This is a genomic window from Aureispira sp. CCB-QB1 (assembly GCF_000724545.1).
Taxonomy (GTDB): Bacteria; Bacteroidota; Bacteroidia; order Chitinophagales; family Saprospiraceae; genus Aureispira.
In genome coordinates, this window is the sequence record NZ_JHBV01000016.1 from 1 (window position 1) to 115,343 (window position 115,343).

Sequence of the window (115,343 nt, forward strand, 5' to 3'; positions counted from 1 at the left end):
ACAGACTTAGAAAAGCCATCCATTTTATCTTAACATTTTTATTTTGTCAATGTGCTTTAGAAAATTCGGGATGACTCATGTTTGTTTCTTATTTCTAAATCAATGTTTGACAAGCGTACAAATTATTTTATACCAAGCCTTGATCCAACATAGCATCTGCTACTTTGACAAATCCAGCAATATTTGCTCCTTTGACATAGTTGATTGCCCCATTCTCCTCTTTTCCATACTCGACACATTTCTCATGTATTGATTTCATAATATCATGCAACTTTTCATCGACCTCTTCTCTAGACCATGACATACGCAAAGAATTTTGAGCCATTTCCAAACCAGATGTCGCTACGCCCCCCGCATTAGAGGCTTTACCTGGCGCATAGAGTATTTTTGCTTCTAAAAACACTTCTACTGCTTTTGCGGTAGAAGGCATATTAGCTCCCTCTGCAACAACAATACACCCATTATCCACCAATGTTTTTGCTTCTTCTTCATTCAACTCATTTTGGGTAGCACAAGGAAGTGCGATGTCTACCTTCTCTCCCCAAGGGCGTTCACCTTCGTGATAAACAGCATTTGGATACTCTTCTACATATTCTTTGATGCGTCCACGGCGTACATTTTTGAGCTCCATCACCCAAGCCAACTTCTCTGCATCAATTCCATCTTTATCATAAATATAACCTTTAGAATCACTTAAGGTTACTACTTTTGCTCCTAGTTCTGTCGCTTTTTCGCAAGCATATTGTGCGACATTCCCCGAACCAGAGATAGAAACAACCTTACCATCGAAAGAATCCTCTTTGGTTTTTAGCATTTCTTCTGCAAAATAAACGGTTCCATAACCTGTCGCTTCAGGGCGAATCAACGAGCCTCCCCAGTTGATTCCTTTTCCAGTTAATACACCAGTAAACTCATTGCGCAGACGTTTGTATTGACCAAATAAGTATCCAATTTCACGACCACCTACTCCAATATCTCCAGCAGGAACATCCGTGTCTGCACCAATATGACGCTGTAATTCTGTCATAAATGATTGGCAAAACTTCATGACTTCATTATCTGATTTACCCTTAGGATCAAAATCAGAGCCACCTTTACCTCCTCCCATCGGAAGTGTTGTCAAAGAGTTTTTAAAAACTTGCTCAAAGCCTAAAAACTTGAGAATGGACAAATTAACAGAAGGATGAAAACGTAATCCTCCTTTGTAAGGGCCAATAGCAGAATTAAATTCAACGCGATACCCTCTGTTCACTTGAACATTTCCTTCATCATCTAACCAAGGTACTCTGAACATTACCACACGTTCTGGTTCTACCATTCGTTGCAAAATCTTGGCCTCCGCATACTTAGAATTTTCCATAACAAAAGGAACTACAGCCTCTGCAACCTCTGTCACTGCCTGCAGAAATTCCGTTTCGTGTTCGTTCTTAGCTTTTACTTCCTCAATAAAAGCTTTTACCTCTTTTTGATACTTTTTTTCCATTGTTGGCGTTTCCATAAAGGAATTTTTTGTTGTTAAATAATTGGGTAAATCTCTAATGATTATCACTAATGAATTCATAAAACTCAGAACAATATTTTCATCCGTTGACCCTAGTATCAAAAGGCAAATCGTTACTTAGAAGAAAGCCTCCTTTCTACTTCATTGCTCAATACAAAAACACCACTCTTCGATTTTTAATAAACTCTGCTCAGGGTATGCATAATTTATTTTGAAATATAATTTTGCAAACCTACACTTTTTATACTTTAAAACAGTAGTTTATATTAATAGTTTTCGAAAACGCCATTAATTGTTTTTTTTCCTATACAAACTGAAATATTCTGTAAAGTAGATACAAAACCTTATCAAGGGATAACGGTTAGCTTATTCTTGGTCCAAATATATTGTTTGTCTACTTGGCGAGTATAAACTGGACGCCTGTCAACATCAAAGGTTCCTGCCTCATTTCTAAGAATAATTGTTTGCGTTGGTAACGCCTGCTCATCTGGATAGATATAAAATCGATTGGAAAATGTTTCGTTACTAAAACCGTTGCTTAGCAAACTAATATAAAACAAAGAATTTCCATCCCAAAAGATAGTAACAGTTGCCGCTACACCTCCACAATACCCATCACTAAATGCCACTTCAATTACTTCTTTAATGGTTTTTATTCCTTTATTTCCCAAAGCCTTCCCTTGTGTTTGAGTATATAGTGTGCCCATTGCTTCAAATACAATACTATCTTTTACTTGATAATTATCTAAAGCGTATAAGATCAAATGTATACTTTCTTCTGTATAGTTCCCTCTATTCACAATTCCTATGTGATCAATACCATACAAAAATAGTGTGTTAGAGTTGTCCTTTGCCACAAATGCCCCAACAGCAATACTTCCTCCCCATAGATACCCTTCTTCCAGCCGACCATTGTGGTCAAAAACAATACGGTACCAATTGGTTCTAAATCCATTTATTTTAACCATCTCATCCATTCGTTCTTCTACCTGAATGGCCGCACCTGTAGATAGTGTTCCAAGAACAGCAGCTGTTGCAAAAGGAGCCGCATGAACTCTAGAAGGCTTTAAAACATAAAATGATTGTCCTTCTTCCAAACTTCGGTACAAGCTATTAAAGGTATAATCCTCTTGTGCGTGCAAACTAGTTTGTATAATAATTATAATAAAAAATACAATTTTCATAATTACGTTTTGGTACATTGATAACTCCCAAAATACAAAAAGGATACCAGTAAAATTCCCTACTTGTCATTAACATCAATAAGCAGCTAGGAACTTACTTTGTTGTTATCTAAGCGTGGCTTCAATCGCTTCTAATAATTGCTGAATATCGCTTTCATCATTAAAAACATTAACAGACACTCTAAAATAATTTCCTCGATTTGACAAAACAATATTATGCTTGGCGAGTTGTCTGTTCAATTGCTCCGCATCAATTCTATCGAGTAATGGTAGTGCAAATAGATGATTAGAAAAATAAGGCTCGGCTTCCATAATACCTCCGATATTATTAAAATAGTCACGTAGCGGTTGAATTAGTTTTTGGGCATAAGCTTGTATATTAGACACCTCCCAAGTATTAATCTGTTCTAAGCCCGTTTTGAGAATTGGCATTAGAATAAAGTTGCTAGTTTCACCTACATTGTAACGAGTTGATTGAGGACCATAATTAGAATCATATTGCGTTAATCTACTAAAATCACGCGCATTGGTTCGATTCATCCACGACTCTTCTATGGGTATTCCCGCTTTGAATTTCTCGCCAATATAAGCAATTCCTAACGAGTAGGAACCGAACAACCATTTGTACCCAGCACAAATCAACGCATCTATCTTTAACTGTTCGACATCCATGGGCAAAGCCCCTACTGCTTGGCTTCCATCTACAATAAAATAAGCCCCAACAGCAGCACACCGCTCTCCAATAGCCATTAAGTCGTATTTTAATCCTGTCATCCATTGAATTGCCGAAATCAAAACTACGCTTGTATTCTCATCAATGGCTTCTAGTATTTTTGTGTTCCAATCTTCTCCTAAAGTTGTTAAGTTGGGATTAGGGCGCACTACAATCAATTCATTTTGGTGTGTTGAGCACCAGCGTTGTGCAGCAAAATACCCGCTAGGGAATTCTTCTTCTACAACAATTGCCGTCCCTTTCTTTTTGGGTAATACATTATTCATTACACTACTAAAACCATAAGAACTGGATGGAATTAAGGCAACATTAGTAGCAGAACAATTAACAAGCTTTCCAAAAGCTGATCGCACTGCATCCACTTCATCAAAAAAATCGTTGACAGAAATTTGTATTGGATTTCGCTCTCGAACCAATGCTCGAATTGCGGCTTTTTCTGCCTCTTTCAACAAAGGGGATTTGGCAGCACAGTTTAGGTAATGTATTTCAGTATCTAAACTAAAAAGATGTTTTTGACAATCCATAAAGAGCTTTTTTTAACAATTAAGTATTTTTTTCTGGACGATTGCTTATTTATAAAAGGGCCTAAAGGCTACTTCTTCTTTATTACTTAATATCGTTCATATATGCACGATTATCGCCATGATGCACTCCTTTATAGCTAGGATCTTTTATATATTGCTCCAATGCAAATACATTGGAATGAAAAGCCAAATCGTCCCAAGGGATTTCATCCATTGCAAATAGACGTACGTCCGAAGTTTCTTCTGCGGCACCAAAAATGGGCTCAGTCAACTTTGCCAAAAACAAAAAATAGACCTGATTGACATGCAAAATATTATAGACGGTATGCAAACGCTCTATTTCTACCTTTGCCCGCACTTCTTCCCACACTTCTCTCGCAGCACCTTCTTTGACCGTTTCGTGATTCTCCATAAATCCTGCTGGAAAGTTCCACTTCCCCATTCTTGGTTCAATTCCTCGTTTTCCCAACAAAATTTTGCCTTCATAAAACACCAAACAACCACAAACAATTTTAGGATTTTGATAATGAACTACCTCACAGTTAGAACAAATATACCTCACTCGGTTATCTCCTTCTGGCTGTTTGTACTCCAATGGGCTATGCCCGCAATTATTGCAAAAATTCATCTATTATGCGTTTTATATCATTTGTAATTTTCTTCAACTACTTGGTTTCAAGCCCTCCTTTAGAAGTTGTCCTAATGTACTAAGATAATAATATTATAACAATAACCTTTCGCTAGAAACAAATAGCTATACTTAAAAATATTTTTAGATTAATCTAAAAATATTTTTTATTACAACCTTTATAATATACATTTGTCATGCAAATTATATTTTTAGACTAGTCTACACTGTTATAATTCTATGGAAATAAGACTATTTACTTTCATTTTTTTACTGATTGCACTATCAACCAATGCTCAAAAAAGTCTCCTAAAAGGTAGAATCGTGAATTCAGATAATGAAGCAGTTATTGCTGCCAATGTTATTTTATTGCAAGATAGTGTTGTTACTAACTTGGGGGCAACAACAGACATAGATGGTTTTTTTGAGCTTTCTAATGTTCCTCAAGGCAACTATACCTTGCAAACTTCTTATGTTGGTTTTGCAAGCTATCGTACCTCTATAAAAATAGAGGAGAATGAAGTTGATTTAGGAATTATTCGGCTAACACCAACCTCTGGAGTTATTGACGAAGTAGTTGTTACTCATAAAGGAGCCAACCTATTCAATCCGACTAAAATTGCCCCTACGGTTGCTACCAAATATGTCGTTGATCCAAGTGCCTTAGAAAAAATCACAGCCCCAACCAATCTAATTGAAGCCATTTCGCTTGTTAGTGGGGTACAAGAAGAAGTAGCTTGCGGTGTTTGTTTTACCAATACAATTAGCATTAATGGACTGCCAGGTCAATATACAGCAGTACTGATTGATGGTACTCCTATGTATGGTAATTTAGCCTCTATTTATGCTTTGAACGGTCTGCCAACAACGATGATTGAGCGCATAGAGATTACCAAAGGACCTAGTTCTACTATTTTTGGTTCGGAAGCAGTTGCTGGTGCTATTAATGTGATTACAAAAGATCCTAGTCAAGAACCGTTGATTTCATTAGACATTATGGGAACATCTCATCTAGAGTCGTTTAACAACTTATCTTTAGCTGGAACATTCGGAAAATTTAATGGTATGGTTGGCGTCAATCATGCTTATGTTGGTACCAATCACGATGATAATGGTGATGGCTTTGGTGATTTAATCAATCTAGATAGAGTCTCTGCCTTTGCCAAATTAAATATGAAGCGCCCTAAAAATCGTCGCTTCTCTCTTTTTGCTCGTTATTATTATGAAGATAGAAGAAATGGCGTTGAAGAATATGTAAAGGGTAGAAATTATATTGATTTAAGAGGCGATGATATCATCTATGGTGAGAGTATTTTCACACAACGTTGGGAAATATTAGGAACCTATGATTTGCCGACTCAAGAGTATTTTAAATTAGATTATTCTTTTTCTGGCCACTACCAAGATAGCTATTATGGTTCTGATTATTATAATGCAACGCAATATGTTGGTTATACAAATTTTAATTGGAACAAATACATCAAAGGGCACGGCATTACGGCTGGTCTAAACTTGCGTTATCAGTATTATGATGATAATACCTTAGCAACGGTAGATAGTGTTGCGGGGAACATTCCTAGTCATCAATTTATTCCAGGGATATTTATTCAAGACGCTTGGGATATTTCTAAAAAAGTGGCGGTCTTATACGGTTGTCGACTAGACTATTTCCAAGATCATGGCGCTATCCCCGCCCCTCGATTTAATCTCAAATACAAACCAGACACGTGGACGACTTTTCGCCTAAACTTTGGTACAGGTTTTAGAATTGTCAATTTATTTACAGAAGATCATGCCTTTATCACAGGGAGTCGCCAAGTCGAAATTACAGAGCAAATACAACCCGAACGTTCTTACAATGGTTCTTTGAATTTTAACTATGTCTTTGCAATGGGTTCTAGCCAAGGAACGATTAATGTTGATGGTTTTTACACTTACTTTACCAATGCCATTTTTCCTGATTATAGCAATCCAAAGAAAATTATTTACAAAAATCTAGATGGTTTTGCACAAACAAGAGGGTTTAGCATCAATTATAGCCAACAATTCCGATTTCCCTTGGCTATCAGTTTATCGTATAATATGCAGTGGGCGGATCAGACCGATATTGATGAACAAGGCAACAAAACGACTGGAGCATTAGAATACTCTCCTTTGTACAGTGGTTCTTTGGTTCTTAATTATACCTACAAACCATGGCAATTAAATTTTGCTTACACAGGAAAATTAACGGGGCCTATGCAATTGCCTGAAGTATTTGACTTAGATGCCAATGGTACGCCCGTTGCCGTTGCTCGCCCAACTACTTCTAAACCGTTCTCAATGCACAACATTCAAATTACTAAAGATTTTCCTAAATTGAATTTGAGTATTTATGTTGGTGTGCAAAATTTATTTGATTATCGACAAGAAATTTCACCTTTAGTAGGTTATAATGATCCCAATACCAATCCTGGTTTTAGCGATTACTTTGATACAGCTTATGCTTATTCTCCGATTCACGGTCGAGAATTTTATCTTGGTTTGCGTTGGAAATGGTCTCCTGCCAAACGATAAAGGAAATTAATCTCTCCAATACTGTTAAAGTCAAAAGCTAGTCGCCATTGGTTCACCAATAGGACTAGCTTTTGACTTATTTTTTCAATAATTTTAACACCTAACTATTGATTCTTATTCATTTATTTCAACTCTTGCACCATCCAGAAATCATGCTCTCGATCAATTAAAGCCATCTCTATGCGTTCTTGTTCTTTTTTTAGAGCATCTCCCGATGTATATTCTGCAAGCGCCCGATCATACGCATTTGTCTCTTTCTCAATGATACTCTGAAAACATCTAAAATGCAACCAATCATCTAAATTCTCTACCATTGAATTTGACGTTGAATGAGCCGTCAATTGAGCCAACAAAGGGCGGATATCCTCATACTTCAACCAACACAAAGGCCTTCCTTCTTCCTCTTTTTTAGATTTTATAATTGGACAAATCCCTAATATTCGGCTTTCGGATATGCCTCTAGTCAATTCAAAGAATTGCACTTCTTTAATTTTATATCCAATAATTTGCACCTTATTTTGTTGAAAGATTGCTGTTCGTTCTGTTTCAGAAAACAACTCTTGAAAGTCGTCTGAGTCTGTTTTGTAGATTGGAATGTCTTTAGCAGAAGCAAGTTGATTAAACAGTAAATGATGACTTTGCCCTCCCAATAGAACAGAATTCGCTTTATTGTCTGAAAGTTGTCGCCAAATACGTTTTTCCCAATAAACATTATCCAATTGAGTTGCAGGATACTCAATATAGCCAGCTTTATTTTTGTTTAACGGATAAATTGACCTTTCAGGAGTCGATAACGCCACCCCATTATCATCTTGATAAACCAACGTTTCAAACTGAAAATGATTTTGATATTTTCTATGAACTTTCAAAACACCCGAAGCTCCCCAAACCTTCCAATCGCCTACGCGTTGATTATTTAGGAATTGACCTTCTGCCTTTTTCTGGCCATTGGGATACCAACACGTATACTTACCATTTAGACAGCCATTCGTAGTTTCTACTTGGTATTTTAAACGAGCATTTTGGTGATAATCTCTTTTAATTTGAGCCTTGAGAGTAAATGAAAGCAAGGCAACTAGCACTAGCATTGACAGTAATTTCATGATATAGTAATTATAAGTAATAATACTTTGTGGATTAGCTGACAACCCCACGAAGTAAAGAATCGTTATTATATTAATATAATACTATTTTTTTACAAATGTTATCACTCTATCAATGCAATTCCCTATTAATCATCAACTTTCAACCTATTTCAAAGTCCAATCATACTACAATAGAAAGCATATTACCCTTAATTAAAATCTTCCATATCAGGAAAGTCATCGTTTTGATTGGTTGGTGGTTTTTTATTGTCTTTCTTGGATACGGCTGATTCATCTAAATGATCAATAGCACTATCTTCTTCTTGATCAGCTGTTGTCTTTATAGGTAAATTTTCACCACTATCTAAAACGCTATCCAAAGCTAAAGGAGCTTCGTTTTGACCAAACAAACCTGCTTTTTCCATAAAATAGTTCAAAAAATACAAACTCAACATAGCTAATAGGAGCAACGAAAATCCAGTTCCATATTCTTGTAAGAGTAATTTTCCTGTTAAGAATAAGATACTATAAGTCATCACAATAGCCGATAGCCAACAAGCAGCTAAATATTTTAAATTCTTTGCAAACGCCCCAGAATTCACTTTATAATTACCATCTTTAACACCATGTACTTTTTGCCAGAAAGGAACCAAAATACTTGCTGGTTCGGGCTTGGTCAAAAAAGTGACCAACAACCAAACACAAGTTGTAAATAACGTTGTTGTTATTAATGCAATCGGCAACTCAACGGTAGTAGCATATTGGTATTCGTACCACCAAATCAATCCTGTAAAGAAAAATGGTGCTATGGTTGCTGAAATCTCTGACCAAACATTGATACGCCACCAATACCAACGTAAAATAAGGACAAGTCCTAAACCTGCACCAGCTTGAATAATAAATCCCCATGCTCCAGAAATAGACTGCACTCGTGTACTAATTAGCAAGCCTAAAATCATTAGAATGACGGTACTTATTCTAGAAACGAAGACATAGTGCTGTGCCTCCCCATCTTTCATCCAAAATCGTTTGTACACATCATTCACCAAATAGCCTGCCCCCCAATTAAGCTGTGTTGAAATGGTACTCATATAGGCAGCCAAAAAAGCAACCAACAACAAACCTCTCCAACCCGAAGGTAAGAAATCTCGCATGGCATAAACATAACCTAACTTTTCATCCCCTGCCGCTAAATCTGGATACAAAATTACAGCTGCCAATCCAACAATAATCCAAGCCCAAGGTCGAATACAATAGTGCGCTACTTGAAAAAATAAGGTTGCATAAACCGCATCTTTATCTGAACGGGTACTCATCATCCGTTGAGCGATATATCCGCCACCACCTGGTTCAGCGCCTGGATACCAACAAGCCCACCATTGACACCCTGCATAGGCTAAAAATCCAACTACTGTCAATCCTAGAGTTGTCCCTGTTCCTCCTGCATTACCAATAGACGGCAAAAAATTTAGAATATTGGGGTTTTGAAATTCTAGTTGTTCTTTTAAACCTGTAATGCCACCAATTTCGGGCGCATTCAAAACAAAATATGCCAACGCAACGCAGCCAATCATAGCAACTACAAATTGAATTGCATCGGTTACAGCCACCCCTATTAATCCTGAGAAAGACGCATAAGTTGCTGCCAAAACCATCGCTACTCCTGTGTACAATAATGCAACTGTTTCTGATAGATCAAAGAAAACGACGAGCAGAGATTGTAAAGCGACATTCACCCATGCAATAACAATCACATTCATCAATACGCCTAAGTACACGGCTTTAAAAGCTCTTAGAAACTGTGCAGGCTTGCCCGCATACCGCAATTCTATAAGTTCTACTTCTGTCAAGACACCTGATCGCTGCCATAACCTTGCAAAAAAGAAGGTTGTCAACATCCCTCCTGCCAAAAAGTTCCACCACAACCAATTCCCCGCAATGCCACTTCCACTAACAATTTCGGCTACAGCCAAAGGGGTATCTGCCGCAAATGTAGTTGCCACCATTGATATTCCAGCTAGCAACCAATGCATGTTTCGTCCCCCCAAAAAGAAACTCTCCATGTCCTTCGATGCCTGCCGAGTATAAGAGATTCCGACACTCAGGATTAAGACCAAAAAGCCAATTATTATCCCCCAATCTAATGATGTTAGTTCCATATTGTTAAAAAATGTTAATTTTTCTTAGATTTACTTTACCTTAGTAATCTACTAATCTTTCATTTGTCTACTATCATTACTTCGTATCAACCACGAAGTATTGTGTGATATGACCAAGTTAATATACCTGACAATTACTTCTTTGACAAGGTAGGACTTTTTTACAAAAGACTTTGTGTTATGTTTAGTAGTAGTTCGGTGATTTTTTGCTTTTTTAACAAAAAAAATAAAAAAGCAGGTTCATATTAACCTAGCTTTGTTGCTAGTATACTGCTTTAACGAACTATTGTTTTAGGGATTATTTTATACCAACATATCGAACCGTTTTGAAAACAAACCACAAACAAAGAATCAACTATGCACACTCTACTTTTATTCTTACTATTATTGAGTACTCAAATTCTCTCTGCTCAAATTTTGACTCAGGATGCTAATTCAATGCGCCCCAAAGAGGAGTATACAAACGTTATGACAATCCCTTTGCATAGCGATGACAACACCTCTGTATTCATGATTTTTGTCAAACAAGCCGTACGCAAACATGTACATCAGTATCATACCGAAGTAATTACGGTCTTAGATGGAACGGGGCGAATGTATTTGGGAGGAGATTATTTTGATATTAAAAAAGGCGATCATATTATTGTTCCCCCCAATACAGCCCACGCTGTTATTACCACCAGCGCCAAACCCTTAAAAGTACTTTCTGTTCAGTCGCCCCAATTTTTGGGACAAGATCGTATCTTCATCGAAGAAACACCTACCAATACTCCAACAACAGTTGATGACACCAAAACAAAGAAAAAGAAGAAGCCTAAAAAGAAAAAAGATGATATTCCTGAATTTGAAGGTGAATACGATTAAATTTTGCTAACAATAATTTACTAAGCATGATGAAAGAAGCTCCCAAAAGTACTTCCAATTGGATACCAAGATTTAAATCTCTTCCCATATACAATAAAGTTCTTTTAGGAGCTATTTTTTTGTTTTTTGTCTTTGCCTCTATTCGTTATGACAAGCTATCCATCGATCAATCGAATATAAGGGAGGTACAATTTAAGTCTTTAAAAAAGAATAAAATGTATAAAGACTTGGGCTATTCTTATCGTCTTAAGCTATTAGAATCGGCACAGGAATTTATTATCAAGGCTGATTATGCTCCATGTCTAAAGTTGGATACGTTCCATCAAGTTGTTCAAGAAGGAGATGTTATAAAAATAAGTACAGAACGTTCCAATCCTTCTTTGATTTGCTTTATCAGCAAAGGAGATATTATCTTGTTGGATATTAACTGCGTCGCTACTCAAACCAACTATATCAATAGGATGATTCCTATTTTAATTGCGCTAAGTATTTTCTTAGTTTGGGGGCTTTTATATAAAATCAAACAAGATCAAGGAACTGCTTAGTAATTGCTAACGAGCAATAACAACTCGTTTGTAGTAATGCTGCTGCTCGCACTTGATTCGCAAAAAATAAACTCCATTCAACAATTGGTCTGTTTCAATTGCTATACTTTGTTTTCCAACACTCAATAATTGGGAAGCAAAACGCCGAACAATACCTCCCTTAGCATCTAATAACTGACATGCTACTTTCTGAGGTACTTGCAATTCAAATTCGACATTAAACTGTGTATCTGTTGGGTTAGGATACACAACCACGTGACTTAGTGCAGGTGGCAACTGCTGTTTAGTTCCTGTAACAAGACTAGTTAAGTTTAATTCTCCCAATTGGGCTGCTCCTAATATACTAGATTCATTACTAAAGTATAAACGCTGGTTGTCCACAAAATCTAATGCTTCTTTTTGAGAGGTGCTATTCAAGGAAATTGTTTGTACCGTCCCATCAAAAAATCGATTGCCAGAAAAATCTGTAAACCACCAAATTCTGTTCGCCCCTAACAAAGCGAGTTGCTCTTGGTTGGGAGACATCGCTGCTCCTGTCACTTCAAATATATAGCTAATTTGATTGGTCTGAAAACTGTCTAGCAATACAGCCGCATGGCTTCCTGTGTCCGCAGGAATTTGGTACAACCAAGTATAGCCTTGATGCGGAGAAGTACGATCTTTTGTAAAAAAATAAAGAGAATCTTGAAAATAAACAACAGCCTCTGTATCGTATTTTTTTTCACTATTGGCAGGAGGGAAAGCCGTTTGTTCTGGATAATAATATTCGATTATTTCGGCGACAACAGTATGTCCTATAATGGAGTCAGGATGTGGAATTCGGTATACTTTTAAATCTTGACGACTGTTGTTATTATTACCAAAATCTCCAATATAAACCCGACCTTGGTTGTCGTACGTAATGTCTTCCCAATCAATATTAGAGACATTCTGAACGAGAATTGTTCTTTGTACGGTCCCGAAGGTATCTATTAAATACAATTTAGCCGAGTCGCCACTATCATTATGAAGCCAAATAGCATTTTCATTACTTACAAGCATTCCAGAGTTTTCTGCCAAACTGTTTGGTAAGGTGCTTATCATCCGAACTGTTTGGCTACAAGCTATTAATTGAAATGTAAATAAAATAAAAATAATATAGAGAATTCTCATAAGATCAAGTTTTAAAACCATCTAAGATAGTACTTTTTTTCAATATATTTTAGGGTATTTTTATTCTTTTGATCATATTTTAATTTTATATACACTGCATTCTAAATGAAGTAGATTCGCCAACAAAATTCGCTTGTTTTAATAGTTCAACCAGAATTCACAAATCTACAAACAAAGAAAAAGGCAGAAAAGCTTGATACATTTTTAAATCTTTTTTTCGTTTTCAATGTTCTATTTATTACCTTAGAAACCTATTCTTGACTCTTTGGATGGACTCAATTTTTAAAGTTCCGTATCATTCCATAAAGTTTGTTGGTTTTCATAAGAGCAAATTTTAAAATTTAAGTAAGCCAATAGAAAAAGACATCGAACAAAATTGCGATTGGTTTGATTACTTTCTTCCATGACGGCTTACTATAGATTTATTTGAAACCAAACTATTATCTATTTATTGTTTAATGTGGTAAAACCCATTCTAAAAAAGACACAATGAAATTACTTGTTCAAATTTTCGCTTTAGTTATCTTAACCATTCAAGTAGCCACAGCAACTCCTGTTGAGAAAGGACTTGCTAGTTATTACGATGATAGTTTTCATGGTCGTAAAACAGCTAGTGGAGAAAAGTACGATAAAAATCAACTCACAGCAGCTCACAAAACACTTCCTTTTGGTACCAAAGTAAAAGTTAAAAATCCTGCCAATGGAAAATCTGTCAATGTTGTTATCAATGATCGAGGTCCTTACATCAAAGGCCGTGTCATTGAAATCTCCAAAAAAGCAGCCCAACAAATTGATTTGGTAAAAGTTAACGTAGCTCCTGTAGAAATTACGGTTATTAGTGGTCCTGATAACAAACCTACTGTAGCAGCTAAATCTACTAATGAGAAACCTGTTGCCAAACCTGTTCAGAACACAACAAAAGCAACTGCAAAACCTGCTGAAAAGAAAAAGGCAAGTACAACTCAAAAAGAACCTAAAAAAGACAATTTGATTGTTGAAGCCAAAGAAATGGAAACTGGTGGTTTGTACAAAATGCAGGTGCTAAAATTACAACCTAAAGGTTTTGGGGTACAAGTAGCTGGATACAGTGATTATCAATCTGTTGTACAACAATTGGCTGTATTCCAAAAAAACTGGTTCAAAGGAGCAACCGTTTTTGTAGATAAATTAAATGGCAAACCATATTACAAAATTATCTTAGGCCCTATGAATACAAGAGAAGAGGCCGATAGTTATTGTGAAAACCTCAAGAAGAAATACAACTTAAAAGATGCCTTTGTTGTCAATATCGAAGCATTGGCAGCTAAAAAATAAATAACTCCACCTTACCACAGTCGTCTATTTTGACTTCCTAAAAAAGGATGCACTTATTGTGTATAAAAATAGACCACTGTGGTTTGTTTTATTCTAAAAAGCCGATTCATAATATCTGCTCAACAACAATAGACCCTATTATCTCACATTCACATTTTTTCAAATTTCTACATTATGAAACAGCGTATTTTGTTTGTTGCTTCTATTTTCCTTCTACTTCTGAATACTAGCTGTGAAAAAGCAGCCAAAATTCATCTAATTTCTGCACAAACATGGGTCGTTACCGAAATTTCTTCGGGTTTTTCTAATTTTGCTAATGTTGGAGATGAATTAACATTTCACGATAACCGCTTATTTTTCAGCTACTCTAATGGCGCTGAATCAGATGGTCGATGGGAGTTTGAGGGTAGCCAAACAAGTCCTTTTGCTCCTGCAACAGTAGAAGGCTTATCTATAACAGCAGGTTTTGGGGCTTATAGTTTTTCAATTCTAACATTGGATAATAACGAACTAAAAATCCAAGATATTACGAATTTTGGAAGCCCAATATATTCTATGAAGGCAAAGGAATAACTTACAAAGTTATTGAACACCTAAGGTAAACCGCAGCGTAACGTAAAAGCTTAGACCATCCGCAGGCAAAATCCCTGGTCCTGGATAACTTGCCGCTCTTCTAGTAAAATAAACTTCATTCGTTAGATTATTAATTCCTGCCTGCAACGTAAACCATTTCCATTGATAACTTGCCGAAATATCCATCACGCCATAACTAGGAATAACTCCCACAACTGCATTAGGCACCCATTCGGCATTGGTGGCATCTGAATAATGCTTGGATGTATAAGAATATTGATAAGACAATTTGAACGTTTTGTATCCAAAACTAACTCCTGTTCTTAAAATAATTGGTGCTACAAATTCCAGCTGTTTTCCAGATGCAAAACTATTATCTGTTTGTGTATAACGACCGTCAAGAATCGAGAAGTTAGCAAATACATTCAAACTAAATGGTGTCTTTTTTTGTTTGCTAAACAACTTCCAAAAATCAGCTTCTACAAAAAATTCGGTTCCAATAACTCTAGCATTTCCCACATTTGTACGCAACGTATATGGTTCGATAATCAATGGATTGTCTTTGTTAGGACGTTCACTTTGAATGTTTCCTATTCTACGATTGTACCCCAGATAAAATATAGTAGCATTAAAATTAAACAGCCCTTTATAGCTTCCTCTAAATCCGATATCAGCATTAAACCCGTATTCGTCTTTGAGGTTGGGATCTACTTCTTGATTTGGATTGGAAATACGCATATCGTTGAAATTAATTCCTCGATAGTTTTGTGAAAAATTTCCATACACCTCTATATTCTTACTCAACTTGTAACTCACTCCTACCCCCGCTAAGAAAATAGATCTAGAATTACTTCTATACTCATCTATCGCTTCATTTCGAATTGTATCCCATCCTGTACTACTAGGAACTACGACCAAATCTTGATAATACCCAGCTGCTTCGGTATGAATATACTCAAAACGCACTCCCGGTGTCACACTAAACTTCTCTGTTATTGCAAAATAATTTTCAGCAAAAGCAGCAAAATTAAAACTAGGGAAAGCATAATCTGATTTAAGAATGCCTTTAGGCGCAGCAGAAAAAGTAAAATCGCTTAGTGTTCCTGTCGTATGATTGTTAGACAATCCTTGTTGTTGCGTAGTATATCCTTTATAAATTCGAACACCTGTCACCAATGCTGAAACATTGCTTAGGAGTTTATAGCGATGCACCAATCTCGTTTCATTCCCAAAATTCATGTAATGTCCTTTGATTAAATCCCTTGCTTCGCCATAATCTGGACGATTAATGGCTTGCAAATTACCCAATGATTGGCGACTGGCAAACAAGGCAAAATTTCGTACATTCAACTGTGTCAATGAAGAAAACTTATAATTCAATGTCAATGCGCTCAAGTTCCAATTTACTCGAAACCAGTTGCGTTCTCGCTTCGATTGGCGAGCATTTTGAGCAAACTCCGTATCGGTTAATCCTCCAGGCTGATGTGCCAAATATTGCATAATTGTCTGCTCTGCACGAATACTTAGTTTTTTGTTAGGTTTATACTCCAATTGAGCGTAACCATTGTGTACCTCAAAATTTGCATTAGGTCGCCAGCCATCACCACGCTTGTATTGATAAAAAGCATAATAATTTAATTGTTTTTTGGCAACTGTTCCACCTATGCTATTAAACGTATTAAAAAAGTTAAAGCCTCCATAAGTATTCTCTGTAACAAATTCAAAAGCTTTGTCTTTAGGTCCTTGCTTCATTACAAAGTTTAGCATACCGCCAAACTGAGTTCCAAACTGCAAAGAAGCGGCACCTCTTAAAACTTCTATCCGTTGTAAGGCCTGTGCAGGCGGTGTGTAATAAGTTTCTGGATATCCCAAGGCATCCGCACTAATGTCATATCCATTTTGGCGCGTATTGAAGTTGGTTGTTCGATTGGGATTTAGACCTCTTCCTCCTATATTTAACTGAATTCCAGAATTATCATTTTCCCAAATATTCAAGCCAGGAACGGTCTTAAATAATTCCCTAGCATTATTATTGGCTTGATTGGCCAATACTTTTTTGAGGTCTATGACATTGATTGTTTTAGCACTTAATAAAGTGACGCCTTGAATTGCAGGATTAAGATGATACTCCTCTCCATCTACCACTACTTCTTTATCAAAAGTTACGGTCAAAGAATCCAATACAAGATTTAAAACAACGTTCTGATTTTCAATTTTAATTGGGACTGTCTTTTGTTGAAAACCATCTGCATTAATAGTTAAGGTATAAGAACCACTTTCAAGCTGATAGAAGTGGTAACTTCCTTTGGCATTGGAGGTTGCCATTTTATCCATTGGGCTTAATAGAATGAATGCATCTGAGATGGCTTTGGATTGATTATTTTTTATCTGTCCACTGATGCTATATTGACTGTACAGATGACTGATACAGCAAAAGAAACAGATAATACCCCAGGATAACCGCATTTTTTCTTCTTAGTTTTTATTTTGTCTAAATAAACATACTGCAAATGTAAGAATATTTTCTTTTAGGACTAACAATTTTTTAAAAATAGTTGACGCTCTCCCACTTCTTCCCCGTTTTATCACCTAAATACAACAATAAATATAGATGCGCTAACCGAGTACATTGGACTATTGAACATGCTTAAAATGCCTAAGCAGGCTCTTTTTTTAGTTAAAAAACCTTTATTTCTGTTAGCCTACAATTCTATTTTTGGCTCTTTTAGTACCCAACTAAAACGATATAGAAGCATATTTTCGAAATACATAAGCTACACCAATCTGATTATCAAGCTCTAAAATAATCGTTTTTTAAGAACATATATTATTGACTATCAAGTACGAAGCACTGACATAAAAATTAGGCACCATTTAGTAGCTGTAGAACGCAAAAATAAATCTGCCTACTTTTATTAAAATTATCGTGAAAGAACTGTTAAAAGAGGAACTAAATCAATACATTTGTAATCTAGAAAAAAGTTTATACCTTTAGTCATCAAGAATGAGCATTTACTTTTCTCATCAAAAGAAATGAAGTGATTTTAAGCTTTTTGAAAAAAAAAAGAAAAAATCGAATACTAAGATACTATTTATCTGTTTGATAGCGTTTAGGTAGTATATTTTTTAATCCCCATCCCTCAAACGGGAAGCTATTTACTTAACATTATACCAAGATTACAAGATGCAAAGAACTTTTATTTTATGGTGTTTAGTTATGCTTGGAGCAACGGCTGGTTTTTCTCAAAACGGCTACCAACCAGCATACCCTCTAGAAGTTGGAATACAAGCAGGAACTTCACAGTTTTTGGGAGATTTAGGAGGTCAACCAGGTATTGGAAAAGGTTTTATTATAGATACAGATATTCAATCGGTCAGACCTACTTTCGGGATTTTTGGACGATATAATATAGGTGGTCATTTTGCAGCTCGATTAGATCTCAGCTATTTGCAATTTCACGGCGATGACAAACTAGCTGGTGTTGGTTTTTCTGCAACTAGCTCAAGAGATAATGTAGATGATGCATGGTTCCGTTACTATCGTAACTTGAACTTTAGAACACATGTATTTGAAGCAAGTATTGCTGCAGAAGTCATTCCATACAACTTTGAGTTAAGTGGCGGCTATAAAAACTACAGCGTTATTTCTCCTTATGGTTTTATTGGGGTAGGAATTTTTGCATTTAATCCTGAAGCACTATACAACGGGACTTGGGTAGAATTAAAACCTCTAAGCACAGAAGGACAAGGTATTGTAGATGGACGTGCACCTTATGATTTGGTACAAATAAATATTCCAATGGGTTTTGGTGTAAAATGGTCTTATAACGACACTTGGTCTGCCGCTTTAGAAATCAATCATCGTATGACATTTACGGATTACATTGACGATGTTTCTGGAGATTATGTGACAGATGATCGTATATTTGACCAAAACTTAGATCCTACAACTGCTAGCTTAGCCAAAGCATTGGCTCGTCGTTCTGGTGAAATTGACCCGAATGGTATTAACAGCATTGTAACAGCTCCAGGCGAGCAAAGAGGAGATCCAAAAGATAATGATGCTTACTACACCGTAACTATCCGCTTTAGCTTCTACATAGATACAGATAACTTAGGTGGAGGTAGACGCTATGGTTGCCCTGTTTGGTAACAATATTTATAACTTACAACAAATAAAAAAGGAATTGGCAAGATGTCAATTCCTTTTTTTGTTCTATAAACTTATCACAATAAGAATATCTTAACTTATTTTAGCATAATAGTTGCAAAGTTAACAACGTTAGAGGATTGTATCATCACTCCATACAGACTAAAACAATGCTTATAGACATAAGAAAAGCGATTCGGAGAGGCAATACCGAATCGCTTTCTGTAACAACACAAAATATTGTTTTGCATTGTGTAATAACCCTTTTAACTAACCTAATAAAAACTTGCTTTTTAAACAGCTACAACCGTGCCAATTAGGCATAAAAAAAATATCTATGCAAAAATCAATCATCAATTTGTCTATTTTTTTAGTTTTAGCCTTAGCTTTGGTTAATTCTTGTCAATCTACTCGTTCTGCTTCTACAAGTTCTAATAGCAAAAAAGTTTCTGCTGAAACGGCATTAAGAGAGAGTTTAATTAAAGATGCTGAGAAATATAAAGGGGTTAAATACAAATATGCGGGCAAAGATCCTAGAGGATTTGACTGTTCTGGCTTTACTTCTTTTGTCTGTGCAAAACACAATATCAAACTATCTAGTAGTTCTACTAGTCAATCCAAACAAGGAACTGAAATTGCCATTACTAAAGCTAAACCTGGTGATTTGTTGTTTTTTGGACGCAACGGTCGAAATGGGAAAATACAGCATGTAGGTATTGTCTATAAGAATAATGCCGATGGACTTTATATGATTCACAGTAGTAGCAAACGAGGTATTGTTATTGATAGTGTCACCGATTCTAAATACTGGAAGCCCAAACTGTTGTTTGCTAAAAATGTATTGCCTTTAAAAGGGAAATCATAAACTCAATAGCTATCTAACTTTCTTTACTACTAACAACTGTATCATGGTGCTTTTTGATTTTGTTTTTTATGCCCTTCTTTTTTTTACTGGCATTGGGAGTTATAAAATTATTCGATCAGCGCCAGCACAAAACAAGTTTATAAAGCTACTCAAATTGCTGTGGGTACTCTGGACTGCTTCTCTTTGGATCGGTCTTATCCTACAATGGGTTTTGCCTAAAGGTTCTAAATATCAAGAAGCCGTACACTTGCCCCGTCATTTGTGGATACTAGATCATGGTTCCTTCAAAGATGGGTATTCCAAACAAAAGATAGCCTATGGTCAACATCCTAAGCAATACTACCATTACTATCCTGGTTTAGAGACTAGTCCAAAAAAAAATACAATCATTATCTACTTTCATGGCGGGGGGTGGTGCTTGGGTAGTCCAGATCAACATCGGTATTTAGCACACCTATTGCAACAAGAAGGATATAGTTTAGTTTTTCCTGCTTATCGCTTAACTCCAGCGTTTGGCTACAAAGACCTGCAAGCAGACGTTAACCATGCTGTACGACATGCCTTAAATTTTGTAAAACAACAAGGGGTTGAACAACCTAAAATTATACTAGGCGGCACCTCTGCTGGAGGCAATTTGGCTAGTTTATTCGCTTATGACGAAAATAGATGGTCAGCAATGGACCTAGATCGATCTATTTTAAAGGGCGTTTTCAGTATTGTTGGAGCACTTAATACAGCTGCTATGGAGCAAACCTATACCTTACTAAATTATACTGGTCTCATTGATAGCCCATCTTACCAATTAGCCAATCCTCTTCATTGGATCAGCCCACAAGATACCTTTCCTTTTTTATGTTTACATGGCAAAAAAGACGGTTTGGTTGCTTATAAAGCGGTAGAAGAGTTTTGTAAAAAACTGAACCATACCGTCCCCAATATGTTACAATTCAAGACGTATGAAACAGCTACTCATATTGAATTAGGAGCTGCTTGGTATTATAATTCCGAAGCAAATTTGGGACAAGATACGGTTCTAATTAACTGGTTAAATACCGTTTCTAGATAATTCCTATAAACTAATGATAATTAAATTACTGACCTCTTTAATTTTGCAAATACTAGCTTATTAACAAAATAAGTAAGTGGGCAGAAAAAAATATAGCTAAAAAATAGACTTATTTTTAGTGCTAATTGATGAACGCAGTGACCACGTAGTAGCAGCGTAGCTAACTATTGTTAAAACTCAATGCAACTAAAGACACAATACTGATTATCAACTACACAGCGCTTACCAAGTCATCTAATGCGATTTTAAAGCAGACGAATACCGTTAAACAAAGTTAAAATTTGCTTCTAGGATTTTTTTCTACTATATTTGTTTGTATGACAACGACAAAACATAAAATAACAGCCTTCTCATTGGCTTTTTTAGTTCTAATTTCAACGACTGGAATTGGACTAAATATTATGTTATGTAATTGTACGGGAGTCCAATATCTAGCTATTCTAGCTTCTAAAATGAATTTAGAGTGTTGCAAAGAAAAACTAGCTGCTGCCAAGAAAAATTGTTGCACAAACTCTAAAACTATTCAGCAAGATAATTTTGACTCGCCTACTATAATGGCAGAAAAAGAGTGTTGTTCTTCTTCTTTTAAATATGCAAAAGCAAATATTAATTTAGAGCTTGTAAAAGAAATACCACTACCTACCACAAGTTTTGTTCACACATTTTGGGTACCTAGTAAGGTACTTCCATATACAGAACCACTTTTACTTCCTCAAAATGTTGCTTGTAGCAATACATCTAATAAAGCACCTCCCCGATTTAAAGAATCAATCTTAAATTGGTTTCAAGTCTATCGTTGCTAGAGATATATTAACAATTCTTGCTATAAAAAACTTTTTTTATAGCCATCCCACGTTATTAATATATTATTAACCACATCTACACTCCTCTATTCTTTTATCAGAAAATATTTTTTATCAAGGAGTTAGATCAACTTAGGCGTACTATTTTCAAGAATCCAGTAGTTTAGCCTAAATTCAATTTAGCAACATCATGCACTACTTATTATTATCATGCTGGATAACATTCTTTGCATTTATTTCTCATCACACTGCTTCTGCTCAAGAAGATCCTATGCGCTTCTCAGGAATGGTGGTTAACAAAGCCGATGAGCCTCTTATTGGCGCAACAGTAAACTGGGTTAATACCACTGTTGGTGGTGTTACAGATATAGATGGTTGGTTTGATATTCCTAGGTTAGATAGTACCAATTCGCATATTTTAGAAATTAATTATGTCGGTTACGAAACCGTTCAAGTAGAGATTCTTCCAAGCGAAGAACGCCTAAAACTCGTTGTTGAAGATAATACAACTCTTGAAGATATTGTTGTCGAAGCCAAAGAACGAAGTAGTTTTACCTCTACCTTAGACCCCATCAATCTAGAAACTATTGGAGCAGGCGAATTGCGTCGAGCAGCTTGCTGTAACCTTTCGGAAAGTTTTGAAAACAATGCTACTGTCAATGTCAATTTTAGCGATGCTATTACAGGTGCCAAAGAAATTGAGATGCTAGGGCTTCGGGGCACTTACACACAAATGCTTATCGAAAACCGCCCCTCGTTCAACCGTCTTGGTCGCGCTTATGGTTTAGAGTACATCCCAGGAACATTCATTGAAGCCATTCAAATTTCCAAAGGAGCTAGTTCGGTCCGTAATGGCGTGCAGGGCATCACAGGTCAAATTAATACAGAACTCATTAAACCTTACAAAGCACCGCTTTTGTTTCTAAATCTATTTGCTAATTATACGGGACGGGTAGAATTAAATGCTCAGTTCAATTATAGAATTACCAAAAATTGGAGTACAGGTTTGCTCATGCATGGCAATTATTATGGAACTGAAATTGATTATAACAAAGACTCATTCCTTGATATTCCACAAAAAAAGCAAGTTAACATCATCTCTAGATGGGTTTATAAACCCGAATCTTTGCATTTTGAAATCAACTTTCAAGGTATTCTAGATAGTCGCGTTGGTGGTCAAACTCAAAGTAGTTTTCAAAAAGTATTTGACCAACCTGCTACTCGTTTGTATCAAGTCAATAGTGAAATTCGCCGTCTTGGAGTATTTGGAAAACTCGGCTACTTTGGTTTTGATAATCCCAAACAAAGTATTGCTGTTGTTTACGATGCCAACATACATCAACACAACTCTTATTTTGGAAGTAAAAAATATACTGGTTTGCAAAAACGCTTGTATGCTAATTTTGTTTTCCAGACCAATTTGGGCAACACTGGATTACACAATTTAAGCACTGGTTTGAATTATGATTTGATTGATTTCAAAGAGCAATTTGTTGATATTAATAACGATCGAACAGAGCACCTTGCAGCTCTTTATGCAGAATATGATTTTACCAAAAAATTTAATGAAGAGAAAGGCACTCAATTTGGTTTAATCTTAGGAGTTCGTTCTGATTTAATACACACACAACAGTATACCAAGTTTTATCCTTCTCCTCGCTTGAATATTAAGTATAATTTCTCAGATGATATGGTCATTCGCGCTTCGGCAGGACGAGGAGTTCGCACAACGAACTTATTGATTGAAAACTTAAAGTTCATGCCGAGTTATAAGGAGTTTTCTGTCTTGGAAACCATCCTACCAGAAGTTGCTTGGAATTACGGTGTGAATTTTGCTTGGAACCTCAAGATAAGTCCCAAATTAGAAGGTAGCTTAAATGTTGACCTTTACAGAACAGACTTTGAAAATCAATTGATTGTAGATTTAGATTCTGATCCTACTTATACTCGCATACAATTCTACAATTTGAACGGAAAATCTTTTGCCAACAGTATTCTGATTAGTTATACCCAAGATATAATAAAAGGCTTAGAAGCTAGAGTAGCCTATAAATTTAACGACGTTAGAATGACTTATGGCACTGTACTACATCAAATGCCTTTAATGCCACAACACCGAGGGCTTATTCATTTAAACTATACCACTCCCAAAAAAGATTGGGAATTTAACGTGACCCTAAATATTATTGGTTCACAACGTTTGCCACATTTACACCCTCCTTATGGTGATAACTTACCTGCCTACCGTTTTCAAGAATATAGCCCCGCGTATGTTCGTTTGAATGCTCATATTTCTAAGTTTTTCAAAGGAGGCTGGGAAATTTATATTGGAGGTGAAAACCTAACCAATTATACACAAGAACAACCAATTTTGGGTTATCAAGATCCCTTTGGAACATCTACGACCAACAGCTATGCTAAATTTGATGCTACATCTGTTTTTGCTCCTGTCTTTGGTGCCCAAGTGTATGCTGGTGTCAAGTATACTTTTGAAGGAAAAGAACGCTTTGCTCCTGTCAATTCATGCTCTAGTATACCTACTATTTCAGAAAATACAATACCGACTAAAGAGGATTGGATATTAGACGAAAATCAGCAACGAATAGCGATTAAAACGTCATCTCAGTGTGGCTCATGTGAAGAGATTATGCAAAAAGCATTATCCAACTTAGCTGGCATCGAGCAAGTTAGTTTAGATATAGAAACACAAATCTTAACCGTTATTTATCATCCTAATCAAGTTGAGGTCTCTGATATTCGAAATGCCATTTCAGAAGCGGGTTACGATGCCGATCATGTAAAAGCAAATCCTCAAGCACACGATAATTTGCCTGGTTGTTGCCAACAAGATGGAGGACATAGAGATGGTAAAACTAATTATACCTTAACAACTGCCGTTATTCAAAGTTCTAATCAATGTGGTATGTGTACCATTACAATTAGTGAGGCTTTATTTGCCTTCGATGGCGTAAAGAATGTATCTGCTGATGAAGAGAAACATACTGTAACCGTCCAATTCATTGAGCAGAAGATTAACCTTCAAAAAATAAAAAAGGCAATTACTAAGGTTGGTTATGATGCTGATAATCTAAAAGCAAACAAAGCAGCTTATGATAAGCTACATGGTTGTTGTAAAAAAGCAGAGTAAAACATAATTACTACAATAGTTACCTAAGTTATTCGTGACCATTCTTACCATTGAAATAAAAATCCCCATCCAAAAATATCGGATGGGGATTTAAAAAATATGAACTGTATGGATTATTATTTACATTTTGTAAACTGAGCCTCACTAAAGTCCTGAACTTTGTTGAACTTCACTCTTCTCATAACATACATATTGGCTGCTTTTTTATATTTCAATTCAGAAACAGCAGCTTCTTGGTATAATTTGAATTTTGGTTTTGTTGAGTTTTGAACATAAACAACCAAATCACCTACATTGTCTGTGTCATAAATTACATACTCTTTAGGTCTAGTTTTTCCTTTACGCTCAGCATTCTTAGCTTTATAAACCTCACCTGTTTTCTTATTTCCAATAAATACAACAGACTCTTTCAACAAACGAACTTTTAAGATCCACTTATCTTCTTTTTTAGGTTTGCCTGCGCCAGAATTCCAATCTCCAACTTTGTAAACTCCAGTAGAAGGAACATCGTAAACAACATACTCACAGTTAACAGAACCTAAACAAGGAGTTGGAGCAACAATATTATCTGCATATTTAGCATACCCTTTTGTATGTCTATCTCCAACTAAGATAACAGGCTGGTTCAAATCTTTTAAAGATTCTTTTTTCAAATACAAACGAGTTGTTTTGCTACCTGGTGCTGTTTCAGATTTGATAATAATATTTTTCAAATCTTTCATTTTATGTTTGTTTGGGAACCAATCGCTTGTTGCGATACCATACTCAAATTGCTCACAAACATCCAAATCTTCTTCTTTGTTATTATCATCAATAACAGTAACACCATCTAAGCTAGCGTACGTACCATCTTCAAACTCAGCAACAGTTTGTTCAGCACTATAACGAATGTTAGCAGCTGTCAAGTCAGGTCTGTCTACACCAGAAAAAGCATCACCATTACAATCTTCTTCACACTCTCTTTGAGTAGCACAAGCACAGTAACCACTATTCATCCAGTCAAAGTCATAAGTTTTGCAATCTGCACCATCTGTTACTTGACAAGGTTTGCCAGTGTTTTTCCATACGATTTTACCACCTTGATCTACACCTTCGTAGAAAGTATATCCTTCTTTAGGCTCGTTCACCAATGGTAATTTAATTTTTACTGCTTTTTTAGCAGCCAATTCAGTGCCTTCAAAAGTTGCTTTGAAGTGTACAACAGAATTGAAGTATAATTTGCGCCCTTCTGTATCTTCAATAGAGATATTGTTTGTTTTTAGCACTTTAGTGTTATCGAAGTACTTCAACTCGAAACTAGATTTTTTAGTTTTTGTAGGTTTGTACGTTCCTTTTTCAATAAAAACTTCTGCACAATCGTTTTTGATTAAAGTATCTCTATCATCATCTTCCAAATAAAAAAGAACGAATACACGACGGTTTTGCTCTCTATCATCATATTTTTGTTCTTTTTCACCATAGAAAAACAATTCTGTTTTTTCTTGGTAAGCATCCCCTAGTGTCTTTACATATTCGAATGCTGAATTAGCACGTCTCTCAGAAAGTCCCATATTATAATTATCAGACCCCAAGTCACAAGTATGTCCAGCTACACGAACCTTTAATATTCTTTCTTTATTTTTCTCAAAAGCAGCTGTAATGGCTTCTGTACTTTCTTTTAACAAGTTAGCCTTGTCTAATTTAAAAAATACTTCCATACTATCTTTGATGGCTTCCTCTTGACCAAAAGAAAAGTTAGCACAACAAAGTATTAGGAAACAGCCTAAAAATAACTTCTTCATTTTAACAGTTTTTATTATTAGATAATTTGGTGGCGAATATAATTGTATTAGAACAAGGGTATTTTTTAAATTTACTTAATTGTATTTGGGTTTACAAATGTCATATAATTGCAAAAATATCTGTTGAAATTGAAATATCCATAAAACTTACGATTAATCTAAGTAAAAACTAAGATTTTCTTTATAAATCGGTACTTATTCTTGTTTTTGTTAAAAAAGTTGTTCAAAAAAAAAGCTAGCGACCCAAATCACTAGCTTTTTTTTCATATTTTTTAGCTTTTCAAATCAACTTAATTTTAAAATTTCAAGTTAATATTTAAGGCTGGCATAATAGGAAGTTGGTTGATTCTCTTGTACTCAATGCGATCAAAGTAGAATATATTTTCTCTATTGTAAACATTGGTAACACTTACTCCCAATGTCAATTTCATATGCTTGATTAAATCCAAAGTATATTTGATAGAAATATCCAATCGGTGGTAAAATGGTAATCTACCTTGATTGATTTCTTCTTCATAAACAACTCCTAAAGTGGTGTTAGGGTTAGTATTATCTGTCAAATAATTGGTACCTATCCCATCTATAAAAGACTGATTAGCATAAAAACCCTGTGTTCTAGTAAAAGGAAATCCTGATCCTAAATTCCAACGAATGCCTATTTCAAAAGGATACTCCGTGCGTTTTTGAATTTTATCATCATCTGATGCAGGTTTTTTCTTGCCAATTCTAAACTGATATGCTCCAACAAAGTTCACATTGTGACGGCGATCAAAATGGGCAAAGAAAGATTGTACCCCGTCATTTCTAGTCACATAACCCAATGAGTAAGAAGCATACAAGTACAGTTGATCCTTGTCGTAAGTTCCAGAAAAGTCAATTCCGTAAGCATCTCCTGTTTCAGCCAAAAAGTTCTTGCCAATATCTCCAGCAGCTCTATTTCTATTCAAAGAAACAATTTGAGGAAAGTATTTATAATAAGGTTCTAAATTCAAAGTCAAGTACTTACCTAAATCCAATTCGAAACCAGCTATAGCATGAATAGAGGTCTGCAAACGACTTTTCATTTTTTCATATACCCTGTCACCATTTTCGGTCACACTCAAGCGGTATACATTATCATCTGGTGCCCCCAAAAAACCTACAAAAAGATTGACTACATCGCGCTCATCTACAGAAGAAATTAAGTTTTGAGTATAAAATCCTCCTGCCGCTTTGAAACGCAGATAGTCGGTAATATTCCATTTTAGACCAAGTCTAGGCTCTATTTTAACTTCTCCTAGCGAAGCATAAGCCTGCATACGCACACTTGGTTCGATGACCACAGGACCAAATCGTCCTTGAAAATGACCATAGACAGCCGCTTCGATATTTGTTTGAGGAGCATTTTTGTCGCCTTGTGTTATAGCAGTATTATTTCCCAATGAATACTCAAAAGAAGTCGACAAACTATTAATTTCTACTCCAAAGTTAAACACTCTTGATTTAGGCAAGTAATAACTTACATTTAAGTTTGCGTTAAAGCTACCAACATCACTTCGACGTACTTTACTAGTTGCTCCCAATTCATTAAACTCCGATCCATAAATAGAATATGCAATAGTTCCATTCAAAGCCAATTGAGCTCCACCTGGCACAATTCTAAAATCGACACCTCCACCTGCTGCATCCCAGTCATAAGCTGCCAAACCATCAAAACGCACATTATCAGAATGATAAAAACCAAAAACATTGACTCGGCTACCATTGTTGGTATTAAAAGAAATCTTGGCATGTCCATCCGTAAAATTGTACGGCAGTACACCTCCTTCGTTCGCATAACTATATAAGAAAGGCGATGTTTCTCTTAAGTAAGAATGTTTTACCGTCATTAGAAACGAAATACTAGAACCTGTCTCTTCACTCAACTTGACAATAGGTCCTTCAAAAATCCCCTTGGCAACAAATGGATTGACATTCAACATCCCTGCAAAGCGAGTTTTATTCCCTTCTCGTGTTTTAATATCAACTACTGCAGACGAACGACCTCCATATTTGGCACTAAAACCTCCCGTATAAACATCTGCACTACGAATAATATCTGTTTCAAAAACAGAGAAAAACCCGATAGAGTGAAACGCATTAAACAATGTCATTCCATCTAGCAAAATTCTATTTTGCACAGGAGCACCACCACGTATATACAACTGCCCTCCTTGATCTCCTGTCGAAACAATACCAGGCAAAACTTGTAAATATTGAGCAAAATCGGCTTCTCCCCCAGCAGCAGGAATACGGTTAATTTCTTTAGGAGTGATTCGAACCAAAGAAACAGCCACATCATTTTGTCGTGCTGTTTTGTCGGCATCTACTTGTACTATATCAATTACATCGGTACTCACCTCTTCCATCAAAAGGTTTTGGTTCACCATTTTAGAACCAATAGATACTTCTATGGCTATAGAATCATAGCCTAAAAATGTTCCTTTCAAAATGTAATCCCCAACAGGAACTCCGGTAATATTATAATCCCCATCAATGGTAGTCGATGAAGCGTAAGTAGTACCATCTAAGTAGATTACAGCTCCAATTAGAGGTTCTCCTGTTCCTTTATCCAATACGGTTCCACGGATACCACCTTTTTGTGCTGTTGCCAATTGACTTAGCAGCAAAAATAGGACTACCAACAATACATTAAATTGTAACTTCATTATTAAACTTTTTTAAACCAGCCAACAATTAAAAGGATTGCAGTTGGGGTTGCGCCCCTAAAACGTTGACATTTAGTCTTATATTAAAAATAGTTTTGTACTAATTTCCTACCTGCTAAAAACTACGTTGACTGCTTACTTTTTTAGTACGCACACCAATTTCAGTGAATGGCAGTTTAACTATATTGCTTGTTGCTACAAGAAACCCTGCCCATGTAAACTTATGAAGTAATATTTAGCAGGTTATTAGCCTGCAAAAGAGGTCAAAACCCTCATTTTATTGGCTTTGGCGTGAAGTTATGCTTTTTTGGCTTATGTAGAAAACATAAAGCAGACTAAATTTCTCGATTTTGTACTCTTGAACCCTTCTTTATTCTTTATTGCAGTTCGATTCTAAATTTATCACAGCACAATTTTTTTCTAAAGCACCTACCGCTTTTTTCTCTTTTCTTTCTCTCTTTTTTCATAAGCCTTCACCCACGCTTTTCTTTCTTTGTTGCTAATTGCATTTAATTCTTCAATCAAAACAATTTCTTTATAAAAAGGATATTTTTGAGTCACCACATCGTACAATTCTATATCTTTCCAAACGATCTCTACCACTGTGTTTTTATAAGGTTTGATACCATTCATAAAACGAGTAGAGCCATCAAATTCTCGAAACCAGATAAATTCTAAAGTTTCGTTTTTTTCTGTCAAAATAGTAATGATAGGAAACTGTTGATTGGTATTAAAATCATAGAGAAGTCCAATATTAGAATGCTGTTCTTGTTTTATTTCCTTGATTTGCTCTTTTCCCATTTGCTTGGCAAATTTTCGAAAGCCTGTACAGTTTTTGAGTAGGTATTGATGCATTTTTTGCGCCACCTTTAACATTCCTCCACTATCCTCCAAACTCGTATTATTCTCCTTTAAAACACCTGTCAAGTTGGTATATAAGGCTTCTTCTATACAGCTATCTGCTTTGGTAGAAAGGTATTCTTTGTCTATTTGTAAAAAGTCAATCGCATCAAAACAGGCGCACGCTTTACCAAAAGCTTCCTCAGTTGCTGGTATTTGTCCTAGCAACAACATAGGGCAAAGAATCAATCCTATGACAAAGCACTTACTCATCTCGTTGTTGTGTCACTTTATAAACGTTTTTGAGTTCCTTATTCAGTTTTTGGTAACGGTCGCTGTCTCTTCCTTCCAATCGTTGAACAATACCTTTTGCTTTCAAATATAACTTGGCAGCTTCTGAACTATCCTCTATCAACATATAAAAAGCAGCTAGATCAGCCAATGCGTCCGAAAATGCGAGACTCTCTGTACCGTGTATTTGTTCTGCATTTTGTAAGAGTTTGGTATAAATTAATTTAGCACCTGTGTATTCTCCTATTCGAACATAGATAGAAGCCAAATTATAAGCTAGAGGAAGATACAAATCGGTTCCTCTAGTCAAATCCATTGTTGCCAAGTACAGCTGTTCACCTTTTTTATAGTTTTCAAAATCTTCAAAAACACTAAACAAACTATACATATCCGTAACAATTTTATCAGAGATAACACCACCAGAACTATTCAAAACATATTGCACCGTTTTAGACGTTTCTCTTAAAGCAACCTCGTTTGTCAAATCATAAGCTTGTTGAGCTCCAATGGCTTTATATGTAGAAGCTAGCGTGATTAGGCTACGTACTAAAATAATTTTCACATCCAAATAAATACGATACGCATTTCTTTGTCGATCTCTATCTTTGATTGCATCAATCGACCGATTAAAATCTTGAATAGGATAATAACGCTGATTAAGTGGATTCTTTATTTTAATGTTTTTAACTTCCCAACATAACTTTTCAGTTTGCTCATAGTTTCCAAGTTGCATCTCGGCATCTGCCAAATGCGACAAAGTGGAAGCATAAGTCAACGATTGTTTGCCATAAATTGTCGCTGCGACATCAACTAGTTCTTGTCTAATTTTCTGAGTCAAATTCCAATCTCCTGCTGCTGCGCTTGCTCTTGCGGTTTTGGTCAACACCAACCCATACACCGATTCCTTTCTATGATAACGCTCTTTTGCCAAGTTCATCATTTCCAAAGCATAGGGCAAAGATGCTGCATACATACGCTTTGTATGGTAATTATCCACTGCTTCTGTCAACTCCTCCCAAGACAAGTCACTAATATTCCCCTCTTGCCCACGCAAACAAAAAGGAAGTGCCACACAGGCACATAACAAACTCAAGGATAACAACATGATAATTTTTTTTACACTAAAATACGATGTTTGTAATTTGGGGAGTTTTTCTATATAAATATTTAAAAAACATATACTTTTATCCAAAAAAGGGCTATGCTCTATTTCATAATAATGTCTAATATACTAGTTCTATTGCATTTTTAAGCAAAAGTGTATCTATTAAACGACATTTTAGCCTTATCTTGCATACCATCTCGATTTATATAAAAATAGTCTACTTACAAATACATTTACCAAAAATCATGTGGGAGTCCATTCAAACCATCTTAAATTTCAAAAACCCCGTTGCCTATGCCATTCCATTTTTTGCTCTATTCATAGGAGCAGAAGTTTATTTGAATTACCGAGAACGTTCTGACAATTATCAACTAAAAGATTCGGCAGCTAGTATTTCGATGGGGATCGGCTCTGTTGTTATTGATATTTTAACTAAGTCAGCCGCATTTTTTCTCTTTAATTTTATTTATGTCAATTATGGCTTATTCAATGAAGCACTAAGTTATACCCTTTTAGGTTGGGTCTTGTTATTCTTTTTAGATGACTTTACCTTTTACTGGCATCATCGTTTTTCTCATCAAGTGCGCCTGTTGTGGGCAGCGCATGTCAACCATCATTCGTCGCAACATTACAATTTAAGTACTGCTTTGCGTCAAAGTTGGTCTGAGCTATTTTATAAATACCTTTGGTTCCTTTGGCTACCATTTTTGGGTTTTCCACCATTGATGATTCTAACACAGATTTCAATTAGTCTAATTTATCAATTTTGGATACACACCAAACACATCAATCGTTTTCCTGCTTGGTTTGAATTTATTTTTAACACACCTTCTCACCATCGTGTCCATCATGCAAAGAACATCATTTACTTGGATAGAAACCATGCGGGTATTTTAATTATTTGGGACAGAATGTTTGGCACTTTTATGGAGGAAGATCCCAATGAGCCTGTGATTTATGGCATTACCACCAATATCAACACATACAACCCACTAAAAATTGCTAGCCATGAATTCATCAATCTTGGCAAAGACATTTACAAAGCTCCAACCTTTGTAGATAAGTTAAAATACATCTTTTTACCTCCAGGTTGGAGTCACGATGGAAGTACCATGACAGCTGATGAAATGCGGGCAGACTGGGAACAGCAACAGAAAAAAAATACGCCTTAGAAATAAAACAATAGTTAGTTGCGATGCTACTAAAATAACGTCCACAGAACTATTTATATCGCTTAGAATGTTAAGAGTGTAGCCTATCTACTTGTTAAATGGCTTCACACTACGAATAAAATTATAACTTCAGTGGTAGAAGTTCTTTATTGGTAGCAACAAACGATGGTATTAAAACACAATCTACTATTATGAATGCACTCCTCCTTTCAATGTCTTGGGGAGAATTTTTAATTGACGTAGTTCAGCATCCTCAGAAATATGTTTTCTGGCTTATCGTCTTTCTAATTGTTCTCTTCCTTCTTTCTAGATTGAGAAATATCATGGAAGAACGTGGTGTAAATAGAGCCATCTATATCTCACGTGGATTTGTAGGAACATTTATTGCATTTATTGTCACCCCTGTTGTCTTTTTTATTATTCTCAATCTTGTAGCTATTGTACACGGCGTCAATACGATTGACATTAGTTTTTTGGCCAAATGGATTGGATTGACCTTAACTTCCTATTGGTGGCTTTTGAAATGTTTTTTTGGCAGCGAAAGTTTATCTGGTGCCACAGAAATCTATAGTTTAGATGCCATTATTAGAATTTTTTGGGTGCTTCTACCCTTTTCTATTATATGGTTCAGAGTATCCAGTTCAAGGATTGGTAAATTATTTCTTATTCCGTTAATTATTGGTGTTTTTGTGATTACCCGATACAAAACAGCTCCTCCAACATTTATTACAGAAGACCGAGAACTTGTCAATAAAATACCAGGATTAAATTGGTTTACAGATCAAGCGAATGGTAACAGTGCTGCCAATGCAGAAAAACAGTTTTTGGATGCTTCTAAACGAAAAATCATTGCTGGAGCTTTAGCACTCGTTATTATTATTGGATTTGTGGTTGGTTTGTACTTAGAATATAGAGTTATTGGGCTTCTTGTTACCTTAATTGGATTGCTAGGTTTTCTGCTCATGGCACCACACGAGAAAGAGAAGGTTATCCCTCCCTCACATCATCGAGATTATCATATGAATATTGATAGTTTAATCTATCAAATGGATAGTCTCTATGCGATAGATCAAAAAAGTATCGAAGTTTATAATATTAGTATGAAAATTAGTTCTGCTTATCAAGCAAGGATAGATGTAGGGGATATGATTCGTTTTCCAGATACACTTTGTGTCAAATACGAATCGTATTTTTACGATTGGTGTAAAGAATAAATTTTGAAGCACCTCCATAGACCTTTCTGATAAGATTGGAGGATTCACTGTTTTTTTGTACATTTACTTTATACCTACTCTACACGACAGTTTATTAGAAGCTTCCATCAAATGAGCTTTATGATGCTATTTATAATCATACTTAGCGACACTATTTATTTTGTAAACATGGGTTTTTGATTTTCTACAAATCATCAACTCCACAACATTCACACAGTAGTAGCGTGGCTAAAAAGGAGTACTCTCTTAGGAAACGATAGCACATAATATAGACATTCGTCTTTTAGATATTGTATTCAAACAATCTAAAACATTAAATTTTGGTGTAAAAAAAACATCATATAGAGTATTAAATAAGAAGAAATCAAGCAATCCAACCATGGGTAGAAAACCATTAGATAAAGAGCGCGTAAATGATCCTTACATCAAAGAAACTTGGGTAAAGGAACTGGCTACCCTATACTTGCAGCATGGTTTAGGCAAATTTACAATGGACAAAATTGCTAAAAAGCTCAATATTAGTAAAGCTACTTTGTATAAGTATTTTTCCTCTAAAGATGAGATTATTGATGCCGTTGTCCAATATAAAATTCAAGAAATCATCACGTTTGAAGACTTACTTGTAGATGATAATATTGATTTTTCTGAACGTTTTTTTGAGATTATCAAAACAGCCTCTATTATGTTAGCAGAAATCTCAGGTCAATTCCTACACGACACCAAAGTAAAACACCCAGAGTTGTTTGTCAAGATGGATACCTTTAGCGATCGAGCGCTCTATGCTGCCGAAAAATTTTACCAACAAGGTATCGAAGCAGGTGTACTCAACGATATTGATCCCAAAATTCTTGCTTTAACAGATAAGATGTTTATCCAAGCCGTTTCCAATCCTAAGTTTTTACAAGAACATAACATCTCTGTAAAAGAAGCCTTTGACAACTATTTTCTAATGAAGAGTAAGGGAATTTTTAAATAATCCATGTTCTTCTCTATTTTTAACAGTAGACTTTCCCTTTCGTGCTCAACAATTCTATATACTTGTTGTTCTAAGTAATTGACACAAAGAAATCAATCGACACATATACCATAACTAGTACTTAAACCTATGCAAATAGCCATTATTGACTGCGGCACCAATACGTTTACCTTAAGTTTATTTGAAGTAGATAACTCTAATCAATTTCGACGAAGCCTAAAAGATCGCCATTATGTAGAATTGGCAGAAGAAGGCATACACCAAATAGGTCCCAAGGCATTTCAAAGAGGAGTTGCTGCATTTCAAGCATTCCACGACTTCCTACAACAATACCCTAAGGCTAAGGCTCTCGCCATAGGAACAGCTGCCTTGCGTAGAGCTGCTAATCGCAATGATTTTTTAGACGCAGTAGAAGCTGTTTCTGGCATTCGTATACAAATTATAGATGGCTCCAAAGAAGCTGAATTAATTTATAGAGGGGTTCGAACAGCAGCACCGCTTAGTGCAACCCCATCGCTAATTATGGACATTGGAGGAGGAAGTGTAGAATTCATTATTGCTGATCAAGAGCGGGTTTATTGGGCTAAAAGCTACCCTATTGGCGTAGCCGTTTTATTCAAAAATTTTCAGCACTCTGACCCCATCCATATTGACCACATTCAACAATTAAACAAACACCTAGAAAAAGAACTCTCTGATTTACTGGAGCAACTAGAAGCCCATGCTATAGAGCATTTAATTGGTGCCTCTGGATCCTTTGATGTATTGGATAGTTTGAATGGTGCTAAAGATGCGACTGCTTCATTTGGATACATCCAACCCAATGCATTTGAGGCAATTTATCAGCAACTTGTAGAATCTAGCTATGAACAACGCTTGGTTACCAAAAACCTTAGTTCAACTAGAGCTAAATTAATTGTTATGTCTGTTTTATTGATTCGATTTATCCATCAAAAAATCAACACTCCCAATTTAGTAGTTTCGGATCATGCCATGCGAGAGGGCTTGGTCTATGAATTATTAGAACAATAGTCATTAGGATTTTTATAAAAAAAATAGTATTTTAGTTATGTTTATTAGTAGTCCACAGTGGATATTTTTATAATATGAATTAACGGTCTTTCAACTCTTTGATTCACATACTAGATAGCATAATGGCAAAAAAAAGAGCAAAAAAAATTTATGAGGAAGAGGAAGAAACCTTGAAAAAACGCTCTATCAATGGTCTTTTCAAAGACAAAAAAGAGGATGAATTGATGGGGATTAATACTGCTTTGGAGCAAGAAAAGGAGCAGCAAGAAAATACCACTGATGAAGAACAACTCTTACAACTGCAACAAGAACAGCTGCTAAAAGAACAACAAGAGGATGCTGAAAAAAAAGCAGCTAGCAAAGGAATTGCTATCCCTAAAGCTATCGCTGTCCGAGATCCTCGCAAAAACAAAGATCCTCTAGAAGGCGAAGACTTAGGAATCGACGAAGATGATTTTTTGTTGGCTCGAAAAGTACGAAAAGAAGATTTAGAAGCTCATAATGAGGTTAATGAGGAGGGATTGTTAGGATCAAATATTCGCAGACCTCGCGATTTCATTAGCATTTTTAGCCGTGGTCCTAGCACCGATGAATCTCCTAAGATTGACTCTAGCTTCGCTATTCTCAATAATAAATTCTTGCGCAAGGAAGTAGCAGCCATCCAACTTCTTCATAATTACCATTCAAAAGATAATAAGGAGAAAAGTAATACCCTTCAAATTTTTAGAGAATTATACTTAGAGGAGGACATAATTGACGAAATCAAAGAGGACAAAAAAGCATACGAAGACGAAGACTTGATTCAAATCATTATGAATCGATTGTAACATTCAAATTTATAGTTACACACTCGAAGCAGAATTCAATAACTCCTATTTTAGGGACGCAACCTGTATTCATTTATTTCTAAATTAGAAAATATTACACTAAGAATAAAGCATAAATAAGTAGCTATTCATAAGACTTTTGTACTTTTGTAGAATCAATGGATATCACCGCCATTTTCAATAAATAGTTTGAGAACAAACCAATGTTCTCTATTAGTACGAGTACAAAATATGCCTGATATAGCTAATAAGCCCGTTGTGACGGACTCCGAAGAGAAAGAGATGTCATTTGTAGAACATCTTGAAGAATTGCGCATTCACTTAATTCGCATTGCAATAAGTGTGTGTGCATCGGCTGTTTTTATTTTTTTTGCAACCAAATCCATTTTCACCAAAGTCATTTTTGGACCACTCAATCAAGATTTCTTGACCTACCAAATCATGTGCAAGTTATCTCATAAGTTAGACTTGGGGGACAAAATGTGCTACAGCCCAGCCGCTATTAATTTGGTAACCTTAGAAATGGGAGAAGCTTTCTTGTTGCACATCAAAGTTTGTATTTTTGGTGGCTTAATCATCTCTTTTCCATTTGTATTATGGGAATTGTGGAAATTCATAAAACCAGGTCTATATCCCAAAGAACGCAAAGCTGCCAATGGGGTTGTGGTAGTAAGTAGTTTCTTATTTCTTGCTGGAATTTCTTTTGGGTATTTTGTTTTGGCTCCTTTTGCCATTAATTTTTTAGTTGGATATGAATTGCCGATGATTAATGCTGCTAGCAATAGTAATTTGATCAAAGCGACCTCATTAATCAACTATATGATTATGTTCACGGTGCCTGTAGGAATTATTTTTGAATTGCCAATTATTGTTTTTTATTTGGCAAAAATGGGCTTGGTCACCGATACCTTCATGCGAGAATATCGTCGTCATGCTATTGTGTTAATTTTGGTTATTGCTGCTTTTGTGACTCCTCCAGATGTTATGACTCAAATTATCATTGGTATTCCTATCTATATTCTTTATGAATTGAGTATCCAAATTGCTGCTAGACAAACCAAAAAACGAGCTGCTGAGTTAAACGATTAACCCACATCATTAATCCCAAACATATCCACTAGAAAATTCAAACAACAATGCCAATCTCTCCTACAGAAGAAAATTATCTAAAAGCTATTTTCAAATTATCAGGAAAAGATAATGAAACTGTAGCCACCAATGCTATTGCAACGTCTATGAATACGGCAGCAGCTTCTGTAACGGATATGCTCAAACGCTTGACGGAAAAAGGTTATGTTTTGTATGAGAAATACAAAGGGGCTTGTTTGAGTCAAAAAGGCAAAGATGCAGCCATTCAATTGTTGCGTAAACACCGCCTTTGGGAGACCTTTATGGTTGATAAATTAAATTTTTCATGGGATGAGGTTCATGTTGTTGCCGAACAACTGGAACACATCCAATCCCAAAAACTAATTGATCATTTAGATGCTTTTTTAGGATTTCCCAAATTTGACCCACACGGCGATCCTATTCCAGACAAGCATGGCAATTTTGAGCATCATTTATCTGTATTTCTGTCTGAATTAAAGGTTCACGAACGTGCGATTATAGTAGGCGTAAAAGAGCACTCTAGCCCTTTCTTGCAATACTTGGAACAATGCAATTTAGTCTTAGGAACAACTGTAGAGGTCTTATCTTTCTTTGAGTATGACCAATCCTTATTGGTCAAAATTGGAGCAGAAACTCAAATTACAGTCACCCACAAAGTCGCTCAAAATTTGTATATTAAACAAATATAAACCTCCTACAAACTTTAGGCATATAGCAACATCCCATTGTTCAATACATTTCTAGCTGTTTATTTTGGTAATTTTTTTGGAGGTATTTTGTAACCTTTTCGCCTTTGGTGTTACTTACTAATAGAACACTTTGACTAAACAATGAAAAGCGTATGCAAGAAATAAAAACAACGCCTTCTTCTCAAGCATTTTTAGAATGGTACGAACCCATTCATGCTTCTTTTATTCGTTATTGTAGCAGCAAATCCCTCGATTTAATGCCAACCGAAGACTTGGCACAAGAAGCTATCTTGGTTACATTATCCGCCTTTGATAGAATCAGAGACAAAAACAAGCTTCTGAGTTATATGATAGGTATTGTTAACAACATTATCAAAAATCATTTGCGGCAGAAAAAATTTAGAGCAACTTGGAACGAGCAAACAATGGCAACTATTGCTGCTAAAGTCAACGACCCTGAAATAGCTTTGGACATCCAGTACCTTTATCAATGTATTCATAAGCTAAAGGATAAAGAAAAAGAAGCCATCTTATTATTTGAAATTAGTGGTTTTAGTATCAAAGAAATTAGTGTCATTCAACAGTCTTCTTCTGCTGCTGTCAAAACTCGGCTGCATCGTGCCCGAAAAACTTTAAAAGAGCTCGTAGCCAAAGATAAAAGCCCTCGTAGTTTATCGGAACGATTGGCTGTTTATGCTAGTATTTTATTCTAATCAATAGTTCGTTGAAACCACGCAGTAGCAGCGTAGCTAACTACTATCTAATAATAGACTATGTTTTTTTTATTATGAAAAGACCTATTAATGTCCCAGAAACCTTCTCCAAACTCCAAAAACTGCCCATAGAAATTAGTTTTGAGCAAGTAGAACAATGGGTAAAAGATGCTCCTAAGCATTCCACTACTGTCAATCGCTGGCTTCCATATTGGCTCGTTCAATTAGCCTCTTGGCGACCATTTAATTAATAATCTATAACGGGCATACCAAAGCAATGACCATTCTAAGCATTGCTTGCCCACACTTTCCATCAATAATATAACATTCTCAAACTACTTGTCAAAACAAGTACGGGCAGCTTATGTCCTATTCTGAGCTTTGACAATAAACTTATGCTTATGTATTCTAAAAATGAATTTATCAAATATGCCTCAGGGCATCTAGGGATGAGTAAGTTTCATTTAGAAACCCATCTTCAAAAACAACCTCCTTTTCCTCCTCAATTAAAGGGATTTACCCCTTCTGTAATGGAAGAACGCCAGATGAATGTCATTCAAATGGATGTTTTTTCTAGGTTGATGATGGATCGCATTATTTTTTTAGGTGTTGGTATTGATGCTTATGTAGCGAACGTCATCCAAGCACAACTACTGTTTTTGGATTCCTTAGATTCCAAAAAAGATATTCAAATGTATATCAATAGTCCAGGTGGGTCTGTCATTGATGGCTTGGGGATTTTTGACACGATGCAATATGTTACGCCTGATGTGGGCACAATTTGTACGAGCATGGCAGCGTCTATGAGTGCTGTTTTACTCGCCGCTGGGAGCAAAGGCAAACGTGTCTGCTTGCCGCATAGTCGCATTATGATTCACCAACCTTCTGGTGGCATGCAAGGGCAAGTGTCAGATATGGAAATCACCTACGATTTATTCAAGACATTACAGAAAGAACTATATACCATTTTGAGCAATACAACAGGGCAAAGTCTTGAGCAAATCAAAATAGATTGTGATAGAGACAATTGGATGCGTTCAGAAGAAGCCAAAGCTTATGGCTTGGTTGATCAAGTGGTTGGACAATAACTCCGATGGTAAAAAGAAAAACACTTGACTGAAAGATCAGCCAAGTGTTTTTATATACGTAGAGTCGTTAGATTCTAGTGCTCGTGTCCATCATGAGCCTCATCGTGAGCCTCATCAACAGCATCTTTTACTTTGTCAGCAGCCTCGTCGATAGTAGCATCAACTGCTTCTTTAGCTTCTTCAGCAGCACTTTTAGTGTCTTCTACTGCTTTTTCACCAGCTTCTTTTACATCCTCAGCAGCTTGATCCATTTTCTCACCTGCTTTTTCCATAGTTCCGTCGTTAGCATCTCCACAGCTGATTACCAAAGCAGAGAACATAAACATAAAAGATAAGATTTTTAGCGTTTTCATAATTATGTATGATTAAAAGAGTTAAAAAGATATGAGCCATAGTATTTATTGGCTCTTATAAAAATATACAAGTATTGTATTTAAATTATTTGGGGCATTTTGCCTCCATTTTTTCCGCCAAAGCACTTTCTGCATCAGCACGTTCTTTTTCAGTTGCATCAGGTCCCAACAAATCGGCAACAAATTGGATTTTATTTTTCCCTCCCATACATTCACCTACTTTGGCAAAATCAATTGTTCTATCTTCTCTTCTAGCATTTTCTTGGCAATCACAAGCTTGCTGAACAACAGCATCTGTAATTTTGCTAGCACCACTAGATACACTAGTTGATGATGTTGTTGAAGTAGTATTGGTGGTGGTGGTTGGATTTTCACCTGTTGTTGTTTCAGTTGTAGGTTCTGTCGTTTCGGTTGCTTCGTTATTAGCATCAGATGCACCTCCACAACTGATAAAAAAAGTAGTTACAAAAACTAACAGTAAAATGCTTCTTAATGTTTTCATTTTGTTTTTTAATATTATTTTGCTCTTTTCATACAATTTAAACCATATTGAAAGAACTTTTTTACCTAAAAATTGCTTTGATAAGAGTGCTTAATGTAGTAATTTAGGCGCTGTTAAAATCAAAACATTGTCAAAAATAAGAAGTATATATTGAGAATTCCTAGTTTTTGAATGTTTTTTTGAATGTTTCTCTAATATTTAATGCTTGGCTCAAAGCTGCTTAAGTATTTTAAATAATTAATTTTTTTAACAACTCAATCTCATAATTATACAGAAGTCTATCTATTCAACAATATAGACCGAAGCTATAAGTTAGATTCATAGTCAATATATAAATTTTTCGTTTCTTATTTATCTCCCAATTTTGTATAAAAACATATGGGTACGATGCAGAAACTACGATGACTAAAAACTATGTTTAACTTCCTATAATTATAGATTTCAATCGACCTATCTTTCAACAATAGGCATCAAGAAAAAACACAATGGATCTAAAAAAAAATATAGAAATTATCAATAAAAAAGCCAAGCATGAGTATACGTTTTTGTTTACCATAGAGGCTGGCATTATGCTACAAGGCACTGAAATAAAATCTATTCGAGCAGGAAAAGTAAATATGAGTGATGCTTACTGCATCATTAAATCAGGAGAATTGTATGTTTATAGCATGCATATTTCGGAATACAAATATGGTACCTACAACAATCACATCCCCAAGCGACCTCGAAAATTGCTAGTTACTAAAATCGAACTAAAAAAATTGCACAACAAGGTAAAAGAACAAGGCTATTCTATTGTGCCTTATCGTTTATTTATCTCCGAACGAGGCTTGGCAAAACTAGAGATTGCTCTAGCAAAAGGTAAAAAAAGCTACGACAAACGGGATGCCCTTAAAGAACGTGATTCAAAACGCACCTTGGATCGCCTACGCAAAAAATACCAATAGATTCTATGAACAACGCTCCCACTTTTTCTTTCTACTTGCTTCTTATTGCTTCTAGCTTATTTTGCTGTGCTTGTCAGTCAGATGCTCCTTCTTCGACCCAAGCCACTGTTGCCACTAGTCTTGACCTAGGCATAGATAGTATCACGATTGATACTATTCATACCCCAACACGCCCAAAAAAAGTTTCTCTTGGTTTTTCTTCAACGCAATTAGATTCAATTTTTCAATTGCATGATACAACATGGGTCAATTTAAAAGAGTTGCATCCATCCATTGAGTTGGATTTAAGATACGCAACGACAAATAATTTTATGGAGTTGCAAATTTATGATTGCGCTCAATGCTATCTTCGTTTAGCAACAGCTAAAGCGCTCTTAAATGCTCAAAAAGAGTTAGAAAGTCAAAATTTAGGTTTCAAAATGTTTGACTGTTATCGTCCTAAAAGTGCTCAATACAAACTTTGGAAGAAAGTTCCTGACCGTCGTTATGTCGCCCCACCTAGCAAAGGATCAATGCACAGTCGAGGAGGGGCACTTGATTTAACCATCATTCAACTCGACAACAAGAAAGAATTGGAAATGGGAACCGAATATGATTATTTTGGTCGAGCTGCTTATTGGGTCAACAAAGATCTTCCTGAAGAGGTTCTGGACAATCGACAGTTACTACGTTCTACCTTAGAAAAACATGGCTTTAAAACTGTAACCACCGAGTGGTGGCACTTCTCTTATCGCCGTGCTTGGTTCAAACTATCTGATATGCAATGGGATTGCAACTGATTTGTTAAAGATTTCTAAAGACACTTTTTAGGAATCTTTTTTGCATTTAGGCTAAACACAAGGATTGAATTTACTATTTTAGATAAAATTTTTTGACCAAGTGAATAGCTGGTCATAGAAAGTATGGGTAAAAATTACAAAAGGTAAAATGAGCCTGTACACAACTATACAACTTTTGTTGTTGTTAAATTTAAGAGATATATGGTGCTACTGCGTAGTATCTATTTCACGAACCTTTTTGTAAACGTCCTATACCATAAAATCTAAATGCATTGTTATGAAATTTTATTTACTATGTTTCTTTCTCTTGAGTAGTTGTTTGATCAACTCTAACATACTTTTAGCTCAAGAAGCCAAAGAAGATACTCCCCCAGAAAAATTAACCAAACAAGAACGAGAATATCTAGCTGCTCAAGAATATTACGCTACCGTAAAGCGAGTAAGCAAGATGTCAAGAGAGGAAAAGAACACGGTTACAGAATGCCCTTTGCACAATGAAAATAAGGAAATGCCCTTGAGTGATAATTATAGAGCTAACGCATCGGACTATACTACTTGTTATGAATATCCTTTTGCTTATCAGCTCAACTATCGCCGCTACTGCCGTGTCTGTACTAAAATTATGTCTAAAGACTCAGGGCAAAAAATGCCCGTTATTCCTAAAGGAACCTTTCAGCGTTGTCCAGCACACAATACTCCTTTAAAGGGGAATCCTGATTACGACAATATTATATATGAAAGAAATCCAGACGTCAATACACCACACGCCAAGCAATATTCGTTTAAGTATTACTGCAAGACTTGTACTAAAATTCTGAAATCTGAAACCAAATAGACTTTTTACTTCCCCCAAATTAGCCGAGTATGAATTCCCAAAATACACTTGATCCAAAAAGCCTTGTAATATCTTAAGGGATTGTTCACAGCTTTTTTTATTTTTGTTTTTAGAAACCAATTGTCTATGTATACTTTTTTGTTGGTGCAGTTTTAGTTTCAAATAAAACTGAAAATCAACACATTGCAATTCTGACAAAAGTAAATAGGAAATCGTTTCAAGCACCTAATATAATTGGTGCAAAATATTTTAAATTTAAATAACATTTTACCTTATTCAAATAAAATGAACATAATGAACTTTATACCATCAGATAGATTGGGGCGTCTATACCAAGTATGCTTATTTTTATTTCTATTTTTTGCAGCCAGCTCTACGACATTGGTAGCACAAGGTAATGGCAAAAAGGAAGGAAAACCCCAAAAAGTGAAGGTAGCTAAAAATGGTAATTCTGCTGCTGCTATTACAGTGCAACTAAGCGGTATGACTAGAGAGGAGAAAAATACCATGTCTCGCTGTCCTTTGCACAACAAACACATGAGTCTTAGTGACAATTATCGAGCAGATGCGTCGGACTATACTCCTGGAGATGACTATCCATTTGCTTATCAGCTCAACTACCGTCGCTACTGTCCTGTCTGTACCAAAGTAATGGATAAAGAAGCTAAGAACTTTGAAGCTGAGGACAAGGCTGTCAACGAAGGGCTTCAAACCTTTGAGCGTTGCCCTGTGCACAATAGTCCGCTAAAAGGAAATCCTGATCAAGACAAAGTAGATTACGAAAAAAATCCTTCTGAGGATATGCCACATGCTAAACAATACTTATTTAAGTATTATTGCAAAACGTGTACGAAAGTTTATAGAATTCAAAACTAGATCATCGTTAACGAGCACCATCTAGATATCCTTATTTTCCAAAACACCCTTTTATGCTTTTTTATATACTTATAATACTTCTTGTACTCAGTTTCGGGGTTTATTTTTTATTAAAGTTCTTACGCAATGTACAGCCCTCTGAAGCTGAAGTTGACCAAGATTTAAAAGAATTAAAAGAAAAAGTCAAGGCGTTTAAAGGAGGTTTTATGCCTTGGACAGATGAAATATCTTCCAATCAAATTGATCAAATCTTGACCAAAGATAATGCTCGTTCTGGAAATGGAGTCTTTTTGTCTAGCCTTGGGGATCCTATTTTTGCCTATGCCTATAAAAATTACATCGGTCCAGGGCAAAATGCCGTGATGTATATCTTAACACAAGAACATGAATATGTCTTTAGAATCACGAATAAAGGAACAGAAGTGTTTATGGACAACGAAAGAAAGGGTCTAATTCGTGAAAATGGTATATTCTATGATTTGAAAAATGATGAAGTAGCTCAGCTAAAACGCCATGGCGCTAGTGGTATTAATAAGATTTATATAGGAGAAGAAGAAGTAGCCAAAATTGCACTTCCTGATTCAATTGCTGCTAAAGCCATTGATGTTACCAAAATAGATCTTAGTCCTCTGGAAAAGAATACGGTTCAAATGATGGCGGTTTATGATCTGGTCAGTAATATAGAAGAGACAGAAGGTTAGCAGTCAATTAAATTATTTAAAAAACGAGCATAGGGAGTTCCTTATGCTCGTTTTATTTTTTTTTAAGACTTTATAGTATTTTTTGTCCTTTTCTGTTCTTTTTTTTCGTTTAGAATGCGTTCATGAACAGCATCATAAGTTGTATTATAATCCTCAAACTCGGTGCCGAACCAACGATCCCACCACGTAAAATAGAGTCCATAATTTCCCTCAAATTTCGCATGATGCATATTGTGGTGTGTGGAAGCTGTTTTCCATTTAAAAAGCCAATGTTTTGTAAAACCTCTTGGATAGATTTCATAGCCCATATGCCCAATAACATTGAATCCTTGTTGAATAATTTGCCACAGAATAATTGCCCCCAAATGTATTGGAACAATAAAAACAAAAATAACATAAAACCCTGCTTCTACCAGCGCCTCTAATGGATGAAATGAAAAAGCAGCAAATGGGCTTGGATCAATACTTTCGTGATGAACTTTGTGGACATGTTTGTACAATAAAGGATGGTGCATCAACCGATGTGCCCAGTAAAAATAAGCATCGTGCAACAATAACATTACGCCCACGCTAACTCCCCAGTACCACCAAGCATAGCCTGTTGAATCTGTATAAATTTTTGTCCAACCATTCTTAGCTGCGATATATATACCAACATCAATAGCACAAAATATCAACAATGTTGTTCCAGAAAAAAATAGTTCTCGACGGATATGTTTGCTTGTTGCTCGTTGTTGGGGTTGAATTCTTCTAGCTTTAAACACATTTTTCCCTACTATCCAAAAGACAAAAAAGGCAGGCAAAGCAAAAACAATATAAATAAAACTATTAAAAGTAATGTCAGCAATAGCTGTTGTTAGTAAGTTCTCTAAGGTCAACATTATCTAGTGATTTTCATGATTCATAAGTAGAATAAGACAAATTTCTGCTTTTTTAATCAAACCTCTGTTGACAAATGTCAAATACGGCGAATTCGGCTTAAATTTTCTTTGGACATACCTAAAAACGAGGCGATATGCGTCAATGGGGCACGTTGTATTATATCTGGATGCTGTTCAGCATATTCCCAATAACGATCTTTTGAATTTTTGTGCTTCAAAGCACGAGTATGTTCCTCTAACTTCATGTAATAATCTTCTGTCAGTAAACGCCCCAATAAATTCAAACTAGGGTACGTTTTATACAATTCTTGCAGTTCGTTGTAGGTGATAGACCAAATCCGACTATCTTCCAATACTTCTATTGATTCTTGACTCGGTTGTTGGCTAATAAAGGAATAAACGGATAAACATGGATTGTTCTCTGACGCAAAATAGGTCGTAATATCTTTTCCATCTTGATAATAAAAACTTCTAGTCAATCCTTGCTCTATAAAACCTACACGTTGACAAATACGACCTTCTTTTAATACCAAGTCTCCTTTTTTATAAATCTGGCATATTGATATTTGGGCAATGGCTTCGTATGCCTCTTCAGATATGGGAGCGTATTCCTCTAATCCTGTTATAATTTTCTGCATAATTGAATTTTTTAACAACCTATAAAAAGATAAATAAGGCTAATAATCAACAAGACAAAACCAATGCCCCATAAAATCTAATCTAAATTTAAAATCCTACATAGGGGTTGAATTACAACAGGTTTATTCCTCTTGATTATTAGAACATTTGTTTTTTTATTAATGCTAATTTCCTATCTTACAGCTGTTTTGTGATGTATTGTTGAACTTTAAATTTACAAATTTAATCTATACGAATAGATCATTATCCCCTAATACTAAAATCGTTTAGTAGTTTATTAAAAATAATTCTTAGATAACACATCAATTAGTTTATCAATGCACTATGAGCTTGTACAATTAGTTGATTTCAGCAGCCAACAGTTGATTATTTACGTTCCGTTGCTGCTTAGCAATACTTGATATTCATAGGTATTAACGTTGTTGTCAAAGAATGAAAAATCTAAAGTTATGAAAATAAAAATTACCTTATTTAGCTCCTTTGTATTATTAAGCAATATGCTATCGGCTCAAAATGTTGGTATTGGCACCAACAATCCTCTTGAAAAATTAGATGTAAATGGTGATTTAATTGTTCGAGGTCAAGACATTTATGTCTCTCATGACAATACGACAAATGCCAACAATGATTATTTGAGTTATGACGATGCCGTTCCTTCTACTTTGGGTAGTGCTGGAATTTTTCATCTTCACGCTGATCAAGCAAGAACAGGCACATGGCAGTTGCCCTCTGCCTCAATTAGCGCTAGAGGAGCTTATTTTGCTGGGCGAGTTGGGATTGGGACAGATGCCCCTGCTACTATTGCCCATATTTCAAGCGGTACAACAAATGATGCCATTTTGCGCATTGATTCCGATACAGATAACAACAACGAAGATGATAATCCAAGGCTAGAGCTCTATCAAGATGCAAGTGCTGTTGGTGCTATGATCGGTTTTTACAATGGTTCCCTCAACGATGGAAACACTTTTAGAATAGGAACCCGCGCTAGTAATATTGACAACTGGACTACGTTCACGATTAATGCTATAACTCAAAATATAGGTATTGGCACAGAAACGCCTGACCAACGCTTAGAATTATTGGGTGGGGGAATCCAACTAAATGGAGAGTTTGGAATCGGTTTTTTAGGTGAAATTCCTAACGATGGAATCGTTTCTGGTGACCGAGCCAAAATTTACTATGATGGTGATTTTATTGGCACTTATAACGATTTTTTAGTTTTTGAAAAAACGGATGGCAATGATGCTGATCCTGATGGTGGGTTTGTTTTTACCATGAAAGGTGTTGACGATATTCGCACGCCTGCAATGACCATTCGAGGAAATGCTCGTGTAGGATTACAAACCATTACAGATCCAGCCTACGCTTTTGAACTTCCGAATAATACTGCCGTGACAATCGGTAGAGCTAGAGCCAATGCATGGGTGACCTATTCCGATGGTCGTTTAAAAGACCAACGAAAAACTATCCCATACGGTCTTTCTACTGTTTTGAAACTACGCCCCTTACAATATCAACACCATCACTCTAGTACAGATGCTAATGGGCTTTTACAAATTGATAATAACAGTAGTGTCGACATCGGATTCATAGCTCAAGAGGTAGCTTCATTAGTTCCTGAGGTCGTTTACGCTCCCAGCGACGAATCAAAAGACCTTTGGGCTGTTGATTATACACGCTTAGTTCCTGTCTTAACCAAAGCCATTCAAGAGCAACAAGCTACCATTCAACACTTGGAAGAAAAGTGCACTAAAATAGAAGCTCAATACCACAGCCTACAAGAACAACTAAAACAAAATAAATAAATAAGCGCAAATTGCTACTTGCTATTAGAGCGTCGTCAAAGATTTGGCACGCTCTGATAGCTACAATTTATCACCAACTACGTTTATAATTTGAGTCCTTCTAAGGCAACGATATCTTTGTGAGCTTGTTGTATTTTTTCTTGAATATTTAATTGAATATTCTCTATAGATGGCGACGACAGAAGTGCTTGCACCTCTATTCTGTAATCTTTATTCATATCCTCCAATCGTTGGGTCATTTTTGACATCGTTGCTTCGCTCTCTTTATAAATCAGTTCATATTGAGTTTTAAACGTCTGTTCGATTTTTTCAATCTCCACTTTTTCTTGCTCAATCAACTGCTCTAATAAAACATTGGCAGCTTCAAAATCCTTCTTCAAAGCTTGTTTCTTTTGAGGTAAATCCACTTGCTGTAACTCCTCTAATTGTTTTTGATAAGTATCTTTCAAATCTTCCAACAGTTTTTCATCCTGTTCTCGTTTATGCGCATATCGTTCCTGAAAGTAAGCCTTTCCATAATTAATGTCATGAGTTTGGGCATAAACAATACCTTCTTGATATTTCAAATATGCAGCATAGAGCTTCTCTAGATATTGGTGTGATTTCACAGACAAGTATATTTCGTCCACTCCTTTCTCATAATTAGGGCTCTCTTTGCAAAGGATAATTGTCAAATCACCATTACCTCCTTGGCTCATTGTTTGGATGTCTCTCAAATTTTTAATGGGGTATTTCTCTATTAGTTTTTTCAGACTAGCTTTCTCTAGTTTATCTGCATTGAAATGTTTATCATAAAAATAGTTTAAATCAAAAATAGACATGGCTTCATCCATCAGTGCTTGCTGTCCTATGTCAATTTCTTCTTTCAATTTCGTCTTCGCCTTTCGATAAGCCTCCTCTAATACTTTTTTTTCCTTTTGACCCAATAGTTTTAAGCTATTTTGATAGAAGCTTTTCAAACGTTTGTGCAATGCAAAAATATAACGACCATTCATTGCAACCAATAGTTGATTATGTACTGTTTGTTCAAGGTATTTTTTACTAATTGCCTCCAAAGCCACCTTTCGTTCTCCCATTAACGTTTTCACTTTAGTATCTTGCTCTTGCAAATATTTTTTTAATGGAGCTTCATATTGAATTTTTTCCTTTTCAATAGCTGCTATTTGTACCTTATTTTTTACTAAAAGTTTTTCTAAAACAACACGCTTCGTTTCTATTACGTCACGTTTTAACTGAGGGTATGTTAACCGAAATCGCTTCCACAATTTACGGGCTTTTACTTCTGGTGAAGCTATATGTCGAGTCCAAGAAACTACTCGAGGAAAAACGCTCCACAAACTTAACATCAAGCCAATAATTACTAAATTAATTAGCCATATAGGCAACAGCCAAAAATCTCCCATCATCCACCCTCCTAATGGTGTACAACTCCCTATTATAAAAAGCAAGATCCCCAGTACAATAAAAGACAATACATAATCTTTGAATGTCAATGCTAATTGAATTTGCTGTTTCCCTGATTCAATGGCTTGATGTAATGTAATTGGCAAAGGAGGCAAGCTCCCAAAAACAGCCGATACTTGTTCTTCCAACCAACGTTTAGGATGTAATTCTTCTAAATACTGCTGATACAAGACAGAAGGGAGTTTCATTTTCAACTTTGAAACATTACCCCAAAGTCCTAGAATATGCGCAAAATGAGCTTCAAGCTTTGGATCACCTATTGCTATCAAAAAAGCAGAACACCATTCATCCGCAGTTGGTCTAGCTTCGGGATTTTCGTGCCCTTCTTCAAAACATTGGATAAATAGCTCTTGTAAATTTGAGTCTATAGTATAAAATTGCTGATGAGGGGGAGGGACAACAGAGAATACGGCTCGATTGATGGTACGATGAACAAATAGACCATGCTCAATTTTCTCGTGCAAACTCACCAAATGATCATAAGGCGGGTTCGCTGATGCGGCAAAAGGATGAATGCCACATAATAATTTATAAAAAATAACTGCTAAACCAAAACGATCCCAAGACTCACTGACCGTTTCATTTTTTCGATGCGCATTTGAATAAAATTCGGGTGGTGTATACTCGGGAGTAGCTACAGGAGCTGGAAAAATAGCGACTTCCTCCTCAACTACTTCAACAGAATCTGTATCAACAATTGCCAATAAGCCATTGGGTTGTATCAAAATATTTTCAGGCTTCATATCAACCAACACATAATGTTCGGTAGCATGCATTTGATAAATCGCAGCTGCTAGATTAAAACAAATTCTTAACCGATACTGAAGTGAATCTGGAGCGTTAAAACTAAATCGTTGCCACTGCTTCCCCAAATGCTTGGGTAGTTTTCCCAAACAAAGCAATTCCAATTTTTGTCCTTTTGCAAAAGGCATGACAAATCCTACAAATTGATACGATTGGGTATACAAAGCATCTTTTATCCAAACAATGGCGTCATTTTCAGAAAGCCCGATGGGAGGGTTTTCTATCAGGTATTGTGTTTTCTCTTCTCGTTGTTGACTCCTTTTGTGAGGATGATACAGTTTGGCAACATAATTTTGATACGCTGTCGGAGCTACTATTTTATACAAACCGCCTTCGCCTCCACCAGCAAAAGGCTTGGCTGCTAATTCAATAACTGTTCTACTTTCTTTTAAAAGGTATTGATTAGACATGAAGAAGTTTTTATTAGCAACGGTTATCTAGCAAACTATACAAGTAGTTCGATTAAAGGCGATCACCCAATATAAGATTCTACGAATACCTATTCCTGTCCGTCTATTTTTTCTACCAAGTTAATTGCAAAATCTAGCAATTGTATTAGTGCTTGTCTTTTTGAAAAAGTATCGGGTAACCAAGCTGTCTTTATATACAAGCGTTTGCGTTCTAAAACAAATGAAGAGAATTTTATCTTGTTCAAAATGGTAACTTTCTCTCCCATTGCAATATCAAACAACTCTTCCAAACACTCGTTGTTATTAGAAGCCAATATCAACTTATCTAAGTTAACATTTTTCAACTGATGAATTGGTTCTATATCTAATGTTTTTTTGTGGTCTGATTTTGCAATCGTCTTTTTTTGGAGTACAAGTGTTGTCCAGTTTGGGTTTTCACATTGAATAATTAACTCCAATTGTTGTTTTTTAGTTTCTTCTTTGAGGGGATTTTGATATAAGTTTAAAACAAAACGATGGTTTCGAATCGTTCCTTCTACTGTATAATCATACGATTTAGAATAAGTTGCTACTTGCTTTTTGGTTTTTAATTTTTGTTCTTCTATACCAAAGATTTTATAAATAGCTTTCAACTCTTCTTCTATGTGTTCAAATGCCTCTTTGACAAATAATCGACGTAGCATATATTGCTTTTGTATTCGCTAATAGGGATTTCTTTTGCTTGAGTAATTTTTGAGGGGAACTAATATACAATTTTAGTTGGAAGAAAGCAACTCTCATTCTAACAAAATTAATAAAAATCATATAATTCAAACCCTTTTATTAAACTTTAATCACTCTCATTTTGTGATAACCAAGCCAAACTAAACTGATCCAGTGAGTTTTACTCAGCCCCAAAGACTTTGTTTAGGGACTAATTTTCAGCCATACAGTAAGCACCCCACGAAAGACGAGCCAAACAACAATATTAAGTTGATTATAAAGCTATAAAATACGATTATCCTCATAAAAAACGTTATTTTACAAAGCTATCACACTCAAGAAATATTATCAATGCCCTTACTTTTACTCTATATCCTATTATCTTTTCACGCTACAGCCATGCTTGCTCAAGCCCCTTTATCTGCTCAAAAGTTAGTAGATAGCAGCGAATATTTAATTTATGAGGACATGGATTTGGCGATAGCCAAACGGTTGAATAAAAAAGCTCAGCAACTTTTTAAAGCAGAAAACGACCTCGAAGGTTTGGCGCACTGTGCCATCAACACAGCCACTATCTGGGCTCAAAAAGATTCTTTTCAAAAATCGGTTCTTTTATTAGATAAAGTAGCAAAAAACTTTTCTCCTACACTACTTCCAAACAGTCGTCTATTAGGGCTTTTTTTTACGTCCAAAGCTTGGGCACTATGGGGCGCCGCTGATTATCCACTAGCTTATAATCATGCATTGCAAGCTTGTCAGATTTTGAAGCAATGCAAGGATTGGAAACGCTATGTCAATGCTTCTTTAATTGCGACCTATGCCATTTATTATAACAATGCCAGTGATTTTAGCCTTATCGATACACAAATGGATAGCACCTATCAAGTTGCCTTAGATTATTTACCCAATTCTAGTTTGGCATTTAAGTATATTTATCAACTCTATGGCTCTATTTTATATCAGCAAGGACGCATCGAAAAGGCAATTGATATGACCCATCAAGGTTTGGACTATGAATATCAGTTTTTGCTTAAAGATCATCACCAAAAAGATTCTTCAATTGTTGCCAAATACTACAGCAATTTGGGGCGTATGTACTCCGAGAATGACGATATAGAACAAGGAATTATCTACTATAAAAATGCCTTTATTATCTATGAAAAGCTAAACGATTTTGGGGCGCTTATTAAGCTTTGTACTCGCATTGGTGAATTGTACGAAAAAAAAGAAAAAAGCAACGAAGCAGATTTATATTTTGGAAAAATTCCAGAGTATATTCCTTTGCTATCCAAGGATCCCATTTTACAATTGAGGGAAAATAATTTTGAGCACCTATCTATGGCGTACTATTACAATCACTTCAATTTTAATGATTCTATTCTTGATTATTACAAAAAAAATATCGCCTATATAAAAAAACACCAACTAGGAGTTGATAAAGCATACCTAAATATTGGGAATGCTTTTGAAGCTTTGGGAAATTATATAGAGGCTAAAAAATACTATCTCAAAGCACTTCAGCTCGCTACACAAAAATATGGACATCAAGGCACCAAAGTTGCTTCAATTTATTTCAAAATTGGGCACTTGGCAGCCGAAGAAGGGCATTATCCCAAAGCGATTAGTTACATGGATACCGTGATTTTGCTGTTAGATGAAAGCCCCGAAAATCAAAATGACAAAATTCTTTTGTTAGAGTATTTACTAGACAAGTCTATTGCTATTGAAGCTTATCAAAAACGAGGGGATGCTTTTGTTCAAGAAGGAAAGCTCAATCGTGCCCATAGTGATTTTAACAACATCATTTTACTAACCAACTATTTGAGAGATCACTACATTGATAATGAATCGAAATTGTTGTCGATCAATCGCCTTCGTCCTGTATACGAAAAAGCAGCATCAACAGCATGGAATTTGTATAAAAAACAAAACAACGAAGCGTACAAGATGTCTATTTTTGACTATGCCGAACACAGTAAGTCTGCTTTGTTAAATGAAAATATTCTGAAATTTAGAAATAATTATACCGAAGGAGGGACTGGAATTTCTAAAGCGCTATTACAACAAGAAGAAAACTATATCGTACAAATTGATCGATGTAAGGAGCATATTTTAGAAGCAAAAAAAGAACAAAATCCAGAAAAAGAAGCAATTTACCTCCAAAAAATGTTGCTATTAGAACAAAAACTCGATTCGTTTGAGCAATATCTTCAAGCTACTCATCCTAGTTATCGATCTTGGGACTATGGTAGAGATTCGATTGTTGCTCCCCAAGAAGTGCAAAGGCATTTAGATGACGATGAGCTTTTTATTGAGTACTTTATTAGTAATAATCATTTTTTTGTGATTTATATCTCTAAAGAAGTTGTCAAAATAAAAGAAATATCCAATTTTGATATAGCGATACTTAATGAAAAAATAAAAGACCTTAGACGTTCTTTGTCTAATGTTAGCTTTATTTTGCAACAGGAACAAGAGGCTTACCAAGTCTTTTGTACAACAGCTTATTGGTTATATAAAAACACCTTAGAAGATGAGCTATTAAATGGTAAAAAACATCTTATTATTGTTCCCGACAGAGGCTTGCATTACGTTCCTTTTGAAGCCTTGCTAACGGACACACTTCAAACAAAAGGCATTGATTATCAAAGTCTCCCTTACTTAATACAAGATTATACCGTCCATTATGAGTATTCAGCTGCCATTATGGCTAATAACCAACGAAAAGTAAATACAGAAAATGGTCGAATATTAGGCTTTGCGGCAAGCTATGGGCAGCAGTTTGCCTACGAAAATTTCTCTCCTTCTCTTACAAAAGAAAGAAGTGCTGAGGAAACGCATACGCACAATTCGGCTGTTCCTATTCCAGGTACCATAACAGAACTAAGGAAGATTCAAGAAAAATTTAAAGGTTCCTTTTTTACCTATCAAGCGGCCAATGAGCATAATTTTAAACAGCAATTAAAACAGCACAGTTATAGTGTCGTTCACTTAGCCATGCATGGAGTCGTAGATTATAATCATCCTGCTTATTCTGCCTTACTTTTTACAGAAAACCTAGACTCTTTGGAAGATAATTTATTATATGCTTATGAAACACAACATCTCAATGGGCATCATGCCAACCTGGTTGTCTTGTCGGCTTGCAAAACGGGCTATGGAAAATACGCACAAGGAGAAGGTATTATTTCATTAGGACGTAGCTTTATGTATGCTGGAATTCCTAGTATTGTCATGACGTTGTGGGAACTGAATGACGAAACTAGTGTGGAGGTAATTCAGTCGTTTTACGCAGGGCTAGCTCAAGGATTAACCAAAGATGAAGCCATGCAAAATGCCAAGATTCAATACTTAAACAATAACAAAGGTTTTACTGCTCATCCCTTTTTCTGGGCTAGTATGATTTGTATTGGCAATCAACAAGCCATTCCCCTAGCACAAAAATCTCATCCTTGGTATTGGTATCTTCTGGGTGGCGTATTTGTTATTGGTGTACTTTGGAGAATTGGACGGTATCTGTTGGCACAACGTTCATCTGAAGTTTAGTTGAATTGACTTAATAATTCCTGAGTGGCAACATAATCTTTCCAATATTGCTCTGACTGGACATATTCTATTTTTTCGTTTAATGCAGCAAGAATTAGATGATAATCTGGTAAACTTTCATCGTATTCAAGCTTTGCACTTTTTAGATTTTCTAGAATGCTTTTCTCTAAATCAGACCTTACTTTCACTAATAATTTATTTATATAAAGTCGCCCTGGAATTTTAGCATTAGGATAACAATCAAGCGACATATTTTGATGAAACTCTATTTCAATTTTTTCTCCAGCTATGTTTTCACAGTAGACTGTAACCGAACCACCATCCATCCAAAAAGATAAATCTTTAATTATCATTCTTGACTGAAAGTTAATATTTAGCTGCTCCATCTTACATCTATGTTAATCAATAAAAATTCAAGAGTTCCAACAAAATAACAATTCAATCCCCCTAGCCCCCCACTACTTGCTCCCACTGTACCGTTCGTCCAAGGCAAACTTATCCGAAAATTTTGGTGTGATATTTTTATAAAAATCCATAATTTCCGACATATCTCGATGAATATCCCCCGTTGGATAAATCATTTTACCGATACCACTCACTTTCTTTTGGTAATCTAAATACCCCAAAGCAATGGGTACATTTGCTTCCAAAGCAATATAATAAAACCCTGTTTTCCATTTTTTTTGCAGTGCCCGTGTTCCTTCTGCTTGAACAATAACCGCCAATTGATCGTGTTTTTTAAATAGATTGGCAATAGCGCTCACAAGATTCATACGCTGATGACGATTATTCGGTATCGATCGATCCACACCAATTCCTCCCATTAATTTAAAGAAACCACCATAAGGAAACTTCATCCAATCTTTTTTGATGGTATAACGTAGGTTTACTCCCAAAGCTGCCATCGAGTACACGGCTATGGGATAATCCCAATTAGAAGTATGCGGGGCAGCAATCACAACACACTTTTCAAATAACTCTTTAGGAGTATTTGGATCTATTTTCCACCCCAAAATTTTTATAACGATTTTTCCTATTATTTTCTTCATAACATTTAGTCACACAACTCGCATCCAAAACAATTGCTTTGCGATAAGATTCGTTTGCTAATCCTCCAAATCTTGCTGTTCCCAATAATTCTTTTTTTTCCAGCCATTGTAAAAAATCAATGCCCCTCCTAAAAAAATAAAGTAAACCAAATAAATATAATGCCCTTCGTCATTAATCAACGAATACAGAGACATCATCCCTGCAATCAAACAAAAAGCAATGCCTATCCAAATCATTTCTCTTGCCTGCCGTTGAATTGCTTTCTGCTCATCCCGCTCCAAAATGTAAGGATCCAAATCTCTCATTAACGATATCAATTCATCTCCCTTTATCCCATTTTTGATCGCTAAAGCTCTTATTTCATCGTAGCTCTGTCCCGCTTCAACATACGAGCGATATTTCTCTGTGTGTTTACTTTTTATCATTCTATATATAATAATCCATTACTCCGTTTAACAATCGTATCAGTTTACTTCGTGAGCGCTACGCTTTTAGTTAGCTTTGTTACTCCCTATGGTCGTGAGCTCGCATAGCTCGGTTCGCTGCTACTACGTGGTATTGCAGGAGTGCTTCGCAGTTGATTATTAACAAGATATATTTTTGCCAATCTTTGCACTGAAAACTGATAATCAAAACCAATACAAGAAACTAGTAAAATAAAGTGTTTAAAGTATTTCAATTTGCTCTTTCACTAATTTCCAATCTGCTAAATGTTCCTCATTCCAAACGATATTACTTTCGATAGGCTCATTAGTCAACAAATCAATTGTTTGTAATAAAACGTCATCATGATAGTAAGATATTTGTGTACTTTCATCTTCGATTCTAGCTCCATTCTCTGTTATTCTCTCTTTTAACTGAATCACTTCGACAGCAACTAAAGCACGATTTTTAACAAAAAACAGCTTACCTCCTATTGGCTCCCCATCAAAATAATCCGCATAAACTCGAATGTATTGATCTCCAAATTGAATAATTTCTAGTGCTCCTGATTCTGTAGGTTTTCCCAAAAAAGCAGAAAATGGTACTGATTCCACATAATTTTCTGCTTCCTCTACACTTTCGTCATATGCTTTTTTTAATGCCAGCGTAGTCGCTAGGGCTGTTTCTAATTGAATGGCCTGTTGTTTTGCCTTTTCAGCAGCATCTATTGCTCTCAAGCTATCTATACGGGCAGCATCTTCTACAGATTTCTGAATCAACCGAACTGTTGTATCTATTTGTACGAATGCTTCTTGATTGGCATTTTCTGCTGTTTCTTCACTACTGCAAGCTGTTAAACAACCCAAAATAAAAATGCTCAGACAACAAATACAAGGTTTCATATTAATAATTTTTATGGAGACGTTGTTGCATATTAGTAGTTCGTTGTTTTTTTACCTTTTACTAAAAAGACAAAAAAAACAACATCTATATTACCTTAATAACCAAAACCTTAACACAAAACACAACGAATCCACAACTTTCTAATTATCAACTGCGCAGCACTCACGAAGTAAACTAATAAAGGTTTTCAACGACCACGTAGTAGCAGCGCAGCTAACTATTGTGCATATATATTAAAACGGTGTAAAATAGGGGCTAACAAACAGGGATTAAAGTCTATATATTAACTTCTTAGGAAGTTGCTTATTCGACTACTCTACAAAATAACAGCACTACTAACTATTGTCTACTCTAATCATATTTATAACCTCCTGCGCCATTGTTTTGTTCTAAATCAACGCCCAAACCTAATACAATTCGATTGACAAAATTAAAATAAGCAATCACTAATGTCGCATCCAAAATAGCCCGATCTTCTACATCTAATGCTCTTAAAGGTTGTAAATAAACAGCTTCATCGGCTTGAGAAGGGTTTTGTGTCAATTGCTTTGCCAAATCGCACCATAAGCGATCTTCCTCCGATAAATCAACTTGAGTATAATCCTTTATCAATTGATTTACCTTAGCTTCATCTTTCCAAAAATGACGTACAGCTTCTGCGTGATGGGTCGTACAATATAAGCAATTATTATAAACAGAAACGACAACAGCAATCATTTCTCGTTGATAGCGACGCAACGGAGATTTTCCAAACATAATTTTCATGTACAAATCCATGTGTGCTACAATTGTACTCGGATTAAGACTTTGAATCTTGTGTACAGAAGCAAGTTTTCCCCTACTCTTTATCAAATCATCATAAATTTCTTTTAATTCTCCTTCTGCTTCCTCGTGTTCAATTACTTTGATATGCGCCATGTTATCAACTGTTAATTTCAATAATTAATAATTCGCTACGATCACTCCAAGAACGAACTGACCGACAAAAGCCTTTTGATCCAAATGGTTAACGAATGAATTGCTAAAATTCTAAGGTTAAAAATAAAGATTCCCATCCAAAGAAGCTCTTATCTAGCTATAAAATATGGATTCGTTGGTAAGTTTTGAGACAATTACTAAAAAAGGGACTCCGAAATAAATCTCGGATTCCCTTATCGAACGTTGCAAAAAATTAATGCTCTTTTTAGGTTTTTTAGCCTTTTTTATCGTTTGACATTTTTTTATAAAAATGATATTTTACAATTTCTAGATAAGCATATAAGCTATCTTTGTTTCCCATTTTAGCACAATAGACAGGAGGAGGCAAGGTCTTTATTTCTTCCAACAAAGAAGGCGAAAGGCTCGACGATAAGAACAAATAAGGGACACAATGCTTTCTACTAATGTCTTGAATCCAACTTAAATAAGCAATGTCTTGTTCTTGAATAGGATACAAAATCAACATTACGATTTCTTTTCTTAATAACTCAGAACAACCAACACCAGCACTCAACACTTGATAATCTAACTCTGTTAGAAGAGCAGTTAAATGATTGATTGTTGGCGTATGTTGACTAATAATGAGTATTTGAGAACGAGACATATAAAAATAGATTTAATTAATGCCTAAATATCTATCATTCGGCGCAAATTTAGCGGATAGAAGTTCTCAAATAGTCTAATGATGTTCTCAATGGTAGGTTTTTACTCTACATTCACTTTTTTTAGTAATTCTGCACGATACCCTTTTCCAAATGGTAATTCATGTCCTTTGATTGTTAAATAGATTGTTCCTATGCTTTCTACCTGTTTTAAATTGATGACATAACTTCTATGAATTTTAAAGAAATAGTCTGGTAAGCGTTCTATAAACTTAGACATACTATTGCGGATTAAATACTCCTTGGTATTGTTCAAAATGATTCGAATATAAACATGCTCGCTTTTGAGAAACAAAATGTCTTCAAAATTAACTTTTTGAAAGCTTTGCTTGTGCTTAACAAATAAGGCCTCATTAAGGACGACATTTTCGGTTCTTTCTTCTGATTCTGGCAAGCGTTTTTCTCCTAATTCTCCTGTATTATTTTGACTGTAATTGTACAAGGCTATCTCTATAGAAGTATACAAATCGTTTTTATCAAAAGGCTTTAATAAATAAGCTGGTGGGCTTACTTTTTTGGCTCGTTCTACTGTTGCAGGATCTGCATTGGAGGTTAAAAATATGAATGGAATTTCATACTCGTCTTTGATTTTCCAAGCCAGATCAATGCCATCTCGTCGCCCAGCCAGTTGAATGTCTAACAATGCCAAGTCTGGCTTTTCTGCTTCCAAAATTTCCAAAGCCTCTGTATAGCTAATTGCAGGTTCCAAAACATCATAGCCCAATTCTTCCAAAATAGAACAAATATTGTCTGCTATGATCATTTCATCCTCAACAACCAAAATCTTAATCTTTCCCATTAATCAATCGTTTTTCGAAGTGCTGTATCTTTAAAATAAATGCTAAAAAGTGCGCCATTAGAATTTTCATAAGTAGCCTTTCCAAACAGTTGTTTGCTCAATCGACGCACCAACCTTAATCCCAAACTTCTTGCTTTTTGCAATTGAAAGTCTACGGGCATCCCTTTCCCATTATCTTGTACTTGCAACAAATAACTCCCTTCTTCCAACTTCTTTAAAACTATTTTTAATTCAGGTCTCGTGTTATTCGCAAAAGCATATTTGCAAGCATTGGTCAACAGCTCGTTTAGGATTAAACCTAGTGGAATAGCCGTATCAATATCAAAAGCAACCTTAGCATCTATGTCCAAAATTAAGTTGGGTTCCATGTCAGTAAGGGTTGCCATAATCTGATGGTACAACTGTTCTGTGTACTCCTTAAAATTAATGGTAGCAATGTCCTCATGTTGATACAATTTATGGTGAATGAGTGCCATTGACTTCACCCTAGCTTGTCCATCTGCAATAGCAGTTCGAGCCGTTGTATCTTCAATTTTGTTCGATTGTAAATCTAACAAACTCGATATGATTTGCAAATTATTTTTAACACGATGATGGATTTCTTTCAACAAGAGTTCCTTTTCTTCATTTTGCTGATCGACAACCTTTTTTTGTTGCGTAATCAAATTGTTTTTAGCAGTTAAAGCAGCATTGGCTCGACGCTTTTGAGCAAAAAACCAGTACAGCATCCCCAATAGCAATAGAGCAATTACCAGTATGCCACCTCCTGCATACAACAGCGTTTTTTGCTGTTTATTTTCTGCCAATTGCAAGGCTTTTTCTTGGTTGAGGCTTTTGATTTCAAATTCCTTTTTTTCGGTTTGATATTTGGTTTCCAAATCCAAAACAGCATCAATTTTGTTTTTCTTAAACAAAGAATCTGAGAGTTCAATGATTTGATTAGCCACTTCCAATCCATCTTTATAATTATTAGTAGCTTGATAAATTGCTTTTAAAATTCTATACCGCCCCAAACTCGCATCTAAATTAGCCGCAGGACACTCAATGCTTTCTTCGGCATAGTATTGAGCTTCTTTTAAACTTTGAGCAGCCTCTGTAGAGTTTTCTGTTCTTGTTTTTGAATATAATTCATAGTGTAACTTTGCTAAATTTTTACAAATGTCTCCATAATCTAAATTCTTTTTAGACGCCAATACATTTGTTGCTTTGGTATAATAGACAATAGCAGAGTCATATTTCTCTGTGCTTTGATAAACATTGCCGATCCCTCGATAACTCCTAGAACGACCTGTTGGGTGACTAATTTGCTCATAAAAATTCAACCCCTTTTGATAATAATCCAAAGCTTCTTCGTATCTGTTCTCCTCCAAATAAACGCCTCCTATATTGTGGTTAATTAAACCCTCCAGTTCTTTATTATCCGTAGTTTGGAGTAGATCTAGCCCATTTTGATAATAAACAATTGCACGATCATATTCTTTGAGTATTTTATACAATCCTGCAATGCTATTAAGTAGCACAATTTCTCCTTTTATATCCTTGGTTGTTTGATTTCTATACGATTCTAATGCCGTTTGATAAACCTCTAATGCTTTCTTATTTTCTCCTGCAAATTTGTGTACTTCCCCCTTAATTTGATACGAGCGATTCACTCCCATTTCAAAACCTTGCGCTTTAAATCTTGTAAGCGCACTATCAATAGAAGCAACCGCAGAATCTAGCATTCCCAAATCTCTATACAACAAGGTCAAATTCATATAGGCATGTCCTAACTTTTTGGTTGCGTTCAACTCTTTCTTAATAGCAATGGATTTTAACAATAATTTGGTTCCTTTTTGCACCTCTCCCATTTGCCCATAAAGTGTTCCTATAACCATATAAATATCCGATGCTTCCTCTTGCATACCAGCAGCCTCATAACTCTTCAAGGCTTTTTGTCCGTATTCCATGCCTTCTTTGACATACCCCCAACTAGTATAAGCAATCGAAGTATAGTGCAACAACAAAGGCTCATACTTAGCTCGAATTTCAGAATTTAGCCCTTCTATGGTTGTTTGTGCTTTATTATAATATCCAACTGTCGAATCTAGATTTTTGTACAAATAATAATCCCCCAATCCTATCAAAGATTCTACCTTGACAGTATCTATCGTTGTCAACGCATAAGACCGCTGCAACGAGTCCAAAATATTATCGGTCTGTGCTGTGGCAATATTCGTCCATAAACAAACCCCAAAAAGAAGGCAATAATAGAGTTGTTTTAAACACCCCATTCCTTTGAATTTAGATACCATATAGAACAATGTATTTTTAAAATATTATAATGCGCCCAATATACAAAAAAAGGGCTTGCAGTTTCTCTGCAAGCCCTTTTAATAAGGATTAAACTCCTATTAATCTTAAGCATCTTCCAATGCCGCAACACCACCAACGATTTCGGAAATTTCAGCAGTAATTGCTTCTTGACGAGCTTTATTATAGTTAATTTTCAGTTCTTTTAACAAGTCTTCAGCATTCTCGGTTGCATTTTCCATTGCTGTCATACGAGCGCCTTGCTCCGAAGCATTAGAATCAAGAATAGTTTTGTGCAACTGCGTTTTAAGAATAGTAGGCACCAAGTAGTCCAATAAATCTTCCTTGTTAGGTTCAAAGATGAAATCTGCGTTTTCATCCGTACCATCTTCTGTTACTTCTAATTTAGCAACAGGTAAGAAAGGCTCTACAGTAAAGTTTTGAATAGCAGCATTTTTGAATTGTGCATAAACAATATCGATAGCATCGTATTGCTCTGTCTCAAATTTAGACATCAATTCACTCGCTACTCTAGAAGAATCTTCAAAACCAAATGTTTTGGTTACCAAGCCCATGTGCTCTGTATTCAAAATAGCATTAGGAACACGGCTTTTTAAGTAGTCATATCCTTTTTTACCAATAAAAAGGTATGTCAAATTTCCAGCATTGTATTCCAATTCGTACTTGGTTTCAGATAGCTCTATTGCCAACTTAGAAACATTGGTATTAAAACCTCCACACAATCCTCTATTAGAAGTTATGACGACAACCAAAGCATTTTTAACTGGACGCTCAACACCAAAAGAAGTACTTGCATCACCTTCCAAATTGGAAAGAATATTGGATAACATAGCACTTAACTTGTTGGAATAAGGACGCATTTCAACAATAGCCTGTTGTGCACGACGCAGCTTAGCAGCAGCTACCATTTTCATAGCTTTTGTTATCTGCTGAGTAGATATAACAGACGAGATACGTTCTCTTACTTCTTTTAAGTTTGCCATTTTTAATTCTTTATTTTATATCATAGTAGTTAGCAAAAGTTGGATAAAATAAGAACTATTCCATCCAACTTTAAAAACTATTATTATTACGCTTAAAATTTAGCTGTTAACTCTTTAGCCAAAGCTTCTACTTTTGCTAAATCAGCTTTATCGTATTTACCAGAACGGAAGTTCGCCAATACATCACTATGACGCTCTTTCATCTTAGCCAAGAAGAACGCTTCAAATTCCATGACACGCTCTACTGGTACATTTTGAACCAAACCTTTTGTTCCCAAGTAAATGATAGCTACTTGCTCCTCTACAGCTACAGGAGAATATTGAGCTTGTTTCAAGATTTCTACGTTTCTTACCCCTTTGTCTAGTACTGCCTTGGTAGCAGCATCCAAGTCAGAACCAAATTTAGAGAACGCCTCTAACTCACGGTATTGAGCTTGGTCCAATTTCAAGGTACCAGATACCTTTTTCATTGGCTTGATTTGAGCACTACCTCCTACACGTGATACAGAAATACCTACGTTAATTGCAGGACGAATACCAGAGTTAAACAAGTTAGACTCCAAGAAAATTTGACCATCTGTAATCGAAATTACGTTGGTTGGGATATAAGCAGAAACGTCTCCCGCTTGAGTTTCGATGATAGGCAATGCTGTCAATGATCCACCACCTTTGATCAAACCAGCTTCTTTCAAAGAAGGAGGAACGTCGTTCATGTCGTTTGCAATATCATCGTTGTTGATAACTTTTGCAGCACGCTCTAACAAACGAGAGTGTAAGTAGAATACATCACCAGGGTAAGCCTCACGTCCTGGAGGACGACGCAACAACAAAGATACCTCACGGTAAGCAACCGCTTGCTTAGACAAATCATCATAAATGATCAAAGCAGGACGTCCAGTGTCACGGAAATATTCTCCAATCGCAGCTCCCGCAAATGGAGAGTAGAATTGAAGTGGAGCAGGGTCAGAAGCAGCAGAAACAACAATTGTTGTATACGCCAAAGCACCTTTCATCTCCAATGTTTGAGCAATCTGTGCTACTGTAGAAGCTTTTTGTCCAATCGCTACATAAATACAGTATACAGGCTCTCCTTTATCATAAAATTCTTTTTGATTCAAAATTGTATCAATGGCAATCGCTGTTTTACCAGTTTGACGGTCACCAATGATCAACTCACGTTGTCCTCTACCAATTGGAATCATAGAGTCGATCGCTTTGATACCAGTTTGTAGAGGCTCGTTTACCGGTTGACGGTAAATTACACCTGGAGCTTTACGCTCTAAAGGCATTGAGTATGTTTTTCCTTGGATAGCACCTTTACCATCAACAGGAATACCCAAAGTATTTACAACACGACCAAGAATACCTTCTCCAACTTGGATAGAAGCTACTTCTCCAGTACGCTTAACTTTATCACCTTCTTTAATTTTTTCAGCAGCACCCATCAATACCAAACCAACGTTGTCTTCTTCTAAGTTAAGTGCGATAGCTTGAATTCCATTTTCGAACTCTACTAGCTCACCTGACATTACATTAGTTAAACCATAAACGCGCGCAATACCATCACCTACTTCTAGTACGGTACCTTGTTCTTCTAATTTAGACTGAGTATCAAATCCGCTAATTTGTTCTTTTAAGATTGCAGATATCTCGTCTGGTTTTACGTTAGCCATTTTTATATATTTTTGGTATACAGATTTTCACTAAATTGCTTCTTCATTTGGTCCAATTGGTGCAACAAACTTGCGTTGTAAATTTGACCATCAAATTCCAAGATAAAACCACCAATAATAGAAGGTTTAATCTCTTTTATAAGTTCTACTTCTTGTTCTAACAAACCTTTCTTTTTGAACGTATCGAGTAGATCTTTGGTTGTTTCTTCACTCAATTCAACAGCAGTAGTCAAACGAACCGCAGAAACGTGCTTTTCTTTGTTGTACATAAGGTGAAAAGCACGGCAAAAATCGCCCATGTATGGCTCACGCTTATGTTCTATCATTACATGGAAAGTTTGCAACAAACGCTTATCGCTATTAGCAAATACAGCATCCATTACATCCTTCTTCTTGTCGATAGGAATAATAGGACTTTTCAAGAAATCTCCAAACTCTTCATTTTGGGCCACCTCCCAAGCATTCATAACATCAGTATGAACTTGGTCTAGGTTTCCTTCTTTCTTTGCTAAATCGAAGATAGATTTGGCATATCTTGATACAATTCTTAAAATTGACATATTTAGAATTTATAAATGGCAAACTAAGAACACTAAGCTCTTAGTTTTAAATTCTTAATTAAAATATTAAGCTAATTCTTTCTTTAGATCGGCAATCTGAGATTGTACAAATGCCTCATGGTTTCCTTCCAATTCTCTCTTCAACAATTTCTTAGCAATATCAATAGAAGATTGACCAATTTGGTTTTGGATGTTTGTCTCCAATTCTTTCATACGGTTTTTCTTGTCTTGCTCTGCAGCTTCCAAGATATTTTTCTCACGCTCTTTACCTCTAGCTTCCCCTTCAGCAATTTTTGTTTTCTTGATTGCTTCAGCTTCTCTAAGAATTTCCAAACCTTTTTGCTCTGCTTCTTTCAACAAAGCTGCTTTTTTAGCTTCCATGCCTTCTAGGGCAGCGTCCGCTTCTTTGGCCTTGCTCAAAGATCCATCAATAAAGTTTTCACGATCTTCCAATGCTTGGGCAATGTCCTTGAAAAACTTGCTCAAAAACAACCAAACTAAGATAAAAATCAAAAGTGTCCAGAAAAGTAGTCCCACACTTGGATTCAACACTGGGAAACCTGATGATAGAAAAATCATTTTATCGTATATTTTGTGTTATGGTATAATTGTATAATTAAAATCTTCTGTAATTTTTCAACATTAAAGAAACTTACTGGTAGCCAATCGCTACCAGTTAAGTCCATTTTTTGTTCGTCTTTTGACTAGCTGTAAGGTTGTAACAAAACAACCAAAAGAGCTACTACGATTGCGAAAAGAGCTGCACCCTCAACAAGAGCTGCTGCTACAATCATATTTGTACGAATGTCACCAGCTGCAGATGGTTGACGAGAGATACCTTCCATTGCTTTTCCACCAATTTGTCCAATACCCATTCCTGCTCCAATTACTGCTAAGCCAGCACCGATAGCTGCGATTCCTGCACCCATTACTTTACGGTTTAAAATGTTAAAAAAATAAAAATATTTATATCTATATAAAAATCCTAAATGATGGATTATTAAGTTCTATCTAATGAGCGTGCTCGTGATGGTCGTGTGTCTCTACTGCACTTCCAAGATACAAGGCAGTCAACAAAGAGAATACAAATGCTTGTAAGAACGATACGAATAACTCTAGCAAGTTTAGTGCAAACACAAAGGGTACGGCTAAGCCAACTCCTGCCGCTGCACCACCTAAGCCCATTGCTGTTTTAAAGAAGAAAATCAAACTTACTAAACTCAAAATAATAACGTGACCTGCTGTAATGTTTGCAAACAAACGAATAAATAAAGTAGCTGGTTTAATAAACAAACCTAATACTTCAATAATCGTCAACAGAGGTTTTACAAATGTTGGTACACCTGGCATCCAAATAATATGCATCCAGTAGTCTTTGGTTCCATTTAAGTTCACTACGATGAAAACAACTAAAGCTAACATCATTGTGACTCCAATATTTCCTGTAATGTTGGCTGAACCAGGGAAGATAGGAATTAATCCCAATAGGTTACAGAAAAGAATAAAGAAGAATACACACATTACAAATGGGAAGAAACGTTTCCAATCTTTTTCTCCAATAGCTGGTCTTACTACCTCATCGCGCATAAATATAATCAATGGCTCAAAGAAAGATTGTACTCCTTTTGGTGCTTGCTTTTCTCTAGCTGTGTAAGCTTTTGAGATTTTTGAGAATACTATTATTAATAGAATCAAAGCCAACAACATCCCAAATACATTTTTAGTAATTGAGAAATCTTGCCAAGATGAGTTTGTATTTTGTAACGACATACACGCTTCTAATGCATACGTTTTTGAACCATACTGAATGGTTGCAGCATGAACATCATTATCAGCGTGATCCGCTGCTATAGCATGATCATCATGTGGTGTAATGCCATGCTCGTCTACTGTTTGATGTCCAGCATGACCGTGATCGTCATGTGCTTCATGACCATGTCCATGACCAAAAGAAACTTCTACTGTTTTGTCTCTAGGAAAATCCTCTCCTACTACACGCATTAAAATTCCGTGATGCAAAACATAACCATTAACGGCTTTGTGCCCGTGCTCAAAACTGCTTGACATAGTAAACATCAAACCATCATCAGACCAAGCAATACAAGGCAACGGAATGGACAAGTCTCCAGCGATATGAAATTCATTCGCATCTCCCAAGTGATGCATCATCGCTTCAATTGGATCTTCTTCTTTCGTCTCCCCCTCATTAGTATCTGTTGCAAACACTGTTTGATTACAACTTAACAACATGATTACTAGTAGAGAAAATGTAGTTTTTAACGTCTTTAACATGTTCATTTTTATAAGAAACAACAAACTATATTCTGTTTTCAAGTGCAAAGATATGCTTTTCTTTAGTAATAAAAAATATCTTTTGCTTTTTTCTTTTCTTGTTTCTAAAGCTTTTTTTGCTTTTTCATTTTTACAAATAGTATAACCAACAAAAGTGTAGTTAAATCTTCCGAAAACACCCTTTAAACAAAACATTATTTCGAAAAACAGATGCAAATCAAGTTATTAACTTGCAAGCTATAAACTATAAAACTTGTTTTTTTTAGGATTAAAATAGGTATATTTGCCTTTCTTTTTCATTTCTAGTTTCTAGACTGCTGTTGTTTTTATCAAAAACAGTAAAAAAATAGAAACGTTACCAATGCAAATCAGTATATTCATTTGGATAACCAATGAGTTGATAATTATAGAAAAAGAATCAATACTCAACCTTTTATATTAACAGACAAATAATCTATGACGGAATTTACTCGCTCTCAATTAGCTCTACACAATGGTCAAGATAAAGAGACTATTTATGTAGCATACGAAGGGTTTGTTTATGATGTAACGAGTAGCCGACTTTGGCGCAATGGCAAACATTACGAACATTGGGCAGGACAAGACTTAACTCCTGAGTTGGCAGATGCACCACATTCTGAGAAAGTATTTGAAAAATTCACTACGATTGGCAAATTAGTTTAAGACAATCTCAATCTTTCATTTTTGAAATTCAATGCCAATAAAAACAACAAATTGCCTACTGATAATCAATAGGCAATTTGTAATTTTAGTTCGTTCCCTTATTAGCTTAATTAGCAATACTAGCCATTGCATCATCAAAGTCTATTTTAGACATTGACTTTAAATGCAAAGGAGGTATTTCTATGTCTTTCGTTGCGGTTAATTCATAACTAGCAAACAACAACTCTTTGCCCGTGTCTAAAAACGCTACTAAAATTACTTCTTCATTTTTAGGAACATCACTAAATTTCATTTTTTGTTGCTTAAGAATGGGATTATCAAGCTCCATATTCCCCCTCAAAAACACAGCTTGATTTTTTAACATCAAAGCGACTGTAGGTTTGTAAGACATCCACTCACCATCTATATTACGTCCTTGATGGGGAACACTTTCTATTTGCACCATTATATCAACAGGTTTGGGAGCAAAAGGATCTCGTATGGGGTAATCCGCATTAAGCCATATACCATCAACAATATCAGGGTTCAGATAGGGCAACTCTAAATCAAAATATTCTTCTTCGTGAGAATGTACTACTTTTTCTCTAGAATAATTAGGGTAATTATTACTAATTGCATGCTTAGCTTTTACATGCACTTTCAACTTGCTAGTAATACTATCAATAATGGATGTTTTTTTCAGTTGAATATAAGAACTTGGATTAAATGCTACACTTTCTTCAGTATTTCCTCTTGAATTAGAAACAGTTGGATTAGCGATGGGAGTAGGTCGTTCTTCTAGGCGCCAATCGACAGCACCATTCGGCATCCGCTTACCAAAATAAAGATTCATCCCTTCTTTATTTTTTGCTGTCTGAGCAGGCATTTTAATTTTAGCACTTTTTCCTCTTTTCAATTCCAAAGGTTTTTCATTAGCCGTAATCTTTAGGTTCAACATTCCACCAGTTTCCAACACTTGATCCCCTTCCATAGTGTGCAGCTCTGCCCGCAAGATATCTTCCGTTTTATAAAATTCTTTCAACTCTACCCGAATAGGTTCTTGAACAGCTTGCCCATCTTCATACATTAAATCATGTCGATTAATTAGGACTTCTGTTCCTTCTTTTCCTTTTATATCAATATTAGAATGAGATGGAATCACAAATACTTCTGCTTTCTTAGACTTTCCGGTACAATATACTTTACCTTTTAATGGTTCTATTGTTTGTTCTACTGTCGTTAAAGCTTCTGAAGTAGGCTCAACAAGAATTTGGATGTGTACTTGATTATTATCATCTACTTGGGTTACTAGTTTAACTTTTTCGGCTTTAATTTTTTGTTTGTTAAAAAATAGAGCAAAAGGCTCTAAGCGACTTTCGCCAATAGTACGATTAGCAGCATGTGCCGTTAGTTCTATCTGAACAATTGCACCTTCTTTAGTAACGTTTTCAAGTAAGGTTTGCAACATTTCCTCTGTGGTTGCTGTTAAAACTCCATCAGAATCAACGTCCTCATAGTCAATCATTAAATTAGCTTCGGTATAATTTTGAGCAATTGTTGTTGTGGCGAAACAAACAAGCAATATACCCATCAAAAAGATACGGTTTATCATTATAATATAGTTTAAAAAAGATTAAGTACTATTGTTATAATCCTTAGAGTATCTTTTGGTTACCATTTTTAATTTCTTTTTAAAAGAAAAATCATTCCTTTTTGTCGAAAATTATCAAAAACATGACAAAGAAAAAACAGAGCAACACTTGCTTTTTTATACCTTTGTGCTCCCCTTTGATTTTAATTGTATTGAGATGTTAAGAGCTTACTTTCTTTTTTTTGGGATATTATTGCCCTCTTTTTTAATTGCTCAAAGCTATGATATTTGTGGCGATGGTATTGACAACGACAATGATGGGCTAATCGACGAAGCCTGCCAACCATTTGTCTGTGACGGTAGCCTTTACCAATCTGCCAAAAATGGCAACGATTTTATGTTATATAAAGTTAATACCAATCCCGTCCAGTTTATCCCAATTACTAACTTGACTCAAAATGGTGTTACAGGAGCCTTTAATTCCTTGGCTTACAATCCTGTTGATAATTTAATGTATGGCATGGAAACAAACAATGCTCGATTGTATCGAATTGATGCAGCAGGTACAGTTGAATTTATGGGAAATGTTGTCGGGCTAAATACATTCAAAAATGCAGGGACGTTTGATGCTTTAGGAAATTATTATGTTTTTGGTGATAATACGCTTAGAAAAGTTAATATCAACAACCTTACTTCTTCTACAATTGGAGGACCAGGCACTTATGGCTCAGCGGATTTAGTCTACAACCCTATTGACGAACAGTTATACGGTTGGAGTGGCAATCCTAAGTTGCTGTTTAAAATGAATCCCAACACAGGTGCCCAAACAAAAATTCCTGGAAATGCTCCTGTGGCTATCAATCGATGGGGATGGACAGGCGCTTTATATTTCAACCCACAAGGTGATATTTTAGGTTATCAAGGGAATGAGATGTTTAAAATAAATCCTAGTACAGGAATTGGACAGCTTGTAGGAACAGGTGCTAGCAAATCTAGTAACGATGGCTGTTCTTGCTCTTTTGGCGTTGAAATGACCAAATCAGTTACAGGAAATTTTCAAGCAGGAGATACAATTACTTATACTTTTGATTTTTTTAATCAATCCTTTTATGATATTCATACCCCTTTGATTTTTGACGATATATTAAGCAATGGTTTTGTTTGGAGTTCCACTCCTTATAATATCAACAACTTAAGTCTATCAGGGCAGACTGCTATCAATGGCACCCATACAGCGCATTTCACAATAGATACTCTACCCAAAGGTCGTTCTTCTTTTAGTATAGATGCCGTTATACCTTGTGATTATGCTTCAAACACTTATACCAATCAAGCTGTTTTAAGTAATTTACCTGCTCCCCTCAAAGACAGCATTCTTTCAGATAATCCCAATACATTAGCTATTAATGATCCAACTACTTTTACCTTAAATACGCCTGCATTAAATTTAAGCACTCGTGCTACTAATATTATCTGTGAGCAACAAACAGGAAGCATTGAGCTAACTGCAACAGGCGGTGCCCAACCACTAAGTTATCAGTGGAGTAATGGACAAACAGGAACTGTTATCAATAACTTAGGAGAAGGGCAGTATACCGTTACCATTACAGGAGCTACAGGTTGCCAAGCAACTACCGCTGCCCATATCATCACCGAGCAAGTGGAGTTGTCTACAGTTATTACAACGCAGAATGTACAGTGCAAAGATGGACAAAATGGGATGGTAAAAGTCGATAGTAGTGTTGGTGGTTATGCCCCCTATGCTTATGCCTTAAATAACGAAGATTTTGAATCTAGTTTACAATTTTCTAATCTAAAAAGTGGTACTTACACCCTACATACCAAAGATGCTTTTGGTTGTAGAGATGCCCTTCAATTTACACTAACAGAGCCTTTATTTAAACTAGAAATTCAAGCTCCTAATGATGCAAACATTCAGATTGGAGATATCATACTAGGAGATGTCACCCAAAATACGTTGACACCTGTACAGTATCAATGGAGTCCTAGTATCGGTTTGAGTTGCTCTACTTGCCAAACTCCGAACATACAAGTGCCTCAAACAACTACGTATACCATCAAAGGAACCGACATACAAGGCTGTACAGATTCTACATCATTTACGGTACAAGTGGATGAAACTATTCGAGTTTTTGTGCCCAATGCTTTTAGCCCTGATGGAGATGGTACCAATGAAATTTTAATGGTCTATAGTCCTGGAGACGTACAAAAGGTCATGTCGTTTCGTATTTTTAGTCGTTGGGGAGAACTCGTCTTTGAACAGCAAAATTTTCCTCCTAACTTTGAAGGATATGGTTGGGATGGTCGCTTTAGAGGAAAACCGATGAATACAGGAGTTTTTGTTTACATGGTAGAGGTCTTGTTAATAGATGGTCGCACAGAAACTTTGAAAGGCGATGTGACTTTATTCCGTTAAACCGCTTCAACAGTTTACGCTTGTCGCTAAAGTGCACAGTCCGCTAAAACAACCTTTAAAACATTGTTTCCCAACGAACTGTGCTTTATTATTTATAACTAATAATAGTAGCAGCACAGCTAACTATTTTAATAATAAATTCGCTCATTTTTTTGACAACACCTTGTGCTGGTGTTTGATAGATTCCTGATGCAAAGCTTCTAAGTATTTTTTTAAGAAACGTTCGCTTAACCCCAAATGTTTGCCTGTTTTAACCCTAGAATCCAATAGACTCCCCCAACGCTGTTGTTGCAAAATAGAGAGGTTATTCTTTTGCTTGAACAATCCAATCTCCTTGGACACTTCCATTCTAGAAACCAAAAGTTCTAACAAGGCATCGTCAATTTTGTTAATGTTCTCTCTAAGCAGGTCTAATGTCCGTTGTTCGTTAGGGTTAGAAAGTTCTTTTAAAGGAACTTTCAACTCAGAAAGGATATGATCCAACTGTTCCGGTGTTACTTGTTGCTGGGCATCACTCCAAGCGGCATCTGGTTGTTGATGCGTCTCAATCATCAATCCGTCAAAATTCAACTCGTATGCATATTGAGCAATAGAGGCAATAAGATCCCTATTTCCTCCGATGTGGCTAGGATCGCAAAAGAGTTCAATTTGTGGCAATTCTTTTTTTAATGCAATCGGTATTTCCCACAATGGCTTGTTTCTATAAATTGATTTTTGATGACTAGAAAATCCTCGATGCACAGCCGCAATTTGTTGCAATCCACTTTTGTAAAAACGCTCGATGGCTCCCATCCACAGTCCCAAATCAGGGCTTGGTGGGTTCTTAACCAAAACAGGAATATCTACCCCTTTTAATGCACTTGCAATTTCTTGAACCGAGAAGGGATTCGTCGTTGTTCTAGAACCAACCCATAATATATCAACCTCATACTTCAAGGCTAATTCTACGTGCTTAGCTGTAGCCACCTCAATTGTCGTTGGTAAATGAGTGGCTTGCTTCACCTCCTGCAACCATTGTAGCCCAATCTCTCCTACGCCTTCAAAATGCCCAGGGCGAGTTCTCGGCTTCCAAATTCCCGCTCGTAAAATATCTACCGTTCCTAAAGCCGCTAGCTGCATACAAGTTTGATATAATTGCTCTTTGGTTTCTGCACTACAGGGACCAGCAATAATTGTTGGACTATTTTTCTTCTTGATAATGGGTAGTAATTTCATATGTTTTATAATGTTACTCTACAACTTTTATGATTGCTTCAACTCCATAAAAGTTTCCTAGAGTATTGTTGTTAAATTTTAAGCACGTCAGAAGACTTATTTTTTATTTGATTTCAGACCAGAGCGGCGTTGTTGCTTTTTGATACGTTCCCAATACAGAATAGTCTAGCGTTACTTTTTCTAATTGCATCAACGATTTTTGAAAACAACTAAAATTGTTAAATTCTAAATCTGCTATAAATTCATATGTATTGGAAATCGTTCCCAAAGGAAAAGAATGCAACTTGCTAAGGTTTATTTTTAATGCTTGAAGTTGTAACAATACGCTTGACAAACGCTCTGCTTTCTGATCTAATCGAAAAATAATCGTCGCTTTATTGTGTTCTTTTTGTTCTCCTTGTTTGGATTTGGAAAGGATAAAAAACCGAGTATAGTTGTTCTTATTATTTTGAATATTAGAAGCTAAAATTTCTAAGCCGTAATAACTACTAGCCAATGAACTAGCTATCGCTGCCACGCCTTTTAGGTGCTGTTGTGAAATTTCTTTGGCAGCAGAAGCTGTATCCGAACAGGCTAACAATCGAGTAGCAGGATGGATTCTAGCTAAGTAATTACTACATTGCTTAATTGCCATGGGGTGCGTTCTAATTTCCCATATATCATAAATAGATGTTTTGGGAAGTGCAACTAAATGGTGTTGAATATTTAACAGCAACTCTCCCCGTATACAAATGTCTAAATCTTGAAGAGAATTATAATGATTGGTAACCGATCCTGCTATGGTATTTTCTATCGCCAAAATACCTCCTTCGCAATTAGGGTTCTGTTTGACTTCTTGCAGTACCTCTTTCGGTGTTTTACAAGGAATAATTTTGATGGATTCTTGGTAATAATGTTTTGCTGCAATTTCGTGAAAGCTTGCTGCTGTTCCTAGGATAGCTATTGTCTTCATAAAAGGTGAAATTTAGATAAAAAAAAATCCCAACTTGATGAGAAGTTGAGACTTGTAATATGATGATTCTTAATTCCGATATTTTATATATGAATACTACAAGTCCGCCCTTTTCTAAAAAAGAAAAAGTAATACAGATTAAATAGATTTGACAGACGGTATAGTAAGGTGCTTTTCATTATTGGTAAAAATAAAAAAGCGTCTCTCATTGATGAGAGACGCTTTTTAGATGAATTTATGGTATACTTTATTGCTCTCTCTTAGTTTGATAAACTAAAAAAGAAAAAATAAGTAGTTGTATGTAGATTGTTTAATATCATTGTTGTTGATTTATTAGAGTAATAACTACTCCTTATCTTAAAACAAAGAGAAACGTTTTTTTTTGAAAATGCAAGTTTTGAGCAGATTATTTTAACATAGAGCAGCATTAAGTACATTTGTACAGTAAATTGCTAAAGTCATTTGGGTAAAAAGCAAAAACATAGGAAGTATTGCAATTCTCTTCTATCCGCTAATAATTATAACCAAAGGGAACCAATTCTGCCTAAAGTTTTTTATTTTTATAGAGCTTCCCATAAGGAACTCATCGTATGTTAGCAACCAACTAGGATTACCAAAACCACTGAATTAATGCAAAACTTGGATATTCGTTTTCTTAATAACCTAAAAGACAAACTTAGTACAGACAATCTGCAATCCATTTACCTCAATGCTCTTCCCAAACGTTATCTTACACGCCTTGACTTGGCAGACCTTGATGTTTTGCAACAAGGAAAAGCAAAAAGTTTTTTGGACTTCTTGTTTACCCAATCAAGGTTTGATTTCCCCATTACTTTTCCGATAGATGGAAACATCAACAATCAGCAAGAAAAAATTATCCGTAGATTGAGTTCTATTGCAATTGAAAATAACGACCACTACGCCGATCACGGAAATAAGACATTTGGTTTTGGATATCCAATTATTCTCATCAAAGACCCTAATGATGCCAATAGGATTATCAAAGCCCCCTTAATTATTTGGTCGCTTGATATTGAACGTGATTTTAACCGCAAAAATCAATGGCTGATTCGAAAAAAAGAGCATTTTTCTGTGGCGACCAATACCGTACTAGCAACGTTTCTACGCAATCACACGAATATCGTTTTGCAACCTATGTACGATCAGATGTTAGAAGATTCTATTTTGGACAAAGATGAGTTGGCAGAGATGGCACAGTTGCATATGCAACAACTTAATCCCAATATATCCAACCGTACCAAACTCCTTTTTAGAAAGGTGCTTGATGGTGATGTTGCTCGTATAAAAACAGAACAAGAAATTGCAACACTCCCACTAGATACCCCTGCCATCTTATGGTCTGGTGTTTTTGGTCTATTCCGTTCTCAAAAAGATGCAATTATCAAAGATTTAGATTTCTTTGCACAACACATCAATCAGTTGCAACCTCTTGTCGAACAAAATCCCAATCCCAAAGATCCCAACCGTTCTTCTTTTATGAAACACAGTTTCACCATGTTGGAAACGGATCCTAGCCAGCAACATCTATTACACCAATTGTCAAAAGGGCAGAACTTAGTCATCCAAGGTCCCCCTGGTACGGGAAAAAGCCAAACCTTGACAGGCATTATTGCCAACACCATTTCTAATGCTGGAACTTGCCTAATTGTTTCAGAGAAAAAAAATGCGTTGGATATCATTTATAATACCTTAAAAAAAATGGGCTTGGAAGAACTGTGTGTTATAGTGGAAGATGTCTATAGAGATCGCCCAGCATTAGTACATTCTGTTCGAGAACGGGCAGGCTTGCAGCAGCAACCCTATCGAGTATCGCCTAGTTTTATTCGACTTTTACAAAGTTGTGCTGCTCACGTAGAGCGTTTGCAAGCATTTCACAAAAAGCTACACCAACCACTTTCGGGGGACGAAACTTGGACCGACTTAGTTGGGCGTTATTTGGATAGTAATCGCCAACATGATAAAGGGTTGCTTGTCGGCTTGTTAAAAACCAGTGATTTTAAATTTACGCCCACCGAATTTGAAGATATTTTAAGCATTCTTTCTGAAGGAGAAGGCTTATTCAAACAGTTAGGCACCCTCAATCATCCACTCAATGCCTTAAACGACCGTTTTTTCCGTCAAGCTAATTCTATACAAGTAGAGGCCGATACAAAAAAAGCATTAGACAATGTTTGTTTTGTCGTCCAATCTGCTCAACGAGATGCATTTTCGTACTTGTTTGAATATGAGCAATTGTTAGAAAAACACTTTTCTAAAGTATACCTGTCTAAAATGAAATTGGCAGATCGAATTGTTGATATTATTGAAGCAGGTTTTGCTCAATCTAAGTACTACTTTAACAAGAATGGTGGTTTCTATCGCAAATTGATGAAAAATGTCAGCGATAAGTACAAAAAATTGGAAGCAGAGAAAGTCGACGTTTTGGAATCGTTCTTACGATTACAAAAAACCCATGCTCAGTATGCTTATTTTAAACATCAGTTTATGGACGTGAGCGATCACAACAAACTGGAGTTCCAAAAGTTGCTAGAGCATGTTATTGATTATAAAGCAAAAGTTTACGACTGGTTCGAAGGACGAGCACCTTTCATTCAACGATTGGTCAAGGAGTTAGGACCAGGGAAAATTTACAAATATGTTTCTTTTGACAAGCGAGTCACTGAAATCACCAAAAATCTGAACACTTTTGAAAAGAATTTTGCTACTAGCAATGTTTTCAAAGTTCAGTTCAAATTTGTTACCAACAACATCCGAAAACGCCTTACTCAGATTGAGGCTTTAGACAACAATCTTCAAAAACTAAAAGAAGAGTTTGATAATTTTACCGCATATCATGCCCTTAAGTTTTTCTGGCTTAAGCTTAGCCCACATCAACAAACCGCCTTGCATGGCTTATCGCAAGCCAATCCCAAGGACTGGACAGGGGCTTTTACCTCTTGGTATTTGTCGAATTTCTTAGCTCATCACAACGACAAGTTTATTCCTGATGAGAATAGTTATGCAGCGAATAGAAATGGTTATTTGAAAGATTTAAATACACTACAAAATACGCTGGTTAGCCATACGCTAAAATATTGGCGTGGCAAACAAACGCAAGCTGTTCAAGAATTTCACAGAAAGAAGGCACCGCTTACGCTCAACAATTTATACAATACAGGCGGACACAATCACAGCGCTCGTACCCCTTTGAGAAAAATCATAGAAACCGCTCCAGAGGTATTCAAAAGTTTTTTTCCTGTTTTAATGGTCAGCCCTGCTGTTTGTTCCCAAATTTTGCCCTTACATCCAGGTATGTTTGATGTCGTTCTTTTTGACGAGGCTAGTCAGCTCAATTTGGAAGAAAGTTTTGCTGCATTGGTTCGAGGGAAATACAAAATTATATCAGGAGATAGCCATCAAATGCCACCGCCCAATAGTTTTCACAACTCTCCTATCACAAGCAATCAGCAAGATTTTGTCATGGACGATGAATATTGGAATTCTTCTCAAAATATGGTTGATAAGAATATTGATTACTTAACCAACGCTCCTTCCTTATTGGAGTATGGTTTATCAACAGGAACTTACCAAGAGTGTTTTTTAGAAGTACATTATCGTTCCAAACATCCTTATTTGATTGATTTTTCAAATGCTGCCTTTTATGGTAAGCGGTTGACGTCTTTGCCTTTGGAAGAAGAAGCCTATATTCCGATTGAGTTCAAAGAGATTAATGGTATTTATAACAATTATTGCAATCTATCTGAAGCCAAAGCAATTGTCAATTACTTATTAGAATTAATTACAGATGCCACTCCTTGTCCTTCTGTCGGAATTGCTACCTTCAATCTACATCAACGCAACTTAATTTTGGAAGAGATCCATCAATTGGCACATCAACAACCAGAAGCCAGAACGAAGTTTCAGTTTTTATTTGAAAATGGTCTGTTTGTAAAAAGTTTGGAAAATATACAAGGAGACGAACGAGATATTTTGATTCTTTCAACTACGTTTGGCTTGCGAGAAGATGGTTCTATGCCACAACAGTGGGGATATATCAATGAATATGAAGGGCATAAATTACTTAATGTAGCGGTTACTAGAGCCAAACAAAAGGTTTGTATTTTTAATTCTATCCCAACTCTATACTACCAAACTTACCCCCAAGAAATTCAAAAAAATGGCAATACGGGCAAAAGTATCTTATACGCTTATTTAGCCTACGCTAATGCGGTTCAACAACAAGACGAAGCAACTCGATTAGCGATTTTAGATTTAGTTTATAAACATTGCCCTAAAAAACCAGTAGATGATTTTCTCTATGATGGTAAAATCAATTTGTTTGAACAACAAGTACTTCAGTTTTTAGAATTAGAATTTCCAAATTTAAAAATTGAAGCCAATTACCAACATGCTGGTTTTTCTTTGCCAATTGCTATCCTAGATGATCAAAACCAAGTTCGGCTTGCCTTTTATTATGATATTTATCACCATAAATTATCAGAAGAAGCCTATGCTTGGGATTTGTTTCACGAGCAGTATTTGCATAAAATGGGGATTACTTGTTATAGAATTTGGTCTAAAGAATGGTGGAACAATACCCACCAAGCTCAACAAAAACTCATCATTCAAATTCGTGATACAATGGGGTAATTAATAATTTACTATCAGCTACAAGCTTTGTATCTGTGTAGAATTTCTAGGAATTGACTTCACTTCGTCACTCTTAGTATTACAAAAAGCTATACTATGTTTAATCTTCGTTTTCTAAATAACTTAAAACAAAAACTAACAACAGGAAATAGAGGCTCTATTTACCTCAATGCCTTGCCAGAACGTTATTTGAGTCGTTTAGATTTGGAAGACTTTAATACCTTGCGACCTCATGCTGCCAAGGATTTTTTAGATACATTATGGAGTAAAAGGGCTTTCCGATTTCCGCTTAGTACCAACACAACAACTGACGACTCTGAAAAAGCAGCTTTAAATACTATTTTTCGGCGACTATCTGTATTAACTATAGAAAATAACGATCATTTTACAGAGCAAGGAGTCAAGACCTTTGGTTTTGGTTTCCCGATTTTATTGTATCGTGATCAAAAAGACCCTAACCGCATCATCAAAGCTCCTTTGTTTGTTTGGTATTTGGATATTGAGCGCAATTTTAAACGTGCTAACGAGTGGCTCATTACACGACAAGAAGAGTTTCCGATTATCCATAACCTAGTCTTAGCAGCTTTTTTGCATCAAAATGCTGCTGTGCAACTAACTCCTGTTGATGAGCAGCTACTGGATGATGCTATTCTGGATCAAGAAGAAATCATTCAATTGGTCTATACTCAATTATCTCAACTATATCCTAATCATACCCAAAACTTAAAGCAAGATTTTAGAGCCGCATTAAAGGCACCTATTCAAGCCTTACCCTCCCGACAACAAATAGAACAATTGCCGTTAACACAAGCTAAAGTACTATGGTCTGGTGTTTTTGGTTTATTCAAATCTCAAAAAGAAAGTATTATCAATGATTTGGAATATTTCATGAACAACATCCAATCTTTACAACAAAAGATAGCGCAACAAGCTCAAGGACAGCAATTGATGGAACACTGCTTAACAGCCGTAGACATGGATCCTAGCCAACAGCACTTGCTATATTTGTTAGAAAAAGGGAATAATCTAGTGATTCAGGGACCTCCTGGCACAGGCAAAAGTCAAACCTTAACGGGAATTATTTCCAACCTTTTGGCAAATAAAGGGACTTGTTTGGTGGTCTGTGAGAAAAAAACAGCACTGGAAGTTGTTCAACAAAACTTAATCAAACTAGGTCTGGGCGAACTAACGGTCATTGTAGAAGATATTTATAGAGATCGGCAAGATGTTGTCAATTCGGTAAGAGAACGAGCCCAACAAAAACACAGCAATTATACAACCTACCCTTCCTATGTCAAGCTACTTCAAAATTGCTTGAAAGAGATTCATCGGCTACAAAACTTTCATCACAGTCAGCTTCAACCCCTGCTAGAAGAACACACTTGGGCAGATTTGGTCAATCAATTTTTGGATGCCAATGAAAAAGCAAACAAAAAAGCTTTGGAAGCTCATTTATCTCTAGAAAGCTTCTCATTTGAGGCCAATGAATTAGAGCATATCTTAGATAGTTTTGAACAAGCACAAGTGCTCTTGAAACCGCTCCAAACACTAGAACAGCCGCTGAATGCGATTCATTTTAAGCACTTTGAAGCCACTAGCGCAGCCTCTGCTAAATTAGCGATTCAAAGAACCTTGACGACTGCCTTGCGAGCAATTCAACAAGCGAAAGCAACAATTTCTAACACACAAAAACAGTACAAAGAGCAATTAGAAGAACATTATTACCATATTTATCAGCAAAAAATAGAAAAAGCTAGTTCCATTTATCAACACATCCTATTTTTGTTGCGCCAAAATGTTGAGCAGCAGCTTCGCCTTGTTCAAAATGCCCAAGATTTAATCCAAGAGGGAATTTCAACATACAATAAAACTTTAGAAGCACACTTTGAAGACTTGTATGCTCAAAAAATCAAAGGTATCGACCAAACAGCCACCTTAATAAAAGGAGAAATATATAGCGCTGTTGATGAAGCTCTAACAACCATTAAAGAAGCCAAGGAAGATATTATGGCAGCGCTTTATGAGTACGAACGTTTGTTGGAGCAGCATTTTGAAGCTGTTTATATGCAAAAAATGGATTGGATTGATGAAATGGTTGGTACGATTGAAAATGGGTTGGCAGCTAGTCCTTTTTATTTTAACAAAAATAAAGGCTTCTTTCGGGCTATTTTGCACGGCGTTGGTGCAAAATACAAGCAATTAGAGAAAGACAAAACAGCTGTTTTAAGTCGGTTTAGTGCCTTGCAAAAATTACATCAAAAACACCAGTATTTTAATTTTAAATTTTTATCAACCAAAGATAAAAAGACCTTCACTTTTCAAGCTTTACTAGAACAGTTAGAGTCTTATCGAGAGGCGGTCGATCATTGGCATTTGCAACAAAATAGTATCATACAAAAAGAAGTTAGAGAACTCAATTCTAGATATAGCCTAAAAGCGGTCCCCTACAAGGAACAAGCTCAAAGTATCAACCAACATCTTAGTAATTTTAGATCAAAAATACTGCGCAACAAATTGATTCCTTTGGAATTTAAGTATAGAAGTCTGCGCTTGAGGGATCGCTTTGATCAATTGGAAGAAATCGAAAGTGATGTTCAGAAAATAAAAATAGGTATTGATGAGTTTGTTGCTAAGAATGAAACGAACTGGGCAGCTAATAGTTATGAATACAGCGCAGAAGAAACGCCTCAAGACATTACGTTTAGAACGGCTTTTGAAGCTCTGAGCCAAATTCATGCACAACACAACTACTTTGAACATGATTTCATCCGCTTGGGTCGCCCTAGCCAATTAATGGATTATTATACTATTTTAGAACACCTGACAGCTTATCGAACCAAAGTAGAAACTTGGTATCCTACCCGTCTGCCTATTATTAAAAATTATCAAACTAATTTTAGGTTAAAACACCTTTATGCGCCCTTAGAATTTGAAGCAACAGTTGAAACTTGGGTACAACAATTGGCAGAGTATGCCCAAAAATACAATCAAGAACAACTTTTAAAATTGCCGTTTCAAAAAGAAAGTACCTTGTTTGTTGAGCAATTGGAAGAATGGAAAATGTTAGAAACACAATTAGAAGCGTGGCAAACAAATTTCGAATACGTTAAAACCTCCATGGATCAAGAATGGTCTCTGACGCTAGATGACAACTTCTCTACATCCAATACAACCTACACTCTAGAAAGCTTAGATCATCAATACCAGCAATTGATGCAATTGCATCAACAATACAATTATTTTGATGTTAACTTTCCTAGTTCCCAACCTCTAAAAAGTTTGTTGCAACAAGAAGTACTCAAAACTATTCAGCAATACAGAATTTGGACCCAACAGTGGTATCTAAATCGAACACCTATACTTAACAACCATATACAAGAGCTCAGTATTGATACCGTTCTGAATTATATTCCTTTAGCTTCGACTATAGCAACTATTGCGGAGGACTTGCACCAATTTGAGGTCAATTTTAATGCCTTCCAACACCTTGAAACAACATTTAGTTTTAAGAACAATATTTTGAGTCAACAAAAAACTCAATTGGAAGTATTGGAACAACAAGTAATCACCTTGCAAGGGGCTTTTAATAATTTTGAAGCTTATTATCCTTTTAGGCTGTATTGGCAGCAACTTTCAACGGCACAACAAGCCGCCTATCAAGCTCTTGCTCTTGTACAACCACACGACTGGGAAGCTTCTTTTACGAGTTGGTACTTATATGCGTTTTTGTTAAAACACCAAAACTCTATTCCTGATCAACAACACTATACCCAACATAAAAACCACCTCTTAAATTACTTGGAAGAACTAAAAAAACTATTGGTTGCCCATAGTTTGCGTTACTGGCGAGCACAACAAAGCCAAGCAGTTGCAAGGTTTCACCAAGAGAAGGCGCCTATCAAACTCCACAGCTTGTATAACAAACGAGGGCATACTGGTGGCAAGAGAACGCCTCTTAGAAAAATAATAGCTACTGATGCTCAACTATTCACTCGTTTTTTTCCTGTTCTATTGGTTAGTCCAAGTGTTTGTTCTTCTATTTTGCCTCTAGAACCGAATTTATTTGACGTAGTTATATTTGACGAGGCTAGTCAATTGCGTTTAGAGGACACCTTTTGTGCATTGATTAGAGGACGCTATAAGGTTATCTCAGGAGATAGTCAACAAATGCCTCCTTCTGATTATTTTTTATCCAACACTACGTTGATTAACGACGATTGGGAAGAAGAAGTATCGACTCCTATTTTGGTCAAAGAAAGCATTGATTTTCTAAGTCACACGGAATCACTGTTAGAGTATGCCTTGGCAGAAGGAAACTACAAAGAGTCATTCTTGGAGGTACATTACCGCTCTAAACATCCTTACTTGATCGATTTTTCGAATGCTGCTTTTTATAGTAATCGCTTGGCTCCTATGCCAAACCAAGAGCTCTATAAGCCAATTGATTTTTTTGCTGTTAACGGTACTTACCTCAACTATACCAATCCGACAGAGGCGGAACAAATTATTGACTATATCATTCAAATAGCGCAACCTCATCGTGGTAGTTCTTGTCCTTCTGTTGGCATTGCAACATTTAATATGCATCAACGCAACCTTATTTTAGAACGCATTCAACAACGAGGCGTGCAAAATGACAAAGAGCGCACCCAACTTCAAAAATTATTCACGAATGGTTTATTTGTTAAAAATTTGGAAAACATACAAGGAGACGAACGGGATATTTTAGTTATTTCTACCACTTTTGGGCTTCGAGAAGATGGTTCTTTTATACAAAATTATGGTCCTATCAATCGTCAAAAAGGTTATCGCTTGCTGAATGTTATTATTACTAGAGCCAAGCAAAAACTGGCTATTTTCACGTCAATTCCTTCCAATTATTACGAACAATACCGCTCCGCTATTCAAGAAAAAGGGAATGTCGGGAAAGCCGTTTTTTACGCTTACTTAGCTTATGCCAAAGCCGTGCATGAAGAAGATCATCCTTCTAGGAAGGCAATTTTACAGCTTTTGCAAGAACATTCTCCAAGCGCTCTATTTGATGACTCTCTCTATTGGTCTAATGATAATGCTTTTAAGGAACGAGTCGCAAATTTCTTAAAACAGCATTTTCCTAATAGGGTCTTGGTGAATTATCAATACGCAGGATTTACGATTCCCTTGTTGGTTAAAGATGCAACAGGAAAACCAACATGGGCTTTTGATTTTGACACCTTTCATCAAACCGCGTCCCAAGAGGCATATTGTTGGGATTTGTTTCGGGAACATCATTTAACCGAATTTGGTTTTATTTATCATCGTATATGGTCCAAAGATTGGTGGGACGATATTCAAACGGCAAAGGAACAATTGCTAGAGTGGATAAAATCTCCCAAAGCATAAATTTCTTTCATTAATCAGTTTAGAATGTCAAAACACATAGACTTATCGCTTAAAAGAGGCATATTTTTTGGAATTATTTTAAACAATAGTTAGCTGCGCTGCTACTATTTAAACTCATAAAAGTAATTTTTTAGACCTAAAATAATTGAGTATCCTCTCACATCACATATATTAATACAACTAGATATGAAATCATTATTCCTCTTTTTATTTTTAGTTCCAGTCATGCTATTGGCTCAAGGAGAAATTGAGCATTATAATAATGGCGTAAAAGCCCATAATTCGGGTGACTATCTCAAAGCTATCGAATGTTATGAAAAGTGTCTTGCCATCAATCCTAAAAACAAAGAGGCACATACGAACATTGGCACTGCGTATTACAACGCTTCCCTCACGGCATTCAACCAAGGAGCGCACGACCAATCTATTGAATATTGTACCAAAGCATTGAAGTATCAACCAGATAATCCAGAGATATATTACATGATTGGTACCAATCAAAAACGACAAAAAAAATACACAGAAGCAATTGCTAGTTATACCAATGCGCTACAATTAAACGGTACGTCTGCAAAATTATACGCCGCTCGTGCTTGGGTATACAATGATTTGCACAATCACAAAGCTCGATTGGCAGATATGAAAAAAGCAGTTGAACACGAACCTGACAATGCCGAATATCAGTTTCATTGTGGTAAATTCAAACAAGATGTTAGTCCTGAAGAATTTAAAACAGCAGAACAAAACTATACTAAGGCGATTGAACTAAATCCTGAATATACCGAAGCTTATACCGAACGAGCAGCATTCTATATGACGTTTCAAGAATTTAAAAAAGCCCTAGATGACTTGAAAAGGGCAAAAGATTTAGGCGCAGATGTTACGCACTTGGTAGAAGCGGCTCAGTTTGAGTTAGAAATGCAAGAGCAAGATTAAAATTTATTTTGCTTGATTTTCTTCATAGAGCATTTTTATTATGATAATGATAATGTTATCAACAAAAAAAGCTGTGCCTAGTGGCACAGCTTTTTTTGTTCTAGTGAAGTGAAGCAATTTTAGTTGATACGCTCATCAACTATCTCTGCATTTTCTTTGATATTTTCATATACTCCAGAAGAAACCGCTTGAGAAATACGTCTTGTTACTTTTTCACGAGCAGTTTTTACATTTGCAATTGGAGGTGCCTCATTTCTGCTAGTTACTTGTACAATGTATACTCCTGTTTTACCACCAACAGCACCAGACATTTGACCAACCTCTGTATTAGCAGCCAAACCAGCTACTTTAGGTTCTGTTCCATCTGTCCCTACGTTGGCACTTCCGTACTGAACATTGGTTGCACTTTGTTTGATTACGCCATATGCTCCAGCGATAGCATCCAAAGAAGTTAGAGTACCCAATTTATTTTTAACAACCTCTGTTTTCTTCTTATTACGCAAGATCGTTTCAACATCCGCACGAACTTGAGGATCCTCAATCGTAGCCAAACCTGCATCGACTTTAGAAGACAATCCCATAACAACAAATTTTTCTGTATATCCCAATTCGTCATTATCTACCGCATAAGCACTTCCAGTAACCTCTCCTGCTTTTGTTTCAGGAAGATGTGCCCAAGTAATAATACTAGCAGCAGTAGAATTTTTGCCCAAACCAGAAATTTCATACGCACCTTTTTCCAAACCAGTTGCAGGAGATAAAGTCAAACCTTTTTCTTTAGCTGCCTTTTTCATTTCTTCCAAGGTTCTATTGTTAGCAATGAACTCAACTGCTTCACGTTTTTTGGTCTCTGTAGTTTTGCTTGTAGGAATAATTGCCTCTTCTAATACAGCAATACGAATTCCAACTCTATCGGTCTCATATTTAGTATCTGTAATTTGAATTAAGTGTACTCCAAATTGAGTATAAAGTATTTCTAAGCTATCTTTTTCACCAGTATAGAACATATACTCTTTGAATTGAGGAACAAAGCTAACATCTTTTCCTTGCCATCCCAAATCACCACCTTTAGAGCTAGAACCATCTTGGCTAAATTGCATTGCCAAAGAATCAAATGAAGCCGTAGGATCAGTTTCTAAGACATTTTTGATAGAATCCAATAAGATTCTAGCATTTTGTCCCGCAGTAGGATCTTCTGCACGAATCAAAATGTGGCGTGCTCTTACCGAGTCAGGCAAGTTTTTCTCTTTCACCTTCTTCAACACTTTGTATTTTTGACCTTCAACATAAGGACCAAATACCGTTCCTTCATCAGCTCCAAAAATGGAATCAATCATAGATGCAGGTGCAGGCATTTCTGTTCTAGTATAGAAGTTTGGTGCAAAGTCTCTAGTGTATTGCAAAACAACACTTGAATCCTCTTTGGTTGTTTTCGCATCTCTCAATTCTTGAGCACGCTCTTCCATTGAAGTATAGTAGTACATAGAATCTTCGCTTGTTGGCTTCACATCAAATACAACATACTCGATATTAGCGGTCGCTTTACGCTTGTACTGTCTAGCATGATTAGAAATGTACTCTTTCATTTCTTGCTCAGATACTTCTACCTTGTCTTTGATACTAGTGTAAGGGATACGCACATAATCAAAGTTATATCCTGTTTCTTGAAGTTTGTTCTCCATTTCTACCATCCAAGAAGGTGTGTAAATACCTTTTTCTAAAGCAACAAAGTATTTGTCTTGTAATGCTCTAGTTTTAACGCTTTTCTCCAAAGCCAACCATTCTTTTTGTTGCTCCAACAACTGTTGTTGTTGTTGCTTGTTACCACCTGCTTGTTGCATCAATGCACCTGTATTTTTATACAGTTCAATCATTTGCTTTATTTGAGGTCTATTGATTTGTCTAGTCTTAGGGTCTGCTAGACGGCTTTGAACAACAGGACTTAACAATCTAGGATCTTCACTAAGGAACAAATCTCCCATTTCAGTAGGAGTAACCAACATTCCTGCCTCGTTTGTTTTTTGAGTCAATAACTTTTCTCCAACAATACGCTCCCATACTTGGGCTTGAATTTCTTCTTGAAGATATCCAGCTCCTTTGTAATCAGAAGCATACTCCTGTACCAAGTCGTTAGAAACTTTCTCTCCATTGACGTAACCAACTGTTGCTGAGCGACCAGAAGCAGTATTTGCGCCAGGACTAATGTCCATAAATAGAAATGAAGCGACACCAACAAAAACTAATGCCATCATCACCCAACCAAATCGGTTTCTAATTGTCCCTAATAAAGCCATCTTTTATCTGTATTTTAACCTTGTTTGATGCGCCAGAACTGTTCTGAGCGCCTTTTACGATTCTTTTTAAATATTGGTTTGATTTATTCCTTTTTGTATTAAGTACTCTTTTCCAAAAAGGAAAACGGCACAAAAATACATTTTTTTATGAAAAAAAGCTGAATCTGTCCAATTCATTACGCTTTTTTTTTCTTTTTGTGTAAGGAGTTCATATTTCTCTCTGTTAATTTAATCCATTAAACCCCTATTTTTACCTTCAAACAATCCACAATCTCTTGTCCTAAAATAGCTATGCTTCGTTTCTTAGCAGGTTTATTTCAGGAGCATACCTCAACAAAAACGCTGAGTATTAACAACTAATACTCAGCATTCTAAACCAAAGTAAATTCTATTTCCTACAAATTACTTTTACGATTTTGAAATCGTTAGTTTAATGTTTTTGTGTATAAACGGACTACTTACTTTTACAACATAACTACCACTTGGCAAGTGACTTAAATCCATTTTTATTCTAGAATCATTATCAACCGAGCGATGGTGTACTTTTTGTCCAATGCTATTAAACACCTCTATATCCATTTTTTCTGAACCAACTTTGCCTGTAATGTCAATCCAAACTTTGCCTTGTGACGGATTCGGATAAATAACAACAACTTGCTCTTTAGGCTCTACCACTAATGCCTTAATAGAACTATAACTTATTGTTCCATCAATATCTATAGTTTTAATACGGAAATAGTGGACTCCACTGACCAAGTTAGGTTCGGTATGTGTGTACTCTTTTGTATTATTGCCATTGACAGTAGCAATTTTTTCATAAACCAAACCATTGCTCTTGTTTGACAAAGCTCTTTCTACTTCAAATCGTACATTTTTATTCTGATCCTCTGTTTTCCAAGTCAATAAAGCATCTTGCTCTTCTATTAATTCTGCCTCAAAAATCATAAATTCTACAGGTAATAATAAGGCAGAATAGTTGGTAGCAGATTCCGCACAAATACACTGTGTATTACTAGGACGGATAATCGCTGCTAATCCTGTTCTATTGCTACAAGGATAAGAGCTGTTAACAACAAAATTAGTTGTTTCTTGAATCGTCTGTCCATTAGCGATAGGAGTTGATATCGTGGCATTTCCGATAGAGGCTCCAATAGGATTGCCTGCTCCATCAATACAATAATAACTAACTGCTGTCCCCGCTGGAGCATCTAACCCATTATTGGTAATCTCTTGAGAAACAGTATAAGTTTGAGTCGAGCCTGTACTAAAAGAACGACCAGTCAAATTACTAATCGCCAAATCTGGTTTTTCGACAATAGCCAACTCATCCGCTTCTCCTGTAATAATTTTAACAGGACCACAAGGGGTGCCTAGACAATTTATATTCCCAGCAACAACGTAACTATTGACTTCTAACTCTTCATTGTTAGAACAGAACCCAGTAGATCCCTCTATTCCAAATGTGTAATCCAATGTAGTACCTGATGTGATTCCCGATGGATATGGAAAAACTAGCCTTGGTCTTCCATTAGTGGTATCCAAAGAAATTCCACTAGGACAAGCACTACTACTACAACTATAAGAGCCAGGAACGTATGTGGTTCCTAATGGCAAAAAGACCTCTGTTGTATCATTAGAAGTAGTCGTATCTCCAATAATTGTTGTTTGAATTCGAATTGTTGTCATTGCAGAACAATCTTGTACTCGAATAGGGCTTGGAGACACGGTAGTTCCTGTATATGCGTTATATGGTGCCACAGCTCCATTGATTTCGATCTGATTGGTTTTTACCCTCACTGCATTCCCCACGGCAGGATTTCCACAAGGTTGGCTTCCTCGTACAGAAAAAGACATCGAAGAATTGGGTGAAAAATCACATGTAAATTGTACGTCTAAATAAACAGTAATAAAACGTTCGTTATTAATGGCGGCATTGGCCGTTCCTTTGATACTATTGTTGTTAGCTGCTATCCTCGTATGATTCGAAAGGTTGACATTGGCTAAATTAGCCGCTATTGTTGGTGTTAACACTTCTATATTTCCAGAACCTCTAGGATATTCTACCCCTATTCTCGAAAAAGATACCCCTGTGACTCCTCTTATATCAAGCATTGGATTTCTTAAGTCTGCTAATTGAGCACTGCTTATTTCAATGATATAGGTAGTATCGGTACAAAGATCTTGTGGTGTCACTGGCTGAGTAAGAATATTAACTTGAACTTCTGAGGCACGAGGCTCTAAAAATAGATCAATTGATCTATAACAAGCGCTAGTAATCGACTCATAATCCGAAGGATAAGCTTGACAATCCCATCCATGATTCACTGCCAATACCTGATTCGAACAATTTGTATATGTTGCATAGATTCGATATTCTTGGCACGTATTTCGGTTTAAACCGCCCAACTCTACGATAATCGAGTCGTTGGATTCTGTATAAGCAATTGCGACCTCTGCCCCAGTTGTAATATTATAAATTGCCTCTACCTTAATATCGGCATGAGCAGGGATCGTTAGCCAATTGTAATCTACATCAGCATTACTTGTTGTATTACACAACTCAATATCCCAAGAAACGGTATCTTGTGTACCATTTACGGTTGGGGTCAATGCCTGAAAAGACCAAGTAGGTGGAATAAACCGAAGCGTTGCTGTTCTATAATTCTCTCTATTTCGATGTACAGTAGGGTCTGGATGGTAAGCAAACTCCTTGTAATAATTCCAAGCCTGCATAGTTTGCAGCGTTGGTGTCTCACAGTTCCCCATAATATTGGCTCTAAATGGAGGATAGTACGTTCCTCTTTTATCTCGATCACTATAACCAGTGGTAGGTCTATACATTGTCACAGTATCACCACTAATTCGATTGGGTAATATTGTAAATCCAGGGGCATTGGACCATGAAAATTGCGTCCCAGTATATCTATAATTTGGAATTACAAATTTAACAGAGTCCCAATGAGAAGGCGGTCTATACTCGTTAGGATGATCATCTCCTGTAAATGCGCTGTGTGTAAAGTAAATCAATGGTGTTACTTCGTTACAATGGCTAAACGTATATGTTCCATTGGCGCCCCAACCAAAGCTCACCTTCTCGTACTGCCCAATATCTCCCAAACTATCACAAGCCATTGCCGTACCATTACTCAATAGCGTCGAAAACTTAGCCCTAAATGGGGTAATAGAATGTGGTACCTGTGTTCCAAAATTTTCACCAACTACAAATCGAGCCTTTACTAAAACCGTATCTGTTGTATAGATACTAGAACCAACATCTCCTCCAAATAAATAAGTCGCACCAATAGAATCTTTGTATTTGGACAGATCCATGGTGTATTCATAATTTTGTCCTCCTACACTTGTCAGATTTGCGGGCATTCCATCCAGTACAAAGCTTTGAAACCCTGTTCCAGATGATACATCATTAATCAAAATCTCTCCTCCTACAAACGTAAGAAAATCAGTTCCTCCACTACTTGGTGTTAGGCTTAAATTTAAAAGCAGACTACCTACAGCTGTATCTTTAATAATAGCATTGGCTTGCACCAACATGGTATCGTACGGGTTATAAAATTTTGTTTTATGTATTGCAGGATCTAAAGTAACGAATGCAGTTTTAGTATTGTCGGTATAACCTGGCGTAGTTCGACTGGCATCAAAGGAATAAATGAGCGGTCCGTTACAATTGCTAGGACAATGGGTTAGCATATTGGATAAAGTACCACAATGTACTTCTCTATAAAAACAGGTATCTCCTGGTGTTCCACAAAAGTAATGAGTCGTATAAGGAATATTTAAGACAGCAGGATCGGTATAACTCAAACAATCAAAATTGAGTGAAAAATGCAGTGTGTCGTATACATATCGATCCAATGTATACGTCACTACGTTTCCAGCTTTTGTAATCGTAGGATTGTATGGCAACAATTCACTATCTAGGTTGGCAATTGTGCTAAGCGCATTGGACGTATCCACTCCATTTGGTAGCGTTAAACTAATTGACCACTTTACTTGAGAGCCTGTAAACATAGACTCTCCTCTACACTGATACCCATTGTTATAAAAATGAGGCATAATACCAACAACAAAATCTTGCCCATCAAACACGTCTGATGGTGTTGCTATAAAAGTACTATTGAGGTAGTTTCGAATAATATTGCGGTATCCCAAGTCTCTGCGAACAGGTGTTCTATCTTGCTGACATTGATCTTTAAAAGAAACATCAAAATATTTATGCTCCCAACTTACATAATTATAATAATTGCTAGTTCCACAATTATCTCTAATCGACAACCAATAGTCGAACGATATTTCAAAAGAAGCTCCAGGAGCCAAATCATCATAAAATCCATCATTGTCTAAATCTTCCAAGCCCCCAGGTCCATCAGGATCAAAGGTCAATCGATCTTGAATCAAAAAAGACGCCGTTCCAAAACCAGCATCATTGGCACTATTGTTATAATACGACAAAGCAGAATCGCTAACCGTATTGGTTCCTATCCTAAAGTTGCCCCAGTACCTAGTATCATTCCTATTCGTTCCCCATAACGTATTTACTGCTGATGTTGCCAAAGGACCGTTATTAGCACCTAAACCAAAAACAATAGCCACATCAAATGCAATCGAACCACCTGCTGGATTGGTAGGGCTTGCAGTATTGGTGATTCGAATGGTATGTTCTATCGTATCACACAACTCAGGTGCCGTAGCACCACCAACTTCTACTAAAGAGAGTGCTGGAGCTCCACCGATAAATGTTATTGGTCCCACTTGTGGCGTCGCTGTCTGACAGTATTCTAGATTGGTACACCCCCATCTAGCATGGTGCTTAATTACCACTTCTTCGCAAGCTGTTGTTGAGAATGTTTCGGAAAAAAGAATATCTTCACCGTTTTCAAAGCAATTGTTTCCATTTCCTACTGCGCCGTTAAACGGTGCATTGTTAAGATTAATTGCATAGAATAGTGTATCAGCAGTACTAGTTCCATTAGCTACAGTAGCTATAGGTGTCAATGGATTCGCTCCAAAACTAAGTTGATAATTGCTAACATCTCTACCAACAACTACAAAATGCTGAAATCTTTGAATGCAACTATTTCCTCCTTGACGAACAGTTACGTTTCTAGTTTCTGAGGTATTTAAGGTTGTATTGACATTTTGGATTGCTAAGATACTCAAAGAGGCAAAATCAATGTTATAAACACCATACGTAGTGTCGCTGTCTGCCCCTGTTTCTACGACATTATTGTCTTCGTAAGAAATTGCTATGCTGTCTTTAAAGGCTCTTCCTGCTAATGCATGAGCTACTGAAGGACAAGATGCAATTCGAGATACCGTAAATGTTACTTGGTCTCCCACTCCCCATAAGTTGGCAGGGCTTGCACCATTGTTAATTGCAAAAACTGGATTTCGCAAATCACTAATATTAACTTCTGAAATGGTGTATGCTCCTGCTCCTATATTAACAGAACCTGCTACATAAGAAATGCCAAAAGGCATTGCTAATTGAATCTGAAAATTATTTAAAGTCGATGTTTTTGCTGTAATCGTGTATGTTCCATTAGAAGCACCTTGACAAACTTCTACATCATTACAAGACTGATCAACACGGTAGCCGGAGGTATTTAACTGTCCGTAACTGTTCATTACTCTGAGCAGTAATAGGACAAGAACTAAGGTTGTAAATTTCATATTATATTTAGTATTTAAAATGGGGTAAATATTCATCTCTAAATATCAATTAGAACAATGCTTTTTCTATTGATTATAGAGATATTTGTCTTAGAATCATTAACTTTTAGTATCTATCTTATTCATTTGTTATCAGCTGCTTATTTATATTAATTTTAACACATCCACCTAGTAAAGCATTAAATTTTAACACAATTCACACAACCAACAAAATCATAAACATCTAACTATCAGCAAAATACAGGGCTAAGATTTATATTTTTTCATTCTTTGGTAACAAAAAAACATACAAAACTAACATTCTTTCTCTTAGTAAAAAACAAAAAATGATAGAATAATTGTTAAATTTCTGTACACCACAAAAACACCCCACAAATGTGGTTTGAAAAACTACTAAATTGATGAAACCTTCGATGATATCTAATGTCTAGAGATATTTAACCTAGACTTGGCTAATCATTAATTTTATATTCCATTATAGGAAGTTTTTTTTACCTTCTTACTCCTAAAAGTTAGCCCCTTGTTCTAATGCAATTAAATTGATTATATGATTTAACTCTAGTCAATAAAAAAAGTATCCCTGCAACACAACTGGTCACAGGGATACTTTTTAGCAGATAACGTAGCTATTCCTATTGGCTACTTTTTTTATACAACTCTTTTTCTTCTACTACTTCTATTTTGGTACCGTCCTCTAAAGTCTTAGAAATCGCATCGTAGGGAGCTTTTACCAAAACTTCGCCTTCCTTTAAACCAGATTTAATTTCTATAAAGTTGTCGTTTTGAATACCAGTAGTTACTTGACGCATGGTAACCGAATCTCCCGTTTGAACAAAGACGTACTCTTTAATTTTCTCTTCCTCTTTTGGGGTTGAATTAGGAAGTACAGTTTCTTCCTCTTCTTCTCTAGCTGTTACAGCAGCAACAGGAACCGATAGAATATTAGTTGCTGTGTTTGTTTTTATTTCTGCTGATGCCGACAAACCTGCTCTAAATGGCGAGCGATCTGATTGTGTATCCAAATCCTTATAAGAATCTTCTAACATCAAAATACGCACCTCAAAATTAGTTACCTGATCAGATGTTAGTTGAGCTGTAGAAGTCAATGCATTTAACCCCGTAGCAGTATTGGCTATTTGTGTGACCACCCCCAAAAATTTGCGATCAGGATAAGCATCCAATTCAACATCAGCACTATCACCAATTGCTGTATTTAGGATGTCCCGTTCATTGACATCTACACGTACTTCTACTGTTTTTAAGTTTGCAATTTTAAGAATAGGAGTTCCTGCCATTTGAGCAGTTCCAACTACTTGCTCCCCTTGCTTTTTGTACAATGTAGATACGACACCATTGATTGGCGCATAAATTCTAGTTTGTGACAAATTTTTCTTTTGCTCTTTTACCGTAGCTTCTGCGCTTTTAACGGAGAATTCCGCAGCCAAAATATTTTGCACGGCTGCTTCTATATTCGCTTTTGAGGTATTGAATGTTGCTTCTGCGGCTTCAAATTCTGCTTTAGAAATAACCCCTTCTTGGTACAACTGTTTATTGCGTTCATAAATAATCCGAGTATTCTCAAATTGCGCTTCTAACTGTTTCTTTTGAGCTTTTGCTGCTTCCAATTGAGCTTTAGAACCATCAGTAGCAGCCTCAGCTCGTTCGACAATAGAAACCAGTGCTTCTGGGTCTACTTTTGCCAGCAATTGCCCTTTTTTCACCAAATCCCCTTCTTCTACATATAATTCAATGATTGTTCCAGAGACATTGGATGTTATTTCTAACTCTGTAGCAGGAAAAAGCTTACCGCTAGAATAAACAGTTTCTACAATTGTCCGCTTTTGAGCGGCTTCGACAGCTACTTTTTCTACTTCATCTTTTGAATTTTTCATTCTATAATAAGTAGCAGCTGCAACTATAACAATTAGTATTAATAAAATATACCAGCCTTTCTTGCTCTTTCTTTTTGTTGTCATTGCTTTATAAACTTGCGACCTCACGAAGTACCACGTAGTAGCAACACAGCCAACTAAGCAATTTTACAAAGCAAGCTAATGCGGTTTTCCCACGAAGTAATAATAAAAGGTGTCCCTTATAATAACTCACCTTAGAATTGGCAAACTATTATTTTAAATGTGGTTTATTTAATTTAGTAGTTCGTTGATTTTTTACTTTTTCACCAAAAAAGATAAAAAATCACATTTATATTAGTTTGATAATCAAAATTATAACACAAAACGCAACAAATACACAACTTGTTGATTATCAACTGCGCAGCACTCACGAAGTAAACTAATAAAGTTTTTCAACGAACTATTGTTTAATTGTAATTGCTCGACCTCTATAGTAATCTAAAATCTTCAACTTAAAGAGGTAATCATATTTGGCTTGCAGCACACTAGATTCAGAAGCAATCAATGTATTTTGAACACTTGTCAACTCAAAAGAGTTCACAACTCCCAACTCATATCGTTTGCGCGTATTTTCTACTGACAAACGAGTAGCTGTAACACTCTTTCTTGATACAGCCAAACGTTTTTTTGCTGCCCTAACATCTGTTAGTGCACGTTCTATATTAGATTTTAGAGTTGCTTCTAATTGTGTGGTTGCCAATTCTGCAATTTTAATTCCTAATTCTGCTCTTTGAATGCCGATTCTAGTTCTTAGTCCTTGAAAAATAGGTATAGAGATATTGATTCCTGCATTCGCTGAGGCCGTTATTCCCAATTGAACAAAATAAGGTATACTCTCTTTTGTTACTGGATTTTTGTATGCTGTAGAGTAATTGCTGCCAAAACCTGCATAGTAAGATACGGTTGGCCACAAAGCGCCTTTGGCAATACTCACATTAAGCAGAGCACTTTTTTCTCTCAATTTAGAAGCCAAAATATTAGGTTGACTGTTAATGGCATCTTCGTAAACCTCTTCCAAGGTAGCTTCTTCCAAGGTTTCATCCACATCCAAATCACCAACTATTTCTATCGCAATATTTTTTGCAACATCTACATTCATCAATACTTTCAAATTGACATACGCCAAATCTATATTATTCTGGGCAATAACAATATTTTCTTCGTCTCTTGCCATCTGTGCCTCCAAATCATATTTGCTATTTTCGGCCAAAACACCACCTTCTATTAATTTGATGGTTTGCTCATATTGGGCTTTGGTTACTTTGGCTTGCTCTTCAAAAACACCTTTGCTTTCTTCCGCTAGCAGAATTGCCAAATAAGATTGAGCAACCGATAAGGCCACATCATTTTTGGCTTGTTCTACATCTTTTCCTGCGGCTTCCAAGTCTACCTTACTTTGTTTGATGGTATTTCTAATTTGAAGTCCTTGGAAAATTACTCCATTTATATTAAGGGATAAGCCCGAGTTGAAGTTGGGTATTGTAATCAACTCATTATTGGTCGGGTTGACCGTATTTCCTATATTAACACCGTTTCGATATCCTGCACTAATATTGGGAGCTTGTGCCCAAACTGCTTGTTTTTTTGTCAATTGTGCTTGACTTTGATTTAAAGTTGCTTGTTGAACTTGCAAACTATTTTGAATGGCATAGTTGATACATTTTTCCAATGACCATTTGTCATTGTCTTGAGCATTTACCTGAACCGTTGCCAATAAAAAAAATAGAAAAAGAATTTGCCTACGCATAAATGATATAAAATTGATTGAAAGCAATGCACCTAATTATAGTTCATAATTTTGTTCCATTACTAAGATTATAATATGTATATTCTGTCCTTGACAGACTATCAAATAACTTTCCAAAGTAGCTCTATGATACGTTAAAACCAAAGGGCATCCGTGGTTTTATATTATTATTTCTTCATGCGTTCTTTTTCTCTTTGCCAACCTTACTTCAATTTTTTTGCATGACGCGAATCAATAAATTAAAACAACTTACATGAATCTAAAATATTTAGTTCAAAAATACCGTATATTTAACGTTCTAATAGGTAATTACCAAGAACAGGTAAAAGCCATTTTGACGATGATTTGTTTTGTTAAGTAGGTGGTCAGAAAAAATAATAGCAAAAAATGGGATTATTTTTTTGCTAATCCAAGAAGAAAAAGGAAAGCTTAGCGAGCTAAGACAAGTTTTTCTGATAAAGAGTAGCGCAAAAAGAAGGCTGTTTTACTTGTTATTTTTTTTGAACGATTACTTAAAATTATTTAGAAACATACAACGATAAATAGACTCATTTTTTAAGAAAGAACCAAGATACAATGTTTTCTGTTTTCTCGCACGAATATTATATGAAAGAAGCGTTAAAAGAAGCCGAAAAGGCCGCAAGTCTCGACGAAATTCCTGTTGGGGCTGTTGTCGTTTGTAATCAACAGATTATTGCTCGTGCACACAATTGGACAGAACACTTAACAGATGTGACAGCACATGCAGAGATATTAGCAATTTCTGCTGCTAGTAAATACCTAGGCAATAAGTACCTCCAGCAATGTCGCTTGTATGTAACCTTAGAACCTTGTGTCATGTGTACAGGTGCTTTGGCATGGACTCAATTAGGCGAGCTTATCATTGGTGCCAGCGATAGCAAAAGGGGCTATCGAAGACTAGCTCCCCAAGCATTGCATCCAAAAACAAAAGTATCTACTGGTATCTTAGCAGAAGAATGCGCTACTATTATAACCAACTTTTTTCGAAAAAAGCGATCGTAAGTAATAAAAAATGCTGAACATTCTAGTCAAATATTCAGCATCTTTAATTTCTATGTATTGTATGGCAAACGAGACTATCGCTTTTGTTTTTTAAGAAAAATCTGCACACCGGGTCTAGGAGCTTGATGGCGGTATACTTTATTATATTTTAATAACTTTCGAAGTTTTATACCGTATAACTGAGCTATATCATACATACTTTGTCCTTTGTTTACAATATGTATATTACTAGATTTTTTGGTATCTGAATGTTGATAATAATTGCGTTTTTTATCTAAGAATATATATTGTCCAACCTTTAGTTCTCTGCCTTTTAATTCATTGTAACAATACAGTTTTTTAGCATTTTTTCGATAACGATCCGCAATGCTTTGCAAATCATCACCAGGTTGAACATAAACGGCATCAATATCATTTACACGGAATTGATACAATGTCAACACCATATCGACGCTATCTAGTACGGAGCTGAATGGGTCTGGAATACGTGTGGTCGTTGTGGTCGTATCTTCTGCATTCAAATCAACTTCTGGTCCTGTTTTGGGGAAAATATTCGCCAATTCATCCTCCGTCAGTGCTAGCACCTCTACCGTCAAATAATCTAGTTTGTACAACTCCAATCGCTCTATGATAGCAATCAAGTTTTTAGAATATGTTTTTGAGGTAGCATAGCCTGATTTTTGCAAACCTTTTGCCCATCCTTTATAATCGTGTTTTTCTAATTCAAACAAAACACCATATCGAAAAGCTTTCTTGGGGTTTAACAAAAACTCGCTGTGTGCAATATAAGACTCTTCGGCACTTTCGTAAACTCGAAAACAAGATTTCACAACTTCGTCATCCCACACATAATGTGTGGCACCTTGCCAAACTTCGCCCCCACATTTGATTCCAAAATGATTGTTGGCCACATTGGCTAGTTCACTCTCTCCAACACCCGACTCTAAGATACCTTGTGCCATTTTAATACTGGCAGGAATTCCAGTTCGGTCCATTTCTGCTACTGCAATATGTTTGTATTTTTCAACATAAAAACGTGCTTTGACATCATCTATAAAAAAATCTTCTGAGCACGGTTTTGCTAATAATTGAGTTATTTGTAGGCAAAAAATTCCTATCCAAATCAATAAAATACGCTGCATGTTCTTATCTTTTTAGAGGTTAAATACGCTATATCCTAAGGTCTATTCCTGCAAAACTAAAGAATAAAATCCAATTGCGACAATCGTTGCTAAACCAATTATCACGCCTATTAATAAAAATGTCTCTAAAATCGTATAAATATCTGCCACCCACCCTAGAATAGGAGCTGATATAGCATACAGTACTCGAACGCTAAATCCTCGAATAGACAACACGGTTGCTCGCATATCAGGAGGAGCATGTTGATTGATTAAATTTAAAAAAGTAGGCGTAGCCAAACCTCTCAAAGCATACATAACAAACATAGCCAACAATCCCAACCATAAAAAAGCACCTCCATATCCTCCCAACACACTATATCCAATCGCAAAGCCAAATAGAATGACAAATATTAATTGTTTGGAAGATAGCAACTTACTACCATGATGTGCATTTAAAGCAAACAAAGCAACCGTCATATTCAAGGCAGCCCACAAGTAACCAATGTTATTTTCTTCTATTTTTTTATAATCAAAATAAGGTTGTGCAAACCAAGCTAATAACAAGGAGGCTAAGCCAAAAATAGAGGCTAAAAAAATAAAAAATCGCAATTGTTTATTTTTCAGAAAAGTATAGTGCAAAATATAGCGCATTTGTTCCCAATTACCTCGATCATGCTCTTTGTGTATCGGAGGTTCTACCAAAGAAAAAGCGGTTATTACTCCTAAAAAACTAATCCCTACCTGAACATACATCGGATAACGTAATCCATACGTATATGCCAGCCAACCTCCAATAATAGCGGCTACTGCTTCTGAAAATGTTCCAATAGCGTACGTTCGTCCCTCCCATTTGAGATAATCTCCTTTTCGATTCAAAACATGCAAAGAGTCATATAACAAGGCAGAATCTGTTCCTGATATAAAACTAGCTCCTAAGCCTCCAATAATTGCCCCCAAACCTAAACTCCAAAAATCGTACGACAAGCTATATGCAGTAAATTGAGCCGTCATAAATAATGTTCCTAATATAATAGAATTCTTGCGTCCTAGTCGATCTGAAAAGTACCCTGAAGGAATTTCAAAAAAGGCAACAGAGATCGAATAAATGGCATTGACAAGCATTACATCTCGCAAACTCAAACCATTGGACTGTAAGAATAATACCACGATTGGCATATAAACCATAAACCACTTGGACATTTTAATTACATACAATTTCCATATATTCCCTGCAATATTCATCTTTATTGAATTCTTGTCACCAAATCATCTTTTAATGCATATATCTGATCGCTTTCTGGACAAATGGCTTGCCCCTTCTCATTAAAATTCAAACGATGTCCATATTCACTCACCCATCCAATTTGTTTCGAAGGATTCCCCACCACCAAAGCATAAGGGAGGACGTCCTTTGTGACTACAGTTCCCGCACCTATCAAAGCATAAGCCCCGATTGTATTGCCACAGACAATGGTCGCATTAGCTCCAATAGAGGCTCCTTTTTGTACAACAGTAGGGCTATATTGACCTCTGCGCACTACAGCCGATCTAGGATTGATAACATTAGTAAAAACCATAGATGGTCCTAAAAATACATCATCTTCGCAAGTCACGCCAGTATAAATAGAGACATTATTTTGAACTTTTACATTGTTGCCCAACTGAACTTTGGGAGATACAACTACATTTTGCCCAATATTACAAGATTCTCCAATAACGCTATTGGGCATGATATGGCTAAAGTGCCAAATTTTAGTTCCAGCACCAATGATACATCCTTCATCTATAACCGCAGTTTCGTGTGCATAATAACTCATCTGTCTTATTTTTTAGTTATCCACTATTCAGTTTTTTTTGCCATCAAACGCAGTACAAAAAGAAATACAGTTCACTTCGTGAGTGCTTTGTTTTTAGCTAGCTGAACGGTTACTTATTATTGCTTTTAAGCTTGTAAATATTTTCAATAATCTCTACAACTTTCAATCCTTCTAAAGCATTCGTTGTAATTGGTTTCTTTTCTTTGATGACATCAATCACATTCTGGATCACATAACCGTGATTAGCCGCAGAACCTTTGTAAGCCCCATAATCATTGGCAGGATTAGATGCTGCTAAAGTGGGCATGGTATAATCTTTAATATGGCAGTACTCGACCTCATTCATATACTGCCCTCCAATTTTTAAAGAACCTTCACTCCCTATGATTGTTAGGCTGCTCTCTAAATTTTTGTCATATATCGCTGTAGAATAGTTAATACAGCCCATCCCACCTTTTACAAAGTCAAACTGAACCACTCCAGAGTCTTCAAACTCAGTAGAGTGCTGATGGGAAAAGTTATGAAACATAGCCTGTATATTTTTGATATCGCCAAATAGCCAATACAGAATATCTACAAAATGCGAAAATTGCGTAAACAAGGGTCCTCCATCCGATTCTAACCGACCTTTCCAAGTATGTTGCTGACCATTTTTATAATAATAACGATCATCTCTATTCCAGTAACAATTTATTTGTACCATAAAAATTTGCCCCAATCTCTGCTGATCAATCATCTCTTTGACCCAAATAGACGGAGGCGAATAACGATTTTGCATAACACAAAAAACATGGCGATTGACTTGCAGCGATTTAAAAATCACAGCTTCACAAGCTTCCTTGCTGAGTCCCATTGGTTTTTCGCAAACAACATGCTTGTGAGCTCCCAAAGCCAGAATTGCTTGCTCTGCATGCACTCCATTTGGCGTACAAATACAAACTACATCAATCTCTAAATCAGCAGCCAACAAAGCCTCTATGGAATTATAAAAGGGAACATCAAAGTCTTCTATGTTTAAGAATTTTGGATGTTCTATATCACAAAGTGCGACTAAGTTTGCCTCTTGATTTTTTTCAATCATAGCTGCATGCCGTTTGCCAATATGTCCAGCACCAACAATTGCAAATTGTACTTTTTTTGTTTGAACTTCCATGTACCAATCAATTATTTCTCAACAAAACTATTTAAAAATCAATTATTCATAACCTACTAAAAACACAGATTAAGAAACTACCAAGTAGAGGTGTGCCTGAAGTTGCCAAGTATAAGACTATAATCTATGTCCTAACGTTGTAATTCGATTCCTTATCTACTAATTTTTTAGTAAAAACAGAGAAAGCGATACCATTTCTTAATATCATACCAGCTCACGAGGCTATCAATATCCTTTTAGCAGCCTACAGGGTACTAAATTTAGCAAATCAATTGGGCTTAAAGATAGAAAAAGCTGTGATGTAAACGGAGACACCACAGCTTTAATTCTTTTATTTTCTAGACGAAGACTTATTCCCGAAGAATAAGCACACGATGTGTTTGACTCTGTTTTGGATTTAACAACCGTAAGAAATAAACTCCTGTAGGCAAGTCTTCCACTTGAATTTTCCAATTTGTCTGAGTAGATAATGGCAATTCTTGTGTATGGACTATTCGACCATTCAAATCGTAAAGTTGCACTTCTGTTTTTTCCTGAAGAGGCTCAGATAACTGCAATAAAAATGTTCCAGAGTTTGGATTCGGTATAATGTCCAAATCAATTCCATTGAGCGAGGAAGCTATTGTATTAATGGCAACAGTACAAACACTATCTGGGACATCAACTGGAACTCTCAAAGTATCGGTATCAGAGCCACAAGCATCGGTCACTGTCAAGCGAATAATATAACAACCTGAATCTGTATATGTATGAAATGGATTTGGAATTTGATAGGTTGTTCCATCTCCCATTTCCCAGAAATAGTCTACTGCTTGATTGGTTCCTGTTGACATATTATTCATCAATACGGTGCGACCACTCTTAGTAACAGAAAAGGCTGCTTTAGGTGCTGTATCTATTGTCACCGATACAAAATCTGTCCCTGCACAGCCCAGTGGATGAGTTACTGTAACAGCATAAATTCCTGCGGTATTGACAATGATTGTCTGTGATATTTCCCCCGTATTCCATAAATACGTCATTCCTTGCCCACCATATCCTGCATCTAATGTATCTGTATAACAAGCAGATACAAAGTTACCTAAATTAGGTGCTGGAGGGCTTATGATCTGCGATATATAGGCTGTATCTACCAACATACATCCTTCACCTGTAGTTACAGTCACAGCATATATTCCAGTACTTGGAATTGTAATAACATCCGTCGTATCTCCTGTATTCCAAGAGAAAGAAGCATTGTTCAGACTGTAGTTGGTACTTAACTGAAAATCACAGGCTGCATTTCCTAAAGGCAATCCTACGGGCATGGGTTGTGTGATTATTACAGTATCTATTACGGTACACAGCGCCCCATCTGTTATCGTCAACGTATAAGTTCCAGCATTGTTAAATGTAGTAACACCTGAGGTTGAACCATTACTCCAATTATAAGAAACTATATTCGGATGGCTGGCATCTATGGTCACAGAATCACAAGTGTAAATTGAATCAGGTATATCTACTGGCATACTAACATTAACCGTAAATGTATCTCCAACAGAATGGCAATCAGGATAAGCATAACTAAAGTGCCAATCAAAGAAATAACTATAGTCGCTGAAAATTGTTCCCATCAACGTAGCAATATTAGCACTAGAAGAAGGGGCTGTGATTGGGCTGCGATCAACGAGGAATAAGCTATTGATACTAGAAAAACTTAGTTGGTAATTCTCCCCTGGTGGAATTAAAAAATTCAAAGGAATAAATACTTTTTCTTTAGCTTTTGTAACAGTATAACTAACCGTATTAATTGTATTTCCAGAGGAGTCCATTAGGACAACATTAGCAACAGCTGGCGCTGTTTCTACATAAATCGCAACAGAATCTAGAACTGCATATTCATGAACATCAAAGCGATTGGCAATAATAAAATTCAAATACGCACTTGACTCGTTAGGGTTATCATAGGCTTGTTTTCCTATTCGAGTAGTTGCCTTTGGAGCTACATCTATCCAAAAATCGGTTGTATCTCCTACATAAACATTATAAGGTGCTGTTAGGTAAGAAACAGTGTTCAAATCACTAGAGTCATACCAAACTACAATACCATCTGAAGTAGGTACTGAAAGTGCTATATCTTGTGGTGCACATATATCTAAATCACTAACTACTGACGCATTCGGAGTTGATAAAAACTGTACGTAAATATCTTTTACCGACGAACAGACACCATCATTGGTTACCGTTACCCGATAATATCCTGAAGAATTAACGGCTAACGTATCACTAGAACTTCCTCCACTCCAAGCATAAGTATAGGCTGGGTTATTGTTCTGTATAGGATCTAAAGTAATACTTCCCAATGTACATGTTGCCGTATCTGCTGTCAGTGTAATGGAAGGAGATGGAGGAACAGTTATATTAATCGGTAAACGATTCGTTGCACAAGATGGCGTCGAAATTTTCCAATTAAAGAAATATACATATTGAGAAGCCAAGGGAACAGAACCAGTGAAGGTAATTTCCGAAGCGTTTGCATTGAGTTGCGCTAAATTGGTGTAAGGAGAAAGGAATAAAATCCTTCCTGCCGATTTGTTGCTTAATTCTATAGAATAACTTCCATTTTCTAGCAAGGTATCTATTTGAACCACATTCTCTCCTGCATTCGTCAAGCTGAGTTGTTGAGTATAATATGGGAATCCTGTTTTGTAAATTGTCAATGTTGCTGTAGTTACCGTATCAACATAAATAGCAACAGAATTCAATAATATAGGGGAATTAACTGTAAAGGTCATTCCTCTCGTAGGATAAGCACTTAACTGGGGTGTTCCCCATACATTAAGGTTCGAATTAGGGTTGTATTGTTCTCCTAAAGGTTCTGATTTTGGAATAAATCCAATCCCTTCTACCCATAAAGTAGTCGTGTCTTGCAGATTAACAACTACAGAATCGCCCAAAGCAAATGGAGTAGCACTTGTTTCTGAGCTGTACCAAGCATAATAGGCTGCATTACCAGTAGCATAGAAGGTCATATTCCCTTGACAAACAGTGGTGTCATTCGGAGGAATAATCAAACTCGGTGGCTCGACAATAAATACATTCATACTATCTTCGTCAGTACATATGCCAATTGAGCCTTCTAAAGTAATTGTAGTGGTGCTATCCAAAATAATCGAGGAGGTTGTTTCTCCTGTACTCCATTGATACGATTGTAATCCTAAAGAACTTGCATCTAAAACTAACGTATCACCACAAATAATACTATCTGTTGGAAAATCAATATTCGGTGTTGGCAATACTTCTACAACACTTGGTATACGATCTGTTGGACAACTAAGTCCTTGAACATTCCAGTTGTAAAAATATTGATAGACAGAAGAGAATGGAATACCTGATTTTATAGTTAAAAAATCTCCATTAAGAGGAAAGCCTGTGTATGGAAATTCTGATAAAATAGGAATCGTGTTATAATCTGTTAACATCAATTTGTAATCGACTCCTACTGGAATTGTAAAACCAAGTGAAATTATATTCTTGCCTAAATTGGTCAATACAATAGGTTGAGTATAAAGAACTACATTATTGGCATCCCACAACTCAATAGTTCCAATAAAGGAAGTTTGATTAATGTACATTGTCACCTCCTTTAACAATATATCTTCTTGAACATCAAATAATAATCCTCTTGCTTCTATAGGATAAAAATAATCCGTTCTTGCAGCAACAAAGGTATCCACTAAACCTTGCGTATATGTTTTGCTAGAAAAATTTTGTCCTGTGCACCATATTGTATCTGAGACTTGAGCATCATACATAAATAAACTTCCATTTCCTAAGTAATTTCCTCCTATAGGTTCTGTATACCATTTTATGACATCTGCCCCTGTTGCTAATCTAGGAATTTCTCCAGCACAAGTTGACGTATCAGAAGAGATAAGGTTAACAATTGGTTCTGGTGCAAGAAATACATTAATAGAGTCAAAATCAAAACAAGTTCCAATCGAAGCTGTTACTTTATATTGCCCTTCCTGTGTTATGACAATAGTGCTAGTGGTAACACCTGTATTTCCCCAGTTATAAGAAGCTCCATTGTTAAATACATCTAAGATTAAAGTATCATTACATACAATGGTGTCTAATGGTATATTTACTACGGGAGTTGGTAATTCGTTTATTAATACAGAATCTAAACCTGAAGTACAATCTCCCAATCTTGATATCTGCCAAGCATAAAAATACGCATAGACGTTCACAAATGGTGTCCCTGATAATAACTCTATAAATGGATAATTCTGCAAACTCCAGTTCACAGGATTGTTAAACTGAAAATCTCCATTTTGAATATCTACCATCAACAAACTATAATTTGTTCCTGTTGGAATTATAAAGTCTAAAGTCACCTCATAAAAACCTACTTGCCCTGAAGGTGGAATATACCGTCTGGCTAACGTATCTCCTACAGAACTTATTAACAATATTGTTCCACTTGTTGTACTTGAATTGGTATTTAGATATACGCTATTTAGCACAATTGGCTCTAATACATTAAATAACAAACCTCTATCTACATTCACAAAGCCTGTTGCTGTTGTTGTTGTTGGCAAACCTATCCTAGTAGAATATGGCGTATAATGACTTGCCTCATACCACACCATACTAGTATCTTCTACATTGTATAGTAATGTATCTCCTATGTGTATAATATCCCCTAAGCTATCCCTCCAATGAATAATACCTTCACTTGACTGAGCAATTAAATTATGTTCTCCTTTACATACACTTGTATCTGATGGTTGTTTGGTAAATACTGGTCTATTCAGTACTACTAATTCCAAACTATCAGACACAGGACAATTCCCATTAGAACTTACTGTTACCTTGTACAGTCCTGTCGTGTCCCCTATTATCGTAGAACTTATTGAGCCTGTATGCCATACATAATCAAAAGAACCACCTACATTTGTCGCATCTAATACTATGCTACTCCCACATAGAATTGTATCTGCTCCCAAATCTACTAAAGGAGTTGGTAATTCGTTTATTAATACAGAATCTAAACCTGAAGTACAATCTCCCAATCTTGATATCTGCCAAGCATAAAAATACGCATAGACTCTATTAAATGGTACCCCAGCATTTAAATTCATAAAAGAATAATTAAAAGGATTCCAATTATTAATACCTCCGTTGAACTGAGCTAAACCACCAGTTATATTACTCATTTGTAAAACATACCCTGTTCCTGGAACAATTAAAAAATTTAACGGCACTACTACAAAACCAGATATTCCAGGCATAAAGTTTTTACTAGCTATTGTATCCCCTAAGGGAGATAATAAATGTATATTTCCTGAAAATAAAGCATTATCAACATTAATCGATACGCTATTTAAAAGAATAGTTTCAAATACATCAAACGAGATTCCCCTATCTACATCTACAAAACCTGTTGCACTAGTGCTTGTTGGAAATCCTACTGTAACAGACTGTGGTTCATATTGTCTAGCTTGATAATAAAGCTTACTTGTATCTTGTACATCGTATAAAAGCGTGTCTCCATATCCTAAAACATTTCCCATACTATCCCGCCATTCTATCAAACCAGCAGAACTTGAAGCTTCTAAGCGATACAGCCCTCGACAAACTGAAGTATCATTAGGCTGCGTTATAAAATTAGGTGGTGCAACCAAAATCACCTCAATACTATCACGAGTAGTTCCCGACACATCTGTTACATCTACCCAATACGTTCCAGAGGCAGTAGCCGTTAAATTTTGTGTGGTTGCTCCTGTGTTCCACAAAAATGTAGCACCTGTATTTCCAGCATCTAACATCAAGCTATTGCCACAAACCGTTGTGTCTGGTCCTAAATTAACAATGGGTTGTGCCTGAATTAGGCAAGAACAGAAAAGAAAAAATACTAAATAGAACCAAGTAGCCGTCTTCATATACTTTTGTTTAGTAGCTGAATTTGCTATAAAATCTATATCAGACGCCCTGTCCTATTTCCACAACAACATACTTGGGAGAGTGGTACTTTATTAATAGAATTTCTTTATAGCCTAAATCAACTATTGTTCACTGATGGGAATTCCTTTTGTTAGTTAACAATATATTGTTTATAATTTGCTAGTTACGAAGACACACAAATGGTTTTGTCCCATGGTTCCTCATATTGTTTTAGCAAATAGTTACTCTTTAGAAGAGCATACACAATTCAAGCTCTTTACCTAGTATATTTATTAGGTAAAGAGCTTAAATCATTCATTCATTGATATAGTAAAGATACTCTATATTAAACAGATTTGCAAAAAGAAAGTTGGTTCTATTGTCCTCTTTTGGTGAGTTTTACAAGCTCCAAACAATAAAGTCTTTGGTTACCTCTGCCAAATACAAGTTTTTCAAATCTATTAATATAGGTTGGTTGGCACTTATAGACTTAAAATAATCAGCATTCAACGCTTTGTATTCATCATGTGCTACAGCAACAATAACGGCTTCGTATTTCTTATTGGGGCTATCTATTAAAGAAAAACCATACTCGTGTTCTACTTCTTCAGAAGAAGCATGTGGATCTACAACATCTACATTTACAGAAAAATCTTTCAGAGCATAAACTACGTCCGCCACTTTAGAATTTCGGATATCAGAAACATTTTCTTTGAACGTCACTCCCATTACTAAAATATTGGCAGTATTCAATGTTTTTCCCTCTTGTAGTAACAATTGTACTAGTTTTGTTGCCACATGATTAGACATATTGTCATTGATACGTCGACCACTTAATATAACCTGAGGATTATAACCTAGTTCCTGTGCTTTAAACGTCAAGTAATAAGGATCTACACCAATGCAGTGTCCACCAACCAAACCTGGATAAAAATTCAAGAAATTCCATTTGGTTCCTGCTGCTTTCAGAACATCCATTGTAGGAATATTCATTTTATCAAAAATAATAGAAAGCTCATTCATGAGAGCAATGTTCAAATCTCTCTGTGTATTTTCAATCACCTTAGCAGCCTCAGCTACTTTGATACTAGCAGCTCGATGCACCCCAGCATCAATGATCAATTCATATACTTTTGCAATTTCTTCCAATGACTCATCATCGCTTCCCGAAACTACTTTCACAATTTTTTCGATGGTTCGTTCCTTATCTCCTGGATTGATACGCTCTGGTGAATAGCCAATTTTGAAATCTGCTCCTAATTTAAGACCAGAGAGTTCTTCTAAGATTGGCAAGCAATCTTCTTCTGTACACCCAGGATAAACAGTTGATTCAAATACAACATAATCTCCTTTCTTAAGCACCTGACCAACGGTATTAGAAGCCCCTAACAGAGGTTTTAGATTTGGTGTTCTAGAAGCATCAATAGGTGTAGGAACAGCTACTACAAAGAAATTAGCAGCTCTTAAATCTTCAATATTTGCTGTAAATTCAATATCACAACCATCAAAAGCAGCCGCATCCAACTCTTTAGAAGGGTCTACCTTCTGTTTCATCATCTCCACACGTTCTGCATTGATATCAAAACCAATAACAGATATTTTTTTAGCAAATGCTAATGCGATTGGTAATCCAACATATCCCAATCCGATAACGGCTATTTTCTTTTCTTTATTTACAAGCTGTTGATACATCTTTGATTATTTTCTCTTGATCTAAAAAACTTTTTTAATAACATTTGGGAGGTTAAAAAGATTTTGATTTTTATCCTATTAAATTCACCTAAGTAAGAAAATCCAAATCTAACTAAAATTAGCAACAAAAGTAAGATTTTATTTTGCAAGACAAGAATTTATAAAAATATTCCTAGTAGAACTTTATTATCTATGAAAAAACTTTCAACTTCGCAAAAACAACCTTGTCTATTTTTATTAATACTCCGTTGATTCGTTCGCTGCTACTGCGTGGTACTTCATGAGTCTTTGTTAATGGTTCCGCTCTGTGGTATTGTATGAGTGCTTCAAAGTTGATTATCAGCTTTTCGCCTTTACAACCAAGATATGTTTCACTAATAATCAAACCAATACGACTTTTCGACGGAATTATATTTTTATCACAACTTATATCATTTGCCATGAAGATTGCTATTATTGGTGCGACATCCTTCTTAGGAAAAACACTTATCTCTGAACTAAAAGAAGGTCAACACGACTTGCATTTGTTTAGTAGAATCAATTCTTTTGATTGGATGCCAAGTCTTTCTTGGACTTGTTACAATTATCCTTCTATCGCTTTAGACTATCCCCTATTAATGGAATTTGATATAATTTATTATTGTGCAGGAGCAGGAATACAACCCAAACACCAAGACAATAACCAACAAATTTATGAACTCAATGCCTTTGAACCCATTCGACTAGCAACGGCATTAAAAGATAACAACTACAAAGGTAAGTTGATTACGTTTGGCTCCTATTTTGAGATTGGCAATCACTCCGAAGATCGTTCTTATACAGAAAAAGAACTGGTCACCCATACCAACCCCCTACCCAATGCTTATTGTACTGCCAAAAATCTATTAACTCGTTTTGTAGACACCGAGTTGCGAACACCGCACAATTTGCCATTTGTTTTTCAACACTTTGTACTAACCAACATTTATGGAGCAACAGAAAATGACAATCGATTGATTCCTTACATCATTCAAAGTAGCCTAAAAAAAGAACCTCTTAGCTTTACTGCAGGAACACAACAACGCCAATATACGCACATAAGAGATGTTACTTATTTTTTAAACGAGCATATTAATAATAATCAATCAGGTATTTTTAATCTTACAACGAATACCGTTATTAGTGTCCGAGAAATGATTGAAAAAGTCCTTCAAGTAATCGAAGAAGAGTTGGAGATCGTACCGCAAGCAAATTTTGGCACGGTAGATAAAAGAGATATCAGTATGAAATACTTAGCTTTAAATACTTCTCATCTACAAAATTGTTTTAATTTTGACCCTCAAATTAGTCTAGAACAAGGTATTAGAGAATATATTATATTATATACTCGAACAGCATAAATTCATTTTAGCCTCGGCAGAAATTATCTAGTCTACTTACAAACAACTAGTGGACAGATAAACGATATAAAATTATGGAGCAAATCAATACTTTACTAAAAGATGTACAGATTATCAAAAGCCCTGCTTTTTTTGATGAAAGAGGTGGTTTTATCAAGCTTTTTAATCAACAAGCTCCTATTTTAGAGCAGTATGAGATAAAGCAAGTTAACTTTGTGCAAAATAAACAAAAAGGTATTATTAGAGGATTGCATTATCAAACGGGAACATTTGCGGAATCAAAATTTTTTCGAGTCTTGACTGGGAGAATACAATTGGCTTTTGTTGATTTGAGACAAGCTCCTTTTAACCATCAAAAGGCGAGTACATTTATCTTAGACAGTCCTGATATAGGAGTTTTGGTTCCTAGAGGCTTTGCCACAGGTTATCTTACGTTAGAAGAAAACACAGATGTCCTATACTATTCTGACAATGTCTACGAGCCTTCTGCTGAACAAGGGCTTCGTTGGAACGATCCTCTTTTTAAAATACAGTGGCTAACCTTTCAACCCAATTTATCACAAAAAGACAAAGCTTGGGCTAACTTTGCTACTACTATTTAATAATACTTCGTGGCTTTTTTCGTTTTTTACAAAAAACAAAAAGCAGCTTTACATTAGTTTGATAACCGATAAATTGCACACTTGTTACACTTTGCGCTAATGCCTTAATTACTAAAATAATATAAATATTATTTTTTATCTTTTTGGTAAAAAGTAACGAACTACTAATTTAGACAACAAGCTTTTATTTTTACCATACTCTGCTAATTTTTTAAACTCTAAACGGCTTATTAATATTCGACTATGCTAATTGATATTCTTATTCCGACTTATAATCGTTCGGAAGATTTGATTTATAACTTGACACTTATTCAAGAAGAACTGATCCAGCATCAATTGTTGGATAAAGTCAAAGTTATCATCTCAGATAATTGTTCTCCTGATAATACTCAAGCAGCAACCAAAGAATTTTTGACTCAAAAAAATGCTAACTTTGTAGTAGATTATTATCGTACCGAAGAAAATATTGGATTAGAAAAAAATGCCGTTCATGTTCTGAGCAAAGCCAGTAGTGATTTTGTGATGTTCTTGGGAGACGACGATTATTTAGACAAAGGCTACCTTAATTATTGCGTTGAGAAAATTAATCGTGTTGAGAACCTAGGATGTATCATTACTGGAATTGTACAAATTGACAATAACCTCAAGGTAATTGGTCACCCTAGACCTACTGATTTTGAAGAAGTTGTTGGAGATGCAGGCTATGAGTCAATGCTCAAATATTCACATTTGGGACATCAACTATCTGGCTTATTACTCAAACGCAACAATTTATTAGAAGAGTATTTAGCCACCAAAGAGAACCGAAATATCTATTTGTTTATTTATTTTGTGACCAATCGGATTGAAAAATATACGGTTATTTATGTTCCTAAATTTAAAACTCAAGTTAAAATTTTAAATGCAAAAGATTGGGATTATAACCAACTAGGGCTTTTGGACGAAGTATTCAAATCATATTATCCTTTTATAACCACTCAAGGAGAAGAGAAAGTGAAAAATCTTTTGATTCATTTTTGTCGATTGCACTCCTATCGTTTTGGTATAAAAAAAGGACAACCAAATCGCTTGTATCAACAATATAAAAAGCTATTGAGTATTGTGCCTCCATTAAAGAATTTTGCCCAAGAGTTAAGAACCTTACTTTTGAAAGAATATATCCTTTTGTTTATTAGAAAATAAGTAAGAGGTCAGAAAAAATAAGAACAAAAAATGGGATTATTTTTTGCTAATCAAAGAAGAAAAAGAAAGGCTTAGCGAGCTAAAACAAGTTTTTCTGATGAAGCGTAGCGCAAAAATAAGGCTCTTTTACTTGTTATTTTTTTGAACGATTACTTAACAACCATATCTTAGAACAAACTTTAGTCTATATTAAATATTGACGATTAAAAATAGAACACTTTATGAAAATTACATTAGTAGCGGGAGCTCGACCTAACTTTATGAAAATAGCTCCTATTATTCATGCTATCAAAAAGTCCAATGCAGCGCATAATTCAGGTATTGAATATCGCTTGATTCATACAGGACAACACTATGATCAAAAGTTAAGTCAATATTTCTTTGATGACCTCAACATCCCTCATCCTGACGCCAATTTAGAAGTAGGTTCTGGCAGCCATGCGGTACAAACGGCCAAAATTATGATTGCTTTTGAACAAGAATTATTGGCCAATCCTTGTGATTATTTGTTGGTTGTTGGTGATGTTAACTCTACCTTAGCATGTACGTTGGTTGCTAAGAAAATGGGAATTACAGTTATCCATGTAGAAGCGGGGTTGCGGTCTTATGACTTGAGCATGCCTGAAGAAATTAATCGTATGGCAACAGATGCCATTGCAGATATTTTCTTTACGACAACACCTGAAGCAGGTTATAAACTAACTAAAATGGGTTGCGATACAGATCGCATTTATTTTGTAGGCAATGTTATGATCGACTCTCTTATTAACAACCTTCAACGATTGCAACAACCTTCGGTTTGGAAGGATTTGAATTTAAAAGGAGGAGATTATTATTTAATGACCTTGCACCGTCCTTCTAATGTAGACGAAGAAAAGAACTTACAGCAACTCATTGCGCTGCTAGGAGAACAAGCTGCTGACAAACCTATTCTTTTTCCAGCACATCCTCGTACACAAAAACAATTGCAAGCAATTGGACTCCCTGACAATGTGCACATGGTAGAACCAATGCGATATTTAGAGTTTATTTACATGGTCAAAAATGCATTTGCTGTATTGACTGATTCTGGAGGGATTCAAGAAGAAACCACCTATTTAGGTGTTCCTTGCTTTACATTGCGAGAAAATACAGAGCGACCAGAAACCATTACAGTAGGCACCAACGAATTGATTGGAACCAATCCTGATCATATTATTAAAGCCTTCAAAATACTAAAATCAGGCAATTGGAAAAAAGGAAAAATTCCTTTGTTGTGGGATGGTCATGCCTCCAATAGAATTGTGGAAGAACTGCTAGGAATGTAACCCAATAAACACTCGTTCCACTAAGTAACGATAAAATTGAGAATTATAACCAATGAAATTAGAGAACCAAGTTATATTAGTAACCTCCAATGAGCCTTGGGGAGACCTTTGGTATTCTAAGCAAAATTATGCTTACGAATTGTCCAAAAACAATACGGTTTATTTTATAAATCCTCCTACCAAGTGGCGTCCTGGAAATTTATTTTCAAATCCAATTACAGAAGGGAGTTACAATGAGAATTTGCATTATATTAATTATGAGAATTTCTTGCCCTTACGCAGCAATTTTTTAAATAAATTAAACAACAAGTGGGTCTCTAAACATTTGAAAAAATATTTTGAGAAAAAAGGCATCACAGATACTATTCTATGGGCTTTTGACCCTCTCAGATTGTTTAATCACAAAG

General features: G+C 35.9%; 83 protein-coding genes (1 of these 83 running past the window's edge). 38 read left to right on the forward strand and 45 right to left on the reverse strand.

Going from position 1 to position 115,343, the window contains the following annotated elements:
• Positions 1 to 127: 127 nt before the first annotated feature.
• The 4 genes from gdhA to CG11_RS06645 all read right to left on the reverse strand — a co-directional run bounded on the left by gdhA (position 128) and on the right by CG11_RS06645 (position 4,570).
• Positions 128 to 1,498, reverse strand: a complete 1,371-nt coding sequence (gdhA, locus tag CG11_RS06630) for an NADP-specific glutamate dehydrogenase (RefSeq protein ID WP_231512764.1) — start codon at positions 1,496 to 1,498, stop codon at positions 128 to 130.
• A gap of 350 nt (positions 1,499 to 1,848) precedes the next feature.
• A complete protein-coding gene (locus CG11_RS06635) occupies positions 1,849 to 2,685 on the reverse strand; it encodes a hypothetical protein (RefSeq protein WP_052594386.1) in 837 nt (278 codons plus the stop codon).
• Positions 2,686 to 2,790: 105 nt separating this feature from the next.
• Positions 2,791 to 3,942 carry an aminotransferase class V-fold PLP-dependent enzyme gene (locus CG11_RS06640; protein WP_052594388.1) on the reverse strand — a complete coding sequence of 384 codons (1,152 nt, stop codon included), beginning with the start codon at positions 3,940 to 3,942 and terminating at the stop codon, positions 2,791 to 2,793.
• An 82-nt stretch (positions 3,943 to 4,024) separates the two neighbouring features.
• Positions 4,025 to 4,570 carry an NUDIX hydrolase gene (locus CG11_RS06645; protein WP_052594390.1) on the reverse strand — a complete coding sequence of 182 codons (546 nt, stop codon included), beginning with the start codon at positions 4,568 to 4,570 and terminating at the stop codon, positions 4,025 to 4,027.
• Positions 4,571 to 4,810: 240 nt separating this feature from the next.
• On the opposite strand from CG11_RS06645, the gene CG11_RS06650 reads away from it, so the two are divergent.
• Positions 4,811 to 7,126: a TonB-dependent receptor gene (locus tag CG11_RS06650; protein ID WP_052594392.1), complete on the forward strand. Its 2,316-nt coding sequence runs from the start codon at positions 4,811 to 4,813 to the stop codon at positions 7,124 to 7,126.
• Between the two features lie 122 nt (positions 7,127 to 7,248).
• Here the strand turns inward: CG11_RS06650 and CG11_RS06655 are convergent, their stop codons facing one another.
• Together CG11_RS06655 and CG11_RS06660 are read right to left on the reverse strand one after the other, a co-directional pair.
• On the reverse strand, positions 7,249 to 8,229 hold the full coding sequence (locus tag CG11_RS06655; protein ID WP_156039683.1) for a hypothetical protein: 981 nt from the start codon (positions 8,227 to 8,229) through the stop codon (positions 7,249 to 7,251).
• A 191-nt stretch (positions 8,230 to 8,420) separates the two neighbouring features.
• Positions 8,421 to 10,370, reverse strand: a complete 1,950-nt coding sequence (locus CG11_RS06660; protein WP_063833037.1) for a sodium:solute symporter family protein — start codon at positions 10,368 to 10,370, stop codon at positions 8,421 to 8,423.
• Positions 10,371 to 10,727: 357 nt separating this feature from the next.
• Here CG11_RS06660 and CG11_RS06665 point away from each other — a divergent pair, with 357 nt between their 5' ends.
• Positions 10,728 to 11,234 carry a cupin domain-containing protein gene (locus CG11_RS06665; RefSeq protein ID WP_052594397.1) on the forward strand — a complete coding sequence of 169 codons (507 nt, stop codon included), beginning with the start codon at positions 10,728 to 10,730 and terminating at the stop codon, positions 11,232 to 11,234.
• A gap of 26 nt (positions 11,235 to 11,260) precedes the next feature.
• Positions 11,261 to 11,779 carry a hypothetical protein gene (locus CG11_RS06670; protein WP_156039684.1) on the forward strand — a complete coding sequence of 173 codons (519 nt, stop codon included), beginning with the start codon at positions 11,261 to 11,263 and terminating at the stop codon, positions 11,777 to 11,779.
• A gap of 6 nt (positions 11,780 to 11,785) precedes the next feature.
• On the opposite strand, the gene CG11_RS06675 is transcribed toward CG11_RS06670, so the two are convergent.
• Positions 11,786 to 12,931, reverse strand: a complete 1,146-nt coding sequence (locus CG11_RS06675; RefSeq protein ID WP_197043793.1) for a T9SS type A sorting domain-containing protein — start codon at positions 12,929 to 12,931, stop codon at positions 11,786 to 11,788.
• A gap of 489 nt (positions 12,932 to 13,420) precedes the next feature.
• Between CG11_RS06675 and CG11_RS06680 the strand changes: the two genes are divergently transcribed.
• Together CG11_RS06680 and CG11_RS06685 are read left to right on the forward strand one after the other, a co-directional pair.
• Positions 13,421 to 14,245, forward strand: a complete 825-nt coding sequence (locus CG11_RS06680) for a septal ring lytic transglycosylase RlpA family protein (protein ID WP_052594403.1) — start codon at positions 13,421 to 13,423, stop codon at positions 14,243 to 14,245.
• Positions 14,246 to 14,419: 174 nt separating this feature from the next.
• Complete coding sequence (locus CG11_RS06685) at positions 14,420 to 14,818, forward strand: hypothetical protein (RefSeq protein WP_052594405.1); 399 nt, start codon at positions 14,420 to 14,422, stop codon at positions 14,816 to 14,818.
• 9 nt (positions 14,819 to 14,827) lie between these two features.
• Here the strand turns inward: CG11_RS06685 and CG11_RS06690 are convergent, their stop codons facing one another.
• On the reverse strand, positions 14,828 to 17,284 hold the full coding sequence (locus tag CG11_RS06690) for a TonB-dependent receptor (RefSeq protein WP_052594407.1): 2,457 nt from the start codon (positions 17,282 to 17,284) through the stop codon (positions 14,828 to 14,830).
• 718 nt (positions 17,285 to 18,002) lie between these two features.
• Here CG11_RS06690 and CG11_RS06695 point away from each other — a divergent pair.
• The 5 genes from CG11_RS06695 to CG11_RS06715 all read left to right on the forward strand — a co-directional run bounded on the left by CG11_RS06695 (position 18,003) and on the right by CG11_RS06715 (position 24,850).
• On the forward strand, positions 18,003 to 18,971 hold the full coding sequence (locus CG11_RS06695) for a DUF6089 family protein (protein WP_052594409.1): 969 nt from the start codon (positions 18,003 to 18,005) through the stop codon (positions 18,969 to 18,971).
• Positions 18,972 to 19,305: 334 nt separating this feature from the next.
• Complete coding sequence (locus CG11_RS06700) at positions 19,306 to 19,833, forward strand: C40 family peptidase (protein ID WP_052594411.1); 528 nt, start codon at positions 19,306 to 19,308, stop codon at positions 19,831 to 19,833.
• Positions 19,834 to 19,876: 43 nt separating this feature from the next.
• The gene (locus CG11_RS06705; protein WP_052594413.1) at positions 19,877 to 20,899 is read left to right on the forward strand and encodes an alpha/beta hydrolase; all 1,023 of its coding nucleotides are present in this window, start codon (positions 19,877 to 19,879) and stop codon (positions 20,897 to 20,899) included.
• Positions 20,900 to 21,216: 317 nt separating this feature from the next.
• Positions 21,217 to 21,702 (forward strand): hypothetical protein, encoded by a 486-nt coding sequence (locus CG11_RS06710; protein ID WP_156039685.1) that lies wholly within the window; start codon positions 21,217 to 21,219, stop codon positions 21,700 to 21,702.
• 190 nt (positions 21,703 to 21,892) lie between these two features.
• Positions 21,893 to 24,850 carry a TonB-dependent receptor gene (locus CG11_RS06715; RefSeq protein WP_052594416.1) on the forward strand — a complete coding sequence of 986 codons (2,958 nt, stop codon included), beginning with the start codon at positions 21,893 to 21,895 and terminating at the stop codon, positions 24,848 to 24,850.
• A gap of 116 nt (positions 24,851 to 24,966) precedes the next feature.
• Here CG11_RS06715 and CG11_RS06720 read toward each other — a convergent pair whose 3' ends face one another.
• The 4 genes from CG11_RS06720 to CG11_RS06735 all read right to left on the reverse strand — a co-directional run bounded on the left by CG11_RS06720 (position 24,967) and on the right by CG11_RS06735 (position 31,554).
• Complete coding sequence (locus CG11_RS06720) at positions 24,967 to 26,631, reverse strand: OmpA family protein (RefSeq protein ID WP_052594418.1); 1,665 nt, start codon at positions 26,629 to 26,631, stop codon at positions 24,967 to 24,969.
• Positions 26,632 to 26,927: 296 nt separating this feature from the next.
• Entirely contained in the window at positions 26,928 to 29,318 is a 2,391-nt protein-coding gene (locus tag CG11_RS06725; protein ID WP_052594421.1) for a carboxypeptidase-like regulatory domain-containing protein, read from the reverse strand.
• A gap of 429 nt (positions 29,319 to 29,747) precedes the next feature.
• Entirely contained in the window at positions 29,748 to 30,431 is a 684-nt protein-coding gene (locus tag CG11_RS06730; protein WP_052594426.1) for a hypothetical protein, read from the reverse strand.
• Positions 30,424 to 31,554, reverse strand: coding sequence for a tetratricopeptide repeat protein (locus CG11_RS06735; protein ID WP_052594428.1), 1,131 nt, complete (start codon positions 31,552 to 31,554; stop codon positions 30,424 to 30,426). The genes CG11_RS06730 and CG11_RS06735 overlap by 8 nt, the downstream gene beginning before the upstream one ends.
• A 245-nt stretch (positions 31,555 to 31,799) precedes the next feature.
• Between CG11_RS06735 and CG11_RS06740 the strand changes: the two genes are divergently transcribed.
• From CG11_RS06740 to CG11_RS06780, 10 genes are all read left to right on the forward strand, one after another.
• The gene (locus tag CG11_RS06740; protein ID WP_052594430.1) at positions 31,800 to 32,726 is read left to right on the forward strand and encodes a sterol desaturase family protein; all 927 of its coding nucleotides are present in this window, start codon (positions 31,800 to 31,802) and stop codon (positions 32,724 to 32,726) included.
• A gap of 191 nt (positions 32,727 to 32,917) precedes the next feature.
• The gene (locus CG11_RS06745) at positions 32,918 to 33,940 is read left to right on the forward strand and encodes a hypothetical protein (RefSeq protein WP_063833051.1); all 1,023 of its coding nucleotides are present in this window, start codon (positions 32,918 to 32,920) and stop codon (positions 33,938 to 33,940) included.
• A gap of 379 nt (positions 33,941 to 34,319) precedes the next feature.
• Positions 34,320 to 34,916: a TetR/AcrR family transcriptional regulator gene (locus CG11_RS06750; RefSeq protein ID WP_052594435.1), complete on the forward strand. Its 597-nt coding sequence runs from the start codon at positions 34,320 to 34,322 to the stop codon at positions 34,914 to 34,916.
• Between the two features lie 129 nt (positions 34,917 to 35,045).
• Complete coding sequence (locus CG11_RS06755) at positions 35,046 to 35,948, forward strand: hypothetical protein (RefSeq protein ID WP_052594437.1); 903 nt, start codon at positions 35,046 to 35,048, stop codon at positions 35,946 to 35,948.
• 122 nt (positions 35,949 to 36,070) lie between these two features.
• The gene (locus CG11_RS06760; protein ID WP_052594439.1) at positions 36,071 to 36,775 is read left to right on the forward strand and encodes a hypothetical protein; all 705 of its coding nucleotides are present in this window, start codon (positions 36,071 to 36,073) and stop codon (positions 36,773 to 36,775) included.
• Positions 36,776 to 37,006: 231 nt separating this feature from the next.
• Entirely contained in the window at positions 37,007 to 37,864 is an 858-nt protein-coding gene (tatC, locus tag CG11_RS06765; protein ID WP_052594441.1) for a twin-arginine translocase subunit TatC, read from the forward strand.
• Positions 37,865 to 37,911: 47 nt separating this feature from the next.
• Complete coding sequence (locus CG11_RS06770; RefSeq protein ID WP_052594443.1) at positions 37,912 to 38,574, forward strand: metal-dependent transcriptional regulator; 663 nt, start codon at positions 37,912 to 37,914, stop codon at positions 38,572 to 38,574.
• Between the two features lie 152 nt (positions 38,575 to 38,726).
• Positions 38,727 to 39,287 (forward strand): RNA polymerase sigma factor, encoded by a 561-nt coding sequence (locus tag CG11_RS06775; protein WP_052594445.1) that lies wholly within the window; start codon positions 38,727 to 38,729, stop codon positions 39,285 to 39,287.
• Positions 39,288 to 39,361: 74 nt separating this feature from the next.
• The gene (locus tag CG11_RS30140; protein WP_156039686.1) at positions 39,362 to 39,538 is read left to right on the forward strand and encodes a hypothetical protein; all 177 of its coding nucleotides are present in this window, start codon (positions 39,362 to 39,364) and stop codon (positions 39,536 to 39,538) included.
• Between the two features lie 150 nt (positions 39,539 to 39,688).
• Complete coding sequence (locus CG11_RS06780; RefSeq protein WP_052594447.1) at positions 39,689 to 40,375, forward strand: ClpP family protease; 687 nt, start codon at positions 39,689 to 39,691, stop codon at positions 40,373 to 40,375.
• Between the two features lie 74 nt (positions 40,376 to 40,449).
• Here the strand turns inward: CG11_RS06780 and CG11_RS06785 are convergent, their stop codons facing one another.
• Both CG11_RS06785 and CG11_RS06790 read right to left on the reverse strand, forming a co-directional pair.
• Complete coding sequence (locus CG11_RS06785; protein ID WP_156039687.1) at positions 40,450 to 40,728, reverse strand: hypothetical protein; 279 nt, start codon at positions 40,726 to 40,728, stop codon at positions 40,450 to 40,452.
• An 85-nt stretch (positions 40,729 to 40,813) separates the two neighbouring features.
• Entirely contained in the window at positions 40,814 to 41,230 is a 417-nt protein-coding gene (locus tag CG11_RS06790; RefSeq protein WP_052594451.1) for a hypothetical protein, read from the reverse strand.
• A 485-nt stretch (positions 41,231 to 41,715) separates the two neighbouring features.
• Here CG11_RS06790 and smpB point away from each other — a divergent pair, with 485 nt between their 5' ends.
• The 5 genes from smpB (at position 41,716) to CG11_RS06815 (ending at position 45,368) form a co-directional block, all read left to right on the forward strand.
• Positions 41,716 to 42,177: an SsrA-binding protein SmpB gene (gene smpB / locus CG11_RS06795; protein ID WP_052594453.1), complete on the forward strand. Its 462-nt coding sequence runs from the start codon at positions 41,716 to 41,718 to the stop codon at positions 42,175 to 42,177.
• 5 nt (positions 42,178 to 42,182) lie between these two features.
• The gene (locus tag CG11_RS29050) at positions 42,183 to 42,956 is read left to right on the forward strand and encodes a M15 family metallopeptidase (RefSeq protein ID WP_063833038.1); all 774 of its coding nucleotides are present in this window, start codon (positions 42,183 to 42,185) and stop codon (positions 42,954 to 42,956) included.
• A 277-nt stretch (positions 42,957 to 43,233) separates the two neighbouring features.
• The gene (locus CG11_RS06805) at positions 43,234 to 43,791 is read left to right on the forward strand and encodes a hypothetical protein (RefSeq protein WP_052594455.1); all 558 of its coding nucleotides are present in this window, start codon (positions 43,234 to 43,236) and stop codon (positions 43,789 to 43,791) included.
• A gap of 294 nt (positions 43,792 to 44,085) precedes the next feature.
• The gene (locus CG11_RS06810) at positions 44,086 to 44,667 is read left to right on the forward strand and encodes a hypothetical protein (protein ID WP_052594457.1); all 582 of its coding nucleotides are present in this window, start codon (positions 44,086 to 44,088) and stop codon (positions 44,665 to 44,667) included.
• Between the two features lie 53 nt (positions 44,668 to 44,720).
• Positions 44,721 to 45,368 (forward strand): hypothetical protein, encoded by a 648-nt coding sequence (locus tag CG11_RS06815; RefSeq protein ID WP_052594459.1) that lies wholly within the window; start codon positions 44,721 to 44,723, stop codon positions 45,366 to 45,368.
• A gap of 62 nt (positions 45,369 to 45,430) precedes the next feature.
• On the opposite strand, the gene CG11_RS06820 is transcribed toward CG11_RS06815, so the two are convergent.
• The gene (locus CG11_RS06820) at positions 45,431 to 46,249 is read right to left on the reverse strand and encodes a sterol desaturase family protein (protein ID WP_052594461.1); all 819 of its coding nucleotides are present in this window, start codon (positions 46,247 to 46,249) and stop codon (positions 45,431 to 45,433) included.
• A 77-nt stretch (positions 46,250 to 46,326) separates the two neighbouring features.
• Positions 46,327 to 46,887 (reverse strand): Crp/Fnr family transcriptional regulator, encoded by a 561-nt coding sequence (locus tag CG11_RS06825; protein WP_052594464.1) that lies wholly within the window; start codon positions 46,885 to 46,887, stop codon positions 46,327 to 46,329.
• Between the two features lie 450 nt (positions 46,888 to 47,337).
• On the opposite strand from CG11_RS06825, the gene CG11_RS06830 reads away from it, so the two are divergent.
• Positions 47,338 to 48,696, forward strand: coding sequence for a tail fiber domain-containing protein (locus tag CG11_RS06830; protein ID WP_052594466.1), 1,359 nt, complete (start codon positions 47,338 to 47,340; stop codon positions 48,694 to 48,696).
• Positions 48,697 to 48,779: 83 nt separating this feature from the next.
• Here CG11_RS06830 and CG11_RS06835 read toward each other — a convergent pair whose 3' ends face one another.
• Positions 48,780 to 51,374: a hypothetical protein gene (locus tag CG11_RS06835; protein WP_052594468.1), complete on the reverse strand. Its 2,595-nt coding sequence runs from the start codon at positions 51,372 to 51,374 to the stop codon at positions 48,780 to 48,782.
• A gap of 89 nt (positions 51,375 to 51,463) precedes the next feature.
• Positions 51,464 to 52,057 (reverse strand): hypothetical protein, encoded by a 594-nt coding sequence (locus tag CG11_RS06840; protein WP_052594470.1) that lies wholly within the window; start codon positions 52,055 to 52,057, stop codon positions 51,464 to 51,466.
• Positions 52,058 to 52,427: 370 nt separating this feature from the next.
• Here CG11_RS06840 and CG11_RS06845 point away from each other — a divergent pair, with 370 nt between their 5' ends.
• Positions 52,428 to 55,622 carry a CHAT domain-containing tetratricopeptide repeat protein gene (locus CG11_RS06845; protein ID WP_052594473.1) on the forward strand — a complete coding sequence of 1,065 codons (3,195 nt, stop codon included), beginning with the start codon at positions 52,428 to 52,430 and terminating at the stop codon, positions 55,620 to 55,622.
• On the opposite strand, the gene CG11_RS06850 is transcribed toward CG11_RS06845, so the two are convergent.
• From CG11_RS06850 to atpB, 14 genes are all read right to left on the reverse strand, one after another.
• On the reverse strand, positions 55,619 to 56,008 hold the full coding sequence (locus tag CG11_RS06850) for a hypothetical protein (RefSeq protein WP_052594474.1): 390 nt from the start codon (positions 56,006 to 56,008) through the stop codon (positions 55,619 to 55,621). The genes CG11_RS06845 and CG11_RS06850 overlap by 4 nt on opposite strands.
• Before the next feature lie 72 nt (positions 56,009 to 56,080).
• Positions 56,081 to 56,671: a 1-acyl-sn-glycerol-3-phosphate acyltransferase gene (locus tag CG11_RS06855; RefSeq protein ID WP_052594476.1), complete on the reverse strand. Its 591-nt coding sequence runs from the start codon at positions 56,669 to 56,671 to the stop codon at positions 56,081 to 56,083.
• Positions 56,672 to 56,728: 57 nt separating this feature from the next.
• Positions 56,729 to 57,097 (reverse strand): hypothetical protein, encoded by a 369-nt coding sequence (locus CG11_RS06860; protein WP_052594478.1) that lies wholly within the window; start codon positions 57,095 to 57,097, stop codon positions 56,729 to 56,731.
• Between the two features lie 240 nt (positions 57,098 to 57,337).
• Complete coding sequence (locus CG11_RS06865; RefSeq protein WP_052594480.1) at positions 57,338 to 57,997, reverse strand: hypothetical protein; 660 nt, start codon at positions 57,995 to 57,997, stop codon at positions 57,338 to 57,340.
• A gap of 352 nt (positions 57,998 to 58,349) precedes the next feature.
• Positions 58,350 to 58,916: a peroxidase-related enzyme gene (locus tag CG11_RS06870; RefSeq protein WP_052594482.1), complete on the reverse strand. Its 567-nt coding sequence runs from the start codon at positions 58,914 to 58,916 to the stop codon at positions 58,350 to 58,352.
• A 274-nt stretch (positions 58,917 to 59,190) separates the two neighbouring features.
• A complete protein-coding gene (locus tag CG11_RS06875) occupies positions 59,191 to 59,580 on the reverse strand; it encodes a hypothetical protein (protein WP_052594483.1) in 390 nt (129 codons plus the stop codon).
• Positions 59,581 to 59,681: 101 nt separating this feature from the next.
• On the reverse strand, positions 59,682 to 60,437 hold the full coding sequence (locus tag CG11_RS06880; protein ID WP_052594485.1) for a response regulator: 756 nt from the start codon (positions 60,435 to 60,437) through the stop codon (positions 59,682 to 59,684).
• Positions 60,437 to 62,731, reverse strand: coding sequence for a histidine kinase dimerization/phosphoacceptor domain -containing protein (locus tag CG11_RS06885; protein WP_052594487.1), 2,295 nt, complete (start codon positions 62,729 to 62,731; stop codon positions 60,437 to 60,439). Before CG11_RS06885 ends, CG11_RS06880 begins: the two co-directional genes overlap by 1 nt.
• Positions 62,732 to 62,836: 105 nt before the next feature.
• Complete coding sequence (gene atpG / locus CG11_RS06890; RefSeq protein WP_052594490.1) at positions 62,837 to 63,733, reverse strand: ATP synthase F1 subunit gamma; 897 nt, start codon at positions 63,731 to 63,733, stop codon at positions 62,837 to 62,839.
• Between the two features lie 92 nt (positions 63,734 to 63,825).
• On the reverse strand, positions 63,826 to 65,406 hold the full coding sequence (gene atpA / locus CG11_RS06895) for a F0F1 ATP synthase subunit alpha (RefSeq protein ID WP_052594491.1): 1,581 nt from the start codon (positions 65,404 to 65,406) through the stop codon (positions 63,826 to 63,828).
• A 2-nt stretch (positions 65,407 to 65,408) separates the two neighbouring features.
• Entirely contained in the window at positions 65,409 to 65,966 is a 558-nt protein-coding gene (gene atpH, locus CG11_RS06900) for an ATP synthase F1 subunit delta (RefSeq protein WP_052594492.1), read from the reverse strand.
• A gap of 66 nt (positions 65,967 to 66,032) precedes the next feature.
• Positions 66,033 to 66,545 carry a hypothetical protein gene (locus CG11_RS06905; RefSeq protein ID WP_052594493.1) on the reverse strand — a complete coding sequence of 171 codons (513 nt, stop codon included), beginning with the start codon at positions 66,543 to 66,545 and terminating at the stop codon, positions 66,033 to 66,035.
• Between the two features lie 125 nt (positions 66,546 to 66,670).
• Positions 66,671 to 66,895, reverse strand: coding sequence for an ATP synthase F0 subunit C (gene atpE, locus CG11_RS06910; protein ID WP_052594494.1), 225 nt, complete (start codon positions 66,893 to 66,895; stop codon positions 66,671 to 66,673).
• A gap of 82 nt (positions 66,896 to 66,977) precedes the next feature.
• Positions 66,978 to 68,258, reverse strand: coding sequence for a F0F1 ATP synthase subunit A (gene atpB / locus CG11_RS06915; protein WP_052595028.1), 1,281 nt, complete (start codon positions 68,256 to 68,258; stop codon positions 66,978 to 66,980).
• 456 nt (positions 68,259 to 68,714) lie between these two features.
• Here atpB and CG11_RS06920 point away from each other — a divergent pair, with 456 nt between their 5' ends.
• Positions 68,715 to 68,942: a cytochrome b5 domain-containing protein gene (locus CG11_RS06920; RefSeq protein ID WP_052594495.1), complete on the forward strand. Its 228-nt coding sequence runs from the start codon at positions 68,715 to 68,717 to the stop codon at positions 68,940 to 68,942.
• 106 nt (positions 68,943 to 69,048) lie between these two features.
• On the opposite strand, the gene CG11_RS06925 is transcribed toward CG11_RS06920, so the two are convergent.
• Complete coding sequence (locus tag CG11_RS06925; RefSeq protein WP_052594496.1) at positions 69,049 to 70,533, reverse strand: hypothetical protein; 1,485 nt, start codon at positions 70,531 to 70,533, stop codon at positions 69,049 to 69,051.
• A gap of 55 nt (positions 70,534 to 70,588) precedes the next feature.
• On the opposite strand from CG11_RS06925, the gene CG11_RS06930 reads away from it, so the two are divergent.
• The gene (locus CG11_RS06930) at positions 70,589 to 72,949 is read left to right on the forward strand and encodes a gliding motility-associated C-terminal domain-containing protein (RefSeq protein WP_052594498.1); all 2,361 of its coding nucleotides are present in this window, start codon (positions 70,589 to 70,591) and stop codon (positions 72,947 to 72,949) included.
• A 144-nt stretch (positions 72,950 to 73,093) separates the two neighbouring features.
• On the opposite strand, the gene CG11_RS06935 is transcribed toward CG11_RS06930, so the two are convergent.
• Together CG11_RS06935 and CG11_RS06940 are read right to left on the reverse strand one after the other, a co-directional pair.
• The gene (locus CG11_RS06935) at positions 73,094 to 74,164 is read right to left on the reverse strand and encodes a chorismate mutase (protein ID WP_052594500.1); all 1,071 of its coding nucleotides are present in this window, start codon (positions 74,162 to 74,164) and stop codon (positions 73,094 to 73,096) included.
• A gap of 103 nt (positions 74,165 to 74,267) precedes the next feature.
• The gene (locus CG11_RS06940) at positions 74,268 to 75,116 is read right to left on the reverse strand and encodes a prephenate dehydratase (protein ID WP_052594502.1); all 849 of its coding nucleotides are present in this window, start codon (positions 75,114 to 75,116) and stop codon (positions 74,268 to 74,270) included.
• Positions 75,117 to 75,746: 630 nt separating this feature from the next.
• On the opposite strand from CG11_RS06940, the gene CG11_RS06945 reads away from it, so the two are divergent.
• The 3 genes from CG11_RS06945 to CG11_RS06955 all read left to right on the forward strand — a co-directional run bounded on the left by CG11_RS06945 (position 75,747) and on the right by CG11_RS06955 (position 86,084).
• Entirely contained in the window at positions 75,747 to 79,766 is a 4,020-nt protein-coding gene (locus CG11_RS06945) for an AAA domain-containing protein (RefSeq protein WP_052594503.1), read from the forward strand.
• Between the two features lie 96 nt (positions 79,767 to 79,862).
• On the forward strand, positions 79,863 to 85,148 hold the full coding sequence (locus CG11_RS06950; RefSeq protein WP_052594504.1) for an AAA domain-containing protein: 5,286 nt from the start codon (positions 79,863 to 79,865) through the stop codon (positions 85,146 to 85,148).
• Positions 85,149 to 85,334: 186 nt separating this feature from the next.
• Entirely contained in the window at positions 85,335 to 86,084 is a 750-nt protein-coding gene (locus CG11_RS06955) for a tetratricopeptide repeat protein (protein ID WP_081909484.1), read from the forward strand.
• 119 nt (positions 86,085 to 86,203) lie between these two features.
• Here the strand turns inward: CG11_RS06955 and CG11_RS06960 are convergent, their stop codons facing one another.
• The 4 genes from CG11_RS06960 to CG11_RS06975 form a co-directional block, all read right to left on the reverse strand.
• On the reverse strand, positions 86,204 to 88,378 hold the full coding sequence (locus CG11_RS06960) for a peptidylprolyl isomerase (RefSeq protein ID WP_052594507.1): 2,175 nt from the start codon (positions 88,376 to 88,378) through the stop codon (positions 86,204 to 86,206).
• Positions 88,379 to 88,786: 408 nt separating this feature from the next.
• Positions 88,787 to 94,069 (reverse strand): T9SS type A sorting domain-containing protein, encoded by a 5,283-nt coding sequence (locus CG11_RS06965; RefSeq protein ID WP_197043794.1) that lies wholly within the window; start codon positions 94,067 to 94,069, stop codon positions 88,787 to 88,789.
• Between the two features lie 632 nt (positions 94,070 to 94,701).
• Positions 94,702 to 96,045, reverse strand: a complete 1,344-nt coding sequence (locus tag CG11_RS06970; RefSeq protein ID WP_052594511.1) for an efflux RND transporter periplasmic adaptor subunit — start codon at positions 96,043 to 96,045, stop codon at positions 94,702 to 94,704.
• A 337-nt stretch (positions 96,046 to 96,382) separates the two neighbouring features.
• Positions 96,383 to 97,729, reverse strand: a complete 1,347-nt coding sequence (locus CG11_RS06975) for a TolC family protein (RefSeq protein ID WP_052594513.1) — start codon at positions 97,727 to 97,729, stop codon at positions 96,383 to 96,385.
• A 576-nt stretch (positions 97,730 to 98,305) separates the two neighbouring features.
• Here CG11_RS06975 and CG11_RS06980 point away from each other — a divergent pair.
• The gene (locus CG11_RS06980) at positions 98,306 to 98,752 is read left to right on the forward strand and encodes a nucleoside deaminase (protein WP_052594515.1); all 447 of its coding nucleotides are present in this window, start codon (positions 98,306 to 98,308) and stop codon (positions 98,750 to 98,752) included.
• A gap of 74 nt (positions 98,753 to 98,826) precedes the next feature.
• Here CG11_RS06980 and CG11_RS06985 read toward each other — a convergent pair whose 3' ends face one another.
• From CG11_RS06985 to CG11_RS07010, 6 genes are all read right to left on the reverse strand, one after another.
• Entirely contained in the window at positions 98,827 to 99,894 is a 1,068-nt protein-coding gene (locus tag CG11_RS06985; RefSeq protein ID WP_052594517.1) for a glucosaminidase domain-containing protein, read from the reverse strand.
• 42 nt (positions 99,895 to 99,936) lie between these two features.
• Complete coding sequence (locus CG11_RS06990; protein WP_052594518.1) at positions 99,937 to 101,118, reverse strand: MFS transporter; 1,182 nt, start codon at positions 101,116 to 101,118, stop codon at positions 99,937 to 99,939.
• Positions 101,119 to 101,120: 2 nt separating this feature from the next.
• Positions 101,121 to 101,693: an acyltransferase gene (locus CG11_RS06995; RefSeq protein ID WP_052594520.1), complete on the reverse strand. Its 573-nt coding sequence runs from the start codon at positions 101,691 to 101,693 to the stop codon at positions 101,121 to 101,123.
• 109 nt (positions 101,694 to 101,802) lie between these two features.
• Complete coding sequence (locus CG11_RS07000; protein ID WP_052594522.1) at positions 101,803 to 102,846, reverse strand: Gfo/Idh/MocA family protein; 1,044 nt, start codon at positions 102,844 to 102,846, stop codon at positions 101,803 to 101,805.
• A gap of 350 nt (positions 102,847 to 103,196) precedes the next feature.
• Positions 103,197 to 108,773, reverse strand: a complete 5,577-nt coding sequence (locus tag CG11_RS07005; protein WP_052594524.1) for a PKD domain-containing protein — start codon at positions 108,771 to 108,773, stop codon at positions 103,197 to 103,199.
• A 400-nt stretch (positions 108,774 to 109,173) separates the two neighbouring features.
• Positions 109,174 to 110,466 carry a nucleotide sugar dehydrogenase gene (locus CG11_RS07010; RefSeq protein WP_052594526.1) on the reverse strand — a complete coding sequence of 431 codons (1,293 nt, stop codon included), beginning with the start codon at positions 110,464 to 110,466 and terminating at the stop codon, positions 109,174 to 109,176.
• A 440-nt stretch (positions 110,467 to 110,906) separates the two neighbouring features.
• On the opposite strand from CG11_RS07010, the gene CG11_RS07020 reads away from it, so the two are divergent.
• From CG11_RS07020 to CG11_RS07040, 5 genes are all read left to right on the forward strand, one after another.
• Complete coding sequence (locus tag CG11_RS07020) at positions 110,907 to 111,845, forward strand: NAD(P)-dependent oxidoreductase (protein ID WP_052594530.1); 939 nt, start codon at positions 110,907 to 110,909, stop codon at positions 111,843 to 111,845.
• A gap of 74 nt (positions 111,846 to 111,919) precedes the next feature.
• The gene (locus CG11_RS07025; protein WP_052594532.1) at positions 111,920 to 112,447 is read left to right on the forward strand and encodes a dTDP-4-dehydrorhamnose 3,5-epimerase family protein; all 528 of its coding nucleotides are present in this window, start codon (positions 111,920 to 111,922) and stop codon (positions 112,445 to 112,447) included.
• Positions 112,448 to 112,690: 243 nt separating this feature from the next.
• Positions 112,691 to 113,629 carry a glycosyltransferase family 2 protein gene (locus tag CG11_RS07030; RefSeq protein WP_052594534.1) on the forward strand — a complete coding sequence of 313 codons (939 nt, stop codon included), beginning with the start codon at positions 112,691 to 112,693 and terminating at the stop codon, positions 113,627 to 113,629.
• A 221-nt stretch (positions 113,630 to 113,850) separates the two neighbouring features.
• Positions 113,851 to 114,936: a non-hydrolyzing UDP-N-acetylglucosamine 2-epimerase gene (gene wecB / locus CG11_RS07035; protein ID WP_052594536.1), complete on the forward strand. Its 1,086-nt coding sequence runs from the start codon at positions 113,851 to 113,853 to the stop codon at positions 114,934 to 114,936.
• Positions 114,937 to 114,988: 52 nt separating this feature from the next.
• Positions 114,989 to 115,343, forward strand: the beginning of a protein-coding gene (locus CG11_RS07040) for a hypothetical protein (RefSeq protein WP_052594538.1). The gene runs 776 nt beyond the window's last position; only the first 355 of its 1,131 coding nucleotides appear in the window; it begins with the start codon at positions 114,989 to 114,991; its stop codon lies off the right edge, out of view.

Bases quoted from the DNA above. Each gene is read 5' to 3' on its own strand.
- gdhA (WP_231512764.1), bottom strand. From the start codon at position 1,498: ATGGAAACGCCAACAATGGAAAAAAAGTATCAAAAAGAGGTAAAAGCT.
- CG11_RS06635 (WP_052594386.1), bottom strand. From the start codon at position 2,685: ATGAAAATTGTATTTTTTATTATAATTATTATACAAACTAGTTTGCAC.
- CG11_RS06640 (WP_052594388.1), bottom strand. From the start codon at position 3,942: ATGGATTGTCAAAAACATCTTTTTAGTTTAGATACTGAAATACATTAC.
- CG11_RS06645 (WP_052594390.1), bottom strand. From the start codon at position 4,570: ATGAATTTTTGCAATAATTGCGGGCATAGCCCATTGGAGTACAAACAG.
- CG11_RS06650 (WP_052594392.1), top strand. From the start codon at position 4,811: ATGGAAATAAGACTATTTACTTTCATTTTTTTACTGATTGCACTATCA.
- CG11_RS06655 (WP_156039683.1), bottom strand. From the start codon at position 8,229: ATGAAATTACTGTCAATGCTAGTGCTAGTTGCCTTGCTTTCATTTACT.
- CG11_RS06660 (WP_063833037.1), bottom strand. From the start codon at position 10,370: ATGGAACTAACATCATTAGATTGGGGGATAATAATTGGCTTTTTGGTC.
- CG11_RS06665 (WP_052594397.1), top strand. From the start codon at position 10,728: ATGCACACTCTACTTTTATTCTTACTATTATTGAGTACTCAAATTCTC.
- CG11_RS06670 (WP_156039684.1), top strand. From the start codon at position 11,261: ATGATGAAAGAAGCTCCCAAAAGTACTTCCAATTGGATACCAAGATTT.
- CG11_RS06675 (WP_197043793.1), bottom strand. From the start codon at position 12,931: ATGAGAATTCTCTATATTATTTTTATTTTATTTACATTTCAATTAATA.
- CG11_RS06680 (WP_052594403.1), top strand. From the start codon at position 13,421: ATGAAATTACTTGTTCAAATTTTCGCTTTAGTTATCTTAACCATTCAA.
- CG11_RS06685 (WP_052594405.1), top strand. From the start codon at position 14,420: ATGAAACAGCGTATTTTGTTTGTTGCTTCTATTTTCCTTCTACTTCTG.
- CG11_RS06690 (WP_052594407.1), bottom strand. From the start codon at position 17,284: ATGCGGTTATCCTGGGGTATTATCTGTTTCTTTTGCTGTATCAGTCAT.
- CG11_RS06695 (WP_052594409.1), top strand. From the start codon at position 18,003: ATGCAAAGAACTTTTATTTTATGGTGTTTAGTTATGCTTGGAGCAACG.
- CG11_RS06700 (WP_052594411.1), top strand. From the start codon at position 19,306: ATGCAAAAATCAATCATCAATTTGTCTATTTTTTTAGTTTTAGCCTTA.
- CG11_RS06705 (WP_052594413.1), top strand. From the start codon at position 19,877: ATGGTGCTTTTTGATTTTGTTTTTTATGCCCTTCTTTTTTTTACTGGC.
- CG11_RS06710 (WP_156039685.1), top strand. From the start codon at position 21,217: ATGACAACGACAAAACATAAAATAACAGCCTTCTCATTGGCTTTTTTA.
- CG11_RS06715 (WP_052594416.1), top strand. From the start codon at position 21,893: ATGCACTACTTATTATTATCATGCTGGATAACATTCTTTGCATTTATT.
- CG11_RS06720 (WP_052594418.1), bottom strand. From the start codon at position 26,631: ATGAAGAAGTTATTTTTAGGCTGTTTCCTAATACTTTGTTGTGCTAAC.
- CG11_RS06725 (WP_052594421.1), bottom strand. From the start codon at position 29,318: ATGAAGTTACAATTTAATGTATTGTTGGTAGTCCTATTTTTGCTGCTA.
- CG11_RS06730 (WP_052594426.1), bottom strand. From the start codon at position 30,431: ATGAGTAAGTGCTTTGTCATAGGATTGATTCTTTGCCCTATGTTGTTG.
- CG11_RS06735 (WP_052594428.1), bottom strand. From the start codon at position 31,554: ATGTTGTTATCCTTGAGTTTGTTATGTGCCTGTGTGGCACTTCCTTTT.
- CG11_RS06740 (WP_052594430.1), top strand. From the start codon at position 31,800: ATGTGGGAGTCCATTCAAACCATCTTAAATTTCAAAAACCCCGTTGCC.
- CG11_RS06745 (WP_063833051.1), top strand. From the start codon at position 32,918: ATGAATGCACTCCTCCTTTCAATGTCTTGGGGAGAATTTTTAATTGAC.
- CG11_RS06750 (WP_052594435.1), top strand. From the start codon at position 34,320: ATGGGTAGAAAACCATTAGATAAAGAGCGCGTAAATGATCCTTACATC.
- CG11_RS06755 (WP_052594437.1), top strand. From the start codon at position 35,046: ATGCAAATAGCCATTATTGACTGCGGCACCAATACGTTTACCTTAAGT.
- CG11_RS06760 (WP_052594439.1), top strand. From the start codon at position 36,071: ATGGCAAAAAAAAGAGCAAAAAAAATTTATGAGGAAGAGGAAGAAACC.
- tatC (WP_052594441.1), top strand. From the start codon at position 37,007: ATGCCTGATATAGCTAATAAGCCCGTTGTGACGGACTCCGAAGAGAAA.
- CG11_RS06770 (WP_052594443.1), top strand. From the start codon at position 37,912: ATGCCAATCTCTCCTACAGAAGAAAATTATCTAAAAGCTATTTTCAAA.
- CG11_RS06775 (WP_052594445.1), top strand. From the start codon at position 38,727: ATGCAAGAAATAAAAACAACGCCTTCTTCTCAAGCATTTTTAGAATGG.
- CG11_RS30140 (WP_156039686.1), top strand. From the start codon at position 39,362: ATGAAAAGACCTATTAATGTCCCAGAAACCTTCTCCAAACTCCAAAAA.
- CG11_RS06780 (WP_052594447.1), top strand. From the start codon at position 39,689: ATGTATTCTAAAAATGAATTTATCAAATATGCCTCAGGGCATCTAGGG.
- CG11_RS06785 (WP_156039687.1), bottom strand. From the start codon at position 40,728: ATGAAAACGCTAAAAATCTTATCTTTTATGTTTATGTTCTCTGCTTTG.
- CG11_RS06790 (WP_052594451.1), bottom strand. From the start codon at position 41,230: ATGAAAACATTAAGAAGCATTTTACTGTTAGTTTTTGTAACTACTTTT.
- smpB (WP_052594453.1), top strand. From the start codon at position 41,716: ATGGATCTAAAAAAAAATATAGAAATTATCAATAAAAAAGCCAAGCAT.
- CG11_RS29050 (WP_063833038.1), top strand. From the start codon at position 42,183: ATGAACAACGCTCCCACTTTTTCTTTCTACTTGCTTCTTATTGCTTCT.
- CG11_RS06805 (WP_052594455.1), top strand. From the start codon at position 43,234: ATGAAATTTTATTTACTATGTTTCTTTCTCTTGAGTAGTTGTTTGATC.
- CG11_RS06810 (WP_052594457.1), top strand. From the start codon at position 44,086: ATGAACTTTATACCATCAGATAGATTGGGGCGTCTATACCAAGTATGC.
- CG11_RS06815 (WP_052594459.1), top strand. From the start codon at position 44,721: ATGCTTTTTTATATACTTATAATACTTCTTGTACTCAGTTTCGGGGTT.
- CG11_RS06820 (WP_052594461.1), bottom strand. From the start codon at position 46,249: ATGTTGACCTTAGAGAACTTACTAACAACAGCTATTGCTGACATTACT.
- CG11_RS06825 (WP_052594464.1), bottom strand. From the start codon at position 46,887: ATGCAGAAAATTATAACAGGATTAGAGGAATACGCTCCCATATCTGAA.
- CG11_RS06830 (WP_052594466.1), top strand. From the start codon at position 47,338: ATGAAAATAAAAATTACCTTATTTAGCTCCTTTGTATTATTAAGCAAT.
- CG11_RS06835 (WP_052594468.1), bottom strand. From the start codon at position 51,374: ATGTCTAATCAATACCTTTTAAAAGAAAGTAGAACAGTTATTGAATTA.
- CG11_RS06840 (WP_052594470.1), bottom strand. From the start codon at position 52,057: ATGCTACGTCGATTATTTGTCAAAGAGGCATTTGAACACATAGAAGAA.
- CG11_RS06845 (WP_052594473.1), top strand. From the start codon at position 52,428: ATGCCCTTACTTTTACTCTATATCCTATTATCTTTTCACGCTACAGCC.
- CG11_RS06850 (WP_052594474.1), bottom strand. From the start codon at position 56,008: ATGGAGCAGCTAAATATTAACTTTCAGTCAAGAATGATAATTAAAGAT.
- CG11_RS06855 (WP_052594476.1), bottom strand. From the start codon at position 56,671: ATGAAGAAAATAATAGGAAAAATCGTTATAAAAATTTTGGGGTGGAAA.
- CG11_RS06860 (WP_052594478.1), bottom strand. From the start codon at position 57,097: ATGATAAAAAGTAAACACACAGAGAAATATCGCTCGTATGTTGAAGCG.
- CG11_RS06865 (WP_052594480.1), bottom strand. From the start codon at position 57,997: ATGAAACCTTGTATTTGTTGTCTGAGCATTTTTATTTTGGGTTGTTTA.
- CG11_RS06870 (WP_052594482.1), bottom strand. From the start codon at position 58,916: ATGGCGCATATCAAAGTAATTGAACACGAGGAAGCAGAAGGAGAATTA.
- CG11_RS06875 (WP_052594483.1), bottom strand. From the start codon at position 59,580: ATGTCTCGTTCTCAAATACTCATTATTAGTCAACATACGCCAACAATC.
- CG11_RS06880 (WP_052594485.1), bottom strand. From the start codon at position 60,437: ATGGGAAAGATTAAGATTTTGGTTGTTGAGGATGAAATGATCATAGCA.
- CG11_RS06885 (WP_052594487.1), bottom strand. From the start codon at position 62,731: ATGGTATCTAAATTCAAAGGAATGGGGTGTTTAAAACAACTCTATTAT.
- atpG (WP_052594490.1), bottom strand. From the start codon at position 63,733: ATGGCAAACTTAAAAGAAGTAAGAGAACGTATCTCGTCTGTTATATCT.
- atpA (WP_052594491.1), bottom strand. From the start codon at position 65,406: ATGGCTAACGTAAAACCAGACGAGATATCTGCAATCTTAAAAGAACAA.
- atpH (WP_052594492.1), bottom strand. From the start codon at position 65,966: ATGTCAATTTTAAGAATTGTATCAAGATATGCCAAATCTATCTTCGAT.
- CG11_RS06905 (WP_052594493.1), bottom strand. From the start codon at position 66,545: ATGATTTTTCTATCATCAGGTTTCCCAGTGTTGAATCCAAGTGTGGGA.
- atpE (WP_052594494.1), bottom strand. From the start codon at position 66,895: ATGGGTGCAGGAATCGCAGCTATCGGTGCTGGCTTAGCAGTAATTGGA.
- atpB (WP_052595028.1), bottom strand. From the start codon at position 68,258: ATGTTAAAGACGTTAAAAACTACATTTTCTCTACTAGTAATCATGTTG.
- CG11_RS06920 (WP_052594495.1), top strand. From the start codon at position 68,715: ATGACGGAATTTACTCGCTCTCAATTAGCTCTACACAATGGTCAAGAT.
- CG11_RS06925 (WP_052594496.1), bottom strand. From the start codon at position 70,533: ATGATAAACCGTATCTTTTTGATGGGTATATTGCTTGTTTGTTTCGCC.
- CG11_RS06935 (WP_052594500.1), bottom strand. From the start codon at position 74,164: ATGAAATTACTACCCATTATCAAGAAGAAAAATAGTCCAACAATTATT.
- CG11_RS06940 (WP_052594502.1), bottom strand. From the start codon at position 75,116: ATGAAGACAATAGCTATCCTAGGAACAGCAGCAAGCTTTCACGAAATT.
- CG11_RS06945 (WP_052594503.1), top strand. From the start codon at position 75,747: ATGCAAAACTTGGATATTCGTTTTCTTAATAACCTAAAAGACAAACTT.
- CG11_RS06950 (WP_052594504.1), top strand. From the start codon at position 79,863: ATGTTTAATCTTCGTTTTCTAAATAACTTAAAACAAAAACTAACAACA.
- CG11_RS06955 (WP_081909484.1), top strand. From the start codon at position 85,335: ATGAAATCATTATTCCTCTTTTTATTTTTAGTTCCAGTCATGCTATTG.
- CG11_RS06960 (WP_052594507.1), bottom strand. From the start codon at position 88,378: ATGGCTTTATTAGGGACAATTAGAAACCGATTTGGTTGGGTGATGATG.
- CG11_RS06965 (WP_197043794.1), bottom strand. From the start codon at position 94,069: ATGAAATTTACAACCTTAGTTCTTGTCCTATTACTGCTCAGAGTAATG.
- CG11_RS06970 (WP_052594511.1), bottom strand. From the start codon at position 96,045: ATGACAACAAAAAGAAAGAGCAAGAAAGGCTGGTATATTTTATTAATA.
- CG11_RS06975 (WP_052594513.1), bottom strand. From the start codon at position 97,729: ATGCGTAGGCAAATTCTTTTTCTATTTTTTTTATTGGCAACGGTTCAG.
- CG11_RS06980 (WP_052594515.1), top strand. From the start codon at position 98,306: ATGTTTTCTGTTTTCTCGCACGAATATTATATGAAAGAAGCGTTAAAA.
- CG11_RS06985 (WP_052594517.1), bottom strand. From the start codon at position 99,894: ATGCAGCGTATTTTATTGATTTGGATAGGAATTTTTTGCCTACAAATA.
- CG11_RS06990 (WP_052594518.1), bottom strand. From the start codon at position 101,118: ATGAATATTGCAGGGAATATATGGAAATTGTATGTAATTAAAATGTCC.
- CG11_RS06995 (WP_052594520.1), bottom strand. From the start codon at position 101,693: ATGAGTTATTATGCACACGAAACTGCGGTTATAGATGAAGGATGTATC.
- CG11_RS07000 (WP_052594522.1), bottom strand. From the start codon at position 102,846: ATGGAAGTTCAAACAAAAAAAGTACAATTTGCAATTGTTGGTGCTGGA.
- CG11_RS07005 (WP_052594524.1), bottom strand. From the start codon at position 108,773: ATGAAGACGGCTACTTGGTTCTATTTAGTATTTTTTCTTTTCTGTTCT.
- CG11_RS07010 (WP_052594526.1), bottom strand. From the start codon at position 110,466: ATGTATCAACAGCTTGTAAATAAAGAAAAGAAAATAGCCGTTATCGGA.
- CG11_RS07020 (WP_052594530.1), top strand. From the start codon at position 110,907: ATGAAGATTGCTATTATTGGTGCGACATCCTTCTTAGGAAAAACACTT.
- CG11_RS07025 (WP_052594532.1), top strand. From the start codon at position 111,920: ATGGAGCAAATCAATACTTTACTAAAAGATGTACAGATTATCAAAAGC.
- CG11_RS07030 (WP_052594534.1), top strand. From the start codon at position 112,691: ATGCTAATTGATATTCTTATTCCGACTTATAATCGTTCGGAAGATTTG.
- wecB (WP_052594536.1), top strand. From the start codon at position 113,851: ATGAAAATTACATTAGTAGCGGGAGCTCGACCTAACTTTATGAAAATA.